This is a genomic window from Brevundimonas sp. NPDC055812 (assembly GCF_053616535.1).
In genome coordinates, this window is sequence record NZ_JBSHDX010000003.1 from 343,311 (window position 1) to 453,957 (window position 110,647).

General features: G+C 67.8%; 111 protein-coding genes, 2 tRNA genes and 1 riboswitch (2 of these 114 only partly in view). Of the genes, 50 read left to right on the plus strand and 63 right to left on the minus strand.

The window, feature by feature from the left end:
• The 10 genes from ACWGL1_RS06990 to ACWGL1_RS07035 all read left to right on the plus strand — a co-directional run.
• On the plus strand, positions 1-451 hold the 3' portion of the coding sequence (locus tag ACWGL1_RS06990; protein WP_338578182.1) for a Pr6Pr family membrane protein. 191 nt of this gene lie to the left of the window's left edge; the window shows 451 of its 642 coding nt (coding positions 192-642); its start codon lies off the left edge, out of view; the stop codon is at positions 449-451.
• Between the two features lie 10 nt (positions 452-461).
• Positions 462-1,994 carry a UbiD family decarboxylase gene (locus tag ACWGL1_RS06995; protein ID WP_452111584.1) on the plus strand — a complete coding sequence of 511 codons (1,533 nt, stop codon included), beginning with the start codon at positions 462-464 and terminating at the stop codon, positions 1,992-1,994.
• Between the two features lie 128 nt (positions 1,995-2,122).
• Positions 2,123-3,052: a DUF3829 domain-containing protein gene (locus tag ACWGL1_RS07000; protein WP_452111585.1), complete on the plus strand. Its 930-nt coding sequence runs from the start codon at positions 2,123-2,125 to the stop codon at positions 3,050-3,052.
• 157 nt (positions 3,053-3,209) lie between these two features.
• Positions 3,210-4,991, plus strand: a complete 1,782-nt coding sequence (locus ACWGL1_RS07005) for a M14 family metallopeptidase (RefSeq protein ID WP_452111586.1) — start codon at positions 3,210-3,212, stop codon at positions 4,989-4,991.
• Positions 4,988-5,389 (plus strand): MAPEG family protein, encoded by a 402-nt coding sequence (locus ACWGL1_RS07010; RefSeq protein WP_291776752.1) that lies wholly within the window; start codon positions 4,988-4,990, stop codon positions 5,387-5,389. Before ACWGL1_RS07005 ends, ACWGL1_RS07010 begins: the two co-directional genes overlap by 4 nt.
• 76 nt (positions 5,390-5,465) lie before the next feature.
• Positions 5,466-6,812, plus strand: a complete 1,347-nt coding sequence (locus ACWGL1_RS07015) for a TldD/PmbA family protein (protein ID WP_452111587.1) — start codon at positions 5,466-5,468, stop codon at positions 6,810-6,812.
• On the plus strand, positions 6,809-7,603 hold the full coding sequence (locus ACWGL1_RS07020; RefSeq protein WP_452111588.1) for a 3'(2'),5'-bisphosphate nucleotidase CysQ: 795 nt from the start codon (positions 6,809-6,811) through the stop codon (positions 7,601-7,603). The genes ACWGL1_RS07015 and ACWGL1_RS07020 overlap by 4 nt, the downstream gene beginning before the upstream one ends.
• 11 nt (positions 7,604-7,614) lie before the next feature.
• Complete coding sequence (locus tag ACWGL1_RS07025; protein WP_409450040.1) at positions 7,615-7,869, plus strand: DUF4170 domain-containing protein; 255 nt, start codon at positions 7,615-7,617, stop codon at positions 7,867-7,869.
• Between the two features lie 97 nt (positions 7,870-7,966).
• Entirely contained in the window at positions 7,967-8,128 is a 162-nt protein-coding gene (locus ACWGL1_RS07030; RefSeq protein ID WP_452111589.1) for a hypothetical protein, read from the plus strand.
• Positions 8,125-8,313, plus strand: a complete 189-nt coding sequence (locus ACWGL1_RS07035) for a hypothetical protein (RefSeq protein ID WP_452111590.1) — start codon at positions 8,125-8,127, stop codon at positions 8,311-8,313. The genes ACWGL1_RS07030 and ACWGL1_RS07035 overlap by 4 nt, the downstream gene beginning before the upstream one ends.
• A gap of 3 nt (positions 8,314-8,316) precedes the next feature.
• On the opposite strand, the gene ACWGL1_RS07040 is transcribed toward ACWGL1_RS07035, so the two are convergent.
• Positions 8,317-8,982, minus strand: coding sequence for a fused DSP-PTPase phosphatase/NAD kinase-like protein (locus tag ACWGL1_RS07040; RefSeq protein ID WP_452111591.1), 666 nt, complete (start codon positions 8,980-8,982; stop codon positions 8,317-8,319).
• A 103-nt stretch (positions 8,983-9,085) separates the two neighbouring features.
• Here ACWGL1_RS07040 and ACWGL1_RS07045 point away from each other — a divergent pair, with 103 nt between their 5' ends.
• The 4 genes from ACWGL1_RS07045 to lpxK are packed head-to-tail and all read left to right on the plus strand — an operon-like array spanning position 9,086 to position 13,963.
• Positions 9,086-10,975, plus strand: coding sequence for an ABC transporter ATP-binding protein (locus ACWGL1_RS07045; protein WP_452111592.1), 1,890 nt, complete (start codon positions 9,086-9,088; stop codon positions 10,973-10,975).
• Positions 10,972-11,658: a lysophospholipid acyltransferase family protein gene (locus tag ACWGL1_RS07050; RefSeq protein WP_452111593.1), complete on the plus strand. Its 687-nt coding sequence runs from the start codon at positions 10,972-10,974 to the stop codon at positions 11,656-11,658. Before ACWGL1_RS07045 ends, ACWGL1_RS07050 begins: the two co-directional genes overlap by 4 nt.
• Positions 11,659-11,660: 2 nt before the next feature.
• Positions 11,661-12,962, plus strand: coding sequence for a 3-deoxy-D-manno-octulosonic acid transferase (locus ACWGL1_RS07055; protein ID WP_452111594.1), 1,302 nt, complete (start codon positions 11,661-11,663; stop codon positions 12,960-12,962).
• A complete protein-coding gene (gene lpxK / locus ACWGL1_RS07060) occupies positions 12,959-13,963 on the plus strand; it encodes a tetraacyldisaccharide 4'-kinase (RefSeq protein WP_452111595.1) in 1,005 nt (334 codons plus the stop codon). The genes ACWGL1_RS07055 and lpxK overlap by 4 nt, the downstream gene beginning before the upstream one ends.
• A 21-nt stretch (positions 13,964-13,984) precedes the next feature.
• Here lpxK and ACWGL1_RS07065 read toward each other — a convergent pair whose 3' ends face one another.
• The gene (locus tag ACWGL1_RS07065; protein ID WP_291776775.1) at positions 13,985-14,182 is read right to left on the minus strand and encodes a helix-turn-helix transcriptional regulator; all 198 of its coding nucleotides are present in this window, start codon (positions 14,180-14,182) and stop codon (positions 13,985-13,987) included.
• Positions 14,182-14,589: a hypothetical protein gene (locus ACWGL1_RS07070; protein WP_338578171.1), complete on the minus strand. Its 408-nt coding sequence runs from the start codon at positions 14,587-14,589 to the stop codon at positions 14,182-14,184. The genes ACWGL1_RS07065 and ACWGL1_RS07070 overlap by 1 nt, the downstream gene beginning before the upstream one ends.
• A 124-nt stretch (positions 14,590-14,713) precedes the next feature.
• Between ACWGL1_RS07070 and ACWGL1_RS07075 the strand changes: the two genes are divergently transcribed.
• Together ACWGL1_RS07075 and ACWGL1_RS07080 are read left to right on the plus strand one after the other, a co-directional pair.
• A complete protein-coding gene (locus ACWGL1_RS07075; RefSeq protein ID WP_338578170.1) occupies positions 14,714-15,289 on the plus strand; it encodes a hypothetical protein in 576 nt (191 codons plus the stop codon).
• Positions 15,276-15,941 carry a class I SAM-dependent methyltransferase gene (locus ACWGL1_RS07080; RefSeq protein WP_338578169.1) on the plus strand — a complete coding sequence of 222 codons (666 nt, stop codon included), beginning with the start codon at positions 15,276-15,278 and terminating at the stop codon, positions 15,939-15,941. Before ACWGL1_RS07075 ends, ACWGL1_RS07080 begins: the two co-directional genes overlap by 14 nt.
• Positions 15,942-15,947: 6 nt before the next feature.
• Here ACWGL1_RS07080 and ACWGL1_RS07085 read toward each other — a convergent pair whose 3' ends face one another.
• From ACWGL1_RS07085 to ACWGL1_RS07095, 3 genes are all read right to left on the minus strand, one after another.
• On the minus strand, positions 15,948-16,520 hold the full coding sequence (locus ACWGL1_RS07085; protein ID WP_338578168.1) for an NADPH-dependent FMN reductase: 573 nt from the start codon (positions 16,518-16,520) through the stop codon (positions 15,948-15,950).
• A gap of 78 nt (positions 16,521-16,598) precedes the next feature.
• A complete protein-coding gene (locus tag ACWGL1_RS07090) occupies positions 16,599-17,909 on the minus strand; it encodes a nicotinate phosphoribosyltransferase (protein WP_338578167.1) in 1,311 nt (436 codons plus the stop codon).
• Positions 17,910-17,915: 6 nt separating this feature from the next.
• A complete protein-coding gene (locus ACWGL1_RS07095) occupies positions 17,916-19,781 on the minus strand; it encodes a monovalent cation:proton antiporter-2 (CPA2) family protein (protein ID WP_291776784.1) in 1,866 nt (621 codons plus the stop codon).
• Between the two features lie 161 nt (positions 19,782-19,942).
• Between ACWGL1_RS07095 and ACWGL1_RS07100 the strand changes: the two genes are divergently transcribed.
• From ACWGL1_RS07100 to ACWGL1_RS07110, 3 genes are all read left to right on the plus strand, one after another.
• Positions 19,943-20,359: a CBS domain-containing protein gene (locus ACWGL1_RS07100; RefSeq protein ID WP_087141056.1), complete on the plus strand. Its 417-nt coding sequence runs from the start codon at positions 19,943-19,945 to the stop codon at positions 20,357-20,359.
• Between the two features lie 81 nt (positions 20,360-20,440).
• A complete protein-coding gene (locus tag ACWGL1_RS07105; protein WP_452111596.1) occupies positions 20,441-21,013 on the plus strand; it encodes a hypothetical protein in 573 nt (190 codons plus the stop codon).
• A gap of 91 nt (positions 21,014-21,104) precedes the next feature.
• Entirely contained in the window at positions 21,105-23,489 is a 2,385-nt protein-coding gene (locus ACWGL1_RS07110) for an ATP-binding protein (RefSeq protein ID WP_452111597.1), read from the plus strand.
• Between the two features lie 7 nt (positions 23,490-23,496).
• Here ACWGL1_RS07110 and ACWGL1_RS07115 read toward each other — a convergent pair whose 3' ends face one another.
• The 14 genes from ACWGL1_RS07115 to ACWGL1_RS07180 all read right to left on the minus strand — a co-directional run bounded on the left by ACWGL1_RS07115 (position 23,497) and on the right by ACWGL1_RS07180 (position 38,309).
• The gene (locus ACWGL1_RS07115) at positions 23,497-24,012 is read right to left on the minus strand and encodes a periplasmic heavy metal sensor (RefSeq protein ID WP_452111598.1); all 516 of its coding nucleotides are present in this window, start codon (positions 24,010-24,012) and stop codon (positions 23,497-23,499) included.
• Positions 24,009-24,437: a hypothetical protein gene (locus ACWGL1_RS07120; protein WP_291776799.1), complete on the minus strand. Its 429-nt coding sequence runs from the start codon at positions 24,435-24,437 to the stop codon at positions 24,009-24,011. Before ACWGL1_RS07120 ends, ACWGL1_RS07115 begins: the two co-directional genes overlap by 4 nt.
• Positions 24,434-25,069, minus strand: a complete 636-nt coding sequence (locus tag ACWGL1_RS07125) for an RNA polymerase sigma factor (protein WP_452111599.1) — start codon at positions 25,067-25,069, stop codon at positions 24,434-24,436. Before ACWGL1_RS07125 ends, ACWGL1_RS07120 begins: the two co-directional genes overlap by 4 nt.
• Before the next feature lie 62 nt (positions 25,070-25,131).
• Positions 25,132-25,755 (minus strand): EF-hand domain-containing protein, encoded by a 624-nt coding sequence (locus ACWGL1_RS07130; protein ID WP_452111600.1) that lies wholly within the window; start codon positions 25,753-25,755, stop codon positions 25,132-25,134.
• Positions 25,756-25,822: 67 nt separating this feature from the next.
• Positions 25,823-28,708, minus strand: a complete 2,886-nt coding sequence (locus ACWGL1_RS07135) for a bifunctional [glutamine synthetase] adenylyltransferase/[glutamine synthetase]-adenylyl-L-tyrosine phosphorylase (RefSeq protein WP_452111601.1) — start codon at positions 28,706-28,708, stop codon at positions 25,823-25,825.
• Positions 28,705-30,135, minus strand: coding sequence for a sensor histidine kinase (locus ACWGL1_RS07140; protein WP_343828772.1), 1,431 nt, complete (start codon positions 30,133-30,135; stop codon positions 28,705-28,707). The genes ACWGL1_RS07135 and ACWGL1_RS07140 overlap by 4 nt, the downstream gene beginning before the upstream one ends.
• 1 nt (position 30,136) lies before the next feature.
• A complete protein-coding gene (locus ACWGL1_RS07145; RefSeq protein ID WP_452111602.1) occupies positions 30,137-30,529 on the minus strand; it encodes an endonuclease domain-containing protein in 393 nt (130 codons plus the stop codon).
• Positions 30,530-30,607: 78 nt separating this feature from the next.
• Positions 30,608-31,279 (minus strand): response regulator transcription factor, encoded by a 672-nt coding sequence (locus tag ACWGL1_RS07150; RefSeq protein WP_046651685.1) that lies wholly within the window; start codon positions 31,277-31,279, stop codon positions 30,608-30,610.
• A gap of 65 nt (positions 31,280-31,344) precedes the next feature.
• Positions 31,345-32,892: a Do family serine endopeptidase gene (locus ACWGL1_RS07155; RefSeq protein WP_452111603.1), complete on the minus strand. Its 1,548-nt coding sequence runs from the start codon at positions 32,890-32,892 to the stop codon at positions 31,345-31,347.
• 173 nt (positions 32,893-33,065) lie between these two features.
• Positions 33,066-33,545, minus strand: a complete 480-nt coding sequence (locus ACWGL1_RS07160) for a cytochrome c-type biogenesis protein (protein ID WP_452111604.1) — start codon at positions 33,543-33,545, stop codon at positions 33,066-33,068.
• Positions 33,542-35,551: a heme lyase CcmF/NrfE family subunit gene (locus ACWGL1_RS07165; protein WP_452111605.1), complete on the minus strand. Its 2,010-nt coding sequence runs from the start codon at positions 35,549-35,551 to the stop codon at positions 33,542-33,544. The genes ACWGL1_RS07160 and ACWGL1_RS07165 overlap by 4 nt, the downstream gene beginning before the upstream one ends.
• A gap of 3 nt (positions 35,552-35,554) precedes the next feature.
• Entirely contained in the window at positions 35,555-36,046 is a 492-nt protein-coding gene (gene ccmE, locus ACWGL1_RS07170; protein ID WP_452111606.1) for a cytochrome c maturation protein CcmE, read from the minus strand.
• Between the two features lie 67 nt (positions 36,047-36,113).
• A complete protein-coding gene (ccmI, locus tag ACWGL1_RS07175; RefSeq protein WP_452111607.1) occupies positions 36,114-36,932 on the minus strand; it encodes a c-type cytochrome biogenesis protein CcmI in 819 nt (272 codons plus the stop codon).
• 18 nt (positions 36,933-36,950) lie between these two features.
• Positions 36,951-38,309, minus strand: coding sequence for a hypothetical protein (locus tag ACWGL1_RS07180; RefSeq protein ID WP_452111608.1), 1,359 nt, complete (start codon positions 38,307-38,309; stop codon positions 36,951-36,953).
• Between the two features lie 342 nt (positions 38,310-38,651).
• Between ACWGL1_RS07180 and ACWGL1_RS07185 the strand changes: the two genes are divergently transcribed.
• Complete coding sequence (locus ACWGL1_RS07185) at positions 38,652-39,440, plus strand: phytanoyl-CoA dioxygenase family protein (protein ID WP_452111609.1); 789 nt, start codon at positions 38,652-38,654, stop codon at positions 39,438-39,440.
• A gap of 57 nt (positions 39,441-39,497) precedes the next feature.
• Here ACWGL1_RS07185 and ACWGL1_RS07190 read toward each other — a convergent pair whose 3' ends face one another.
• From ACWGL1_RS07190 to ACWGL1_RS07200, 3 genes are read right to left on the minus strand one after another with little or no spacing between them, the layout of a single operon-like run.
• On the minus strand, positions 39,498-40,952 hold the full coding sequence (locus ACWGL1_RS07190) for a sensor histidine kinase (RefSeq protein WP_291776827.1): 1,455 nt from the start codon (positions 40,950-40,952) through the stop codon (positions 39,498-39,500).
• 7 nt (positions 40,953-40,959) lie between these two features.
• Positions 40,960-41,640, minus strand: coding sequence for a response regulator transcription factor (locus tag ACWGL1_RS07195; protein ID WP_087141003.1), 681 nt, complete (start codon positions 41,638-41,640; stop codon positions 40,960-40,962).
• The gene (locus tag ACWGL1_RS07200; protein ID WP_291776833.1) at positions 41,641-41,985 is read right to left on the minus strand and encodes a hypothetical protein; all 345 of its coding nucleotides are present in this window, start codon (positions 41,983-41,985) and stop codon (positions 41,641-41,643) included. It abuts the gene before it with no gap.
• A 246-nt stretch (positions 41,986-42,231) separates the two neighbouring features.
• On the opposite strand from ACWGL1_RS07200, the gene ACWGL1_RS07205 reads away from it, so the two are divergent.
• The 7 genes from ACWGL1_RS07205 (at position 42,232) to ACWGL1_RS07235 (ending at position 47,093) form a co-directional block, all read left to right on the plus strand.
• The gene (locus ACWGL1_RS07205) at positions 42,232-42,612 is read left to right on the plus strand and encodes a hypothetical protein (protein ID WP_291776835.1); all 381 of its coding nucleotides are present in this window, start codon (positions 42,232-42,234) and stop codon (positions 42,610-42,612) included.
• Between the two features lie 119 nt (positions 42,613-42,731).
• The gene (ygfZ, locus tag ACWGL1_RS07210) at positions 42,732-43,526 is read left to right on the plus strand and encodes a CAF17-like 4Fe-4S cluster assembly/insertion protein YgfZ (protein WP_452111610.1); all 795 of its coding nucleotides are present in this window, start codon (positions 42,732-42,734) and stop codon (positions 43,524-43,526) included.
• Positions 43,527-43,630: 104 nt separating this feature from the next.
• Positions 43,631-44,095 (plus strand): hypothetical protein, encoded by a 465-nt coding sequence (locus ACWGL1_RS07215; RefSeq protein ID WP_291776839.1) that lies wholly within the window; start codon positions 43,631-43,633, stop codon positions 44,093-44,095.
• Complete coding sequence (locus ACWGL1_RS07220; RefSeq protein WP_291776841.1) at positions 44,092-44,292, plus strand: helix-turn-helix transcriptional regulator; 201 nt, start codon at positions 44,092-44,094, stop codon at positions 44,290-44,292. Before ACWGL1_RS07215 ends, ACWGL1_RS07220 begins: the two co-directional genes overlap by 4 nt.
• Before the next feature lie 46 nt (positions 44,293-44,338).
• On the plus strand, positions 44,339-45,310 hold the full coding sequence (locus tag ACWGL1_RS07225) for a TraB/GumN family protein (RefSeq protein ID WP_452111611.1): 972 nt from the start codon (positions 44,339-44,341) through the stop codon (positions 45,308-45,310).
• A gap of 86 nt (positions 45,311-45,396) precedes the next feature.
• On the plus strand, positions 45,397-46,002 hold the full coding sequence (locus ACWGL1_RS07230; protein ID WP_452111612.1) for a DNA-3-methyladenine glycosylase I: 606 nt from the start codon (positions 45,397-45,399) through the stop codon (positions 46,000-46,002).
• 440 nt (positions 46,003-46,442) lie between these two features.
• Positions 46,443-47,093: a ribonuclease HII gene (locus ACWGL1_RS07235; RefSeq protein WP_452111613.1), complete on the plus strand. Its 651-nt coding sequence runs from the start codon at positions 46,443-46,445 to the stop codon at positions 47,091-47,093.
• 9 nt (positions 47,094-47,102) lie between these two features.
• On the opposite strand, the gene ACWGL1_RS07240 is transcribed toward ACWGL1_RS07235, so the two are convergent.
• From ACWGL1_RS07240 to ACWGL1_RS07300, 13 genes are all read right to left on the minus strand, one after another.
• Positions 47,103-47,225 carry a hypothetical protein gene (locus ACWGL1_RS07240; RefSeq protein ID WP_312219813.1) on the minus strand — a complete coding sequence of 41 codons (123 nt, stop codon included), beginning with the start codon at positions 47,223-47,225 and terminating at the stop codon, positions 47,103-47,105.
• 111 nt (positions 47,226-47,336) lie between these two features.
• Positions 47,337-48,377 carry a DNA adenine methylase gene (locus ACWGL1_RS07245; RefSeq protein WP_343828754.1) on the minus strand — a complete coding sequence of 347 codons (1,041 nt, stop codon included), beginning with the start codon at positions 48,375-48,377 and terminating at the stop codon, positions 47,337-47,339.
• Between the two features lie 9 nt (positions 48,378-48,386).
• Positions 48,387-49,853, minus strand: a complete 1,467-nt coding sequence (gene pyk, locus ACWGL1_RS07250; RefSeq protein ID WP_291776852.1) for a pyruvate kinase — start codon at positions 49,851-49,853, stop codon at positions 48,387-48,389.
• A gap of 158 nt (positions 49,854-50,011) precedes the next feature.
• Positions 50,012-51,706, minus strand: coding sequence for an alkaline phosphatase family protein (locus ACWGL1_RS07255; protein WP_452111614.1), 1,695 nt, complete (start codon positions 51,704-51,706; stop codon positions 50,012-50,014).
• Positions 51,707-51,817: 111 nt separating this feature from the next.
• Entirely contained in the window at positions 51,818-51,949 is a 132-nt protein-coding gene (locus ACWGL1_RS07260; protein WP_291776856.1) for a putative transporter small subunit, read from the minus strand.
• A 12-nt stretch (positions 51,950-51,961) separates the two neighbouring features.
• Positions 51,962-53,665: a sodium:solute symporter family protein gene (locus ACWGL1_RS07265; RefSeq protein ID WP_291776858.1), complete on the minus strand. Its 1,704-nt coding sequence runs from the start codon at positions 53,663-53,665 to the stop codon at positions 51,962-51,964.
• Positions 53,666-54,250: 585 nt separating this feature from the next.
• Positions 54,251-54,335: transfer RNA gene (locus tag ACWGL1_RS07270), tRNA-Leu, on the minus strand.
• Between the two features lie 10 nt (positions 54,336-54,345).
• On the minus strand, positions 54,346-55,752 hold the full coding sequence (locus ACWGL1_RS07275) for a M28 family peptidase (RefSeq protein ID WP_452111615.1): 1,407 nt from the start codon (positions 55,750-55,752) through the stop codon (positions 54,346-54,348).
• Positions 55,753-55,861: 109 nt separating this feature from the next.
• Positions 55,862-56,101 (minus strand): DUF3297 family protein, encoded by a 240-nt coding sequence (locus tag ACWGL1_RS07280; RefSeq protein WP_024354808.1) that lies wholly within the window; start codon positions 56,099-56,101, stop codon positions 55,862-55,864.
• A 66-nt stretch (positions 56,102-56,167) separates the two neighbouring features.
• Positions 56,168-57,064 (minus strand): MotE family protein, encoded by an 897-nt coding sequence (locus ACWGL1_RS07285; protein WP_452111616.1) that lies wholly within the window; start codon positions 57,062-57,064, stop codon positions 56,168-56,170.
• A gap of 105 nt (positions 57,065-57,169) precedes the next feature.
• The gene (locus ACWGL1_RS07290) at positions 57,170-57,778 is read right to left on the minus strand and encodes a DUF6468 domain-containing protein (RefSeq protein ID WP_452111617.1); all 609 of its coding nucleotides are present in this window, start codon (positions 57,776-57,778) and stop codon (positions 57,170-57,172) included.
• A gap of 1 nt (position 57,779) precedes the next feature.
• The gene (fliM, locus tag ACWGL1_RS07295) at positions 57,780-58,850 is read right to left on the minus strand and encodes a flagellar motor switch protein FliM (protein WP_291776873.1); all 1,071 of its coding nucleotides are present in this window, start codon (positions 58,848-58,850) and stop codon (positions 57,780-57,782) included.
• A gap of 2 nt (positions 58,851-58,852) precedes the next feature.
• The gene (locus tag ACWGL1_RS07300; RefSeq protein ID WP_452111618.1) at positions 58,853-59,494 is read right to left on the minus strand and encodes a flagellar basal body-associated FliL family protein; all 642 of its coding nucleotides are present in this window, start codon (positions 59,492-59,494) and stop codon (positions 58,853-58,855) included.
• A 179-nt stretch (positions 59,495-59,673) separates the two neighbouring features.
• Between ACWGL1_RS07300 and flgF the strand changes: the two genes are divergently transcribed.
• From flgF to ACWGL1_RS07345, 9 genes are all read left to right on the plus strand, one after another.
• On the plus strand, positions 59,674-60,411 hold the full coding sequence (gene flgF, locus ACWGL1_RS07305) for a flagellar basal-body rod protein FlgF (protein WP_452111619.1): 738 nt from the start codon (positions 59,674-59,676) through the stop codon (positions 60,409-60,411).
• A gap of 14 nt (positions 60,412-60,425) precedes the next feature.
• Entirely contained in the window at positions 60,426-61,214 is a 789-nt protein-coding gene (gene flgG / locus ACWGL1_RS07310) for a flagellar basal-body rod protein FlgG (RefSeq protein ID WP_452111620.1), read from the plus strand.
• 16 nt (positions 61,215-61,230) lie between these two features.
• Positions 61,231-62,022: a flagellar basal body P-ring formation chaperone FlgA gene (flgA, locus tag ACWGL1_RS07315; protein WP_291776881.1), complete on the plus strand. Its 792-nt coding sequence runs from the start codon at positions 61,231-61,233 to the stop codon at positions 62,020-62,022.
• 11 nt (positions 62,023-62,033) lie between these two features.
• Entirely contained in the window at positions 62,034-62,759 is a 726-nt protein-coding gene (flgH, locus tag ACWGL1_RS07320) for a flagellar basal body L-ring protein FlgH (protein ID WP_256968228.1), read from the plus strand.
• A gap of 124 nt (positions 62,760-62,883) precedes the next feature.
• Positions 62,884-63,360 carry a hypothetical protein gene (locus tag ACWGL1_RS07325; protein ID WP_291776884.1) on the plus strand — a complete coding sequence of 159 codons (477 nt, stop codon included), beginning with the start codon at positions 62,884-62,886 and terminating at the stop codon, positions 63,358-63,360.
• A gap of 37 nt (positions 63,361-63,397) precedes the next feature.
• Positions 63,398-63,901, plus strand: a complete 504-nt coding sequence (locus tag ACWGL1_RS07330) for a hypothetical protein (RefSeq protein ID WP_291776885.1) — start codon at positions 63,398-63,400, stop codon at positions 63,899-63,901.
• 8 nt (positions 63,902-63,909) lie between these two features.
• The gene (locus ACWGL1_RS07335) at positions 63,910-64,422 is read left to right on the plus strand and encodes a hypothetical protein (RefSeq protein ID WP_291776887.1); all 513 of its coding nucleotides are present in this window, start codon (positions 63,910-63,912) and stop codon (positions 64,420-64,422) included.
• Positions 64,423-64,485: 63 nt separating this feature from the next.
• A complete protein-coding gene (locus tag ACWGL1_RS07340; protein WP_452111621.1) occupies positions 64,486-66,276 on the plus strand; it encodes a DUF885 domain-containing protein in 1,791 nt (596 codons plus the stop codon).
• Between the two features lie 17 nt (positions 66,277-66,293).
• Positions 66,294-66,659, plus strand: a complete 366-nt coding sequence (locus ACWGL1_RS07345; RefSeq protein WP_452111622.1) for a hypothetical protein — start codon at positions 66,294-66,296, stop codon at positions 66,657-66,659.
• On the opposite strand, the gene ACWGL1_RS07350 is transcribed toward ACWGL1_RS07345, so the two are convergent.
• Together ACWGL1_RS07350 and msrA are read right to left on the minus strand one after the other, a co-directional pair.
• Positions 66,656-66,997 (minus strand): MmcQ/YjbR family DNA-binding protein, encoded by a 342-nt coding sequence (locus ACWGL1_RS07350; RefSeq protein WP_452111623.1) that lies wholly within the window; start codon positions 66,995-66,997, stop codon positions 66,656-66,658. The two genes, ACWGL1_RS07345 and ACWGL1_RS07350, sit on opposite strands and share 4 nt — an antisense overlap.
• Before the next feature lies 1 nt (position 66,998).
• Positions 66,999-67,649, minus strand: a complete 651-nt coding sequence (gene msrA / locus ACWGL1_RS07355; protein WP_452111624.1) for a peptide-methionine (S)-S-oxide reductase MsrA — start codon at positions 67,647-67,649, stop codon at positions 66,999-67,001.
• A 145-nt stretch (positions 67,650-67,794) separates the two neighbouring features.
• On the opposite strand from msrA, the gene ACWGL1_RS07360 reads away from it, so the two are divergent.
• Positions 67,795-67,884 (plus strand) — tRNA-Ser (locus ACWGL1_RS07360).
• Positions 67,885-67,977: 93 nt separating this feature from the next.
• Here ACWGL1_RS07360 and ACWGL1_RS07365 read toward each other — a convergent pair.
• Positions 67,978-68,958 (minus strand): site-specific integrase, encoded by a 981-nt coding sequence (locus ACWGL1_RS07365; RefSeq protein WP_452111625.1) that lies wholly within the window; start codon positions 68,956-68,958, stop codon positions 67,978-67,980.
• Positions 68,959-69,982: 1,024 nt separating this feature from the next.
• Here ACWGL1_RS07365 and ACWGL1_RS07370 point away from each other — a divergent pair.
• Positions 69,983-70,294, plus strand: a complete 312-nt coding sequence (locus ACWGL1_RS07370; RefSeq protein ID WP_452111626.1) for a HigA family addiction module antitoxin — start codon at positions 69,983-69,985, stop codon at positions 70,292-70,294.
• A gap of 144 nt (positions 70,295-70,438) precedes the next feature.
• On the opposite strand, the gene ACWGL1_RS07375 is transcribed toward ACWGL1_RS07370, so the two are convergent.
• Entirely contained in the window at positions 70,439-71,632 is a 1,194-nt protein-coding gene (locus tag ACWGL1_RS07375) for a DUF6161 domain-containing protein (RefSeq protein WP_452111627.1), read from the minus strand.
• 629 nt (positions 71,633-72,261) lie between these two features.
• On the opposite strand from ACWGL1_RS07375, the gene ACWGL1_RS07380 reads away from it, so the two are divergent.
• From ACWGL1_RS07380 to ACWGL1_RS07390, 3 genes are read left to right on the plus strand one after another with little or no spacing between them, the layout of a single operon-like run.
• Positions 72,262-73,149: an SMODS domain-containing nucleotidyltransferase gene (locus ACWGL1_RS07380; RefSeq protein WP_452111628.1), complete on the plus strand. Its 888-nt coding sequence runs from the start codon at positions 72,262-72,264 to the stop codon at positions 73,147-73,149.
• A 50-nt stretch (positions 73,150-73,199) separates the two neighbouring features.
• A complete protein-coding gene (locus ACWGL1_RS07385) occupies positions 73,200-73,709 on the plus strand; it encodes a GrpB family protein (protein WP_452111629.1) in 510 nt (169 codons plus the stop codon).
• Entirely contained in the window at positions 73,706-74,560 is an 855-nt protein-coding gene (locus ACWGL1_RS07390; RefSeq protein ID WP_452111630.1) for a hypothetical protein, read from the plus strand. Before ACWGL1_RS07385 ends, ACWGL1_RS07390 begins: the two co-directional genes overlap by 4 nt.
• A 333-nt stretch (positions 74,561-74,893) precedes the next feature.
• Here the strand turns inward: ACWGL1_RS07390 and ACWGL1_RS07395 are convergent, their stop codons facing one another.
• The 14 genes from ACWGL1_RS07395 to ACWGL1_RS07460 form a co-directional block, all read right to left on the minus strand.
• Positions 74,894-76,210: a HipA domain-containing protein gene (locus tag ACWGL1_RS07395; protein ID WP_452111631.1), complete on the minus strand. Its 1,317-nt coding sequence runs from the start codon at positions 76,208-76,210 to the stop codon at positions 74,894-74,896.
• Complete coding sequence (locus ACWGL1_RS07400) at positions 76,207-76,488, minus strand: helix-turn-helix domain-containing protein (RefSeq protein ID WP_452111632.1); 282 nt, start codon at positions 76,486-76,488, stop codon at positions 76,207-76,209. Before ACWGL1_RS07400 ends, ACWGL1_RS07395 begins: the two co-directional genes overlap by 4 nt.
• Positions 76,489-76,689: 201 nt before the next feature.
• Entirely contained in the window at positions 76,690-77,430 is a 741-nt protein-coding gene (locus ACWGL1_RS07405) for a hypothetical protein (RefSeq protein WP_452111633.1), read from the minus strand.
• 260 nt (positions 77,431-77,690) lie between these two features.
• Positions 77,691-78,308, minus strand: coding sequence for a cob(I)yrinic acid a,c-diamide adenosyltransferase (cobO, locus tag ACWGL1_RS07410; protein WP_452111634.1), 618 nt, complete (start codon positions 78,306-78,308; stop codon positions 77,691-77,693).
• Positions 78,305-78,823 (minus strand): tyrosine phosphatase family protein, encoded by a 519-nt coding sequence (locus ACWGL1_RS07415; protein ID WP_452111635.1) that lies wholly within the window; start codon positions 78,821-78,823, stop codon positions 78,305-78,307. Before ACWGL1_RS07415 ends, cobO begins: the two co-directional genes overlap by 4 nt.
• Positions 78,820-79,587, minus strand: a complete 768-nt coding sequence (cobS, locus tag ACWGL1_RS07420) for an adenosylcobinamide-GDP ribazoletransferase (RefSeq protein WP_452111636.1) — start codon at positions 79,585-79,587, stop codon at positions 78,820-78,822. The genes ACWGL1_RS07415 and cobS overlap by 4 nt, the downstream gene beginning before the upstream one ends.
• Entirely contained in the window at positions 79,584-80,627 is a 1,044-nt protein-coding gene (cobT, locus tag ACWGL1_RS07425) for a nicotinate-nucleotide--dimethylbenzimidazole phosphoribosyltransferase (protein WP_452111637.1), read from the minus strand. Before cobT ends, cobS begins: the two co-directional genes overlap by 4 nt.
• Positions 80,624-82,096: a cobyric acid synthase gene (locus tag ACWGL1_RS07430; protein WP_452111638.1), complete on the minus strand. Its 1,473-nt coding sequence runs from the start codon at positions 82,094-82,096 to the stop codon at positions 80,624-80,626. Before ACWGL1_RS07430 ends, cobT begins: the two co-directional genes overlap by 4 nt.
• Positions 82,084-83,031 carry an adenosylcobinamide-phosphate synthase CbiB gene (gene cbiB / locus ACWGL1_RS07435; RefSeq protein ID WP_452111639.1) on the minus strand — a complete coding sequence of 316 codons (948 nt, stop codon included), beginning with the start codon at positions 83,029-83,031 and terminating at the stop codon, positions 82,084-82,086. Before cbiB ends, ACWGL1_RS07430 begins: the two co-directional genes overlap by 13 nt.
• Entirely contained in the window at positions 83,021-83,797 is a 777-nt protein-coding gene (locus ACWGL1_RS07440) for an ABC transporter ATP-binding protein (protein WP_452111640.1), read from the minus strand. The genes cbiB and ACWGL1_RS07440 overlap by 11 nt, the downstream gene beginning before the upstream one ends.
• The gene (locus tag ACWGL1_RS07445) at positions 83,794-84,777 is read right to left on the minus strand and encodes a FecCD family ABC transporter permease (protein ID WP_452111641.1); all 984 of its coding nucleotides are present in this window, start codon (positions 84,775-84,777) and stop codon (positions 83,794-83,796) included. Before ACWGL1_RS07445 ends, ACWGL1_RS07440 begins: the two co-directional genes overlap by 4 nt.
• Positions 84,774-85,628, minus strand: a complete 855-nt coding sequence (locus ACWGL1_RS07450; RefSeq protein WP_452111642.1) for an ABC transporter substrate-binding protein — start codon at positions 85,626-85,628, stop codon at positions 84,774-84,776. The genes ACWGL1_RS07445 and ACWGL1_RS07450 overlap by 4 nt, the downstream gene beginning before the upstream one ends.
• Complete coding sequence (cobD, locus tag ACWGL1_RS07455) at positions 85,625-86,635, minus strand: threonine-phosphate decarboxylase CobD (RefSeq protein WP_291776935.1); 1,011 nt, start codon at positions 86,633-86,635, stop codon at positions 85,625-85,627. The genes ACWGL1_RS07450 and cobD overlap by 4 nt, the downstream gene beginning before the upstream one ends.
• Positions 86,636-86,639: 4 nt before the next feature.
• Positions 86,640-88,598, minus strand: coding sequence for a TonB-dependent receptor plug domain-containing protein (locus ACWGL1_RS07460; RefSeq protein WP_452111643.1), 1,959 nt, complete (start codon positions 88,596-88,598; stop codon positions 86,640-86,642).
• A gap of 132 nt (positions 88,599-88,730) precedes the next feature.
• Positions 88,731-88,939: riboswitch (cobalamin riboswitch) on the minus strand.
• A gap of 39 nt (positions 88,940-88,978) precedes the next feature.
• Here ACWGL1_RS07460 and cobU point away from each other — a divergent pair.
• Positions 88,979-89,500, plus strand: a complete 522-nt coding sequence (gene cobU / locus ACWGL1_RS07465) for a bifunctional adenosylcobinamide kinase/adenosylcobinamide-phosphate guanylyltransferase (protein WP_452111644.1) — start codon at positions 88,979-88,981, stop codon at positions 89,498-89,500.
• A gap of 3 nt (positions 89,501-89,503) precedes the next feature.
• Here cobU and ACWGL1_RS07470 read toward each other — a convergent pair whose 3' ends face one another.
• The 3 genes from ACWGL1_RS07470 to ACWGL1_RS07480 form a co-directional block, all read right to left on the minus strand.
• Positions 89,504-90,487, minus strand: a complete 984-nt coding sequence (locus ACWGL1_RS07470) for an alpha/beta hydrolase (RefSeq protein WP_452111645.1) — start codon at positions 90,485-90,487, stop codon at positions 89,504-89,506.
• Positions 90,488-90,558: 71 nt separating this feature from the next.
• Positions 90,559-91,773 carry an MFS transporter gene (locus tag ACWGL1_RS07475; protein WP_291777102.1) on the minus strand — a complete coding sequence of 405 codons (1,215 nt, stop codon included), beginning with the start codon at positions 91,771-91,773 and terminating at the stop codon, positions 90,559-90,561.
• Between the two features lie 181 nt (positions 91,774-91,954).
• A complete protein-coding gene (locus ACWGL1_RS07480; protein WP_343828644.1) occupies positions 91,955-92,779 on the minus strand; it encodes a 2-keto-4-pentenoate hydratase in 825 nt (274 codons plus the stop codon).
• Positions 92,780-92,950: 171 nt separating this feature from the next.
• Between ACWGL1_RS07480 and ACWGL1_RS07485 the strand changes: the two genes are divergently transcribed.
• From ACWGL1_RS07485 to ACWGL1_RS07505, 5 genes are all read left to right on the plus strand, one after another.
• Positions 92,951-93,997, plus strand: coding sequence for a LacI family DNA-binding transcriptional regulator (locus ACWGL1_RS07485; protein WP_338578124.1), 1,047 nt, complete (start codon positions 92,951-92,953; stop codon positions 93,995-93,997).
• Between the two features lie 147 nt (positions 93,998-94,144).
• Positions 94,145-94,990 carry a 5-dehydro-4-deoxy-D-glucuronate isomerase gene (kduI, locus tag ACWGL1_RS07490; RefSeq protein WP_291776947.1) on the plus strand — a complete coding sequence of 282 codons (846 nt, stop codon included), beginning with the start codon at positions 94,145-94,147 and terminating at the stop codon, positions 94,988-94,990.
• Positions 94,991-95,003: 13 nt separating this feature from the next.
• Complete coding sequence (kduD, locus tag ACWGL1_RS07495) at positions 95,004-95,762, plus strand: 2-dehydro-3-deoxy-D-gluconate 5-dehydrogenase KduD (RefSeq protein WP_338578123.1); 759 nt, start codon at positions 95,004-95,006, stop codon at positions 95,760-95,762.
• A gap of 21 nt (positions 95,763-95,783) precedes the next feature.
• Positions 95,784-96,857, plus strand: coding sequence for a sugar kinase (locus ACWGL1_RS07500; protein WP_338578122.1), 1,074 nt, complete (start codon positions 95,784-95,786; stop codon positions 96,855-96,857).
• Between the two features lie 125 nt (positions 96,858-96,982).
• On the plus strand, positions 96,983-98,638 hold the full coding sequence (locus ACWGL1_RS07505) for a pectate lyase (protein ID WP_452111646.1): 1,656 nt from the start codon (positions 96,983-96,985) through the stop codon (positions 98,636-98,638).
• A gap of 21 nt (positions 98,639-98,659) precedes the next feature.
• Here the strand turns inward: ACWGL1_RS07505 and ACWGL1_RS07510 are convergent, their stop codons facing one another.
• The 3 genes from ACWGL1_RS07510 to uxaC are packed head-to-tail and all read right to left on the minus strand — an operon-like array spanning position 98,660 to position 103,044.
• Positions 98,660-100,159, minus strand: coding sequence for a UxaA family hydrolase (locus ACWGL1_RS07510; protein ID WP_452111647.1), 1,500 nt, complete (start codon positions 100,157-100,159; stop codon positions 98,660-98,662).
• Positions 100,160-100,162: 3 nt separating this feature from the next.
• The gene (locus ACWGL1_RS07515) at positions 100,163-101,632 is read right to left on the minus strand and encodes a mannitol dehydrogenase family protein (protein ID WP_338578119.1); all 1,470 of its coding nucleotides are present in this window, start codon (positions 101,630-101,632) and stop codon (positions 100,163-100,165) included.
• Positions 101,629-103,044, minus strand: a complete 1,416-nt coding sequence (uxaC, locus tag ACWGL1_RS07520) for a glucuronate isomerase (RefSeq protein WP_338578118.1) — start codon at positions 103,042-103,044, stop codon at positions 101,629-101,631. The genes ACWGL1_RS07515 and uxaC overlap by 4 nt, the downstream gene beginning before the upstream one ends.
• Before the next feature lie 336 nt (positions 103,045-103,380).
• Between uxaC and ACWGL1_RS07525 the strand changes: the two genes are divergently transcribed.
• Positions 103,381-106,227 carry a TonB-dependent receptor gene (locus tag ACWGL1_RS07525; protein WP_452111648.1) on the plus strand — a complete coding sequence of 949 codons (2,847 nt, stop codon included), beginning with the start codon at positions 103,381-103,383 and terminating at the stop codon, positions 106,225-106,227.
• 92 nt (positions 106,228-106,319) lie between these two features.
• Here the strand turns inward: ACWGL1_RS07525 and lldD are convergent, their stop codons facing one another.
• The 3 genes from lldD to ACWGL1_RS07540 are packed head-to-tail and all read right to left on the minus strand — an operon-like array spanning position 106,320 to position 109,053.
• Positions 106,320-107,459 carry an FMN-dependent L-lactate dehydrogenase LldD gene (gene lldD, locus ACWGL1_RS07530; protein WP_452111649.1) on the minus strand — a complete coding sequence of 380 codons (1,140 nt, stop codon included), beginning with the start codon at positions 107,457-107,459 and terminating at the stop codon, positions 106,320-106,322.
• A 10-nt stretch (positions 107,460-107,469) separates the two neighbouring features.
• Complete coding sequence (locus ACWGL1_RS07535; RefSeq protein WP_452111650.1) at positions 107,470-108,231, minus strand: SDR family NAD(P)-dependent oxidoreductase; 762 nt, start codon at positions 108,229-108,231, stop codon at positions 107,470-107,472.
• Between the two features lie 24 nt (positions 108,232-108,255).
• On the minus strand, positions 108,256-109,053 hold the full coding sequence (locus tag ACWGL1_RS07540; RefSeq protein WP_291776967.1) for an IclR family transcriptional regulator: 798 nt from the start codon (positions 109,051-109,053) through the stop codon (positions 108,256-108,258).
• Positions 109,054-109,203: 150 nt separating this feature from the next.
• On the opposite strand from ACWGL1_RS07540, the gene rhmD reads away from it, so the two are divergent.
• Both rhmD and ACWGL1_RS07550 read left to right on the plus strand, forming a co-directional pair.
• The gene (rhmD, locus tag ACWGL1_RS07545; protein WP_452111651.1) at positions 109,204-110,409 is read left to right on the plus strand and encodes an L-rhamnonate dehydratase; all 1,206 of its coding nucleotides are present in this window, start codon (positions 109,204-109,206) and stop codon (positions 110,407-110,409) included.
• Between the two features lie 12 nt (positions 110,410-110,421).
• A protein-coding gene (locus ACWGL1_RS07550) for a fumarylacetoacetate hydrolase family protein (RefSeq protein ID WP_452111652.1) crosses the window boundary here: on the plus strand, positions 110,422-110,647 show its start. The gene runs 638 nt beyond the window's last position; only the first 226 of its 864 coding nucleotides appear in the window; the start codon lies at positions 110,422-110,424; the stop codon falls past the right edge of the window.

Below are 110,647 nucleotides of genomic sequence, written 5' to 3' on the forward strand. Positions count from 1 at the left end.
CGACGGCGCCTTGGGCCGGTGGAGCCGAAGCGAGGGCGTCCGGGCCGCCGTCGCCATGTACATCGTCGTGGTCGGCGTCGTTTATCACCTGCTGCTGGCCCAGACTTGGAATCCGCAGGGCTGGCAGAAAGTCGCCGATACGCTGCTGCACACCGTCATGCCGCTGGCCTTCGTCGGCGACTGGCTGCTGTTCACAGCCAAGGGGCGGCTGCGCTGGATCGACGCGATCAAGTGGCTGACGTTTCCGCTGGTCTACGGCGGCTGGACCCTGGCGCACGGGGCGATGACGGGCTGGTGGCCCTACTGGTTCATCAATGTGGACGAGTTGGGGCTCGCTCGGGCCGCCGCGAGCTTCGCGGGCCTGTTGATCTTCTTCCTGCTGCTGGGCCTTGTCGTCGTGGCGATCGATCGCGCGTTCGGACGGCGTGACAGACGGCTCGCGTCCGCCTAAGCGTCAGCGCATGGCCTACAAGTCCCTGCGCGATTTTCTTGCGACCCTCGAAGCCGACGGCGAACTGGTCCGCGTGTCCGAGCCCGTCTCCACCCATCTGGAGATGACCGAGATCCAGACCCGCCTTCTTCGCAACGGCGGCCCGGCGGTCCTGTTCGAGAAGCCGGTCATGCCCGACGGCACGATCAGCCCCATCCCCTGCCTCGCCAATCTGTTCGGCACGGTGAAGCGCGTCGCCATGGGCGTGACGCTGGAGGGCAAGCAACGCACCACGGCGGGCGAACTGCGCGAGGTCGGCGAACTGCTGGCCTTCCTGCGCAACCCGACCCCGCCGCGCGGCCTCGGCGACGCCATGGAGATGCTGCCGCTGGCCCAGACCGTCATGTCCATGCGGCCCAAGACGGTGAAGAAGGCCCCCGTGCAAGAGGTAGTGCTGAAGGGCGATCAGATCGACCTGACCAGCCTGCCCATCCAGGGCTGCTGGCCCGGCGAGCCCGCGCCGCTGATCACCTGGGGTCTGGTCGTGACCAAGGGGCCGTCGGACGACCGCGAGGACGACTTCAACCTGGGCATCTATCGGATGCAGGTGCTGGGCAAGGACAAGGCCATCATGCGCTGGCTGGCCCATCGCGGCGGCGCCCAGCACTACGCCCGGCACAAGAAGGCGGGCAAGCGCGAGCCCCTGCCCTGCGCCGTCGTTCTGGGGGCCGATCCGGGGACCATCCTGGCCGCCGTGACCCCGGTGCCGGAAACCCTGTCGGAGTATCAGTTCGCCGGCCTGATGCGCGGGTCCAAGGCCGAACTGGTCCCCTGCAAGACCGTGCCGCTGATGGTCCCGGCCCAGGCCGAGATCGTGCTGGAAGGCCACGTCCTGCTGGACGAGTTCGAGGACGAAGGCCCCTACGGCGACCACACCGGCTACTACAACTCGGTCGAAAAATTCCCGGTCTTCCAGGTCAGCGCCATCACCATGCGCAAGGACCCCATCTATCTGACCACCTTCACCGGCCGTCCGCCGGATGAGCCGAGCGTGCTGGGCGAGGCGCTGAACGAGGTCTTCATCCCCCTGATCCGCCAGCAGTTTCCGGAGATCACCGACTTCTGGCTGCCGCCCGAAGGGTGCAGCTACCGCATCGCCGTGGTGTCGATGAAGAAGGCCTATCCGGGTCACGCCAAGCGCGTGATGATGGGCTGCTGGAGCTATCTGCGCCAGTTCATGTACACCAAGTGGATCATCGTCGTGGACGACGACATCAACGCCCGCGACTGGAAGGACGTCATGTGGGCCATCTCGACCAAGATGGACCCGGCGCGCGACATCACGGTGATTGAGAACACCCCCATCGACTATCTGGACTTCGCCAGCCCCGAGAGCGGTCTGGGCTCCAAGATCGGTCTGGACGCCACCGACAAGTGGGAGCCGGAGACCAAGCGCGAATGGGGCGAGGAAATCCGCATGGAGCAGGACGTGATCGACCGCGTCTCCGAAAAGTGGGCCTCGCTGGGCCTGCCGGGCGATGGGTCCCCGATCTGGAAGGCCTGACGCGGTTCCTGTGAGCCGTTTGCAAAAACTCGTCTCGCGAGAGAACCGTATAGGCTGATCGGCGTTCAGTTTCCCGGCCGAAGGAACGGCGACGCTTGGGGCGCGCTGATCGGCTTAGGGGAATCCATATGATTTCACGCACCAGCGCCGGCGTCGCCACGCTCGCACTCGCCGCCGCGCTCAGCCTTTCGGCGTGCGGCGATAGCAAGGGCAATGCCGAAAACCCGGCGCCCAAGTCGGTCGCCCAAGCGGCGGGCAACGAGGCCACCCAGGAGAAGATGAGCCTCTACATCGACGCCTTCAACGCGCTGATCGACGAACATTGGGGCGTGTCGAAATACTTCGGCGACTATCAGAAGCTAGACATCCCGAACGCCTCCGCGACGGCGACGCTGCACTTTCCGGAGAACATCTCGCATCTGGAGCGCGCGATCGCGAAGCTGAAGGAAGGCCGGGCGCTGAACGGCGGCAATCAGGGCAAGAAGGCCGATGAAGCGGCCGACAAGCTGATCCCGCAACTGGAGGTCCTGCTGACCCAGTGGCAGGCGCTCGACCCCTATTTCGAGTCCCGCGCCTATCGCGACGACGCCCTGGCCAAGGCCAAGGCGGCCCACGACGCCCAGACGCAGGCCTACCAGGGCAGCGTCGCCGGGATCGAGCTGTTGGACGTCGCCCTGAGCGAGTACCAGCGCGCCAGCAACGCGGCCAAGCTGGAAGTCATGCGCAAGGGCGGTCACGCCGCCGAAGCCAGCCTGCTGGACGCCATGCAGAAGGCCGACCTGTTCACCAATGCGGTGATGGAAGACAACAAGGCCGAGGCCGACGCCCAACTGCCCGCAATGGAAGCCGCCATCGCGGCGCTGCGTGAAGAACAGGCCAAGATGCCGGCGGACAACAGCAACAAGTCCTACCTGTCCAGCATCGCCGACAACCTCAGCGGCATGGTCGGCGCCTATCGCGACTTCAAGCAGTCCAACTCGGACGGCTACCGCGAGCAGGTCGTGGACCGCTACAACAGCGCCATCGGCAACATGAACCGCGTGGAACTGCCCGCCTGACGACCCTGTGTCCGGCCGTCACGAGCGGCCGGACGCGCTCCTCGCGAATTGCGCCGGGGTTGCCAGACGGCTTTGATCGGATCACGAAGGGCCTATGCGCCTTGACCGTTTCGTCACAGCGGCCGTCGCCGCCCTGGTTTGTTTCGCGAGCCCCGCCATGTCCCAGACCCCGTCCGCTTCCGTTCCCAACGAAGCCCCGTGGGATCAGGCTTTCCTGCCGCCCGCCCCGGCGTGGAACGGCGCCAGCCGCGCCCTGTTGCGCGACGCTTCCGATCCGTGGGTCACGGGGTTCGAGGCCGATGCGGCGCATGACTTCTCGCCGAACTACGCCGACACCCGCGCCTGGTTCGACCGGCTGGACGCCGCCAGCGACCTGATCCGCATCGAACAGTTCGGGACCTCGCCGGAAGGCCGCCCGATCTACGCCGTGATCGCGTCCAAGGACGGCGCGACGTTTGATCCTTCCACGCCCGTCCTGCTGGCCCAGGCCGGCATCCATCCGGGCGAGATCGACGGCAAGGACGCGGGCATGATGCTGCTGCGCGACATCGCCTTCTACGGAAAAGACGACCTGCTGGACCGCGCCAACCTGATCCTGATCCCGATCCTCAGCGTCGACGGGCATGAGCGCGCGGGCGCCTATTCGCGCCCCAACCAGCGCGGGCCGCGCATTCAGGGCTGGCGCCACACGGCGACGAACCAGAACCTGAACCGCGACTTCATGAAGCTGGATCAGGCCGAGATGCAGGCCGTCATGGGCCTGATCCACAAGTATCAGCCGGACCTCTACGTCGACATCCATGTCACCGACGGCATCGATTATCAGTACGACGTCACCTTCGGCTACAACGGCGAGGACGGGGTCTGGAGCCGCAGCCCGGCCATCGCCCAATGGCTGGACGCCGCCTTCAAGCCCGCCATCTATGAGGCGCTGGAGGCTCAAGGCCACATCCCCGGCGAACTGGTCTTCGCCATCGACGACCGCGACCCGAAGAAGGGTCTGAACGACGGCGGCCTGGGCGAGCGCTTCTCCAACGGCTGGGGCTCGGCGGCCCACATCCCGACCATCCTGATCGAGAACCACAGCCTGAAACCGCATGAGCAGCGGGTGCTGGGAACCTATGTCTTCCTCGAACAGGCGCTGACGCTGCTGGCCGAAAAGTCCGGCGACCTGCGCGCCGCCATCGCGGCCGACCGCGCCCTGCGCCCCGCCGAACTGCCCGCCAATTTCGACAGCGACGAGACGCCCTCGCGCACCCGCCCCTTCAAGGGCATCCGCTATGAGACCTTCGACAGCGTCGCCTCGGGCCGTCTCGAAATCCGCTGGCTGGGCCAGCCGGACGCCGAGCTGTGGCCCATGCCCTTCTACGGCTCGCACCCCACGCTGACGCTGAAGCGGCCGAGCGCCTATTGGGTGCCGTCCTATCGTCAGGACGTGATCGAGCGCCTGCGCGTTCACGGCGTGCAGATGGAGACGCTGGACGCCCCGCGCACCGTCGCCGTCGACATGCTGCGTCTGGTCGATCCCAAGGTGTCGAGCCGCACCAATGAAGGCCATGTGCCGATCTCGGTCGGCGAAGTCCGTCCCGAGGCCCACGACTGGACCTTCCCTGTCGGCTCCGTCCGCGTGCCGACCGATCAGCCGATGGGCGACGTCGCCATCCTGCTGCTGGAGCCGCAGTCGAACGAGAGTTTCTTCGCCTGGGGCCTGTTCCCCGAGGTGCTGAACCGCGTCGAATACATCGAGGCCTACGCCATCGCCCCCCTGGCGGAAAAGATGCTGGCCGCCGATCCGGCGCTGAAGGCCGAGTTCGAGGCGAAGCTGGCCGCCGATCCCGCCTTCACCGCCGACGGCGACGCGCGTCTGGCCTGGTTCTATGAGCGCACGCCCTTCTACGATCAGCGCTATCGCCTCTATCCGGTGGGGCGCGAAAATTGAGCCTGATCCCGACCATTCAGGCCGCCGCCCTGTGGGGCGGTCTGCTGATCCTGCTGCTGTTCGTCCTTTCGGGCGTGGTCGTGCGGCGCCGTCGTCAGCATCTGGTCGAGTTCGGCGACGGCGGCGTGCGCGAACTGGTCTGCGCCAGCCGCGCCTTCTCCAATGCGGCGGAATACATCCCCGCCGGGATGTGCGGCCTGATCCTGCTGGCCTTCCTCGGCGCCCCGGCCATGCTGATCCATGCGGTCGGGGGAATGCTGTTCGCCGGACGGGTGATCCACGCCCTGGGCCTGCTGTTCCAGGAAGGCCCGTCTCTGGGCCGTTCGGTCGGCATGATCCTGACCTGGCTGGCGCTTCTGGTGGCGGCGCTAAGCCTGATCGCCTGGTCGATCCTGTAGGCAAAAACCCACCCCTCTCCCGGCGGGAGAGGGTTAGAACGGTTGCAGCCCGACCTTCCCTCCGCCATATCGGGGCATGTCCGATAAGACGCCTCCCCCCGACATCCTGAACGATCTGATCTCCGCCGCGCTGAAGGCCGGCGCCGACGCGGCCGAGGCCGTGTCCGCCCATCGCGCCTCCCTGTCCGTCGGCGTGCGCAACGGCGCGCTGGAAGACGTCGAGCGTGAAGAGGCCCGCGATCTGGGCCTGCGCGTCTTCATCGGGCGGCGTCAGGCGACGGTATCCGCCTCCGACCTGTCCGACGCCACCCGCGCCCGTCTGGTCGAGCGCGCCGTGGCGATGGCGAAGCTGGCGCCGGAAGACCCCTATGCCGCCCTCGCCCCGCAGGACCGTCTGGCCGCCGCGCCGCACGCGGACCTTGACCTGTATGACCCCGCCGAACGCTCGGCCGAGGCGCTGGAAGCCGCCGCCGCCGAAGCCGAGGCCGCCGCCCTGGCCGTATCGGGCGTGTCCAAGTCCGAGGGCGGCCACGCCTCATGGTCGGCCAGCGAATGGCGCCTCGTCACCTCGCACGGGTTCGACGGCCGCCATCGCGGCAGCGCCTTTTCGCTGGGCGTCGGCGTCATCGCCGAGAAGGACGGCGCCATGGAGCGCGGCGGCGAAAGCCGCGCCGTCCGCCACCTGTCCGACCTGCCGGACGCCGCCTCCATCGGCCTGAAGGCGGGCGAACGCGCCGTCGCCCGCGTCGGCCCGCGCAAGATCGCCTCGACCACCGCCCCCGTCATCTTCGAAAACCGCGTCGCGACGCAGGTGCTGTCGCCGCTGCTGGGCGCCATCTCCGGCCCGTCGATCGCGCGCGGCAGCTCCTTCCTGAAGGACAAGCTGAACAAGGCGGTCCTGCCGACCGGCGTCGACCTGATCGACGACCCGTTCCGCCCGCGCGGCCTCGGCTCCACCCCCTTCGACGATGAGGGCGTGGCCGTTGAACGGCGCGAGATCGTCAGCAACGGCGTCCTGACCACCTGGCTGTTGAACACCGCCTCGGCGGCCCAGTTGGGCCTGCAGACCACCGGCCACGCCTCGCGCGGGCTGGCGGGGCCGTCGGGCGTCTCGACCCACAACCTGCATCTGGCGCCGGGCGAAGGCGATCTGGACGCCCTGATGGCGCAGGCCGGGACCGGCCTGCTGATCACTTCCATGTTCGGCCCCTCGCTGAACGGCAACACCGGCGACTGGTCGGCGGGCGTGTCCGGCTTCTGGTTCGAGAACGGCCAGCGCGCCTATCCGGTCAGCGAAGTCACCGTGGCGGGCAATCTGATCGACCTCTACGCCCGCCTGCAACGCGCGGGCGATCTGGAGTTCCGCGGCTCGTTCAACAGCCCCTCCTTGCTGTTCGACAAGGTGGCGATCGCGGGCAAATGAGCGACTACAGCGCCGACCTCGATCTGATCCGCGACGCGGCTCTGGCTGCGGGTCGGCTGGCGCTCGAACACCGCGAGGCCGGGCTGAAGGTCTGGTCCAAGGACGGCGGCTCGCCCGTCACCAGCGCCGATCTGGCGGTGGACCAGCTGCTGCGCGACACGCTTCTGAGCGCCCGGCCCGACTACGGCTGGCTGTCCGAGGAAACGGCCGACAGCACGGAACGCCTGTCGAAGAAGCGCATCTTCGTCGTCGATCCGATCGACGGCACCGTCGCCTTCATGAAGAACAAGCCGTGGTGGTGCGTGCCCATCGCCGTGGTCGAAGACGGCCGCCCCGTCGCCGCCGCCATCCACGCCCCGATGATGGACGAAATGTTCGAGGCGACCCTCGGCGGCGGCGCGCGCCTGCAGGGCCGCCCCATCAGCGCGTCCGACACCGACGATCTGGAAGACGCTGAGCTTCTGGCCGACGCCCGGCTGATGGAGGCCCGCGAATGGGACGAGCCCTGGCCGCCGATGCGCTTCTCCAAGCGCAACGCCCTGGCCTATCGCATGGCGCTTGTGGCGGCCGGGGCCTTCGATGCCGCCATCGCCATCAGCCCCAAATGGGACTGGGACGTCTGCGCCGGCTGCCTGATCGCCGAGGAAGCAGGGGCCAGGGTCAGCGACCATATGGGCCGTCAATGGCGATTTAATCGCCCCGATCCGCGTCAAACCAGCCTGATATGCGCCGCGCCGGCCCTTCACCCGTTGATCGTGAGGCGCACAGCGCCTATCCCGCTGGCCATCTGATCTCCCCTGCAATGGACCCCCTCTCCATGGCTGACGCCCCCCACGACCCCCAACTGCTTCACCTCGTCATCGGCGGCGAGATGCGCCACCCGGCCGAGCCCGTCTTCCGCGACCTGTCCCAGGTCGAGTTCGTCGGCGCCTTCGGCAACTATGAAGAAGCCAAGAAGGCCTGGAAGGCCCGCGCCCAGGCGACCGTCGACAACGCCCACATGCGCTACTTCATCCTGCACGCGCACAAGCTGATCGATCCGCGCACCGACGGCTGATCGGCGTTCACGGCCTGGTCAGGCCGCTGTTCAGGAACCGCAGGGGCGGCTGATGCGCTTTCCCATCAGCCGCCTTTGTTCATGAACAGGATTCGCCATGCTGCCGACCCTCATCGTTCTGCTTCTGGTGGTCCTCGCCGTGGCGGCGATCGTCTGGGTCGTGCGCAAGGGACCCAAACACATCCCCCGCCCCGGCGAGGACCAGGACACCGCCTGGAACGACCCCATCACCCCCGCTGACCGGGATCCGCGACCTTGACGCTGTTCGGCCAGACGCTGGACGGCCAGCAGGTTTTCGGCCTGATCTCGCTGATCGCCGTGCTGGCGTTGTGGCTGGTCGTTCTGGCGCGCCAGCGTGATCACGTCCGCCAGATCAAGCGGTGGAAGAAGGAGCAGACGCGCAAGACCCCGCCGCCCGCCGCCGGACGCGGCCCCTGGGGCTGAGCTCTATTCGCGCCTCAACAGGCGATCGACGACCAGCTTGCCCCACCAGCCGGCCTTGAACTCGGCGCGGATCGCCTTGGGGTCATAGGCGTCGCTCTCGACCCAATCCTCGAAGCTGACGCCCGTGGGTTCGACCTCGGCGACATATTTCTCGAGCGTATAATCCAGCACGCCGGTCAGCCCCTCGCGGCTGTGCAGGGTGCGCTTGCTCAATTCGAACATGGCCGCCGAGATCGGCTCGCCCAGGTGGAAGTGGCGATAGAAGACCGCCATCATCCCCGCCCGGTCCGCGCCCGACTTGCAGTGGATCAGCGCCGGATACTCCATCGTCTGAAACAGGGCCTTGGCCCGGCGCACCCGGTCCTTGCCCGGCGGGTCACGCGAATCCAGCGGCGCGTCGATCAGGGTCAGGCCCAGCCGTTCGCAGGCGTCCTTCTCCAGCCAGTAATAGGCTTCGTCCCTCTGGCCGCGCAGGTTGACGACCGTCTTGATCCCCTGCCGCTTCCACCAGGCCAGTTGGCGCGGCGAGGGCTGGTTGGTCCGCACCAGATCCGGCCCCAGCCAGTGGGCGTTGGTGAACGCCGTGCGCAGGAAGGCGTGATCCTTCCAGAAATAGGACCAGCGCGCCTTGAAACGGCCGAATGGCGTAGTCAGATCGTAGCGCCCCATGACGGCCAGATAGCGCCGTTTGCACCCGGCGTCACCCGTCCGGCGCCGCCTCTCCTGAGCGCGGCCGCTTGACTTGACGCCCCAGCCGTTCGACCGAAGGCCGATGACCGTTCCCGCTCCCCATGCCGACGCCCGCGAGCCTCTGCGGCCCCTGCTCGCCCGCATCTGGCGCGAGTATCTGTCGCGGCACAAGCCGGCCTTCTTCACCTCCATGCTGCTGGCGGGCGTGTCGGGCGGTCTGACGGCCCTGCTGCTCAAGTTTCTGGAGCCTGCGATCGACCTGCTGTTCGGCCAGCACGCCGGACCGGTGACGATCTGGAAGACCGTCACCATCCCGGCGGACAAGGTGCTGATCGCCATCCCCCTGTTCATCATCGTCGTGGCGGTGATCCGTTCGCTGAGCATGGCGGGCCAGGCGGCGCTGGTGAACCGGCTGGGCCACGGCATCGTCGGCGACATCCAGAAGCAACTGTTCTCGGGCATGATCCGGGCCGACCTGTCGCGCCTGCGCAGCCAGCATTCGGGGACCTTCGTCTCCTCCGTCCTGTTCGACGCCAACCTGGTGCGCGAGGCCTTCACCTCGGGCGTGGTCAACTACACCCAGAACGCCCTGATGCTGCTGGGCGTCATCGTCGCCATGGGCTTCATCGACCTGCCGCTGACGCTGATCGTCCTGCTGGGCGTGCCGGTCGTCAGCTGGATCATCCGCCGCTTCGGCAAGAAGTCGCGCAAGGCCGCGCGCGGCGCCATGGTCGAGACCGAGGCCCTGTCCAGCGCCCTGATGGAGAACCTGGACGGCGTCCGCGTCATCAAGATCGAGAACCGCGAGGCGGCCGAGGAAGCCCGCGTCTCCACCGTCATCGACCGCCGCCAGCGCCACGTCATCAAGGGCGCCGACAGCCGCGCCTTCTCCGGCCCGGCCAGCGACATCGTCGCCTACGGCGTCGTCGCCGCCGTCATGGCCTATGCCGGATGGAGCGCCAGCCAGGGCGAGATGACGGTCGGCGCCTTCGCCTCCTTCATCGGCATGCTGCTGCTGGCCGGCCAGGCCCTGCGGCAGGTGACCAACCTCACGACGGTGCTGAGCGAAGGCTTCACCGCCGCCCGCCGCCTGTTCGCCGCCCTGGACATCGAACCCGAGATTCGCGAGGCCAATGACGCGGCCGTGGTCGCGCCCGGCCCCGTCACCGTCGCCCTGGACCATGTCAGTTTCGCTTATCATGCAGACGAGGACGGGTCCGCCCCGACCCTGTCGGACGTCAGCCTGCACGTCGCACCGGGCGAGACCATCGCCCTGGTCGGCCCTTCGGGCGGGGGCAAGTCGACTATCCTCAGCCTGCTGCCGCGCTTCTATGACGTGACGGCGGGCCAGGTGACCCTGAACGGCCGCGACATCCGCGAGCTGAGCCTGCCTTCCTTACGCGACCACATCGCCCTGGTGACGCAGGAGCCTTTCCTGTTCGACGACACCATCGCCGCCAACATCGCCTATGGCCGCCCCGGCGCCACGGCCGAGGACATCGTGGCCGCCGCCCGCGCCGCCGCCGCCCACGACTTCATCGCCGCCCTGCCCGACGGCTACGCCACCCGCGTGGGCGAGGCCGGCGCCCGCCTGTCCGGCGGGCAGCGCCAGCGCATCGCCATCGCCCGCGCCTTCCTGAAGGACGCGCCCATCCTGCTGCTGGACGAGGCGACCAGCGCGCTCGACACCGAGAGCGAGGCCCTGGTTCAGGCTGCGCTGGAGCGGCTGATGAACGGCCGCGCCACCCTGATGATCGCCCACCGCCTGTCGACGGTGAAGAACGCCGACCGCATCTACGTCATCGACGGCGGCCGCGTGGTCGAGGAAGGAACCCACGACGCCCTGGTGGCGCGCGGCGGTCTCTACGCCCGTCTGGCCCGGCAGCAGTCGCTGGACAGCGACCCGGTCGCCCCCTCGCTTCTTTCGACTTTGCCGCCTCTGGTCGAGCTTCCCGACGAGACCGGCGCATGAGGCCCCTGCGCAACCCCGCCATCCAGAACGCCATGGCCTGGACCCTGGCCCAATGGATGCGGTTCTGCATCGCCACCATCCGCTGGACCCATGAGAACGAGGCCGCGGCCGAAGAGGTCTGGCGTGACGGCGGCGGGGTGCTGTGCGCCTTCTGGCACTCGCGCATCGCCCTGGCCCCGTCCTGCTGGCCCCAGGATCGGGCTCAGCCCGCCAAGGCCCTGATCTCCCTGTCCGCTGACGGCGAGTTCATCGCCAAGGCGATCGCACGCCAGGGCTTCCCCGCCGTGCGCGGCTCCTCGGCCAATAAGGACAAGGCCAAACAGGCCAAGGGCGGGACACAGGCTTTACGCGACGGTCTGAAGCAGTTGAAGCTCGGCGCCCTTGCGCTGACGCCTGACGGCCCGCGTGGCCCGGCGCGCCACATGGCCGAGGGCCTGCCGCTGATGGCGAAGATCTCCAAGGCGCCGGTGCTGTTCATCGGCATGTCGTGCAGTCCGGCGATCCGGCTGAACAGCTGGGACCGCGCCCTGCTGCCCCTGCCCTTCGGCAAGGGCGCCGTGGTCTGGGACAAGGCCTGGTATCCCGAAGGCGGCGACCTGGCCGAAGTCGCCGCCGAATGGGGCGAGCGCCTGACCGCCGTCGAGGCGCGCGCCGACGCCCTCACCGGGCTGGAGCGCGTCTGAACGTGCCCTTCAGCCCCGCCCTGATCGCCTATCAGCTGTTGACCCGCCTGCTGGAGCCGCTGGCCCCGCGCCTGCTGGACGCCCGCGTCAAGAAGGGCAAGGAAGACCCCGCCCGCGTCGATGAACGGCTGGGCCTGCCCGGCATGGCGCGGCCTGACGGGCCTCTGGTCTGGATCCACGGCGTCAGCGTCGGCGAGGCCCTGTCGATCCTTCCTCTGGCCGAACGCATCCGCAAGGACCGGCCCGACGTGACGGTGCTGGTCACCACCGGCACGCTTACGTCGGCGCAGGTGCTGGCGACACGCCTGCCGCGCGGCGTCATCCATCAGTTCGCCCCGGTGGACGCCCCCTCGGCCGTCGCCGCCTTCCTCGACCACTGGCGGCCCAATGTCGGCGTCTTCGTCGAGAGCGAGCTGTGGCCCAACCTTCTGACCACGGCCCAGAAACGCGGCGTGCCCCTGGCTCTGGTCAGCGCCCGCATCACCGGCAAGACGGCGCAGGGCTGGAAGAAAGCCCCCGGCATGGCCCGCGCCCTGATGAACGGCTTTTCGCACGTCTGGCCGCAGGATCAGGACAGCGCCGACCGGCTGGCGGCGCTGGGCGCCCGCGTCGACGGTCAGGTGAACCTGAAGCTGTCCGGCGAGCCCCTGCCCTATGACAAGGGCGAGTTCGCCCGCCTGTCGGCCCTGATCGACGACCGCCCCGTCGTCGTCGCCGCCAGCACTCATGAGCACGAGGAAATGGCCATCGTCGGCGCGCTGGATCATCTGGCCGACCGCCTGTTCCTGATCGTCGTGCCGCGCCACCCCGAACGCGCCGACGCCATCGCCGAGGCCCTGAGTCACGACGGATACGGCTTCGCGCGACGCAGTCAGGGCCAGCCGATCTGCGACCAGACCGACATCTATCTGGCCGATACGCTGGGCGAGCTGGGGCTGTTCCTGCGGCTGGCCGATGTGGTGGTCATGGGCGGCTCCTTCGCCCCGGCGCTGGGCGGTGGCTCGGTCGGCGGTCACAATCCGCTGGAGCCTGCGCGTCTCGCCAAACCCATCGTCACAGGCCCCGACGCCAGCAATTGGCAAGCCGTGACCCGGATGCTGAAACAGGCGGGCGGCCTCGTCTCCGTCCTGTCGCCCGCCGAACTGCCCTCGGTCGTCGGCCCCATGCTGGCCGACCCCGAGGCCGCCCGCGACATGGGTGAGCGCGCGCGGCGATCCGCAGAGGCCGCCGCCGCCGGGCTGGACCGCCTGTGGCTGGCGCTTCAGACCCACCTGCCCGCCGCCCCGTCACGGAGGCGCCCGTGAAACTGAACACCCCCCGCTGGTGGTACAGCCGCGACCGTCGCCACGCCCCGATGACGCGGATGATGCTGAAGCCCGCCTCATGGCTGTGGGCGGGCGTGACGGCGCGCAAGATCGCCCGCGCCACGCCGGTCGATCCGGGCGCAGCGGTCATCTCCATCGGCAATCTGACGGTCGGCGGATCGGGCAAGACGCCCGTCGCGCGCGAGACTCTGCGCCTGCTGCGCGCCCAGGGCGTCAACGCCGCCGCCCTGTCGCGCGGCTATGGCGGCGAACTGGAAGGCCCGGTCCGCGTCGACCTGAGCCATCACACCGCCGCCGATGTCGGGGACGAACCCCTGATGCTGGCTCAGGACGCGCCTGCATGGATCGCCCGCGACCGCGTGGCGGGCGCCCGCGCAGCCGCCGCTGACGGCGCCTCCGCCCTCGTACTGGACGACGGCCACCAGAACCCCGCGCTGAAGAAGACCCTCAGCCTGATCGTGGTCGACGGCGAGACGCGCGGCGACGAATGGCCGTTCGGCGACGGCTCGCTCTTCCCCTCCGGCCCGATGCGCGAGCCGCTGAAGGCCGGGCTGGCGCGCGCCGACGGCGTGGTCGTCATGCTGCCCACCGACATGGACGCCGCCGATCCCGAACTGCTGGAGGTCTTCGCCGACCTGCCCGTCTTCATCGCCCGGCTGGAAGCCGCCGCCCCGCCGCCGCCCGGTCCTCAGGTCGGCTTCGCCGGCATCGCCAAGCCGTGGAAGGTCGAGCGGTCGCTGATCGCCGCCGGCTGCGACCTGAAGGATTTCGTCCCCTTCCCCGACCACGCCGCCCTGTCCGACCGCGACTTCGCCTTCCTGAAAGACCGCGCCGCCGTCTACGACGCGGGCCTCGTCACCACCGAAAAGGACTGGGTGCGCCTGACGCCCGACCAGCGCGCCGCCGTCGCCGCCTGGCCCGTCGCCGCCCGGTTTGAGGATGAGGCGGGATTCGCAGCCTTTGTGATGGGCGCCCTCTGATCCGGCCGCCCGGTGTCGGAGTCAGACGTGCGGGTTGTCGAAGATGTCCTCGATCGGCCGCTCGAACAGGGCGGCGATGCGATAGGCCAGGTCCAGCGAGGGGTCGTGTTTCTCTGTCTCCAGGGCGTTGACCGCCTGGCGGGAAACCCCCAGCGCCTGTCCCAGTTGTTCCTGGGTCCAGTTGCGCTCGACGCGCAGCAGCTTCAGCCGGTTCCTCATCAGTTCGAGGTCCGAATGAAAGGCGCCGCCAGGCCGAACGCCGCCCAGAACAGCGGATAGATCAGCCAGGCCGGCAGGTGCGGCGCCCCGGCGAAACTCTCTCCGAAGCCCCAGAAGGTCGCGATCGCCATCGCCATGCCGGAGGCGATGATGAACTGCTTGGCCGTGACCATGCGCACGAACTCGTCGCTTTCACGCATCAGGGCCAGCGTGGCCCAGATCTGACCGATCACCGGCGCAGAGACGGCCGCCGCCAGGACCCAGCCCGCAGGCTTTCCCATGACCCCGTCAAAGGCGTCCGTGGTCATCATCGCCACGCAGATCGCCACATAGGGAGCCATGAAGGCGAACGTCCGCAGGACGTAGCGACGCCCTGACGGCGTCTGTTGTCTGGAAAGGGTCATCATGACAGTCGCTCCTGACTTTATGTAAGGAAAACCTTACAATGCCATCATGTCATGTCAACCTTACTTTTTATCAGCATGTCCTGACATTATTGCCAGCCGCTTCGACCGCCCCTAGCTTGAAGTCATGCGTAGTGTTCCCGCCCTTGTCGTCGCCTTCCTGACGGCCGCCGCCCCTCTTGCCGCGCTTGCTTCGCCGCCTCCGCCCTTCCTGGTCCAACAGGATGTTCGCGGCGCGCGCGACCATGACGACCTGCCCCGCATGGACGGCGCGCGCATCCGCGCCTGGCGCCAGTTGTCCGTCGCCGAAATCACCCTGCCGACCGGCGCGGTCGCCGAAGGCGACACGCCGCAGAGCGCTCTGCGGCTTCAGGGTCAGATCAGCCATCTGGATTATGTCATCCGCCCGGCCGTCGCGCCGATCGACATGGCGCGCCACTATGAAGAAGCGCTGCGCGAGGGGGGCTATGAGACCGTCTTCGCCTGCACCGGCATCGCCCGCTGCGGCTCGGGCATGGGAGCGCTGATCCTGCTGAGCGACACGGTGGCGCCTGCGGGCTTCGCCGACGGCGTCTTCAACGATCAGTTGCGGGTGGTCGTGGCGCGCAAGGGGGCGACCTGGGTGCTGCTGCACATGACGCGCGGACCGGATCGGTCGCTGGTCTATCAGGCCGTGATCGAGGGCGCCCGTGAGCTCGAGTAGACGGATCGCCGATCCAGTCCGTTTCATCCGCGACAACACCCGCCTTCAGCCCGTCTCGCACACGCCCGAGATTTCCCTGTGGCTGGCCGACGAAGTCACGCCCATCTGGCGGCTGACCGAAGAAGAGCTGGGCGAGATGGGCCTGCCGCCGCCCTTCTGGGCTTTCGCCTGGGCGGGCGGGCAGGCGCTGGCGCGCTGGCTGCTGGATCACCCCGACGAAGTCACGGGGCGTCGCGTGCTGGATCTCGCGACCGGCTCGGGACTGGTGGCGATCGCGGCGATGAAGGCGGGCGCCGCGTCGGTGCTGGCCGCCGACATCGACCCCTTCTGCGCCGCCGCCGTCGCCGCCAACGCCGAGGCCAACGGCGTCGAGATCGCTTTCACCGCAGACAATCTGCTTGAGGCCCCGCCCCCCGCATTCGACGTCATCTGCGCGGGGGACGTCTTCTACGAAGGGCCGATGGCCGAGGCGGTCCTGGCCTGGCTGAAGCAGGCGCGGGCGGCCGGGACGACCGTGCTGGTCGGCGATCCCGGCCGGACCTACTTCCCGAAGGAGGGGCTCAGCCTGCTGGCTGAATACCGCGTGCCGACCACGCGTGAACTGGAGGACCAGGAGGTCAAACGCACGCGGGTCTGGTCTCTGGATCTATAGCCGGCCTCAGGCGTCCCGGGGCAGAACGGTCAGCACCCGCGCCATATGCTGGTGGAAGGCCTCCATATAGTCGCGCAGGAACTGTTCCGTGGAGGCCACAGTGACGTTGCCGTCGTCGTCGATCAGGCCCGGCGTCAGCTGGATATAGCCTTCGGGCGCATTCATCTGCGGGGCCTGGAGGAAGCCCAACACCGGCCGCAGCGCCTGCTGGGCCAGGGCCGTGCCGATGGCCCCGATCGAGGCGCCGATCACCGCCGTCGGCTTGTTCTTGAAGGCGTTGCTTCCATAGGGGCGACTGGCCCAGTCGATGGCGTTCTTCAGCCCGCCGGGCATGGAGCGATTGTATTCCGGCGTGACGATCAGGATCGCATCGGAGCGCTTGATCGCCGCCTTGAAGTCGTTGGCGACGGCCGGATAGTCGGCGTCATAGTCATAGGAATAGAGCGGCAGCTCGCTGAAGCCGATCTCGTGGAACTGCAGCTTCTCGGGCGCGAGTTTGACCAGGGCCTTGGCCAGCTTGCGGTTGATCGAACCCTTGGCCAGGCTGCCGATGATGTAGCCGACGTTGTAGGTGGTCATGATAGGCGTCCCGCTGAATGAGGGCGGCGTGCGCCGCCGCCGGCGAGGAAATGCCCCAGCAACCTTGGCGGTTCCGTATCAGACGCGCACGGCCTGGCGACTTCGCCCCGCCTCGCCGAACACCCGCAGATAGCGCTCGATCTCTGCGCGATCGCCGGTGGCCTTTTCAACGTTGTCCGACAGCTTGACCGCCGGGCGGCCCGCCGCCTGCGTCACCTTGCAGACCAGCGACAAGGGAAGCAGCTCGGGCGCCTCTACGGGGGCGCAGTCGCGGAAGTCGTTGGTCAGGTTGGTGCCCCAGCCGAAGCTGGTCCGCACCCGCCCCTTGAAGTGGGCGTGGGCCGCCTCGATGCCGTCGACATCCAGCCCGTCGGCCAGAACCAGCAGGCGCTCACGCGGATCGCGCCCCTTGGACGCCCACCACTTCATGATGATCTCGCCGCCCTCGATCGGCGGAGCGGAATCGGGACGGAAGCCCTTCCAGTCGGCCAGCCAGTCAGGCGCGTCATTCAGGAAGGCTTCGGTGCCGAAGGCGTCCGGCAGGGCGATCAGCAGATTACCATCATAGGCCGCGCGCCATTCCTCCAGCACCCGATAGGGCGCCGCGCGCAAGGCCGCCTCGTCCTCGCCCGCCATCGCGGCCAGCACCATCGGCAGTTCGTGGCCGTTGGTGCCGATGGCCTCAAGGTCGTTGTTCATCGCCAGCAGCACGTTGGAGGTGCCGATGAAGGCGCTTCCTAGCCCCTCCTTCAGCGCCTCGACGCACCAGCCCTGCCACAGGAAGCCGTGGCGGCGACGCGTGCCGAAGTCGGACAGGGCCAGCGGCTCCAGCTTCCTCAGCCGCTCGATCTTGCTCCACAGCTTGGTCTTGGCGCGCGAATAGAGGATGTCCAGTTCGAACCGCCCCATGCGGCGCAGGGCGCGGCGGCTGCGCAGCTCGTTCAGGATCGACAGGGCGGAGATTTCCCACAAGGTGACGTCGGCCCAGCTTCCGGAAAACTCGAGCCGGTACTGTCCGTCGGCGCTGCGAGACAGGTCGTAGTCCGGCAGGCGATAGTCGGCCAGCCAGGCCAGAAAGTCCGGGCTGAAGATCGACTTCACCCCATAGAAGGTGTTGCCGCCCAGCCAGATCAGTTCGCGGTTGGTGAAACGCAGGGACCGGGCGTGGTCTAGTTGGGCGCGCAGTTCGGCCTCGTCCACTTCCTCGGCCAGGCGGACGGAGGTGGTGCGGTTGATGACAGAGAAGGTCACCGGCACATCGCGGAATCGGCGCCAGATCAGTTGGAGCATCAGCAGCTTGTAGAAGTCGGTGTCCAACAGGCTGCGGACGATGGGGTCCAGTCGCCAGCCGTGGTCATAGGCCCGCTTGGCCAGGTCGATGCTCGCCATGCCGGATCAGTCCGCCTTTCGTTCCGCCGGTTCGAGAACCGCTTCCACCGGGGCCTCGTCCTCGTTGACCAGGCGTCCCTCGCGGTGAGGCTTGATATAGGGAGTCGGCTTGGGCGTCGGCATATTGCCCCGCATCATGGCCCGCCCGGCCCCCAGGCCGCCGGTGACCTCCAGGTCCAGCCGCGCCTCGTCGCGGCGGCGCACGTCGGCGATGACCTCGGCGGCTTCGTCCTGCGGCAGGCCCAGTTCCTCCAGCACCGCCTGGCCGAACTTCAGGGCGGATTCGAAGGTCTCGCGCACCTGATAGTCCACGCCAGCCTGGATCAGGCGCAGAGAATGGCCCCGGTCGAAGGCGCGGACCAGCAGCTTCACTCCCGGAAACTCGGACTTGACCAGTTGGACGATGCGATCAGCCGTCTCGGGCTTGTCGACGCAGACCAGCACCGCCTCGGCCTTGCCCGCGCCCGAGGCCCGCAGCGTATCCAGGCGCGTGCCGTCGCCGTAATAGACCTTGAAGCCGAAGTTCCCGGCGGCCTGGATCATCTCCACGTCGTTCTCGATGATCGACACGTCCACGTCGCGCGCCAGCAGGGGCTGGGACACCACCTGGGCGAAGCGGCCGAAGCCGATGATCAACACCTGGCCGCCCAGACCCTCGGCGGCGTCGACGCCCTCGGCCTCTTCCGGCGACAGGCCCGCCTCCTTCGGCAGGAAGCGCTTCAACGCCAGCGTCGTCAGCGGCGTCAGCGCCATGGACAGGATGACGATGGCCGTCAGGGCCGCGCTGGCCTGGGCGTCGATCACCCCGGCGCCGGCCGCCGCGCCGTAGAGGACGAAGGCGAACTCGCCGCCCTGGGCGAACAGGGCCGCCCGCTCAAGCGCCTCATGATGACGCGCCCTGAACAGGCGGGCGACGACATAGATGACCAGGGCCTTCACCACCATGAAGGCCGCCAGCCCGGCGACGACGATGCGCCAGTCGCTGATGACCACGCCGATATCCAGCGCCATGCCGACCGACAGGAAGAACAGGCCCAGCAGGATGGCGCGGAAGGGCTCGACGTCGGCTTCCAACTGGTGCCGGAAGGTCGAGTCGGACAGCAGCACCCCGGCCAGGAAGGCGCCCATGGCCATCGACAGGCCGACCTCGTCCATGATCCAGGCCGTGCCCGCCACCACCAGCAGGGCGGCGGCCGTCATCACCTCGCGCCCGCCGTTGCGCGCCAGGAAGCGGAACACCGGATTGATGGCGTAGACGCCGACCGCCAGCACGCCCGCCAGAGCCGCCAGGGCCAGACCGATCGACCGCCACAACGGCGTCGTGCTCTCGGCCGCATGGCCGAGGGAGGCGCCCAGCAGGGCGACGATGGCCAGCAGGGGCACGATGGCCAGGTCCTCGAACAGCAGGATGCTGACCGCCCTCTGGCCGCTGGGGGTGGGCAGATCGCCGCGCTCCTCCAGCATCTGCACGATGACGGCCGTGGAGGACATGACGAAGCCCATGGCTCCGACGAAGGCCACCGGCGCCGAAACCCCCGCCGCCATGGCGACGCCGGTCAGGGCCAGCCCCGCCAGCCCGACCTGGGCCGAGCCCAGACCGAAAATCTCCTTGCGCATCCCCCACAGGCGCTTGGGCCGCATCTCCAGGCCGATGATGAACAGGAAGATGACCACGCCGAACTCGGCGACGTGCAGGATGACTTCAGGCTCGCGGAACAGGGCCAGGCCGAAGGGACCGATGGCGACGCCCGCCGCCAGATAGCCGAGCACCGAGCCCAACCCGATCTTGCGGAATACCGGCACGGCCACCACGCCCGCCGCCAAGAGGGCCGCTACATGGCCCAGTTCCAGTCCCGTCGCAGCCTCGGCCATCGCTCACCCTTGCGTTTGTCTTTTCATAGTGGGGGCGAACACGATCGATTGCGAGGGGGAAGGTTCGGCGGCGTCGCGTCCTTGCGGCGGCCGGAACCCCGGACGCCGTGCGCGGGTTTCTCAAGCTGGGCCGCCAGGCGCCCCCTACACGAGAGAAGGCCATGAAGATTCGCGACGTGATGAGCAAGGACGTGCAGGTCGCCCGTCCGGAAGACACCCTGCAGAACGTCGCCGGTCGAATGGCCGCGGGCGATTTCGGCTTCATCCCCGTGGCCGACGGCGACCGGCTGATCGGCGCCCTGACCGATCGCGACATCGTCGTGCGCGGCGTGGCCTCGGGCGCCGGGCCGGAAGCGCGGGTGCTGGACGTGCTGTCGCGCGACGCGTTGGTGGTGCGGGCCGACGACGACCTGAAGGTCGCGCTGGATCTGATGTCGTCGCGCCAGATCCGCCGCCTGCCCGTGGTGGACAAGGACGGCCGCCTGGTCGGCGTCGTCTCGCTGGGCGACCTGTCGACCCGGGTCAAGGAACGTTACGCCGGCGAGGCGCTGGAGGAGATTTCCCGCCCTCAGGGTTAATCCGCCGCTAACCACGTCACGGAACCCGACGATAACGGCCCGGGCCGCATCATTCCTCTCTTTGCAAGAGGGAATTCCGGAATGGCGCGCGCCCAGTTCCAGAAGGGCCAGAAGGTCTGGGTCGAGAGCGTCGGCGTCTGGGCCCAGGTCGAAAAGGTCATGCCCGTCTGGGCCAAGGGTTTCGACGAGCCGGTCCGGATCACCTACGACGTGGGCCTGGGCCGCGAGTTCGCCGCGGCGGAACTGCAGGTTCCCTCGGACAATCCCGCCGCCGGCGCCGTGGGCGACTGGCGCATCCTGCGCGCGCGCAACAAGTGGCAGGACCCCGCCGACTGCGTCCACCATCCCTACCCCGGCAGCTATCCGGTGGTGGTCACCGACAAGGCCGACTGGGGCGGCTGGCGCGTGCCCGGCGCCGAATACGACCGCGACCCGCAGCGCATCGAATTCCAGGCCCGCCTGATCGCGGCAGGGCCCGACCTGATGGACCTGGCGCGCGAACTGATGGCCTCGGTGGCCGAGGCTCCGGACGACGCCCCGCCCGAAACCCAGCGCCTGGCCCGCAAGGCCCAGTCCATCCTGCGTCGCATGACCGAGATCGCCGCACCGGCCCCTGCGCCCCGGCCGGATGAGGACGCGGAGACGGACGCCTAGACTCGCCGACGCTCCTCTTGGGCGCCCACCCCTCGACGGATTCCGCGACGCAGCCTAGATTCCCGAGTGAATCGGGACAGGAGGGTCGCCCTTGCGGGGCACCGAGCGCCGCAGTTACGGGCCCGGCCGTCGGGCCACGGATCATCAGGCCGCGCGCTCCGCGCCCTGGGTCCGTATCCTTGCGCTCGCCGTGGCGCTGGCCCTGGCGGCCTATGTCATGCTGTTCGCGCGCGAGAACAGCCGTCCCAGCCGCGAAGTCGAGGCCGCCCGACTGGAGACCCTGACGCTTGAGGCGAGGCTCGCCGCCGCCCAGGTCGAAGCCCGCGCCGCGCGGACGGATCGCGCCCTGGACGCCGCCGCCCGCGTTCTGGCTCAGACGCCGAACCAGCCGGTCCAGGCCCTGGACAGCGCCCGCCTGGAAGATCCCGAAGCCGCCTTGCTGATCGCCGATGCGAACGGCCGCGTCCTCGCGGCGCAAGGCGCCCGTCTGGGCTCAGACGCGGCGACCGGCCTGTCGGTCGGCGAGGACGGCCTGACCACGCGCCGGACGACGCCGGACGGCCATGTCCTGGTCGCACGGACGCCCCTGCCGACCCTGAAACCGACGCTCGCCCAGGCCAGCCTCAGCATCCTGCCGTCCGGTCAGGCCCCCGCCACGCCGGACCAGGCGGTCAAGCGGCCGGATGGACGCCCTCAGACCGCCGCCGTGGCCCCCATCGGCGACACCGGCCTGTCTGTCGTGGCGGCCCTGCCTCGCCCGGACGCCTTCGCCGCCTGGCTGGACGACGCCTGGATGCTGGCCGCGCCCCTGCTGATGGTGGTGCTGATGCTGGCGGTGATCGCCGTGCAGAACTGGCGCCAGATGCGGACGAGCCGACGATGGGCCGACACCGAGCGCCGTTTCCGCGTGGCCGTCGAGGCCGCCCGCTGCGGCGTATGGGAATGGGATCTGGCCAAGGGCGAGGCGACCCTGTCCGACTACATGGCCGCCCTGCTGGAGGTGGAGACGGGAACCGTCCTGACCACCCAGGCCATGGTCGAGCGGGTCCATCCCCGCTATCGCCAGTTGATGGTCCAGGCCCTGGACAAGGCCATGGCCGACGGCGTGTTCGAGGCGGCCTTTCCCGTGCCGTTGAGCAACGGCGGCGTCCGCTGGATAGACGCGCGCGGCCAGTCCCGCCAGCCGCGTCGCGACGGCGGCTATGACAGCCTGATGGGGGTGGCGCTGGACGTCACCGACGCCCGCCGCACCAAGGCCCAGGCCCAGGCCGCCGAAAGCCGCCTGCGCGACGCCATCGAAAGCGTGTCAGACGCCTTCGTCCTGTTCGACCGGCGCGGACGGCTGATCCTGTGGAACCAGGGATTCCAGGACGCCTTCGCCTTCCCGGAGGGCGTGGTCAGGCCCGGCGCCCAGAAGGACGAACTGAACCGCATCGCCGCCGAGGCGATCAAGGCCGAACATCCGTCGGCCGGGGGCCGCGCCGGGGTGCGCGAGGTCGAGCTGAAGGACGGCCGCTGGCTGCAGATGGCCGAACGCTTCACCGGCGACGGCGGCACGGTGGTGATCTGCGCCGACATCACCGTCATCCGCCGCCAGGAGGCCGAGCGTCGCCGCGCCGCCGACGAACTGCGCGCCATGGTGGCCGAACTGGAGGCCAGCCAGGCGGACCTGGCGCTTCTGGCGCGCAAATATGAGGTCGCGATGACCCGCGCCGAGGCCGCCAACCAGGCCAAGTCCGAGTTCCTGGCCAATATGAGCCATGAGCTGCGCACCCCGCTGAACGCCATCAACGGCTTCTCGGAGATCATGGCCGCCGAGATGTTCGGCCCCCTGGGCGACCGCCGCTACAAGGGCTACGCCGCCGACATCCACGGCTCGGGCCAGCATCTGCTCAGCCTGATCAACGACATCCTCGACATGGCCAAGATCGAGGCGGGCAAGCTGACGCTGCACTATGAGCCGATGGCGCTGGACGTGCTGTGCGCCGAGGCGGTGCGGCTGATGCGGGGCAAGGCTCAGGAGGCGCGGCTGGCCCTCACGCTGGACTGCCCCGAGGCCCTGCGCATAGAGGCGGACCAGCGTGGCCTGAAACAGGTGCTGCTGAATCTGATCTCCAATGCGGTGAAGTTCACGCCCGAAGGCGGCGCCGTGTCGGTGATCGTCGCTCCGCGCGGTGCGGACACGGTGCGCGTATCGGTCGCCGACACCGGCATCGGCATCTCCGCCAAGGATCTGGAGCGGCTGGCCCAGCCGTTCGAGCAGGTGGAGGGCCAGCACTCCAAGTCGACGCAAGGAACGGGTCTCGGCCTGGCCCTGACCAAGTCGCTGATCGAACTGCACGGCGGCGCCATGACCATCGACAGCGAACCGGGACGCGGCACCACCGTCTGGTTCGACCTGCCGCTTCACGCGCCCCAAGGGGCCGTGGCCCCCGTCGGCTCCCCCGTCCAACGGGTTCAGCCGCGCGCCGCTTAGCCCGACCTTAGGCCGCCGGCTTTTCGGCGCCTTCCGTCGGGGCCTTCTCTCCGCCCTGCCCGTCCTTCGACTTGGAACGGTGACGCGACAGGATCGGCGCAAGAGCCTCACGGTCTGCCGGGCCCAGACGGCTCAGCGTCTCGACCGCCCCCGCTTCCAGCCGCGCCCGCCCTCGCATTTCAGACGCGCGCGACCGTTCCAGCAAGGCGGCGACCGCCACCGCGTCGAACTGATCCGAACGGGTCAGGGCGATGGCCTCGCGACGGGCCGCCCGCGCCTCTTCGAAGTCCGGACGAGCCTCCAGGGCGGTGGCGCGCAGCTCACGCTTGACCTGATCGCGCACGGCGGGGGGACGCGCCTCGACCACCGACCAGACGGGCTCGCTGCGACCCGGTCGGCGCGCTTCGGTCGCCGCCTCCTGAACCTGCCTGGCCGCCATCCAGGCCGCGCCCGCTCCGGCGACGGCGAAGATGTTGAGAGCGACGGACGCCGCCAGGGCGATCCTCAAGCCTTTCGTGCTCATCCGCCCAGAACCTCCGTATCGTCAGCGCTGGTCAGGCTGGCCTGATACAACACCGCGTCGGCGCGAATATCGGCCGTCATCTGGCCGGTCAGAACCACGCCGAAAGCGGCCCCGGCGCAGGCCGCCGCCGCCCAGCCGGCGCCCGACAGCCAGGCCATGACGCCGATGCCGCCGCGCCGACGGCCCAGACCCGCGCCGGCCGCCGCAGCGATCACCTGTTCGCGCAAGGCGTGGGATGCGACCACGCGTGGCGCCGCGTCCAGCAGGGCGTCAAGCCCGTCCGCGTCCCGCAGCAAGGCCGCAGCCCGAAGATCCGTCGCGACCAAGGCGCGCGCCGCCTCGCGCTCGCTCTGCGGCCAGCGACGCAGGTCGCCGCCATAGGCGTCGGCCAAGTGTTCAAACCGTTCTCGGGTCATCGTCGTCATCTCGTCCCCCGCCATAGTGGTTCGGCGCGCGCTGCAGCGCCGCCGCCTCGCATGCCCTGTCGCCCATCACGCCCCGCGCCTGGATACGGCGCGATGTCCGCCAGGGCGGTCCGCAAGGCGCGACGGCCCCGCGACAACAGGCTTTCCAGCGCTTCCACGCTGATCTCCATCAGGGCGGCGGCTTCGATATTGCCCAGCTCCTGATAGTGGCAAAGGACGATGGCCTCGCGCTGCCGTTCGGGCAGGCGCGTCAGGGCCTGTTCGACCCGCGCGCCCGTCTCGGCGGCCAGCAGGCCCCGATCCGGCGCCGGGCCGTCGTCGATGCTGTCGGGGATGGCGTCCGTCGCGATCTCGCGCCGGCGCCGCATACGGTCGTAGCAGAGGTTGAGCCCCACCCGGTGCAGCCAGGTGTCGAAGCGCGCCTGGCCAGGGGTCCAGCGCGGCGCCTGCCTCCAGGCTCTGAGCATCGCTTCCTGGGCCACGTCCTCAGCCTCCGCCGCATCGCCCAGCATCCGCTGGGCGAGCGACAGCATGCGCGGCAGCTTGCGCGCGACCATGGCCTGAATGGCCGCGGGGTCGCCTTCGCCCACGCGGCGCACCAGATCCTCGTCGGGGTCGACGGTCGTCGCCAATCCAGCCTCTTTGGCTCCATCCAGAAAGGTCGGGCGGTCGGACCGCCTTCCCCGACATCACCCTACTCCGAAGCGGGCGCCGAAGGCGACGCCGAGTTCGAACGACGCTGCTCGCGCTTCTGACGCATCTCGGCGCGGCCGGTCTGCATGGCGGCGCGGCGCTCCTCAACCGTCAGCACGCCGTCGCGGTTCGCATCCATTCGCGCGAAGGCCTCGGTCGCCTTGCGCTCGGACTCGGCGATGACGATGGGGAAGCGGCTCTCGGCGCGCTGCGCTCCCATCCGGCCGCCCCGATCCCGAGCACCCTGGCCCCGATGTCCGCGCATCATCCGCGCGCCGTCGTGACGGCCCCCGCCCATACGGTCGCCGCGGGCTTGATGCGCCTCGAACTCGGCGCGGCTGAGGGCGCCGTCCTTGTTGGCGTCCAGCCGATCAAATCGGGCCGAAAGGCGTTCGGCGCGGCGCGCCTGGCCGTAGGCGCGCATCTCCTCGGCCGTCACCTGACCGTCGCCGTTCGCGTCCGCCGCGCGCAGGCGCTCGACCCGACGCTGCACGAAATCGGCCTGGCTGACCGGCTCGGCCGTCCGGGCGCGATGCGACGCGGCGGGGGAGTCCTGGGCGATCGCCGTCCCGCCGACCGCCAGCGTCAGTGCGAGAACGGCCACGCCGCCGAAAGTCATCTTCATCTCGATGTTCTCCATCTGGCCCGAAGGCCAAGAAGCAACCCTGTCGAGAAGTAGAACGGCGCCCGGATCAGATTCCGTCGCTCAATGGCGGCAGGGCGGCGTCGAACGCCCGCCTCGCCTGCAGCCGCAGGTCGATCAGGCGGGCCTTCAGGGTGTCGAAATCAGGCGCCCCGGCGGCGCGGGCCAGCCGCATCTGGAAACCCGACGGCTCCTGATCCGGATCGCCAGCCCCCTCAAAGGCGCAGGCCATCAGCTGCCCCAGTCGCTGATGAAGACGCCAGCTTTCGGCCAGCACCGGATCGGCGGCCAGCGCCTCGAGCGTCGAGACCGTCAGGGGCGCCCCGGCCTGGGCCGCCGTCAACTGACGATACTGGGCCGTGAACTCGGCGTCGACCTGACCGCCCGGCGACAGCTTCAGGTCCCAGAAGCCCTTGGGCCGCCGCTCGCGATCCATCAGATCGCGCATGGCCCGCACGTCCTCGGCGAGGTCGACGCCGGGGCGGGGCCGCCGCAACGCCGCCTCCAGCGCCGTCTCGACCCGCCCGCCGAACGCTTCGTCGCTGGTCCAGACCAGTCGCGCGCGCGTCAGGGCCATGAACTCCCAGGTGTCGGCCTCTTCGGCGTAGTAGGCCTCCATCGCCTCCAGCCGGACCGACACCGGCCCCTTGGAGCCCGTGGGCCGCAGCCGCATGTCCACCTCGTATAGCCCGCCTTCCGCCGTGTGAGCCGACAGGGCGGCGATGAACCGCTGGGTGAAACGGCCGTAAAAGGTCTCGGCGCTCCAGCCGCGCCCGGCCGAAACGGCGTCGGGAGCCGCCGCATAGACCGTCATCAGGTCCAGATCCGAACCCGCCGACATCTCTCGCGAGCCCGTCTTGCCCAGGGCGACGACGGCGACGGCCCCGTCGAAGGCGCCGCCCATGCGCTCGGCCTCCTTCAGCGCGGCGGGGGCCAGACCCTTCATGCAGGCGTCGGCCAGGGAGGTGTTGGTCAAACCGGCCTGCTCTGCCGTGGTCCGGCCGGTGATGACGTGCATGCCGATGCGAAAGGCCTGTTCGCGGTGCAGGCGCCGGACGGCGTTCATGGCCCCTTCGAAGTCGCCGGCCTCGCCCGCCTCGCGCACCACCTGCTCGGCCACGCCGGTGTCGGTGCCCAGCGTCGTCATGAAGCGCGCATCCAGCACCCCGTCCAGCGCCTGCGGCCGCCGCCCCAGCATCCGCGCCAGACGCGGCGCGAAGGCCATGACCTCGACCACCAGGTCGAACAGCTTCGGCTGATTCAGGAACAGGGCCTGCACCTGCACCCCGGCGCTGAGGCCCGAGAAGAAGACGGCGAAGCGGCGGAAGGCCGCATCCGGCGCCCCCGTCCTGGCCAGCGCCGTCAGCAGTTGCGGCGCCAGGCGGGTGAACAGTTCGCGTCCCCGCGCCGTGCGCGTCGCCTGAATGCGGCCGTGGTGCCAGCTGCGGATCGTGTCGGACACGCCGGCGGGCTCGGAAAAGCCCATGCGGGCCAGGGTCTCCAGTGTGCCGGGATCGTTCTCCACCCCCGTGAACACCAGACTGCCGTAGGGCGAGGACAAGTCTTCGCCGCCCTCGAACAGTTCGCCATAGCGGGCGTTGACCCGCACCAGCAGGCGCTCGATCCCGGCGTCGAAGGCGGCCAGATCGCCCTGCCCCGCCAGGGCCGCCACATCGGCGCGGCGCGCAGGATCGACAGGCAGGATATGGGTCTGCTCGTCCGCCAGCATCTGGGCTCGATGCTCCAGCGCACGCAGCTCGACATAGGCGGCGCGCAGTTCGTCCCGTGCGTCGGGCGCCACATGGCCCGCAACAGTCAGGGCGTCCAGCGCCTCCAGGGTACGCGGCGAGCGCAAAGACCGGTCGCGTCCGCCCAGGATCAGTTGCTGGGTCTGGACATAGAACTCGATCTCGCGGATGCCGCCCCGGCCCAGTTTCAGATTGGCGCCCGCCGCCTCCAGTCCCTCGCCGGTCTTGTGGACGTGGATCTGTTTCTTGATCGACTGGATGTCGAGCACGGCCTGATAGTCCAGACTGCGGCGCCAGACATAGGGGACCAGGGCCTTCAGGAAGGCCGCGCCCTCCGCTTCGTCGCCGGCGCAGACGCGAGCCTTGATGAAGGCCGCCCGTTCCCAGTTCTGGCCGACGGACTCGTAGTAGGCCAGGGCCATCGGCGCTGCGACGACCGGCGGGGTCGAGGACGGATCGGGCCGCAGCCGCAGATCGACGCGGAAGACGTAACCGTCGGCCGTCCGCTCGGCCAACAGGGTCGTCAGCCCCTGGGCCAGGCGGTTGACGAAACCCTGCGCCTCAACGCCTTCGGCCAGGGCGGTCTCCAGCACCTCCGGCTCATAGAAGAGCGACAGGTCGATGTCCGAGGAATAGTTCAGCTCGAACGCCCCGCCCTTGCCCATGGCCAGGACGAACAGGCCCGGAACCGGCCCGCGCGGATCATCGGCCGCCGAGGTCAGCCGACCGCGCCCGCGCCAGTCGTCGGCCAGAATTCTCAGCGCCGCCCGCGCCGCCGCATCGGCGAAGCGCGACAGGGCGCCCGTCACCTGATCCAGATCCCAGACCCCGCCCAGGTCGCACAGCGCCGTCAGCAGATGCAGTTCCGCCTTCAGGCGACGCAACGGCGCCTTGGCCTCGTCCGGCGCCCCGGCCAAGGCGTCGGTCGCCGTCAGAATCTCCGCCAGACGCGCCTCGGGGTCGCTGTCCAGCGTCCGGCGCAGCCGCTCAGGCCAGCGCCGCGCCAGCCCCGCCAGATAGGGCGAGGCGGCGAAGACCGGCGTCAACGCCGCCCACGCCGAATCCAGCGTCGCGCGCCAGCCGTCGGCGTCCGCCGCCTCGATCAGCCGTTCATGCAGACGCCCTGCCGCCTCCGCGTCGCGCACGGGGCCGCACGGCTGCAATCGCCTCGCCAGAGCGTCGCTCACGCCTCGGGCGTCCGGCTGGCGGCGGGCAGGATCAGAGCCACGCGCAGGCCCGGCCCGCGTCCGTCATAGACGCCCGGTCCCTCGTCCAGCTGAATGCGGCCGCCATGCGCCTCGGCCACCGCCGTGACCAGGGACAGGCCCAACCCCGAACCCGGCTCGGTGCGGCTGTTGTCCAGCCGCACGAAGCGTTGCAGCACGCGTTCGCGATCCTCGTCCGGCACGCCCGGCCCGTTGTCGGTGACGGAAAACTCCACATCGCCCGACGAGCGGCGCCGCGCGCGGAACATCACCGCCCCCCCTTCGGGCGTATATTTGATGGCGTTGTCGATCAGGTTGGCCAGGGCCTGGGCCAGGAAGGGCTGGTTGCCCTCGATCATCAGCCCCTTCTCGATCTCGGCGGCGAACTCCAGCCCCTTGTCCTCGCCGGCCGGTTCGTAGAGCTCAGCCATGTCGGCTGCCAGATCCGCCGCGTCGAACACCTTCGGATCGGGCGCCCCGCCCGCCTGCAACCGGGCGATGGCCAGGACGGTATTGAAGGTCTTGAGCAGGGCGTCCGCCTCGTCCAGCGCCACGCTGAGGGCGTCGACGCCCGACGTCCGTCCCGCTTCGGCGTCGATGAGCGCGACCTCCATCTTGGCCTTCATCCGGTTCAGCGGGGTGCGAAGGTCGTGGGCGATGGCGTCGCCGGCGTGGCGAATCGAGGCCATGGAGCCTTCCAACCGGTCCAGCATCCCGTTCAGCCCCTCGCCCAGTTCGTCCAGTTCGTCGCCGGAATGGCGGATCGGAACGCGCGCCTTCAGATCGCCCTCCTGCACCGCCGTCACCACGCGATTCAGCCCGCCCATGGCCCGCTCGACCCCCCGGCTGATCCACAGACCGCCGCCGACGCCCAGCAACAACACCATGATCATGGCGCCCCACAGGGCCTGGGTCAGGCGAGCCAGATAGGCCTCGATGTCGCCGATGTCCTCGCCGACGAACAGATGTTCGCCGCCCGACAGGGTCATCTCGACGCCGATGGCCCCTCGACGACGCACGCGTCCATCCTCGTCCGTGTCGGTCAGTCGGAAATCGTCCCAGCGCGCGGTGGACGGGGGCGCCCCCGCCTTGGGCGGGTCCAGCGGCGATTCCGAGACATTGCCGGTGATCACCGAACGATCCGGCGCCATCAGCAGATAGAGGTAGGGGCCGCCTTTCAGCGTGCGTTCGACCAGCACCTGGTTCAGGGCGTCGCGCCCGCGCGTGCGATAGACGGCGGTCAAGCCCTCGACCTCGGCCTTGACGCTGGCCTCGGCCCGCGCCCGCGCCTCGGACGCCGAAGCGACGTAGACATAGGCCAGCACCGCGCTGGCCGTCGCCGCGAACAGCGCCAGGAACAGCAGCGTCAGCCGAAAGGGCGTCCGCCGAAAGAGCGAGGGCAGTTTCACTTCAGCTTTCTCCCTCCCCTTTATGGGGAGGGTGGTCGCGCAGCGACCGGGTGGGGAGGGCTTCAAGTGCGCTCATTACCCCCGCCATCACGCCATCGAGATCATCGCGAACGGCGGCGTTGTCGAACCTCAGCGTCGTGAACCCTTCGCCAGCCAGCACGGCGTCCCTCACCCTGTCTCTGTTCGCCTGCGCCTCGATCGCATGGGTGACGCCGTCAATCTCTATGACCAACCGTCGATCGAAGCAGACGAAGTCGAGATAATAGCCTCTAAACGGCGCCTGCCGCCGAAAATGAAACCCTTGAGCGCGCAACAGCTTCAACTGAACCCACATACGCGCCTCTGGCAGCGTCAGCGCTTTTCGCATGGCGCGGGCTCGGGCGATGATCGCCATGGTCTGCAAGCCCCTCCCCACCCGACCGGCTGCGCCGGCCACCCTCCCCATGAAGGGGAGGGAGAACGATGGCGCGGTTTACGCCTCCAGCCGGTACCCCGCGCCGCGCACGGTCTGCAGCATGGCCTTGTCGAAGCCCTTGTCGATCTTGGAGCGCAGGCGGCTGATGTGGACGTCGATGACGTTGGTCTGAGGGTCGAAGTGGTATTCCCAGACCTTCTCCAGCAGCATGGTGCGCGTCACCGACTGGCCCGCGTGGCGCATCAGGAACTCCAGCAGCTGGAACTCGCGCGGCTGCAGGTCGATCTCCTGGCCGTCGCGATGAACCGTACGGGCGATCAGGTTCATCTCAAGGTCGCCGACCTTGAGCACGGTCTGCACCCCGCCCGTCTCGCGGCGACGCGACAGGGCCTCCACCCGCGCCACCAGTTCGGCCAGGGCGTAGGGCTTGACCAGATAGTCGTCGCCGCCGGCCTTCAGGCCCGTGACCCGGTCCTCGACCTCGCCCAGGGCGGACAGGAACAGCACCGGCGTCTGGTCGCCGCCCTTGCGGATGGTCTCGACCATGCCGACGCCGTCCAGGCGCGGCATCATCCGGTCCACGACATAGACGTCGTAGCCGCCCTTCTGCGACTCCAGCAGGCCGAAGGCGCCGTCCACGGCGTGGGTGACCTCGTGCCCGGCCTCGCTCAGGCCGCGCACCATGGCGGTCGCGGCCTCGGCGTCGTCCTCAACCACCAGAATACGCATGCAGCCTCCCAAAAAAGATTCGGCGGCGATGTTAGCGCATCGCCGCCGATCCTGTGAGTTACGCCTTATTCAGACTTGGCGAAGGGCAGAACCACCGAAGAGTTGGTTCCCTGCACCCGGATCAGCAGGAAGACCCCCGGCCGTCCCGCCGACCGCGCCTCGTCCACGGCCGCCTTCAGATCGGCCTCGGAGCGGACCACGCGATTGTTGGCGCGCTGGATCACCGTGCCGACCGGCATCCGCATCTTGCCCGCTTCCGAACGCGGAGCGACAGCGGTGACCACCACGCCCTGCATATCTTCAGGAATCGAGTAACGCTGACGCAGAGCCGAGGTGATCGGCGTCACCGTCATGCCCTCGATCGACTGGCCAACGGCCGCGCCGTCTTCGCCGGGCTGCTGAGCGCCCGAATCCTGATCGCCGTTCAGCTCGGCTTCCGACGGACGGGTGCCCGCGCGGATGTTCAGCGTCTGGCGCCTGCCGTCGCGCAGAACTTCAAGCCGCAGGGTATCGCCGGGCTTGGCTCGCGCCACGCGGCGGGTCAGTTCGGTCGAGCTATCGACCGCCTCGCCGTTCACGCTGACGACCACGTCGCCGATCTGCATCCCGCCGCGATCGCCGGGCGCGCCGGCCGTCACCTCGGCGACATAGGCGCCCTTGGTGTCTTCGCTCAGGCCCAGGGCGGCGGCCGCGTCCTTGGACAGGGTCTGGATCTGCACGCCCAGATAGCCGCGCTCCACCGTCTCGCCGCGCATCAGCTTGTCGGTGACGGCCTTGGCCGTGGTCGCCGGAATGGCGAAGCCGATGCCGACCGAACCGCCCGACGGCGAGAAGATCGCCGTGTTCACGCCGATCACGCGACCATAGATGTCGAACGTCGGACCGCCCGAGTTGCCTCGGTTGATGGCCGCGTCGATCTGCAGATACTCGTTGTAGCCGATCGGATCGATATCGCGCGACTTGGCCGAGACGATGCCCGCCGTCGCCGTGCCGCCCAGACCGAAGGGGTTGCCCACGGCGATGACCCAGTCGCCGACGCGCGGCTCGGCGGCTTCTTCAAAGCTGACGAAGGGGAAGGCCGAACCTTCGACCTTGATGACGGCCAGGTCCGTGCCTTCGTCGCGGCCGATCAGCTTGGCCTTGAGTTCGCGGCCGTCGCTGAGCTTGACCGAGATTTCCTCGGCGTTCTCGACCACGTGGTTGTTGGTGACGATGAAGCCGTCGCCCGAGATGAAGAAGCCCGAACCGGCGCCGGCGGCCAACTGGGTGTCCGCCTCCTCGCCCTCGCCCGAACCGCCCGGCGCGCCGGGAATCGGCACGGCGCCGAAGCCCGGAATCTGGAACACGCCGCGCGGACGCTGGACGCGGGTCTTCACGTCGATCTGCACCACGGCGGGCGCGACCTGCTGGAAGATGTCGGCGAAGCTGAGCGGCGCGCCCTGCGGAGGGGCGAAAGCCAACGCCCCGGCTCCGGCCGAAGGAACCAGCTGTCCGACCTTGGCGGCGGGCGCAGCCTCGGCGCCCGGCCAGGTGATGACCCCGCCCGCCGTCGCGGCGGCGGCGAAGGTCAGGCCGACAGCGGCCCCCAGAATGAACTCCTTGCGTTTCAGCATCGTCGTCCTTGCAGTCTTTTACTGGCGTTCACGGAAAGCTCCGTTCGCCCATGGATATAGGGCGTTACGGCTCAAGCCAATGCACGCCGTCGAGATGATTGTTCCTGATCATCGTTCGGCGTGTGGCGCGTCTGCGTCAGGAAGACGGCGAAAGGCTTTCCAGACGGAAAGCTTCAGGCCTGTTCGTCATCCGCTGTCAGGGCGGCCAGGGCGCGCTCTTCCTCGGGCGTCAGGGGAGCGGCCTCTGCTGCCACGCGACGACGCGCGCGCAGGACCAGCACCGCGCCTGCGCCCGCCGCCAAGGCGAACGGGCCGAACCACAACAGCCAGGTGCCGATCCGCACCGGCGGCCTGAACAGCACATAGTCGCCGTAGCGGCGGATCAGATCGTCCCTGATCTGGGCGTCCGTCTTCCCCTCGGCGATCTGTTCGCGCACCAGGCCGCGCAGGTCGGCGGCGATGCCGGCCGGACTGTCGGCGATCGACTCATGCTGGCAGACGACGCAGCGGATATCGCCGAACAGGGCGCGGGCGCGGGCCTCCTGGGCCGGGTCGGCCAGAGGCCGGTCGGGCGCGGGCGGCGGCTCGGCCAAGGCGGGCGCGGCGGCGCCGGCCAGCAGAGCGGCGGCGAACAGGGCAGCGACGCGCCTCATGCCTGCGCCTCCACGGGCTCGACCCGCTTGGCGGCCTTCTTCACGCGCGAGCCCGCCCCGACGCGCAGACGCCGGTCCAGCAGGGAGATCAACCCGCCCAGCGCCATCAGCGCCGGTCCCAGGAAGATCAACCGCGCCCAGGGATTATAATAGATGCGCACGATCCAGGCGCGCTCGCCCGTGTCCGTCGCCGCCCGATCGCCCATGACGGCGTAGACGTCGTCCAGCCCGCGGAAGTCGAGGCCGACCTCGGTCGTCGTCTGGCCGCCCGCCGGGAAGAAGCGGCGCTCGGCGGTGATGACGCGCTCGGGCGCGCGGCCGTCCGCCGACATGATGGTCAGACGGCCCTGCTCGGCCAGATAGTTCGGCCCCTCGATGACCTGCACCGCGTCCAGCCGCGCCTTCCACGGCCCGGCGGCGACTTCGCCGCCCAGCGGAAGGGCGGCGGCGGCCTCGGCCTTGAAGCTGGTCTCAACCACGGCCCCCAGGATGAAGACGCCCAGACCGGCGTGGGCGAGCGCCATGCCCCAGGCGCCCAGCGGCAATCCCTTGGCCCGGCGCAGGGTCTCAGGCAAAGGCGCGCGAAAGGCCTTGGTCCGCACGCCAAGCTCCGCCAGCGCGCCGCAGATCAGCCACGCCCCGACGCCCAGCCCTGCGGCGGCCAGCGCCTTCTGCGGCTCGAACAGGAAGAAGGCGGCGAAGGCGGCGGCGATCGCCAGCAAAGCCACCAGCCACAGACGCTGCAAGGCCCCCTTCAGATCGCCGCGCTTCCACGCCAGCAGCGGCCCGGCGGGCAGGATCAGACAGGCGACGATCATCAGCGGGTTGAAGACGGCGTTGAAATAGGGCGGGCCGACCGAGATGGTCGCCCCCGTCGCCGCCTCGAGGATCAGCGGATAGAGGGTGCCGAGCAGCACCGTCGCCGCCGCCGCCGTCAGGAACAGGTTGTTCAGCACCAGCGTCCCCTCCCGGCTGACCGGGGCGAAGGCCGCGCCGGAACGGATGGCGGGCGCGCGCAGGGCGAACAGGATGAAGGCCGCGCCCGCCGCCAGGCCCAGAATGGCCAGCAGCATCATCCCCCGCTGGGGATCGACGGCGAAGGCGTGGACTGAGGTCAGCACGCCCGAGCGCACCAGAAACGCGCCCAGCATGGAGAAGGTGAAGGCCAGAATGGCGAGGAAGACGGTCCAGCCCGCCAACGCCCCGCGCCGCTCAGTCACGATGGCCGAGTGCAGCAGGGCCGCGCCCGCCAGCCACGGCATGAAGCTGGCGTTCTCGACCGGGTCCCAGAACCACCAGCCGCCCCAGCCCAGTTCGTAATAGGCCCAGAAGGCGCCCAGCGTGATGCCGACGGTCAGCAGGGCCCAGGACGCGAGCGCCCACGGCCGCACCCAACGCCCCCAGGCCGGATCGACGCGCTTCTCGATCAGGGCGGCGACCGCCAGGGAGAAACAGACCGAAAACCCGACATAGCCGGCATAGAGAAGCGGCGGATGCACCGCCAGCGCCGGGTCCTGCAGCAGGGGGTTCAGCGATGCGCCCTGAACCGGCGCCGGGTCCAGACGGAAGAAGGGGTTGGAGGTGAAGGCGGCAAAGGCCAGGAACAGGCTCGACAGGGCCGCCTGCACGGCCACGGCCGAGGTCTTCAGCCCGAACGGCAGGCCGCGCGCCAGGGCCAGCGCCGCGCCGAAGACCGTCATCACCAGGCACCACAGCAGCAGCGAGCCTTCATGGCTGCCCCAGGCGCCGGCGACCTTATACAGCATCGGCTTGTCGGTGTGGCTGTTCAGGGCCACGTTGGAGACCGAGAAGTCGGAGACGACGAAGGCGTAGATCAGGGCGCCGAAGGCCAGGAGGATGGTCCCGGCCGAGGCCAGCATGGCGCCGCCCCCCGCCCCCGCCAGAACCGGGCTGAGCCGCAGCCGCCCCGCCGTGGTCAGCGCCGCGCTCAGCACCGACAGCGCCAGGGCCAGGATCAGGGCGAAGGCGCCCAGTTCAACGATCACGCCTCAGGCCCCTTGTGCGACGGCGGCGGCTTGCGGCGCCGCGTCTTCAGGCCGCCACTCGCCCTTTTCCTTCAGCCGGTCGGCGACTTCGCGCGGCATATAGGTCTCGTCGTGCTTGGCCAGCACCTGGCTGGCCTCGAACACGCGGTCGGGGCGGAAGGCGCCTTGCGCTACGATTCCCTGCCCCTCGCGGAACAGGTCCGGCAGGTCGCCGTGATAGATCACCCGCGCCGTCGCCCCGTTGTCGGTGACGACGAAGACGACCGAACCGTCAGCGGCCTTGGTCACGCTGCCCGCCTCGACCAGACCGCCCAGGCGGATCATCTGACCGGCAGGCACCTTCTGCGGCGTCACTTCCGACGGGGAGTAGAAGAAGGTCACATTGTCCTTCATCGCCCACAGCGACAGGCCGACGGCCAGCGCCAGCACGGGCGCCGCGGCGATCACGACCCACAGGCGACGGCGCGCCTTGGGCGATTTGGGCAACCAGCTCATGTCGACGATCCGGAAACGGCGGAATACATCGCCGCGTATAGGGCGGGAGCAAGGGTCGGCCAACGGCTCATCGCGCCGCCCCGGCCAGACGTTGCTGCAGGTCGGCGCGGCGCGGATCGGCCGCGTCCAGCATGGCGATCAGAGGCGTCCACATGGCCTCGGCCTCGGCCCGGTCGCCGCGCGCCAGGGCCGCCTCGCCCAGATAGAAGCGCGCGCCCAGCTGATCCGGGTCCAGCTTGATCGCCTGACGGAAGGCCGCCTCGGCGTCGCCGTCGACCGCGCCGCCGTTAGCCCGCACCAGGCTTTCGCCCAGCCGCGCCCAGCTGCGGGCGTCGTCCGGCTGGATCGCCAGAGCACGGCGGAAGGCCGAGGCCGCACCGATGGGGTCGCCCGCCTCGAACCGGGCGGCGCCCAGCATGGCCAAGGCCAGACGGTCGTCGGGCCGGTCCTTGACCACCTGTCCCAGCACGGCCGCGACCTGGGCCGGCTCCAGCGTCTCGGGCGCCGAGGCCCATTCGCGCACGCGCGTCTCATAGGCCTGATCCTTCATGCCCGGCGCGCCGAAGACGGCGTAGAGGCCCAGCGACACGGCGGCCGTCGCTCCGATCCCGCCCAGCACCCAATAGCGATCGGCCGAACCCGCGACCGGGCGGCGATCCGCACGACGGGCGGCCAGCAGGCGACGCCCCGCCTCGGCCCGGGCGGCAGTCCAGCCCGCCTCGTCCAGCAGGCCGCGCGCCTTCAGCCGGTCCAGTTCGGCCAGTTCGCGCGCGCCGGCGTCGCGATCCGCCACGCTCTCGGCGTCGGCTCCGCGTCGGGCGGCGGACAGCACCGCCAGCCCCGCCAGCGCCGTCGCCAAGGCCGTCATGATCCAGAAGATCGTCATGGTCGTCGCTGTAGCGGATCAGGCGGCCGGAGGCGAGGCGCGCGACGCCGCACCTGACGCCATCAACCGCCGCCGCACCGTGCGGGCGGCCTCGCGCGCGCCGATCAGGCCCAACAGTTCGGCGGTCAGGATGATGCGCTTGCGCGCCGCCGCCTCATCGGCGGCCAGGCCGTCGTTGAGCCGCTCCATCGCTTCATCGGCCCAGGCGGCGAGGCGGCCGGTCAGGGCCTCGGCCGTCTGGCGCCGCTCGGCCTCGCAGCCGAACACGGCCGCCGGACCGCGCACCAGCCCCACCAGCGCCGCCAGGGCGCGCGCCCGATCGGCGGCGGCCGACTCGACCGCTCCGTCCAGCCGAGGCGCCGGCCGCGTCATGCGCCCGACCAGGGCGGTCCGCTCGACCGGCAGGACGGCGTCCACCGCCCGCTCGGCGGCGCTGAAACGTTCGGACAGGCTGAGCGCCATCTTCAGCCGCGCCTGCCGCACCGCCTTGCCCCAAGCGCTGTCGGCCTTGAGCGGCAGGACGACGTCGATCTCGGCCAGCGTCTCGGCGCACCAGTCCAGATCGGCCTTGAAGGCGTCCAGATCGGCCCCGCTCCCGGTCGGGTCGAAGGCGGCGGCCTGGGCGGCTCGCCGCGCCAGCGCCAACAGGATGCGGTCGACGAACAGGCCCAGTTCGCTTTCGCCCAGAGCCGTCTCGACGCTCAGCTCCCGCCCGCCTGGCGCGGCCAGGGCGGCGATGCGCAGGATCAGCCGCGCATCCTCCAGATGGGCGAAGATGATCTCCAGCAGGCGGCTGGCGCCGTCGGGCGCGATCCCGGCGGCCTGACGCAGGGCCAGCTTCAACTCGGCCGCCGCCTCGGGGCCGGAGCGATTGATCCAGTCGGGCAGATGCGGCAAGGCCCGCCGCGCCGTCGCCGCCAGGTCGAGGCAGGCCGCCAGCTCCTGGGCCTGCGTCGTCGCCTGCTCCGACGCAGCCTCCGGCCAGACCTCGGCCGCCCGGTCGCGCAGGGCGAAGGCGGCGCTGAGGCACAGACGGTCCGCGATCATGCGCGACAGGTCATCGTCCCGGTCCAGTTGAGGCAGAAGCTCCGGCTCATTGCGGGTGGCGCTGCGCCACAACCGTCCCAGCACGACAGGCGGAAAGCCGACCCCCGGCAGACCGTCGGCGCGCGGCTGGAACATGGGCAGCAGGGGTCCGAAGGCGATGTTCCGGCGTCGCCGGTCCAGCGCCTCGACCTCGATCATGTCGCGCAAGGCCGCCGACCGGTCCCCCGCCATCGTCCCCGCCAGCCCCGAAAGCTGCGACAGGACCCGGTCCGGACACCGTTCGATCAGCTGGGCCAGGGCGGCCCTCTGGGCGACCGACAGGTCCGCCATCCCCACTCCTCCGACCGAACCTATTCCCGGCCAAGACGCCGAGGGTGCCCCGCTGCGGGTTAACAGGGGATTTTAGGACGCGCTGGATCTGCGGCCGAGCCCGATCGCCCTTCCAGCCGAATGAGGGTTCTCGTCCCTATAATAAACGTCTCGTCGCGACCGTTGCGGACGTTGCTCCGCGCCTTTGCCGGTTCTGGCCTTGCCGCTGTCCCCGCTGGATGCAAAATGGGAGCGATGATGATGAAGGCCAACCATTTCCCGCTGATCTGAGGCGACTCGCGCCGGCGCCCGTATGCGCCGCTCAGATCATTTTTCGGCCGGAAAGGGCCAGGGAGAACAACTGTGCCTCATCTTGAGCATGAGGGTCTGACCGACGGTCAGATCCAGGACTTCATCGGCGACGGCTTCGTCAGACTCGACAACGCGTTCAGCGCCGATCTCGCGGCCCGGTGCCGTGACGAGCTGTGGTCGGAAATCGGCCTGTCACCCCATGCCCCCAAAGGGTGGACACGGCCGGTGATCCGGGTCGCGTCAAAATCGTCCGAGCCCTTTGTCCAAGCGGCCAATACGCCACGGCTGCATCGGGCCTACGATCAGCTGGTTAGCGCCGGGCGCTGGCTTCCCCCACTAGGTCTCGGGACCTTTCCGATACGCTTTCCATCGCCGGAGTCGGCGGGAGACGACGGCTGGCACATCGACATGAGCTTCGGCGACTCACCGGACTTCATGGAATGGAGAGCCAATATCAAGAGCAGCGGACGGGCGCTTCTGATGCTCTTCCTGCTGTCGGACGTCGGTGAAGAAGACGCGCCGACCCGCATACGACGAGGATCACACACCGTAATCGCACGCGAGCTTCTGCCTTACGGTGAGCGGGGTGCATCCCTGCGGCAGCTGGCGGCAGACGACTTTGTCTCCACCAGCGGTTGCCCGGTCAGCCTGGCGACAGGTCCTGCAGGCACGGTGTTCCTGTGCCACCCCTTCCTCGTCCATGCGGCACAGAGGCACCTGGGAACTGAACCGCGCTTCATGGCCCAGCCACCCCTGCTTCCCCGAGGTGAGTTCGACCCGGCGTCGCCACCCTCACCCGTCCAAATCGCCATTCGCCGAGCCTGCGGATTGGCCACGTGACTGGCCGCTTCCCACCCTAGCAGCCCTCCGACTGTCCGCTTCCGTACCTCTGCGCCTTCACCCCTCCGCCGCCGGCAGCTCCAACACCACCTTCAGCCCGCCCATGGCGCTGTCGCCCAGGGTGACGCGGCCGCCGTAGGCGCGGGTCAGTTCGTCGACGATCGACAGCCCCAGACCCGTGCCGGGCGTGTCCTCGTCCATGCGCGTGCCGCGTTTCAGGGCCGTGTCGCGCTGGTCGGCGGGCAGGCCGGGGCCGTCGTCCTCGACCACGGCGATCATCTGGCCCGGCGTGGACGGCCCGGCCGAGATGCGGACGCGGCGCTTGCACCACTTGGCCGCGTTCTCGATCAGATTGCCGAAGATCTCCTGCAGGTCCTGGCGCTCGCCCAGGAAGGCCAGGCCGTCGGGAGCCCGCCAGTCGATCTCGACGCCCTTCTCCTCGAACACCCGCTCCAGCATGACCGCCAGTTCGTCCAGGACCTCGCCTATGTCCGTGCGCTCGCCCAGGCCGTGGGCGGCGCGGGCGGCGGCGCGGGCGCGGCGCAGGTGATGGTCGACCTGGTCCTGCATCACCTTGCTCTGGCGGCGGATCAGATCCGGCAGCGGTCCCTCCTTCGTCCCGGCCTCGGCCAGCATGACGGCCAGGGGCGTCTTTAGGGCGTGGGCCAGGTTGCCGACGTGGGTGCGCTGACGCTCCACCGTCTCCTGATTATGCGCCAGCAGGCGGTTGACCTGTTCGGCCAGGGGCTGGATCTCGACCGGATAGACGCCGCCGACCCGGTGCGAGCGGCCCTGGCGAACGTCGGCGATCTCGTCCCTCAGGTCGTAGAGCGGGCGCAGCCCCACCTGCACCTGGATGAAGACCGCCGTGACCAGCCCCGCCCCCAGCAACAGCATGGCGATCCAGGTGACGGTGGCGAACTGGCGCGTGTCGGCGTCGACGTCCGAGCGGTCGATACCGGCGAAGAAGACCACCGGCCGGTCGCGTCCGGGCAGTTGCTTCATGCTGGCGGCGATGCGCAAGGGCTCGCCCTTGGGGCCGTCGTCGGCGTTGTAGCTGATGGTCTGGCCGAAGGCGGCGCGCAGGCGGTTGAGCAGGTCCGCGCCATACTCCAGCTCAGCCGGCCCCAGGGAGGCCGAACGCGCCAGGACCTGCAGGTCGCCCTGCGGCGTAGGCTCGGCCACCATCCAGTATTTGCCGGACAGCAGGCGCTGGGTTCGGGCGTCCTGAATCTCGCCGACGAAAACCTCGCCCTCGGGCGTGATGGTCGCGGCGACCACGGCCTCGTCGATGGTGTCGCTCAGGATATTGCCCAGTCGGCGCAGGGCCGATTCCTGAAAGACGGCGGTCAGCACGAGGGCCGCCGCCGCCAGGGCGATCAGAATCCACGCCGCCGCCAGCCAGATCAGCCGCCGCGTCAGCGAGCGGCCCGGCCGGCCGAACCACCGGCCCCATTGGCGTCGATCAGGCTGGGACAGGCCTTCGGACTGACCTTCGGACGGGTCCGTCATGCGGCGCTCAGGCCGCGTCGCTCTCGCCGGCCAGCGGCGACAGGCGATAGCCCAGGCCGCGCACGGTCTCGATGCGGTCGGCGCCGATCTTCTTGCGCAGGCGGCCGACGAAGACCTCGATGGTGTTGGAGTCGCGATCGAAGTCCTGATCGTAGAGGTGTTCGACCAGTTCGGTGCGGCTGATGACCCGGCCCTGATGCATCATCAGATAGTGCAGCAGGCGGTATTCCAGACTGGTCAGGCGCAGCGGCTCGCCGTTGACCGTGGCCCGCGCCGCGCGCGGGTCTAGCCTCAGACCGCCGCAGCTCAACGTCGCCGCAGCATGGCCGGCCGAGCGGCGCAGCAGGGCGCGCAGGCGCGCCAGCAACTCCTCGGTGTGGAAGGGCTTGGTCAGATAGTCGTCGGCCCCGGCGTCAAAGCCCGCCACCTTGTCCGACCAGGCGCCGCGCGCCGTCAGGATCAGCACCGGCGTAGCCTTGCCTTCGCGGCGCCAGCGCTCCAGCACCGAGACGCCGTCGATCTTGGGCAGGCCCAGATCCAGCACCACCACGTCATAGGGTTCGGTGTCGCCCAGGAACCAGGCTTCCTCGCCGTCGGGCGCGTGATCCACGGCGTAGCCGGCGTCGGTCAGGGCGGTCTTCAACTGGCGCGACAGATCGACGTCGTCCTCGACAAGTAGAACCCGCATTCAGTCGTCCCCGCGAACCCGGCCCGAACGGCCGTCGACCTGGATATCCGAGACGCGGCCGCCGGGATATTCCCAGCGCACCACATAGTCGTCGCCACGCTCGCGCACGCCCAGCATCCGACCGGGACGGCCCGACTGGACTCGGCGCGCTACGTCGCCGGGGTTGGCGCGCGGGCCGCTGTCGCGACGCGGCGCGTCGCGCAGTCCCTGGCCCGGATAGCTGCGGGGTTGCTCCCGGCGATCCTGATCGCGATCCCGGTCGCGGCCGCGCGACTGAGCCGCCGCGTCCGTCAACGGGACGAGGGCGATCAGGCCAGCCAAAAGAAGGGCTCGAATACGCATCATGGATCGCGGTTTAAACCAGTGCCTCTGAACAGCGGCTGAACGCAGTCTATCGGCGTTCAGTCCAAAGAGGAACGTCGGGAGATGAAATCTCCGTCGCATGCCGGCGAGAGAAAAGGAGGCGCATGACGCCGATGTCATCCTGATGAACCCTATCTGAAACGCGTCGTTCAGACGCGGCTCAGGCGCAGGAGGGTCATCTGACGTCAACGCAGCCCGCCGGTTGCGTCCAGTCAAAGGAGCCCGACCATGGCCAAGTTCAAAACGCTGATGATCCCCGTCCTGGCCGCGACGACGGCCGCCGCCGCACTCGGCGCCGCCCTGCCGGCCGCCGCTCAAACCTATCGCCACGCCCCCGCCTATCAGCAGAACCATGGCGGCTGGCAGTCGATCAGCCAACGCAAATACAATCTGGACCGCCGCATCGACCAGGGCGTCCGCACCCGCCAGCTCAGCGTCCGCGAGGCCAGCCGCCTGAAGAACGAGCTGAACCAGCTGGTGCGGCTGGAGCGCGCCTATCAGCGCGACGGCCTGAACCGCCGGGAGCGCATGGAGCTGGATCGCCGCTACGACGCCCTGTCGGCCAAGGTCCGCTATGAGCGCCGGGACCACAACGGCCGCCGCTGGTAAGCTGGACAAGCGTTGATCGCGAAGGGCTGCGGAAGACTTCCGCAGCCCTTTTTCGCATTCGCCCGCCTTAGAGGCCTGCCGCACTGGAGGACGTCGCCTCGCCTGCCTATCTTGACCTCATGTCCATCGCTCGTCTCGACAGTCGCGCCCTGATCCGCGTCAGCGGCCCCGACGCCCGCCCCTTCCTGCACAATCTTCTGACCCAGGACGTGGAGACCCTGCAGCCGGGCGAGCTTCGCTTCGGCGCCCTGCTGTCGCCACCGGGGCGGCTGCTGTTCGATCTGTTCCTCTGGGGCGAGGAAGACGGCGTCATCCTGGATGTCGCGGCCGAGCGGCGCGACGCCCTGATGCAGCGACTGACGCTCTACAGGCTGCGCGCCCAGGTCGAGATCATGCCCATCCCCGACGCCGTCTTCGTCGCCTGGGGGACGGATGTCGCCGACGGCTTCGTCCCCGATCCCCGCCTGTCCGCGCTGGGCGGCCGACGCTGGGGCGATGAGAGCGAGATCGACGCCGCCGAGAGCGACTGGCAGGCCCGCCGCCTGGCCCTGGGCGTGCCCGATCCGACCCAGGACGCCCTGATGGACAAGACCTATCCGATCGAGGCGGACTTCGACCTGCTGAACGGCATCGACTTCCACAAGGGCTGCTTCATCGGCCAGGAGACGACCTCGCGCATGAAGCGGCGCGGAACGATCAAGAACCGCATGATGGCCATCGCCTTCGACGGCCCCGCCCCCGAGCGCGGCGCCGAGGTGCTGAAGGGAGACCTGCGGGCGGGCGAAGTCATGACCGGCGCCGAGGGACGCGCCATCGCCCTGATGCGGCTGGACCGCATGGACGGCGACCTGACCGTCGAGGGCCGCCCCGTGCGGGTCGAGAAGCCTGACTGGATCCCTGATTTGCAAGGCTAAATCCGGCAAAACGGAAAATCTGCTTGTCGTGATGTAAAAGTTGCTTGACGTAAACGCGACATCGTTGGTAAAGCTCACTTGTCAACACGACAGGGGAGCTTGTCATGAACACCGAGATCATCACCGTCGGCGCAGCCGCCGCCCGCAACAAGAAGACGATGGACGACCTGACCGTCGGCCTGTGCGCTCTGACCGTGGTCGGGGTCAGCGCTACCGCCGCCACGCCGTTCTGGCCCGAAGCCTGGGGCCGCGCGCCGTCGATCGGCGTCGTCGTCCTGGCCGCCGGACTGGCCGTCTTCCTGGCCCTGCACACCCTCTACTGGTGGCGCGCCCTGGATGAGGCCGCCAGGGAAGCCCACAAGTGGGCCTGGTGGTGGGGCGGCAACCTGGGCCTCGTCGCCGGCGGCGCGGCCGTTGTCATCGCCGCCCTGGCCGGCGTGAACCTGTTGCCCGCCGCCCTGCCCCACACGGATGCCGCCCTGATCGCCCTGGGCGTCGCCGCCGTCTTCGCCGCCCAGGCCGTCGGCTACGGGATCGCCTGGTGCGGCTGGTGGATCGCCCGCCGATGACCAGCGCCTTCATCAACCGCCTCAAGGTCTTCCGCGCCGAGCGCGACTGGACCCAGGCTGACCTGGCCGAACGCCTCGGCGTCTCGCGCCAGACCATCCAGGCGCTGGAGAAGGGTCGCTACGACCCGTCCCTGCCCCTCGCCTTCCGCATATCCCGCCTGTTCGGCCGGCCGATCGAAGCCATCTTCATCGCCTGATCGCCCCCTTCCTTCAGACAAGCCTCTCAAAACCAAGGACTTTGCAATGACCCTCGCTCACCGCATGGGCCAATCGGCCAACCATGTCTCGCGCTTCGCCGCCGGCCTTCTGGCGGCGCTGGCCGCCTCCGCCGCCTTGGCCGCCGCGCCCGGCGCCGCACACGCCGAACCGACGATCCCTGTCCCGGCCGTCGCCCCCATCCCCCGCGCCGAGGGCGCCGGCCCGCCGCTGTGGGTGGTCAAGGATGCGGACTCCACCGTCTATCTGTTCGGCACAGTGCATCTGTTGCGTCCCGGCACGGCCTGGGGCTCCGACAAGGTGGACGCCGCCTTCGCCAGCGCCTCGGACATCTGGGTCGAGATCGCCGATCAGGACGACCAGGCCGTCGTCATGCCGGTGATCCAGCAGTACGGCGTCGACCCGTCCCGCCCACTGTCGTCCGTCCTGTCGGCTGAGGACTTCGCCGCCTTCGACAAGATCGCCCAGGCCAACGGCGCGTCGGGCGCGGCCCTGGACGCCTATCGTCCCTGGCTGGCGGCCTTCATGATCTCCATGTCCGGCCCGACCGATGCGGGCTATCGGCCCGAGGCGGGCGTCGACAAGACGCTGATGGATCGCGCCAGAGCCCAGGGCAAGACGCTGCACGGCTTCGAGACCGCCGACATCCAGGTGCGTCTGATCGCGGGCATGAGCGAAGAAGCCCAGGTGGCCTATCTGAACCATTATGTCCGCAACACCGATCGCATCGTCGCCAACCTGGATGGAACCGTGACCGCCTGGTTGGAGGGCGACGCCGCCGAAACGGGCCGCCTCAACCGCGCCAACACCCGCAATGTGCATGAAGACATCCACCGCGCCGCCCTGATCGATCGCAACGCCGACTGGACCAACCAGATCGAGACGATGATGAAGGGCTCGGGCACGGCCTTCGTCGCCGTCGGCGCCGCCCATCTGATGGATCAGGACAGCGTGATCGACATGCTGACCGCGCGCGGGTTCACGGTCGAGCGGCTGTAGGACGCCCTGCAGCATCCCATGAAGGCCCGGCGGAAACGCCGGGCCTTTTCGCTTGCGCCTCCAGAACATTCCAGCAACATCGCGCCATGACCGAATCCGAAAAGGCTGAAGGGCGCTGTGGCTGGTGCGGGACGACGGACCCGCTCTACATCGCCTATCACGACACCGAATGGGGCGTGCCGGAATACGATCCCCGCGCCCTGTGGGAGAAGCTGGTGCTGGACGGGTTTCAGGCCGGACTGGCCTGGATCACCATCCTGCGAAAGCGCGAGGGGATGCGCGACGCCTTCGACGGCTTCGATCCCGAAATCGTCGCCCGCTACGGCGAGGCCGACCGCGCGCGCCTGCTGGCCGACCCGCGCATCATCCGCTCGGGCGCCAAGATCGACGCGGCCGTCAGCGGCGCCCGAATCTGGCTGGACATGCGCGACAAGGGCGAGGACTTCTCGGCCTGGCTATGGTCCTTCGTCGGCGACAAACCGCTGGTGAACCAGTGGGGCTATTTCCGCGAGGCCCCGACCCAGACCGCCGAAAGCCTCGCCATGGCCAAGGCCTTGAAGGCGCGCGGTTTCAAGTTCTGCGGGCCGGTCATCACCTACGCCTTCATGCAGGCGGTGGGCATGGTGAACGACCACCAGACGACGTGCTTCCGGCATGGAGAAGTTCAGCTTGGTGAATATCCCAACGTCTGATCTCCGCCACCTGCAGTTGGCGGCTTTCAACCCGTTGCGGACATCCATTCGGAAAAGCATTATCGGTGGATGCCAGCGCCAGATTACAACGACCCTAGGTCCAAGCTTAAGTTGCGCTTTCGGCCGCCGCGCGGCTCAAGCACGTTTGTCTTGCTGCCTGCCGGACTGTCCATGTTCGCCGCGATTGTCTGCTTAATCTCATTTCTGGCCAGCTTTCTTCCCGGTGCCGAAGGTAGCGGAAGTCCGTTCTGGTTCATCGCCGCAGCGGCAATCTTTGCCCTCGGTGCCGGATTCTTTTATGGGGCCCACAGGTTCTTTCGGCGCTTCCGCTGAACGGCAGCTCCCCACCCTTAGCCGACACTCGACACAGCCGCGTCTCGCAACACAACAGACGAGACGACCGCCTTCCCCCGTGCCCCGGTTCGTGGCACTGACGCCCTATGCTCGCGCGTACCGCTCCCGCCAAGACCGACCGCCCCTTGCCCACCCTGATGCTGGAGTTGGAGGCGCGTGCGACCTGGAACGGTCACGTCTGCGGGGTGGATGAGGCCGGGCGCGGGCCGTGGGCCGGGCCGGTGTCGGCGGCGGCGGTGATCCTGAACGCCGACGACCTGCCGTCGGGCATCGACGACTCCAAGGCCCTGACGGAAAAGCGCCGCACGGCGCTGGAGGTCGAGATCAAGAGCCGCGCCCTGGCCTGGGGCGTCGGCTTCGCCTCGGTCGAGGAGATCGATGAGCTGAACATCCTGCACGCCACCGGCCTGGCCATGCGGCGGGCGGTCGAGGCCCTGGCCCATCCGCCGGCGCACGCCCTGGTGGACGGCAACTATCGCTTCAAGCTGCCGTGCGCCGTGACCCCGGTGGTCAAGGGCGACAGCCTGTCCCTGTCCATCGCGGCGGCGTCGATCCTGGCCAAGACGGCGCGCGATCGGCTGATGATCGAGATGGATACGGTCTATCCCGGCTACGGCTTCGCCAGCCACAAGGGCTACAACGCGCCGATCCACCAGAAGGCCTTGCAGACGCTGGGTCCCTGCCCCGCACACCGGCGCAGCTGGGCGCCGATCAAGGCCCTGCTGGACGCGGCCTAGGCGGAAGACTCAGACCGACAGGGCGCCGCCCAGCAGCATCCCCATCAGGCCGGCCACGATCGCGCCGATCAGCAGGATGGTCCAATTGTCCAGCCCGCGGCCGCGCCGAAGCGACGGACGGGCCGGACGCAAGGTCTCGCCTCGGGCGTCGAAACCTCGGGAATCAAAGCGAGAAGCGGCGGGAGGAAGACCGGAAAGCGTACGCATACGGCCAAAACGGCGAGCGCCCGTCTTTCGTTCCCGTCACGCCGCGACCGGCAACTCCACGGGTTGCTGGGTGACCACGAAGAGATATTCCACATTTCTCAGCCGACCGACCGAACCCACCTTCTGGCCCTTCAGATTGTGGATGCCGATGCGGGCGCCGACGTAGCGGGGACGCGGAATCTCGACCACCTGCACATGGCCGCGCGCCGACAGCATGGCGGTCAGGTCGTCGCGGGTCAGATAGCCCTCGTCGTTGAAGCTGACGATCAGGTTCGGCGCCCTCAGCCGCTCGATGACGGTCTGCAGGGCCGGGCCGATGCCGGGCTTGGAATTGAAGGCGGACTTGCGCGTCTTCACATCGACCCGCTTGCGCGCCACGCCATAGGTTTCCGGCTTGTCCCACAGCACCAGGCTTTCCCAGCAGTGGTAGTTGCCGAGGTAGGAGTGCTGATTATAGGGCGGGTCCAGATAGACGAGGTCCGCCTCGACCTCGGCCGCCATCTCGACCGCGTCGCCTTGGGTGGCGAGGCAGGGCCCCGCCGCCACGCCCGGCAACAGGTCCGGCAGGCGCAGCTCCAGCGGCTTCAGCGCGCGCGGCGCCCACTGCTTCATAAAGGCCATCTGCAGGCCCGCCGTGGAATCCACCCGGTCGGCCGCCTCCATCAGGGCGACCAGAGCCACCGCCTTCAACTCGGGCTCCAGCCCCATGGCCTCGATCCGCTCGCGCATGGCGTCGATGCGGGCGCCGTTGTCGGGATGGAAGAAGCGGGCCTCCTCGCAATAGGTCCTGGTGAACCAGCCCGGCGCAGGCGCCACGGCGCGCAGTTCGGCCAGCACGGCCTCGGCTCGCTCGGCCCAGGTCTCGCGATCAGCCTGGACATAGGCTGTGGCGAGGGCGTGGGCATAGGCGTTGTGATCATTGGACCAGACGCGGAACCCCTCGCGCTTCAGCGCATGGCCCACGCGCGCGGTGCCGGAGAATAGGTCGCAGACCGTCCCGCCCTGCGGCTGAGCCGCTCGCACCGCGCCGATCACCTGGCCCAGAAGCGCGCGCTTTGAGCCGATGTATTTGATCATTCCGTCCCGTCAGGTCCTGCGGGCGCGCTTCGCCCCTTGTCCGCTGCGGGGCGCAGCATGGGCCGGAGCATGGGCCAGACGCAACAGATTCGCCGCGCCGGGCGCGCCGAAAGGCGTTCCCGCCAGGATCAGGATGCGCTGCCCCGGCTCGGCCAGGCCATAGAGCATGGCCGCCTCGACGGCGTCATCGGTCAGGCCTTCCAGCGAGGTCGGCTGGTCGCCCAGACGCGGCTCCAGGCCCCAGACCAAGGCCAGGCGGCGCGCCGTCTCCGGCTTGGGCGTCAGGGCCAGGACCGGTTGCAGGGGCCGCTCGCGCGACATCCGCCGCGCCGTGCCGCCCAGGGTGGTGAACACGACCATGCAGGCGGTCGAGGAGGCCTCGGCCGCCTTTCGCGCCGCCGCGACCAGGGCGTCGACGTCGTGAATGTCCATGCCCGCATGATCGGCATCCATCAGGCCCGGCCACAGGGGGTCGCGCTCCACCCGCTCCATGATTCGGTTCATGATGGTCACCGCTTCCAGCGGATAGTCGCCCGCCGCCGTCTCGGCCGACAGCATCAGGGCATCGGCGCCCTCATAGACGGCGTTGGCCACGTCCGAGGCCTCGGCGCGCGTCGGGGCCGGGGCGCTGGTCATCGACTCCAGCATCTGGGTCGCCACGATGGCGGGCACGCCGCGCTGGCGGGCGGCGCGCAGGATCTTCTTCTGGGCGACCGGCACTTCCTCGGGGTCCATCTCGACCCCCAGATCGCCGCGCGCGACCATGACGCCGTCGCAGTAGTCGAGGATGCTCTCCAGGTCGTTCAGCGCCTGGGGCTTCTCGATCTTGGCCAGGCAGGCGGCCTGGCCGTCGACGATCTGCTTCAGCTCGGCCATGTCCTCGGCCTTCTGCACGAAGCTGAGGGCCACCCAGTCGACGCCGAGACGAAGCGCGAAGGCCAGGTCCTCGCGATCCTTGGGCGTCAGGGCCGACACCGGAATGACCGCCTCGGGCACCGCCACCCCCTTGCGGTCCGACAGTTTCGAGCCGCTCTCGACCGTGACGTCGCACCATTCGTCGGTGCGCTCGCCCACGCGCAGCCGCACCCGGCCGTCGTCCAGCAGCAGCAGCATTCCGGGCCGCAACGCCTTGAAGATCTCCGGATGCGGCATCTGCACCCGCGTCTCGTCGCCGAGAGCCGGATTCAGGTCGAAACGCATCGTGTGGCCCGGCTTCACCTCGATCTCGACATCGGCGAAGCGGCCCAGGCGCAGCTTGGGCCCCTGCAGGTCGGCCAAGACGCCCAGCGGCCGCTTCAGGGCCATCTCGGCCCCGCGCACGGCCTTGAAGGCGGCGGCGTGGTCGTCGTGCGAGCCGTGGCTGAAGTTCAGGCGAAAGACATCCACCCCCGCCTGGGCCAGCGCCTTGACCGTTCCCGGCGCGCGGCTGGCGGGTCCAAGGGTCGCGACGATGCGCGCGCGGCGGGCTCTTTGCATGAACGGGTTTCCTCTTATGGCTCTGACGGCCGGCGCCTCCCCTCAGAAGCGCTTCTCAGCCCTTTGTGCCAATGAAACGCGGGAGGCGTAAGAGCGGCCCCCGGCGCGGAAACACGAGTTTATGACCGCGAAACACGAAGTTACGGCCGCGCTCCGGCCTACTTCGTCTCGCAGCGGCCCTTGGCGAACTGGGGCAGATCCATGCAGCGGCCGTCGATCGGGGCGTCCGGCTTGACTCCGATCAGATTGGCCAGGGTCGGGGCGATGTCGATGGTGCGCATTGGCAGGAAGCGCTCCTGCCCCTCGGCGCCCGGCCACCAGAAGACGATGGGCACGCGGCGGTCGTAATCCCAGGGCGAACCGTGGCTGGAGATGGCGCCGCCAACGCGGCCCTGGCCGGTCAGGCCCGACTGCCAGGCGCGCAGGATGTCGGGCGAACGGCCCGCCACGGCCGACAGGCGCAGGCGCTGGCGCAATGACAGCTCCTCTGGATTGTCGGAGGCCGGAACCGGCTCGGCCAGCAGTTCGTCGCGGGCGACGGCCAGGGCCACTTGCGGCTCGCCGTTCAGCAGCTCGATCGCCGCGGCCAGAACCTGCGAACGCAGCGGCTCGGCCAGCGACTTGCGGTCCTTGTCGACGATGACGAAGCCCCCCGCCGAGGACACCACCGGATCGGCGTCCAGACCGAAGCGGGCCTTCAGCGCCGCGTTGACGCGCGGTTGCAGGGCGCGGTCCACTCGGCCGGCGTCCGGATAGCCCTCGACCGCCGAACGCTCGGGAAAGTCCGAACCGCCGTGGTCGGCCGTCAGAACGACGATGGCGCCGCCCGGAATGGTCGACAGCCTGTCCAGGAAAACGCCCAGCGCCGCGTCCAGACGCAGCATCTGCTCGCACATCTCCGGCCCCTGGGTGCCGTAGCTGTGGCCGATCCGGTCCGTGGCCGACAGGCTGACGCCCAGCATGTCCGTGACGCCGCGACGGCCCAGTTGCTGGCTGTCCAGCAGTTCGATCGCGCCTTCGATCGTCAGCTCGTCCAGGATGGGCGAGTTGTCGAGGCGGAAGTCGGCCGGCGGCACCTTGGAATCGAAGGTCTGGCCCGCGATGGTCCACCGCCCTTCCAGACGACGGCAGGCGGCGTTGGAATAGGTCCAGCTGGGCGCCTCTCGCGTGAAGCGGTCGATCATGCGGGCGTTTAGGGCCGTCACCGGGGCCAGACGCGCCTCAGCCGACTGGCCCGGCTCGACATAGGTGGTGAAGCCGAAATTGTCCGTCAGCCAGAAGGCGCCGTCCGCCTTGTGCCCGGCCAGGTTGATGGCGCCGCGATCCTTGCCCGACACGCCGTAGACGCGGCTTTCCGGGCTGACGGCCTTCAGCCAGTCGCCCAGGGTCGAGGCGCTCAGCTGTTCGGGGCCGACCGGGCCGTTGTCGGTGTTCTTGCCGTGGGCCAGGGTGTTCTGCGGCGCGGCCAGGCAATAGGTTTCCTTGCCCGTCGTCGTGTCGATCCAGTCGTTGGCCGGAATGCCGCTGCGCGCCGGATGGGCGCCGGTCAGGACGGTCGAGTGCCCAGCGCAAGTCACCGTTACGCCGTGGGCCTGATAACCGTTGATCGAGACCATGCCCTGATCAGCCAGGGTCTTCAGCCCGCCGGTGAACTGGCTGCGGTACTGATTGAACAGATTGGCGCTCAACTGGTCGACCACCACGGTGACGATCAGCGAGGGCGAGGCCCGTTCGGCCGCCGGCGCCGTGATCGCGGGCTGGGCCGCCGTCTCCGTCGCCTGCGCGGCTGCGTTCACGGCGACGAGGCCCAAGGTCAGGCCCAGGGCGGAGGCGAGAAGGCGGCTGCGGATCATCGGAAACACCAAGCGAAGCATAAAGTCATCGAACCCCTACGCCGCCGCCATGACGGGGCCAAGACAGCGCGGCCATGAAAAAAGAGGGAGGCCGCAGCCTCCCTCGGGACTTCAAATCATCGGCTCGCCGCGCCGGCGGGCCTCCAGCCACTCCCGGAAGAAGGCGCGGGCGATGAAGGCGAGCACGCCCGCGACGATGACGGGCCACATCAGAACATAGGCGGTGAGCCAAAAGGCGCTCATGGCGATCTCCTGTTAGCGGGATTGAGGAAGCTGTTGTTCGGCGCCGATCGCTGCGCGCGCCGGCGCGGTCGCAAGGTCTTCGCCTTCCTCCACGTCGAAGTCCCCGGTCATGCGGGCGATGCGCGAGAAGTCGAAGCCCGTCCGGTTGGACAGGGACATGACGGTGCAGACCACGGTGCTGACGGCATAGGCGATCAGCGAGCCGCTCAGCACGGCGTAGTCATGCAGGAAGCCGATGGCGAAGGGCGCGACGACCAGGGCGGCGATCACCCCGACGATCCGCGCCGGGCGCGCGCCGAAGAAGCCGAAGGTCATCAGGCCCGCGACCACGCCGACGCCGACCACGGCGATCACATCGAAGACATAGCCGACCGCGCCGTCCATCGGGATCCAGCCGAACCGCACGGGGAAGAAGAGCGCCAGCGCCGCCAGCACCGAGACGGTGAAGGCCTTGTTGGTCACCTTCTCCCAATAGAAGCTGGCGATGACGGGGAAGACCAGCGCGCCCCAGATGGCGCCGACCAGGACCAGCAGGTCCAGGATGTTCATGCGGGCTCCGGCGAAATAGAGGGCCGCGCCGGTGGCGATGACCATGGTCGACCGCCCCACGGTCAGCATCAGGCGCGGATCGGCCTTGCGCTTGCCCGCCCGGCCATAGACGTCGGCCATCATGATCGACGAGAGGGCCGACAGATCGGAGTCCGCCGTCGAGGCCAGGGAGCCGATGATCATGATGAAGAAGATGCTCAGCAACACCGGCCCGAAATAGGTCCCGGCCAGTTGCGGGATCAGGTTGTTGAGGTCGCCCTCCATCGGATTGATCCCGGCATACAGGGCCACGACGCCCAGCATGCCGATGCCGATGATGGTCGCCCCATAGCCGATGGTGGCGGTGATGAAGGTCGGCTTGATCAGGTCCTCGCGCACGGCGAACAGGCGCTGGGCGATGGTCTGGTTGCCGATGGCGTAGGCCAGGACGGCGGCGATATAGGGCGCGCCCTGGTTCAGGAAGGCGTCGGACGAGAAGAAGCTGGTCTGCTGGGGCGTCAGGTTGGACGCGCCCTCAACAAAGACGGCCGGGCCGCCCATGGCGAAGAAGATGGCCGGGATGACCACCACCACGGCGCCCAGCATGGCGCACACCTGAATGAAGTCGGTCAGCACCGAGGCCCGGAACCCCGACCACAGGGTGTAAAGCAGCACCCCGCCCGCGATGACGACGATGCCCTGGCTGAAGCTGAACGGCGACAGCATGGCGATCAGGGCGCCGCCGGCGATGAAGTTGGACGTCAGGCTGATGACGCTGCCCAGGATATTGGACCCCGCCAGCATCAGTTGGCTGGAACGACCGTGCCGGGCGTACATGACCTCGGCCAGGGTGTGGGCGCGCGGCGCCACGGCGCGGATGCGGCGGCCATAGGGGTAGATGAACAGGATCATCAACGCCCCCCACAGCCCATAGTGGATCGGCCCCGATATGCCGTAGACGTAGCCGGAGGTGGCCGAAGCGTACATCGACGCCGCCCAGATCCAGGTCGCCGTCATCGAAGCGGCTGAGACGCCCAGACCGATGCCGTTGCCGGCCGTCATATAGGCGTCAGCGTTTTCCTTGCGTCGGCTGATCCTCAGAGAAATCAGCATGGTCAGGCCGAAAAACAGCACCAGCAGGCCGACCGTCAGCGGCCCGCCCAATTGTTGAAGTTGTACGTCGTCCACGCGCGCCTGCGCTCCTGTCTCTTCTACTTCCGGCGAGCCCCCGGCCCGCCATCCGCGCAGCCGCAAAGACGCCGCCGCGCCACAGGCGCAGGCAGACGGAATGTCACGGTTGCGTTCGCGCCCGACATGAATGCCCGGCGCAATGAAAGGCGCGTCGAGCGCGCCGGCGCGGCCAAACCCCTCAAGCCACGAGAAGAGACCTTAATACACCAACGGCAAAGCCGAGATAAAGTTTTTGTGCAATGCGATAGGCTTGACAGAAATTCGGCTCATTTCACTAAAATGAAAGGAGAAGAAACTCACGATCATTCATCACGATCTAAAAGGCATTGAATATCGATTCAAATCATATTCATGAGAATCTATACTTTTATCGCAATGAATACCAAATCAGCATGAAGAATTCGGCAAATGACGAAAGCTGTATTCATCCAGCGTCGGCAGAGCGACGCCCCCGCAGGCTTGCGGCGCCGCCCCAGGCCCGATCGAATACGCAAAACGCCTGCGTTCACGAACGCAGGCGCTGAAACGGCCTCATAGACGCAGTCGTCTTATGGGCAGAGCCGGATCACGTCCGGCCGATATTGGTGCGAGCGGCGGGAATCGAACCCGCACGACCGAAGTCGAGCGATTTTAAGTCGCTTGCGTCTACCAGTTCCGCCACGCTCGCGGCGTGCACCTCAGCGCTTCGCCTCCCGTGCCGCACGAGCGGCCCGGAAGTCCACATCTGAATCGGCGATCAGGCGCACCAGGGCCGCCCAAGCGGCGACGTTCTGGGTCATCTGGGCCGGATCGATCTTGTCCAGAGTGTCGTCGGCCGTGTGGTGCAGGTCGAAATAGCGCGTGCCGTCCTGGCGCAGGCCGAAGACCGGAACGCCCGCCTGGGCCAGCGGGCCGATGTCGACGCCGCCGAACAGCTCCGCCTCGCCCGGCAGCACGCCCAGCGGATGCAGGACCCGCAGGGCGATCTTGGCGAAGTCCGTGTTCTGCGAACCGGGCGGCAGGCCCAGGGCGTAGACGCGGTCGGCGCCGAAATCGCTCTCGCCGGCGACGACGTGCTTCTCGACACCCGCGCCGATGTTGCGGACATAGGCGCCGCCGCCGTTGCCGTGATCGGTCGGCTGGGCGACCTCTTCAGAGCCGTACAGGACCACACGGACCGTACGGGCCGGTCGGCCCTGCTCGGCGATCAGCTTGGCCGCCGCCAGGGTGATGGCGCCGCCCGCCGCATCGTCGATGGCCCCGGTGCCCAGGTCCCAGCTGTCCATGTGCGAGCCCAGCACGATGATCTCGTCCGGACGCGAGGCGCCGACGATGTCGCCGATCACATTCTGGCTGACCGTCTCATAGGTGTGGGCAGTGGATTTCAGGCGCAGGCGCACCGTCTCGCCCATGCCGACCAGACGCGCCACCTGATCGGCGTCCGGGGCGCTCAGGGCGAAGGACGGCAGCGGCACCTTGCCCTCGACATAGCGGGTGGTGCCGGTGTGCGGCATCCGGTGCTCATCCGACCCGGCCGAGCGCATGACGAAGGCGACCGCGCCGCGCCGGGCGGCCTCGGACGGCCCCTGGCTGCGCAGGCGCGACAGGGGGCCGTAGCCCGAGCCGTCCTGCATCCGCACCATCTGGCCGCCGTCGACCACGGCGATCTTGTCGGTCAGCGACCCGGCGGGCGCGGCCATCAGAGCGTCGAGGCCGTCGAAGAAGACGACGTCCGCCTCAATTCCCTCGGCGGGGGTGGCGATGGAGTGGCCCAGGGCGGCGGCGACCAGTTTCTGGGGACGGGCGCCCAGAATCTCGGCGCTTTCCTCGCCCCGCTCCCAGCCGATCAGGGGAAAGGTCTCGATGCGGACGTTCTGGAAGCCGTGGGCGCGCATGTAGTCGGCGGCCCAAGCGGAGGCGTCCTGCTCGGCGCGAGAGCCCGCCGGGCGCGGGCCGAAGCGGGTGGTGATCTGGGTGACGTAGTCGAGGGCGATATTGCCCTTCAGCGCCTGGTCGCGCACCTGTTCGGCGGCGCGGATGGTCCCGGCGTCCTGGGCCAGAACCGGCGTGGCGATCAGGCCGAGCGCCACAGCGCTGACGGCCATAAGACGAGCATTGAACGACAAGTGCGCCTCCCCAACTCAACAATGAGGCGCGGACCCTAGCGGGCGAAGCCTGCGACCGAAAGTCTCAGCTTCGCCGCCAGGACGGAAATCACTCGCCCTTGATGAAGGGCTCGACCGGGCCTTGCAGCTTGACGGTCAGGGCCTTGCCGCGACGGTCGACGCGATTGCCGACGGCCAGGCGCACCCAGCCTTCCGAGACGCAGTATTCCTCGACGTTGGTCTTTTCCTCGCCCTTGAAGCGGATGCCTACGCCGCGCGCCAGGAGTTCGGCGTCGTGGAAGGGGCTGTCGGGATCGACCGAAAGACGGTCAGGCAGGGCGTCGGACATGGAGAGGTCTCGCGAAAAATCGAAGCGGGCTGAATAGCCGCGCAAGGCCTGTGCGACAACCGTCGCCTATTGCACCGACTGGCGCGCGGCGGCCGGGGCGTCGGCGGCGACCGCCGCATAGGGGCGCGGACCGGTCTCGACGGGCGCCGGCGCCTTGGCCGCGGGTTGCGCCGCCGGGCGAGCGGCGGCGGGCGTCGGGGTGCGACGCGGCGCGGTCTGCTGCGCAGCGCGAGTCGGCGCGGGCGCAGGGGCGGCGGCGGGCTGAGAGGCAGGCTGGGCGGCAGGCGTCGGAGCGGGCGCAGCCTCGGTCGGCGCGGCCACGGCGGCGGCGCGGGCGGCGTACTGCTGGGCCTGGAAGCGTTTGGCCAGCTTCTCGGTCAGTTCGCGTGCGGCGGCGGGCTGCATCTGGGCCATGATGGCGGCCAGGGTGCGCGGGCGCATGGCCGAGGCGACAGGCAGGCGCACGCTGTCGTCCAGAGTGGCGAAGACGGCCGCCGCCTCCTTGGGCCGCATGGCGGAATAGACGGCGACCAGACGGTCGGCCTCGGCCTTTTCCTTCTCGTCAACCTGGCCGACCAGGGCGCCGATCTCGCCCTTGAGGGCCTCCAGCGCCTGCAGCTTGGCGTCCAGCTTCTGCTCCGCGGCCACCATCAGCGGCAGGGTGGTGGCGAAATCGGCGTCGCGCGCATCCAGCTGGTCGCGGCGCTTGGACAGGGACTGGATGATCCGCAGTTCAGCCGGAGAAATGCCCGCCTGCTGTGCCAGTTGTTCGGGCGTCAGAGCGCAGACGGCGGGGGCGGGCCTGGCCTCAGTCTTGGCCCCCTCGCCTTCCGCGGCGACCGCCTCCTGAGCCCAGGCGGTCGCCCCCTGGAACAGGTCCGGCGCCACGCCCGCGGCGCGCACGGCCACGACGCCGCCGATGGCGACGGCGATCAGGGGCAGAAGGCGAGGCAGCTTGCTCATCGATCAAACTCAGCGAACGGTTCGGCGCCAAACACGCCGGGTAGGAAAAACTTCGCCCCTCAAATCGTCCGACACCGCGTGTCGGACATAGGGCGCTTAAAGGCATCAAGCAGCGAACAGGTCGTCGTCCAGACTACGACGGGCGCGGTTTAGGCTCTGTTGCGCAGCATGGTTAGCGGCCAGGGCCTGCATCACCGGCGAGGCGCGCTCGGCGACAGGCGCGGGCTTCGGCGACGGCGCCTTCATGACCGCGCGCGCGCCTTCGATGCGCTCCATCAGCAAGGCCATGCGGCGCGCGCGGGCCTCGTCGTCCAGCAAGGGCGCGACCGAAGAGGTGCGGACGGGTTCAGCCTCGACAACCGACTCCATCTCGACCGGCGCGCGGGCGGCGGCGCGGCGTTCGTCCTCGCGTGTCTCGATGCGGCTGTCGGCCGGGCGGGCCGGGGCGCGGGCGATCAGCACCTCCAGCTCCTGCTTCACGGCGCGGGCCTTGATGATGCGGTCGTGCAGCAGGTCCGTCTCCTGACCCGAGGCGCGCAGGGTGGCCAAGGCCTGTTCGGCGCGGCCGGCGGCGCTGTTCAGCTCGGTCACGGCGGCGGCGAAGGCCAGCTGGCCCTCGCGCAAGGTCTTGAGCTTGCGCTCCAGCTTGATGCCGTAGCCGATGGCGGCGACCAGCAGCAGCATGAGGATGGAGTCGAGGATGATGCCGGTCATGTCAGCTGTTCCCTCTGGCGATGCGGGCGGCGGCGTCGGTGCTGATGGGGCCCTCGACGCGGACGGCGATGTGCTGGCCCTTGCGGCCCATGCGGCCGGTCGTCAGCGGGATGGAGCCCGCCCGCACCGACACCTCGGACTCAGGGCTCACGTTCAGCATCAGGGTGTCGCCGACCTTCAGGTCCAGCACCTTGGACAGGGGCATCTGCTGCTCGTCCAGCACGCAGCGCACCTCGGTCTCGGTGGTCCAGAGCTCGGTGGCCAGGTGGCCTTCCCAGATGTTGTCGCGGCCGAACTTCTCGCCCATGAACTGCTGCAGCAGCATCTTGCGGATGGGCTCCAGCGTCGAATAGGGCAGCAGCAGCTCGACCCGGCCGCCGCGATCTTCCATGTCGATGCGCAGCTTGACCAGGATGGCGGCGTTGGCCGGACGCGCGATGGCGGCGAAACGCGGATTGGTCTCCAGCCGGTCCAGGTTGAAATGGACGGGGGTCAGGGGTTCGAACGCCTGGCGCGCATCATTCAGGATGACCTCGACCATCCGCTGCACCAACGCCCGCTCGATGGTGGTGTAGGGCCGCCCTTCGATACGCAGGGCCGCCGTCCCGCGACGCCCGCCCAGCAGGACGTCGACAATCGAATAGATCAGGTTGGAATCGACCGTCAGCAGGCCGTAGTTGTCCAGCTCCTCGGCCCGGAACACCGCCAGGATGGCCGGAAGCGGAATGGAGTTCAGATAGTCGCCGAAGCGGATGGAGCTGATGGTGTCGAGGCTGACCTCGACGTTGTCGGAGGTGAAGTTGCGAAGGCTGGTCGTCATCAGCCGCACCAGGCGGTCGAAGACGATCTCGAGCATCGGCAGGCGCTCGTAGGAGACCAGGGCCGAGTTGATGATGGCGCGGATGCCGCTGCGCTCGGCGTCGTCGCCGCCCCCCATGTCGAAGCCCAGCAGGCTGTCGATCTCGTCCTGGTTCAGCACCCGTTCGGACAGGGTCGCGCCCGGATCGGCGCCCAGGTCCGCTTCGCCGCCGAAGGGGTCCAGTTCGTTGTCGGGAGCCAGGGTGTCCGTCATCCCTACTGCACCAGCATCTCTTCGATCAGCACGGCGTCGACCTTGCCCGGCGCGGCGATCAGGTTGACCCGACGCAGGATTTCGGCGCGCAGCTGATAAGACCCGGCCGAGCCGGCCAGATCCTCAGGTCGCAGCTCGCGCAGGAAGCCCTGGAACATGTCCTGCATCCGCGGTGCCTCAGCCTGCAGGTGCGAGGCGACGGCGGCGTCCTTCATCTCCAGCGTCAGGCGCAGCTTCAGATAGGTCGGGCGGCCGTCGACCGACTGAATGTTCACGATCATGTCGGGCAGGGTGTAGAAGGTCACGCCGTCGGGTCCGGCCGCCACCTTGCCCGCCCCGGGCGCCGCCTCGCCTTCCTTGCCGCCGTCCCCGTGCCCGCCCTTCTTCTCTTCCTTGGCGGGGGCCGCGTGGCCGCCGGCCGCCTCGGCGGGCTTGGGCTTCATCATCAGGAAGGCGGTCGCGCCGCCGCCGCCCAGCACCACCAGGGCCGCCGGGATGATGATGAACAGCAGCGGGATCTTCTTCCTGGCGGGCGCGCCGTCATCGCCGCCTGTGCCTTCGGCGCCGTCGCTCACGGCAGGCAGGTTCGCGTCGTCGCCGGCCGGCGCCTCGCTCTTCTTCTTGCCCAGCTTCAGTTTCAGCATGCGTAAGCCGCCCCGATCCTCACATGCCGGGTGTGGGCCGATTTTGGTTAACGAGGCGTTTACGATCGGCAAATCCTGCCGGGCGCCGAACCGTCGAAAACCGCTCAAAGCCCCATTCCACGGGCGTTAACCCTGTTGGCACGGTCGTTGCGACGCACAGCGGCGAAAGGAGCCGCCTCGTGGAAAACGCCGCCTATATCGGACTGTCGCGCCAGATGACGCTTCGCCGCGAACTGGACATCGTGGCCAACAACGTCGCCAACGCCGACACCACCGGCTTCAAGGTCGAGCAGCTGATGGTCGGGACCGAGATCGGCCAGCGCGCCCGCAACGACGCCATCCGCCCCTCGGCCAGCTTCGTACTGGACAAGGGGGTGGGCCGCGACTTCGGCCAGGGCTCGCTGAAGCAGACCGGCCGCGACCTGGACTTCGCCATCGAGGGCGAAGGCGCCTTCTTCACCGTGCAGACGGCGGGCGGCCTCGCCTATACCCGCGACGGCGGCTTCGTCACCGATCCCGAAGGACGGTTGACGACCAAGCAGGGCCTGCCGGTCCTGGCCGACGGCGCCGAGATCGTTCTGGACCCGCAGCGCGGCCCTGCAAGCGTCGCCCACGACGGCACGATCAGCCAGCAGGGCCAACCGGTCGGACGCCTGACCGTGGTGCGCTTCGACGCCCTGTCGGCGCTGCAGAAATCGGGCGACGGCCTGTACCGCAACGCCTCCAACGCCCAGCCGATGGACGCGACCGACGCCCAGGTCCGCCAGGGGATGCTGGAAGGCTCGAACGTCAACACCCTCGTGGAAATCACCAACCTCATCGAGATCAACCGCGCCTATGAGCGCGTGACCAAGATGATCGAGAACGCCAACGACCTGTCACGCCGCTCCGTCGAGCGGCTGGGCCGGGTTTCGTAAGGGAGAGCTGAGACATGCGCGCGCTTCGCACCGCCGCCACCGGCATGGCCGCCCAGCAGCTGAACGTGGAGGTCATCTCCAACAACATCGCCAACATGAACACGGTCGGCTTCAAGCGTCAGCGGGCCGAGTTCCAGGATCTGCTGTATCAGAACGTCGAGCGCATGGGGGCCCAGTCCTCGACGCAGGGCACCGTGGTGCCGACCGGCATCCAGATCGGCTCGGGCGTGAAGGCGGGCAGCGTCTATCGCATCACCGAACAGGGCAGCCCGAACCGCACCGGCAACACCTACGACATCGCCATCCAGGGCAAGGGCTATTTCCAGATCACCCTGCCCTCGGGCGAGCTGGCCTATACCCGCGCGGGCAACTTCACCGTCAACGGCGAAGGGCAGCTGGTGACCGACGACGGCTATGCGGTCGAGCCAGCCATCGCCATTCCCCAGGACGCCCTGGACATCTCCATCTCCAAGTCCGGCCAGGTTCAGGTGACCACCGAAGGCCAGCCCGAACCCCAGGTCGTAGGCCAGCTCGAACTGGCGACCTTCTTTAACGAGGCGGGTCTGGAAGCCATCGGCGACAATCTGCTGCTGGAGACGGCGGGCTCGGGCCCGGCCACGGTCGGAGCGCCGGGCGAGGTCGGCTACGGCACCCTGCTGCAACACTATACCGAAGCGTCGAACGTGGACGCGGTCAGCGAGATCACCGCCCTGATCGTGGCCCAGCGCGCCTATGAGATGAACTCCAAGGTCATCACCACCGCCGACGAAATGCTGTCCGTCTCGACCCAGTTGAAGAGCTAGGGAAAGGCCTTAAGCCATGAAGCGCGCCCTGATCCTCGCCGCCGCCGTCGCCGCACTGGCCGCCCCCGCATGGGCCGGGCCGGTCAATCTGCTGCCCGATCCGGTCGACGACGACGGCCGCATCACCCTGGGCGAGCTGTTCGACGAGGCCGGCGCCGCCTCAGGCGTGGTGGTCGGCCGCCGCGTCGGCGCCACGGCCGTTCTGGAGGCCTCGCAGGTGCAGATCGCCGCCCGCCGGGCCGGACTACAATGGAGCAACCCCAACGGTCTGCGCCGCATCGTGGTGCGCGAAGGCGGGGCGATCCCGGCGGAGGCCTCGGCCCGTCCCGCCGCCGCCAGCGTCGGCGCCCCAGCCCCTGTGTCGGCCCGCGCAGGCGTCAACGTCGAGGTTCTGACCTACGCCCGCAGTCTGGCGGCCGGGGACGTGATCCAGCCCGAGGACGTGATCTGGGCATCGGTCCAGTCGCACCTGGCCCCCGTCGGCGCGCCGCAGGATGCCGAGGCGGTGATTGGCCTCGAGGCCAAACGCGCCCTGCGCGCCGGAACGCCCGTCGGTCCGCGCGACCTGGCCTCGCCCCAGGTGATCGCCCGCAACGACATGGTCGAGGTCGCCTACATCAACGACGGCGTCGAGCTGACCGTCACCGGCAAGGCGACCCGCAACGCCTCGGCGGGCGAGGCCGTGCCGATCCTGAACGTCCAGTCCAACCGCACCATCGACGCCGTGGCGGTCGCCCCCGGCCGGGCCGTCGCCGGTCCCGCCGCCCAGATCGCCCGCCGCAACCCGCAACAGTTCGCCGCCCGTTGAGCGAGAGTTCCATCATGCGCCCCATCACCGTCGCCGCCCTGTCGTTGTCCGCCCTCAGCCTGGCCGCCTGCTCCACCGCCATCGAGGCGGTAAAGGGACCGGAGTTGGCGCCCATCGGCTATCCGGCCGCCCTGGTCCCGGTCGAGCAGGCCTATCTGCCCGAGCCGACCTCGGCCAGCGCCAACAGCCTGTGGCGCACCGGCGCGCGCAGCTTCTTCGGCGATCAGCGGGCGCGGCGCGTCGGCGACATCCTGACCGTCTCCATCGACATCAACGACCGCGCCCAGACCCAGAACACCACCCAGCGCAACCGCACCAACAGCGCCTCGGGCGGGGTGACCAACTTCTTCGGTCTGGAGAATAGCCTGGGCCGCGCCTTCCCCGGCGGCTTCGACGCCGCAAACATGATCGGCACGGAAGGGGCCGTGAACGCCAACGGTTCGGGCAGCGTCAACCGCTCCGAGCGGGTGAACCTGACGGTCGCCGCCGTCGTCACCGCCGTCATGCCCAACGGCAACCTGGTCATCCAGGGTCGGCAGGAAGTGCGCACCAACCGCGAGGTGCGCGAGCTGACCGTGGCCGGCATCGTCCGGCCCGAGGACATCTCCAGCGCCAACACCATTCGCCACAGCCAGATCGCCGAAGCGCGCATCAGCTACGGCGGGCGCGGCGACATCAGCCGGATGCAGGCGACGCCCGCCGCCCAGTCCCTGGTCGAGCGGTTCAGCCCGTTCTGACCTGCGTTCACCGAAACGTGTGATTCCGGCCGCACCGCATCACTGAATCGCGCGCGGCCCAGCGGAGCCGTGAACTCTTAACAAGCGACCCGCGTTTGTTCTGTCGAACGCGAGTGAGCTTGTCATGCGTAAAACCGTCTTTCCCATCCTGGCCGCCGTGGGCCTGGCCGCCGTTGCGGCCCACGCGGCGACCTATGTTCCGTCCTCGCCCCGCCACGGCGGCGAAGCCGCCGCCGGCTGGCACATGCTGCACGAGGGGCCGATGGCCAAACTGGCCTATGGCCTGCCGGATTCAGACCAGTTGGCCCTGATGCTGACCTGCGCGCCTGGCGACGGCGCCGCCGTGGTCTATGGCGACGTCCAGCCGCGCAGCGCGGGCCTGATTCTGGCTTCGCACGGGCCGCAGCTCATCGATCCGCTGTCGAACGGCGAGGCCTTCGAGGCGCGCCTGCCGATCGGCGACGCGGCCTTGACCGGCCTGGCGCGAGGCGGCCGAATGACCGTCCAGACCGAGGCCGGCGACCGCCAGTTGACCGCCACCCGCGCCGAGCGGCGCATGGTGCAGGGGTTTCTTAGCTATTGCGCTTCGGGACATGCCTGACCACAGTCCCCCCGTTTTCCTCAGCGGGGGCTGAAACATGACCTCACTGCTCGGCCTCGCCCAGGCCATGGCGCTCGCCCTGGCCGTCCAGGCGGCCCCTCAGAACGGCGCGCAACCGCCCGCCGAACGGCCTCAGGCGGCGACGCCCGCTCGATCGACGCGCGCGTCGGAAGGCTGGACCTGGACCCTCTACAGCGGCGACGGCCCTCTGGTCCTGGCCAATGAGATCCCGGATACGCCGCGCCTGCGCACCACGTTGGAATGCGCGCCGGGCTCCAGCGTCGTGCGACTGGCCTTCCATGACGCGCCGGGCGCCGACGGCTTCGCCGTCATCCGCTCCGGCGCAGCCTCGGCCGAGGTGGAGGCGCGCGCCCGACGCGGGCGGTTGGAGGCGACCCTGCGCGCCGACCATCCCGTTTTCGCCGCCTTCCTGGCCTCCGGACGGCTGACCCTGTCCCTCGGCGACCAGACCAAGGCCGTCGAGATCGATCGGGCGAATCTGTCCAAGCTGCGCCGCTTCGCCGAACTGTGCACCGGATAAGGACGAGGATGCGCCCTACCCGCTGGCCGACCGCCGCCGCCTTCACCCTCATGGCCGCCCTTTCCGCCGCCCTGAGCGCCTGCGCGCCCAGCGTCGCCTCGCTGAAGACGAACGGCGCGCCCGTGCCCGTCGCGGGCTACGACTGGTTCCTGAACGAAGATCCGGACGAGCCGCGCCTGTCCTATGGCCTGGCCCAGTCGGACGACGTGCCGCTCAGCCTCATGTGCGCGCCCGGTTCGGGCAAGATCGGCCTGTCTCTGGCTGCGGACCCGGCGCCCGCCCGCCGCTCCATCACCCTGGAATCGGGCGGCGACACAGAAACCTACGCCGCACGCGTCGAAGCGGCCGACGTGCACGACGGCGTCCACCTGATCGCCTCCGCTCCCGCCTCCGATCCTGTCTTCCAGCGGTTTCACCGCCTCGGCTGGCTGGCGGTGTGGGACGGCGACCAGCGCGCGATGATGGCCGCCCAGCCCGGTTCGGAAGGCCGTGCGGCGCGTTTCCTGGAGTTGTGTCGTTGAAGGCTTGACCGCAGCGGCGACGTCCGCTCCCCTCCCCGCCCGTTCTTGGGAGGGCTTTAGTTCATGCGTCATCTTCTTCTCGCCGCCGGGATCGGCCTGTCGAGCCTTGCAGGCGCCGCCGCCCTGCCGACCCAGGCCGCCGTCGTTCAAAGCCCTTCGCCCGCCGCCGCGCTGGACGCCCTGCTGGTCGATTATGAGGCGTATCTGCGCCAGAACGATCCCATCGGTTCGAGCATGGACGGCGACCGCGCCGCCCTGTCGCGTCTGCCCGACGCCAGCCGTGCGGGCGAACTGGCCCGCCGCGCCCCGCTGAACGCCCTGAAGGCGCGGCTGGAGGCCATCAACCCGGCCTCTCTGGACGAAGCCCACCGCCTGAATCACGCCTTCGTCGGCTATCTGATCGGCCGCGAGCTGGAGCGGATCGAACTGGACCCGTCGCGTCTGGCCTTCGACTCCGAAGGCGGCCCCGGCCAGCTTCTGGCCTATCTGGCCCCCGCCACGCGCATCGCCACGGCGGCCGACGCCGAGGCCTGGCTGGCCCGGCTGGAGGCGGCGCCCGCCTATTACGACGCCGGGATCGCCAACACCCGGCGCGGGCTGGAGACCGGCCTGATCCAGGCCCGTTCGGTCGTCGACAGCGCCCTGGCCCAGGCCGAGCGCGACCTGACGCCGGGCGAAGCGGGCGATGTCCTGCTGCGCCCGTTCAACGCCCTGCCCGCCACCATCCCCGCCGCCCAGCAGGAACAATTCCGCGACCGCGCCCGCGCCCTGGTCGAGGGGCCGATCACCGCCCGCCGCACCGCCTGGCGCGACTTGCTGCGCGACGAATACGCGCCCAAGGCCCCGCAGGAGCCGGGTCTGGTCCACCGCCCCGGCGGCCGCGACCTGTACGCCTTCCTCGTCCGCAGCAACACGACCACCGACCTGACGCCCGATCAGGTGCATCAGATCGGCGTTGAAGAAGTCGCCCGCATCCGCGCCCGCATGGAGACGGAAATGCGCGCCGCCGGCTGGACCGGCGACTTCGCCGGCTTCCTGACCTTCCTGCGCACCGACCCGCAATTCTACGCCCAGACGCGCGAAGAACTGCTGGAGAAGGCGTCGGAGATCGCCAAACGCTCGGATGACCGCCTGCCGTCCCTGTTCGCCACCCTGCCGCGCCTGCCCTACGGCGTGCGTCCGGTGCCGATCGAGATGGAGGAGACCTACACCACCGGCCGCTACAACTCAGGCTCGATGAAGACAGGCGTGGCCGGGGGCTACATCGTCAACACCGGCAAGCTGGACCAGCGACCCCTGTATGAACTGCCCGCCCTGACGGTGCACGAGGCCGTGCCGGGCCACCACCTCCAGATCGCCCTGCAGCAGGAAGCCGCCGACCAGCCCTATTACCGCCGCCGCGCCTCGGTGACAGCCTTCAGCGAAGGCTGGGGCCTGTATTCCGAGTTCCTGGGCGAGGAGATGGGCATCTATCGCACGCCCTATGAGCGGTTCGGCCGCCTCAGCTATGAGATGTGGCGCGCCTGTCGTCTGGTGGCCGACACCGGCCTGCACTGGCTGGGTTGGAGCGAGGAACAGGCCCGCGCCTGCTTCCGCGACAACTCGGCCCTGTCGGCGCACAACATCGAGACCGAGCTGCAGCGCTACATCGGCGATCCCGGCCAGGCCACGGCCTACAAGATCGGCGAAATCCGCCTACGCGAGATCCGCCAGAAGGCCGAGCGCGAACTGGGCGACCGCTTCGACGTGCGGACCTTCCACGACGCCCTGCTAGTCGACGGCGCCCTGCCGCTGGCCCTGCTGGACGCGCGCATGGACCGCTGGATCGCCGAACAGAAGACCGCCTCCCAGTAAGAAAGCGTCCCTCCGACATGAATTTCATCAAGCGCATCTTCGGCTCTGTGCAGCCGCGCTATCTGATCCGCGCCTATGTGCTCAGCGCCGCCTTCATGGGGCTGATGGTCTGGATGATGCTGTCGGCGGGCGGCGCCCAGCCCCTGCATGACCGCGCCGCCACCCTGGCCGTCTTCGGCGTCGGCGCCCTGCTGTTTCCCTTCTCCAAACTGGTCTGGGACGAGATCAAGCGGGTGATGATGGGCGAGACCGTCTTCTTCATGAACGCCTTCATCCTGATGTTCCTGAAGCTGATCGTGAACTTCCTGCTGTGGGGCTTCTCGATCTTCATCGCGCCCCTGGGGATTCTCTACCTGTGGTTCCGGTCGCGGAACGCCGCCTAAAGCCCCAGTTCGATCCGCGCCTTCCTCGTCAGCTTGGCGGCGATCAGGGCGTGGGCCGATTTCAGATGATCGGCCAGCTCGTCGTCCGGCCAGTCGCCCGGATCGGCCAGATGCACCCATTTCGCCCGCGCCAGATAGGGGGCCGGGGCCGCCCGCCCCTCCTCGGTCAGCACTTCATAGGCGATATCGGAGACCTTGAACGACAGCCCGCCTTCGGCCCCGATCAGGGCGAACATCTTGCCCCCCACCTTATAGGCGTCATGGCCCGGTCCGAACGGGTGATCCATCGTCGCCGCGGGCAAGGCCAGGCAGACCTCTCCCACCCCCGCGCGATCCATCCTAGGCCCCGACGCCCAGGCCGATCGGGCAGACCACGCCCGTCCCGCCGATGCCGCAATAGCCCGCCGGGTTCTTGGCCAGATAGCCCTGATGATAGTCTTCGGCGAAGTAGTAGGGCCCGGCCGGTTCGATCTCGGTCGTGATCACGCCTCGCCCCGCCGCGCTCAGCGCCGCCTGATAGGCGTCGCGCGAAGCCTCGGCTTCCGCCTGCTGCGCCTCGTTCAGCGTATAGATCGCCGAGCGGTACTGGGTGCCCAGATCATTGCCCTGGCGCATCCCCTGCGTCGGATCATGGTTCTCCCAGAAGGCCTTCAGCAGGTCGCCGTAGGTGATCCTGGTCGGATCGAACACCACCTGCACCACCTCCGCATGGCCGGTGCGGCCCGAACAGACCTCCTCATAGGTCGGATTGGGCGTGATCCCGCCCGCATAGCCGGCCGACGTCGTCCACACGCCCGGCAACTGCCAGAACACCCGCTCCACGCCCCAGAAACAGCCCATGCCGAACACGGCCGTCTCCATCCCCGCCGGATGCGGCCCCTTCAGCGCATGACCCATGACGAAGTGGGTCTCATCGGTCGGCAACGCCTCGGCCCGACCCGGCAGGGCCGTCTCAGGCGTGGGCAGTTCATCGGTCTTCTTCAACAACATGGCGCGAACTCCGCGAAAACAGCGTCTTCGCCTATATGGAGGCTTCAAGGGCGCTTGCCCATGGGGACGTCATGCTCTAATCAGCCCCTCCCGTCGGTCCGCTCCCGACGGTTCCGCCCCGGATGCATCCGGGCCCAGGTGGAATGGACAGGTGGCCGAGTGGTTGAAGGCGCACGCCTGGAACGCGTGTATAGGGGCAACTCTATCGAGGGTTCGAATCCCTCTCTGTCCGCCACCACCATATTAAAACTCTTACAAATCAGTCGTTTCGAGATACTATTGTCTAACAAGGCTATGTCGTTAGACAATAGCGCATCGATATTTCGTCTTAGATTTTAGCCATTGCCGCTTCAGCCAGTACCCGCTGGTCACGCGCCTTGGTATAGCGCTCGACCTCTTTCGCAGTGACATGGCCAGTGATCGCCTTGATCTGAGCCTCACTACAACCCGCATCTGCCAACCGCGTCGCCGCTGATTTGCGCAGACCGTGCGCCGATCGATCCTTGATACCGGCTTCCTGCACAGCCCCACGGAACCAGTTGCCAAATCCTGCTGCCGTATACGCCTGACCATGCTGGGTAGCGATGAAGGTCGGATAGTCGATCTGCGCCAAGTCGAGAGACGGCTTCAGTCGCGGATGGATTGGCAAAGCCAGCTTGGCGCTAGTCTTCTCCTGACAAACCAAGATCTTGCCGTCCTTAACGTCCATCCAGCCCATGTTCCGCACATCGCCCGAGCGTTGAGCCGTATAGAGCAGCAGATCGAACGCTAGGCGTTCTTTAGTCCCTACCGGCCAAGAAGCCTCAAAAGCCGCAATCTCAGCCTCTGTCCATGCGGGAAAGCCATCAGAGTCAGTATTCAGCGCCCGGATCCCCTTGGCAGGATTATCCGTGCGCCAACCACGCGACACAGCAAAATCCATCAGCTTGGACAGCACCTTCACCATATTATCGGCTGCCGCAGGCGTATCCGCCCGCTTGTCACGCATTATCAGCACGTGACGCTTACACAGCCCCTTCACCGGCCGCTCACCGTATTGCTCACGTAGTCGCTCGATGATCCGGCGATAGGTATCCTTCGTGGTGGGCTTGAGAGTCTTCCACTCAGCAGAGCTATAAAAGGCGATTACAAGCGCCGCCATAGAGCCCTCTACAGTGCGGAACTCTCCTGCCACAACTTCACCTTCCATGGCCCGCCGATAGGCTTCCTCAAACTCCGGGGAATAGGGCTCCCCAGGCAAGGATACTTCTGGCTTACCCTTCAAACGGAAGCGGTAATACATCTTCCCCTTGCTGATATAGCGGCTCACGCCACGCCGCTTGGTCACCCCTAGTCCGCGTCCCATACGCGTTCCTCCGCGCTAACCTTGGCTTCGCTATCTAGCGCCTCACCGGTCACCCAGATGCTGATCTCGCCATTAGGCCGGCAATCTACACGTCCAATATCGATGCCTTGATCTTTGAGGCTCCGTACAAACCTCCCCAGCTTGGCCGAACTGACACCCGTCTGCTTCCGCACCGCGCAATCCTTTTCAAAAACAGTGACTAACTGCCCAAAGGATTGCGAACCGAACGCCACCAATCAAGCCAAAATAAGTAGTTAGACAATAGCCTCCCTGACGGTAGTCAGTTCTCATCGAGCGCAAAGCGCAAGTAAGCTAGTAAACCGCTAGCGGTTTACACATCCTGCCTCGGAACGGCATGCGTAACTATGCGCAAGAGTGCGCCAAATCGCGTGCCGCCGCGCCCACCAACGGAAAGCCACCCCAAACCGCAACATTTCAATCTAAGGTTATAGAAATGGGGTCAAAACGGCGGAAATAAATGCACAAGTCTGCACAACTCTGCACAACTCTGCACAAAGTGCCGCCTCAGAAGTTATCCCCACGACTTTAAGTTTAGTGCAGAACTGAAAGGCCAGTTAGGTCCACATTGGCCCGAAGTTTTCCGTCCCAATTAACCGTTAGGTCCACATACACCCGAAGTTTGGGGAGAATCGTGACCGTGAATGATCGTTTTCTCCAGCCCGCAGGTCAAAACTGCCAGCAGGGCGTCCAAACAGGCCTGTGAACGCTAAAATAGAGCCCAGCCGACAGATCCAACGATCGGACCTCTTAAAAACATGAATCCTATAAAATCAGTGATTTATGCTCATTTAGGTCCACATTCGCCCGAAGATAGAAAGAAACAAGCCTAACAAAACTCAGCAATTGTATACATGTATACGTGTATACACATTGAATACTTTCCAAGTTTTAGACTGACCCACCGTAATCCTGTCTCTTTTGACCCAATGCAGCTAACATAACGGCTCACCCACGAGCCCTTAAGCGCATGCCCGATCACGACTTCAGCACCTTCGCCGCCCCTCTCGCCCACCCCGGCGAACACCTACGCGAAGACTACCTCCCAGAGGGCGGCCTATCCCCCACCAACCTAGCCAACGCCCTCGATATCGACGAGCACACCGCCGACCAAATCCTAGCCTGCAAACACCCCATCACGCCCGCCCTCGCCACCGGCCTAACCGAACTCTTCGACACGTCCCCCGAGTTCTGGCTCAACCTCCAAGCCGCCCACGACGCTTCAAGCCAAGCACTCGAAGATAACTCAGCAGTGTCATTGTCACAGGCTAACGACCAATGACGGCTTCGCGCCAGGAGCAGTCAGTGCCACCCATCCAGAAAGGCGACATTCAGTGATCGCGATGGGTGCCTGCTTCTAGGCTAGCGATAAGTTCGTGGATCGAACCTTGGGTACGTTCAGGGGGGGGGCTTCGACGACCGCCGCTTAACGTGCCAAGAAACGACCAAGGGCCGAGGCAAGGTTGGGGTCCAAGCCCCCCTCTTCCTTCACAATGCCGTCCGGAGTGCTCCTAAACAACGCGTTCAAAACGATTTGCCGGTCAGAATCGCCAGGTGCTGAAACCTCGGTCAGGGCTAAGTACGTCGTCGTCATCGTAGCGCGTTCTTCGGCATCTTGTCTCAGGTGAAGCTGGCTCAGGTACAGCTTGGTCAGGAGCCTACCAATCCAGAAGAGCATCCCTGAGGACGTGGCTAGGCCCGCTGAGGCGACAATCGTTAGACCCGGCGGAAGTGAAGTAGTCGGTGTGGTCAGGATGTAATAGCCGACGCCACCAAACATCCCCACTAGACACATGAACGCCAGTGGGAAGTATAACAAAAGCCACCCCTGCATGGTGCCTTCCGAGTCCTTATGCTTTGCGGCTTTCTTTTCCCAGTATTCCACTGGAGCTTTGAGCGCCATTTTCTCCGTGAACGTCACGTCAGTCGCGTGGAGTTTGGCTATCGCCGACCGTTCTCGCGCGCGAGCTTTCATAGAAGTGCGGAGCCACCGTCGGGTCAATGTTTTCGACCAAGTCGCTGCGGCGCTGGCAGCTTTCTCAAAGGCTTCCTGCCATTCTTCTGATCGAAGGCTCTCCCGTGCTCTGACGTCGTCGAATAGTTTGGCGGCGGCATCTCGGTAATTGGTACGCTCCCTCCTAAATCTATCTGCCTCGCCTGCAGCGAAGAGGACTTCGGGGTTCAGGACCAGAGAGGCACCTCGCCATTGCTGGTTGGTGCCTATATTCGCATATGTCACCAGCTCTTGTTTCATGGCGAATGCAAACTTGGCAGCCTCTTCGCCAGCCAAATCTCTGATCTCAAAAATTTGCCTTGCGGTATCCGTGCTGGGGTGCGGCGGCGCGTAGTTGTCGTTCAGGTGACGGGCGAAGATTGAGGCGGCCTCATGAAGGGGGGCCTTGCTCTCCATCGCGTTTGTGACCTCTTGCTTGGCGGAGGCTAGTCGTGCGGGAATATAATGCGCCAAGTTAGCCGGATCTGGCCCATGAGCCCCAGAGAGCCATTGCCAGGCGGCTTCACTTTCCTCCAGCCACTTCGCCACTTGTCGCCACGATCGAAATGACACTTCTGCATGCCGCCCTAAGGGCACCCGCACTTCTTCAGTATGAATATTTGACATCGGTATCTCCCCCGCTCGAGATTGTGCACGCCGTACAGGTTGGCGTCACTAGGGTTTTCCCACCGAACGATTGTCCCGTTTAGGGTGAACTCGGAGGTTCAGAAAACGCTTCGATACGAGCCCCTTCTAGTTCGCCTACGCGCCAGCAGCGGACATTCGTCGGTTGTCAGAAAGCAGACCCTCAGTGCCACGGTGGCGCTCAATGCGAATGCAGCGTGCGCCGCTTCAGAAAACAGGGTAATCATAACTCTAACAGTAGAGCCGGAGGGGGCGGGCGATGGTGAAAAAAGTTGAGAATGTCGTGCTGCAAATATCCCCGATAAACGGGACTATTTGGTGCCTCATAACCTGGCGCGAACTTTCAAACTGGTCGAGTGATTTTAGATCAACTTGAGGTTGGGTCTCAGACGATGTCGGACTAGATTACAGCAATGCGTTCGGCAGCGTCAGATGCCGAACGTAAGATTATTCTCACAGCGCTATTCCGCGGAACGTCCGACGGCATTTTCAAGGACGACGCAAACTTCGATCTCAGCATGGCCGCGCTGGTAGCCAAGGCGATGAGCCATTGATTATTCAGGCTGGGCTGCACGCAAGTACATGCGCAATTTTAGCGAGGACTTTTGGACGTGGCCACGACTGTTAAGTCTGCCTTTCGCGACTATGCGACCAACTTAAACATCACGGATCGCCAAGCCTCTATTGTCGCGAATTGCAAAAACAATATGGTTAATGTGCTCGGGGGAGAACTAAAGCTCCATCCTGAGAAAGCGCGTGTCATCGGATCCTGGGATCGGGATACGCTAACGCGCTACCTGTTAGAAGGTGACGTCGACGTGATGATCATCTTGCATTACGGGGAGCACAAAGACTGGAATAGTGACGATGGTGCCTCCAAGGCGCTCGCTCGGTTCAAGCGAATTCTGGATAACGCTTATCCCAAGACGCCCTGCAGGGTAGACCAGCACTGCGTGACAATGAAGCTGTCGCGGTTCCGTCTGGATGTCATCCCCGCCTTTAAATTCAACGACGGGTCTTATCGGATACCTGATACTCACAGAGATCAGTGGATCAAGACAAACCCCATCGCCTTTTCTCACGCGATAACTACCGTGAACAAGCAAATGGATGGAACTTTTGTTCCCCTTATAAAAATGGTGAAAGGTTGGAATCGCGAGGCTGGATGGCCTATCAAGAGCTTTCATTTAGAATGCATACTGTACAACCACTATCGCCTTTACACCAAAAACTACACCTACAGTTCAATGCTTAAGGTCTTTTTTGGATCGTTACCGAAATATATTAGCTCGGCATGTTACGATCCAATTACGGGAGAGCGGGTAGACTGCTACTTGGATGGCGGCGGTGTAACAACGTTGCGTACGCGAGCTATCGCCAAGGCTCAAGCAGCTGCTGCGGCGGCTGCCGAGGCCCATGGAGATGAGGAACTGTATCCAAGCGTGGCCATAGGAGAGTGGAAGGCCCTCTTGGGAGAGTTTTTTCCCTCGTATGGGTGAGTAATTGGTGCTGATTTTCCTGCCCAACAATGGCCGCTACGGTCGAAGCGATGAGCATCGTGGTTCGTATGATTACAATTCTGCCGCACGAGACATCTTGGGCGATGCGCCGAGCTGACGAGGTCGCGCGCCTGAAAAGCCGATTGGGCGATCTGTTGATCGAGCACGTGGGGAGCACTGCAGTGCCGGGGCTGGCTGCGAAGCCAGTTATCGATCTTCTCGTGGGGCTAGACGACTCGAGCGATGAAGAACGTGTATCTCGTTGCCTTAAAGCTCTCGGCTATCAAAAGGGCCAGTCCCAGTCGAATGAGCCAAGAACCTTTTTTTTTGAACGAACGGACGACTCTGCAGGGACATTCCACTTACACGTCGCGCCGCGCGATAGCGTCTATTGGCGAGACATGATCAACTTTCGAGACGCGCTTCGAACTGATGAAGATCTTGCCTACGAGTACGTGGCTCTGAAGCAACGCCTCGCGGCGACCTTTGCCTACGACATCGACGCATACTCTGCCGGCAAAAGCGACTTCGTTGCCCGCGCTTTGCGAGGAAAAAAATGACCCAGTTCAGCGCCTCCCAGTTCATCGGATATCAACGCGCCTCTTTCGATAGGGCACAGCGCTTTCGGGTTGCTGTGCTAGTATCGCAGTTCTTGATCGCTGGGACCGCAGCCGCCTCAGTGTTCTCTAACGACGGAACATTGCAACTGAACCTTGCTCTAGCTGGGGCCATACTATTGGTCTTCTGGCTCTATGTCGCCAGACGGCATCGACGACTCAAAGAGGACGGGGATCAAGCTCGCAGGGTCAGCTTGATCCTTGAGGCTTTCCCCGATCGCCCTTCTCCAACGCAACTATTCCAGATTTTCCAATCGTTCAGCGTGGATGCGGCGGTTGCTGCGAAGCAGGCCGACGATAGCTACTTTGCAACAGCCGCTCCACCAGGTAACGGCCGTTTGGCGGAAATGCTTGAAGAGTCGTCGTACTGGACGGAGAAACTCCAAGAGGACAGCGCAGGCATCATGGCTTGGTTCCTTGGCGGAGTCGCGGCTGTTGCCATGGTGGGGTGGTTCCTGTTGACACCCAGCGAAAACACCGAGATGCGGGTATCTCTGGCCCGCGTGTTCCTCGCGCTTCTCGCTTTTTTCCTCTCGTCAGATGTCTTCGGTGCCCTAGCCGGGCACAGAGCCGCCGCGAAGTCGATCTGCAATATTAGGCTGCGATTGAACACGGCTCAAGCTCAGCAGGCACCTATGGGCGATATGCTCATTTTGATGCTCGACTACAACGCTGCCGTGGAGGCCGCCCCGATGGTTCTTCCGTTCCTCTACAAAGTGCGACGGAAGCAGCTGAAGGCCCAATGGGACACCTACAGGATCAATCGTCCGGATCCCACAACGCCGCACTGCTGAGATCACGTATCCGGGAGGCAAATTTTCCTAGGGAGGCCGTGCTGGTCACCCTGCCGCAGCTCCGGGAAGCAGACCTTTCAAAGCTCCGAGAGGAGTCACTAATGGTCATTCTCGAAGACTTAGGCTCGGTACTTCAGATGCAGAAGGGTCAGCCTTGCCGCTCTAGATATAGCGGCGACCGAGGACATAATCGATCCGGTAGTGTGGCGACCCGCCAGCCGACACATGGTCAGACCGAAGGCCCGCATGAGGCCGAGACAGTAGTGCTCGTTGTCAATGCTGTAACTGCGATCCTCCTCGCCCGACGCGGTAGGAATGCGGCCCAGTCGGGGTTTAGACGTTATCGCCCCGCAGCCGCCCGCCAATGCGCAGAGCATTGGCTTCGACGAGCGCCGCTGCTTGTTCAACATAGCCGGGTGCAGCCCCCTCAAGCCCACAGATGGCATGCGTGGCTTCAACTCGCTTAGCGACAAAGGCGTCGACCAGTTCCTGCACACGCTTGCGCAGGTCTGCCGGGCGATAGTTGGCGTCGGCCGCGATAGTATCCCAGTGACGAGCCGCGACATCGGCGGGCCTACGCCTTTTGCCGGCAATCTTTTGAGCCAGGGTTTGAACGACATGGTCCCAAGCCAGAACGGTTGAAACATCATAGAGGGGGGCCAGATGGAGGCCTCCACCGACCGGCCGCAGGATGGAATAGTTCTTGGCGTGGGCATCGGTATTGGCCACCAAGATGTTGAACAGCACCTGATCCAAGAGGGCCAAGGCATCCTTGGGTGGCAGGCGATGTCCGGTGGCAAGAAGCTGAGCCAAGCTCGGCCCTGCCAGTGTGCCATGTTCGTATTTTCGGCCCGGCGGCACACCATTGGCTTGAGCAAAGTCCTCTTGATGGAGCCGCAGCACCCTGCCGTGCTCGCTTAGGCGTCGATCATAGCGAAGGACGCACAGCGCCTTACGGTTACCGGCCGGTGCAATCGACGCCTGCGCGGCCTCAATGCCCACGGCACGGGCCAAGGCCAGACAATAGGCCTCGTTCTCCACTATCCCCGGAAGGGTCTCATTGTCCGGCTTGAGGATCAAACTAGAGGGAGCGCCGTTGCGCGGAATAGCCAGCACATCTCCCGCCTGCGGCAGGCGCAAGACCGGATGGCCATCCGCATCGAGCAGGGCAAGCGCCGTCTTTTTCTGCCCGCCCGCCAAGGAGAGGCGCACCCCCTCCTCTCCCGCAAGGAAGGGCCGGTTCTCAAGATCCTGGAAATGACGCTCTAAAGCGGCCTCGGGATCATCAAGGCCATAAAACTCGGTCAAGGGCACATAATCCCAATCCGCCTGAGACGTAGGCAGATCAAAGGACAAAGCGCCTGCTGTGTCGCCCCCAATGGCTTCCAACAGAGCAAGAGTGTCGGCCCGGTCCAGACCAAGGCTTTTGGTCAGAATGGCCAACTGGCGCTCTTCAGGTAGGAGGTTGGCTAGCCAGGGCGAGATGATGTCCGACCCAAAGGGCTCTGAGCGAAGCGGCAGGGTTTCTGATAGGGCAAAGGCTCCCTTCGTCGCCAACCACTTGGGCTCATAGGCAAAACTGAGCGCCCCATCTGGTGCCACAGTGATCAGACCAAGGCGCAGGTCGCCAAACCAGACAGGGACACTCATGCATAGTCCCCAAGGTCATAGCCAGCCTCACTGGCACTGACTTCATCCCCAGAACCGGCATCTTGGATAAGGTCCGCTGGATTCAGCCGTAAGGCTGCTGCTAGCCGGAAAAGGCTAGACAGCCTCAGGTCACGTTTACCGGTTTCGATCAGGGATAGGGCCGGGGCGCTAAATCCGCTGAGCAGGGCCAGCTCATGCAGCCTCAAGCCTGCCGCCTCTCGCGCCTGACGGATACGGGCACCGACGTCTTTTAGAGTCTGTGTGGCTTCATCCGTCATGGCGTTACCTCTTTTATCTTATTCGGTAAAATAGGCTCATATGGGCGCGGAGACAAGGCATTTTACCTCAAACGATAAAATCCAGCAGAAAGAGCCGTCCAGAGGCCAACAATTACCGTAAACGATAAATTGCATACCCCCTAGGTTCACAATCCCTCGCGCCTCGCCGAGACCGCACTCGTCTGACCATGCGTCCTCAGACTAGGCGACCCGTCGAGATTGATCGCTGACGCCAACCGAAACGCAGATCTTTTCCCTCGCAAGGTATCGACCCGCAAACTCACGCAAACGGTCAGCACCGTAGGCGTGCGGCGTTAAGATCATCCGTGAAGCGGCATCCCAGATGGCACTGTCCAAATAGCTTGCCGTCTTTTCTGGACCGATCAGGGCGAGCACCTCTCGTCGGATATCCGGATTGGGGAAACGCGCGATGACAGGCGTCGGCTTTGGCGACGGCCTGAGCGGCGTTCGGGAGTCTTTATTGGGTTTATAAAGGTATTGTCGGACATCCATGTCCGGTTTTTTGGTCATGGGTGTCCGGTTTTTAGCGGGATAAGAGGACACTGGTGTCCGCTTTTCGGGCATGCGTTCGGAAGCCTTTTCGGCGGCTTCTGCGGCTTTTGGACGGAAGAGTTCGATGCCTGTCGGGACAGTCGCAAAGTAGCGGTTGGTCCGGCCCCTGCCCTTTTGGATTTCGATATCCAGGAAGCCCGCTTTCTCAAGCTCTGACAGCAGGCGGCGCAGTTGGCGCTCACTGACACCCAAAAGCTCACTCATGCTGTCCTGACCGCGCCAAGCGCCGCCTTGGAGTGGGTTGAGGTCATGCAGGAGCAGACCCGCCACGGCTTTGGCAGGTAGGGACAGACCCGGCGTCGCGCTGACCAGTTGATGCCAAGCCAGCTTCTCGGCGGTGAAGTTTTCTAAATCGAGGCGGCGGCTCATTGGGTGGCCTCCGCGGTTGCAGCGTGCGGCAGAAGGCCGTAGAAAGGCACCTTGCTTGTGCCTTGTCGCAAGTTGTTATGGACCCCGTCTAGCGCTGCAACGCTGGCGGGGTTTTTCATGGCTGAAACGCCCCCGCGCTGGTTAGACAATTGGGTAAAAAGCCTTTTGAAATCAAAGGCCCCTATTGGGGTCGTTAGACAAGCTAACTGATTGATTTCCTTAAACGAGAGGACTTCCTCTCTGTCCGCCATCCTTCTTGATCAGAACTCCACCCCGGCTTGCGCCTTCACCCCGCTGCGGAAGGGGTGCTTGACCATCTGCATGTCGGTGACGAGGTCCGCCGCCTCGATCAGGACGTCCGGGGCGTTGCGGCCGGTGATGACGACGTGGGTGTCGGCCGGACGCGCGGCCAGAACCTCCAGCACCTCCTCGACCGGCAGGTAGTCGTAGCGCAGGGCGATGTTCAGCTCGTCGCAGACGACCATCTTCCATTCCGGGTCCATGATGCGGGCCTTGGCGGCCTCCCAGGCGCGGCGGACGTTGGCGATGTCGGCGGCGCGGTCCTGGGTGTCCCAGGTGAAGCCCTCGCCCATCGGCCGCATCTCGACCAGATCGGGGAAGCTGTCGAACAGGGTCTGCTCGCCCGTCTCCATCGCCCCCTTGATGAACTGGATGATGGAGGTCTTCATTCCGTGGCCGATCATGCGGCAGACCATGCCCATGGCCGCCGTCGACTTGCCCTTGCCCGTGCCGGTGTGGACGATGACCAGGCCGCGCTCGACCGTCTTGGACTGCATCATCCGGGCGCGGGCGGCCTGGATGCGCTTCATCTTCTCGGCGTGGCGGGCGTTCAGTTCGGCGTCGTGCGGATCGTTCATCGGCGTCGGGCTCCTTCAGAGGTCAGGTTCAGTTCAAAAGGGTCGCCCCAGTCGGTCTCGGCGCCCCGGCCGATGGCCTCGACGGCGCGAACCATGGCGTCGCCGCGATCCAGCAGGCGGTCGGCCAGCGCGATGATCAGGGGGTTGGGCGTGGCCGTCGGCGCGGCGCCTCGCAGACGCGCGGCCCACGCGACCTCGCACCCCGGCGCGGTGCGGGCGCAGGCGACGACATAGGCCGCCGCCGTCGAGCGGCTGACCCCCGCCCAGCAATGGATCAGCAGGGGCCGCGCGCCGGTCCAGCCTTCCGCAAAGGCCAGCAGGACCTCGACGTGTTCCATCGAAGGCGCGACCAGCCTCTCGCGCGGGGCGGCGATGTCGTTGAAGCGCAGGTCCAGCCGATGCTCGGCGTCAAAAGCCGCTTCAGCCCCCGGAGAGGCCAGCGTCACCAGATGCGACGGCTGATGCTCGACCAGCAGTTGCTCGACCTGCGGCAGGGGCGAGACGATCAGCCTCATGCCGCCAGAACGCCGGCGACGGCCAGCAGGAAGCCGACTTCGAACGCCTGTTCGACCGCGCCCAGCACATCGCCGGTGCGCCCGCCGATCAGCCGCTGCGCCTGCCACGCCGGAACCGCGCCGACGACCAGCCCCGCCGCCACGCCGACCACGCCCGCCATGACCGGCAGCAGGGCCAGCGGCCACAGGGCGACCACAACAGCGACTGCCAGCCCTATCATCGAGGCCCGGTCCGGCCTGCCCTCCTTGGCCATGCCGGGGTCGCCGCCATAGGTCATCAGCGCCATCGCCCCGACCGCCGCCGCCCGGCCCAGGCCATGCGAGGCGACCAGCGCCACAGCCGCCATCCACGGCGACAGGCCGACCAGCATCGCCAGCGCCGCGACCCGCAGGGCCAGCGTCAGCCCCAGCGTCAGCGCGCCGTAGGAGCCTAGGCGGCTGTCCTTCATAATCTCCAGCCGCCGCGCCCGCGTCTGGCCGCCGCCCAGACCGTCGGCCGTGTCGGCCAGACCGTCCTCATGGAAGCCGCCGGTCATCGCCACGCCCGCCGCCACGGCCAGAAGGGCCGCGATCCACGGGCTCCACACCTGGGCCGCGCCATACAGGATGGCCGCCGCGATCAGGCCCACCACCTGCCCGACCAGCGGGAACCAACGTGCGCTCTGCTGGATCCATTCCGGCTGGAAATCGCGCAGCGGCGGCGTCGGCAGGCGCGTCAGGAATTGCAGGGCGCAGATGAACAGCCGCGCCTCGCGCCGGATCATCGCGCGGCCTCCAGTATGTCCTTCAGCTCGGCCACGTCGGACAGCAGGGCGCAGGCCGCCTTCAGCAGAGGCACGGCCAGCAGCGCGCCCGTCCCCTCGCCCAGCCGCATGTCGAGACCCAGCAGGGATTGCGCCTCGACGGCCTCCAGCATCCGACGATGCCCCGCCTCGGCCGAGGCGTGGGCGAAGATGCAGTAGTCGCGCGCATTCGGCGCCAGCCGGATCGCCAGCAGGGCCGCCGCCGAGCCGATGAAGCCGTCGACGATGACCGGAACGCCCGCCCTGGCCGCGCCCAGCAGCGCCCCGACCATCATCGCGATTTCGAATCCGCCGAACTGGGTCAGCACCTCCAGCGGCGCCGTCGCGTCCGAGCGGGCGGCGGCCTGGGCCAGCACGGCCTGTTTGCGCGCCATGCCCTCGGGCGAATGCCCCGCGCCCTGCCCCACGCAGTCGGCCAGAGGCGCGGGCGCCAGCCGGTGCATCAGCAGGGCGGCCGAGGCGCTGTTGCCGATGCCCATTTCGCCCAGCGCGATCACGTCGGCGCCGTCTTCGATGGCGGCCCGCGCCGTGGCGGCGCCGGCCAGCAGGGCGGCATCGGCCTGACCGCGCGTCATGGCCGGCTCGGTCGAGGCGTCCTTCGTGCCCGGCGCGACCTTGGCGTGGATCAGGCCCGCGCGATCCGACAGGTCGGCGGCGACGCCCGCGTCGATCACCCGCACCTGCGCGCCGACGACCCCGGCGAAGGCGTTGGCGCTGGCCCGGCCCGTCAGGAGGGTGTCGACCATGGCCACCGTCACGCCCGCCGGATAGGCCGCCACGCCCGAGCGCGTCAGCCCGTGATCCCCGGCGAAGACCAGTAGCACGGGCCGCACCACAGCCGGACGCAGAGTCTGCTGGATCAGCCCGAGCGTCAGGGCCAGATCCTCGATCCGCCCCAGGGCGCCGACCGGTTTGGCCTTGCCGTCCAGCGCCTGCCGCAGCGGCGCGCGCAGCCCCTGATCCAGCGCCGGAACGGTGAAAAGGTCGGTCAGCTCAGTCATATCAGTCCTGCGATCCGGGCCAGCGCCGGAATGTCGAAATGGGTTTCCAGAACAGCGGCGATGCGGTCCAGCGCCTGATCCACCCGCGCGCCCTGATCCACGCCGTCGGACACGGCGCCGATTTCCATCAGCAAGGCCGCCCGCGCCTCGGCCCGGTCGAACAGGCCGTGGACATAGAGGCCCGCGACCCGTCCATCGCCCGAGCGCGCGCCATGCGCCCCCCCGTCGATCATGGCGACCGGACGCGCCGTATCCGGGCCGTCGGTGCGGCCGATGTGAATCTCATAGCCCTCGACCGCCGCGCCCGACGGCGTCAGCCTTCCAGCGACCCGGCGCAAGGTCTTGGTCCCCGCCAGCACCGTCTCGACGTCCAACAGGCCCAGCCCCGGCGCCGAACCCGCCACGCCCTCGACGCCGTCAGGGTCGCTGATCGTGCGGCCCAGCATCTGATAGCCGCCACACACCCCCAGCACCCGCCCGCCCCGCCGCACATGAGCGGCGATATCCACGTCCCAGCCCTGCGCGCGCAAAAACGCCAGATCGGCCAGCGTCGCCTTGGTCCCCGGCAGGATGATCAGGTCCGCATCCCCCGGCAGGGCCTGCCCCGGCGGCACGAAGCCGAAGTCCACGCCCGGCTCATGCCTCAGCGGATCGAAGTCGTCGAAATTGGCGATGCGCGACAGCATGGGCACGGCGATCCGCACCTTTCCGCCGCGCCCGCCGCCCGACCGCTCCAGCACCACGGCGTCCTCGGCCGGAAGCGCTCGTGCGTCCGCCAGCCACGGAGCCATGCCCAGATCCGCCCAGCCCGTGCGCCGCGTGATCTCGATCCGGCCTTGGTCGAACAGGGCCGGATCGCCGCGGAACTTGTTGATGATGAAGCCCCGGATCATTGCCCGGTCCTCGCCGTCCAGCACAGCATGGGCGCCGACCAGAGAGGCGATCACATGACCCCGGTCGATATCGCCGACCAGCACCACCGGCACGTCCGCCGCGCGGGCGAAGCCCATGTTGGCGATGTCCCCGACGCGCAGGTTGGTCTCGGCCGGACTGCCCGCGCCCTCGACGATCACCAGATCGGCTTCGGCCTGAAGACTGCGGAAGCTGTCCAGCACCACGTCCAGCAGGGCGGCCTTGCGGTCCTGATAGCCCGCCGCCTGCCACACGCCCTCGACCTGACCGCGCACGACCAGCTGAGCGCCGGTGTCGCTCTGCGGCTTCAGCAGGACGGGGTTCATATCGACGCTGGCGGGCGTGCGGCAGGCCAGCGCCTGAAGCGCCTGGGCGCGGCCGATCTCGCCGGTGCGGCCAGCTTGATCAGGCGCGGTGACGGCGGCGTTGTTGGACATGTTCTGCGGCTTGAACGGCCGCACCGTGAGGCCGCGATTGGCGAAAACGCGGCAGAGGCCCGCGACCAGCACCGACTTGCCCACATCCGAGCCGCAGCCCTGGATCATCAGCGCGGCCATGCCAAGCCCCCCACGATCAGCAGCACCAGCAACAGGGTGCAGGCGACGCCATAGACCTTCAGCCCTCGCTTCAGGTCGTGGGCGGACGGCGGCGCCCAGTCGCCGAAGAAAGGTCGGTCGGTCATAACGCCGTCATAGCGGACCGGTCCGCCCAGTCGAACCCGCAGGGCGCCCGCCATCGCCGCCTCGGTCCATCCGGCGTTGGGCGAGGCGTGCTTGCCCGCATCGCGCCACATGATGCGCCAGCCCTGCCCGCCGCCCAGGGCGATCAAGGCGCCCGCGATCCGCGCCGGTATCCAGTTCATCACATCGTCGGTGCGCGCCGCCGCCCAGCCGAAGGCTCGCCAGCGCGGCTCCCGGTGGCCGATCATGCTGTCCGCGGTGTTGATCGCCTTATAGACGAACAGCCCCGGCAGGCCGCCGGTCACGAACCAGAAGACCGGCGCGACCACGCCGTCGCAGAAGCTCTCGGCCAGACTTTCCAAAGCGGCCGTCGCGACCTCGCCCTCGTCCATCGCCTCGACGTCGCGGCCGACGATCATGCCGACCGCCAGACGCGCGGCGGGCAGATCGCCCGCCTTCAGCGGCCGAGCCACGGCGCGGACGTGATCGAACAGGCTGCGCGCCGCCAGTCCCGTCGCGCCGCAGACCAGCAGCAGCGCCCCCCCCGGCCACAACGGCGAGACGGCGGCCAGCGCCTGCACGCCCCAGCCCGCGCCGCCCGCAACGGCGATCAGGATCAGCACCGTGACGACGCCAAGGATGCGGCGCGCCCGTTCCGGCCCCTCCGCCCCGTTCCAGCGCCGTTCCAGCACCGCGATCAGGGCGCCGATCCACGCCACCGGATGCGACAGGCGCCGGGGCCAGCCGACGACGCCTTCGACCAGCAAAGCGCCGGCGACGATCCAGGGCGTGGGCAGGCTGCTAACGGGCACGGCCGACCATCTCCAGCACGGGGCCGCGCGCGCCGTCCAGGGTGCGCGCCTCGACGCCGTACGCCGTCTTCAGCACCTCGGGCGACAGGGCCTCAGCCGGGGCGGCGTCGGCGATCGCCCGCCCCTCAGCCAGGACGATCACCCGATCCGCCACGCGCAGGGCGGCGTCGAGGTCATGCAGGGTCAGGACGACGCCCCGCCCCTCTTCATTCGCCAGGCGCCGGAACAGATCGCAGGCGTCCAGCACATGGCCCGGATCGAGGCCCGCCAGCGGCTCGTCCGCCAGCAGCCATTGCGGTTCTCCGGCCAGGGCGCGGGCGATCAGGACGCGCGCCCGCTCGCCGCCCGACAGGGTCGAGACGACACGGTCGGCGAACGCCTCCACCCCCGCCACAGCCATGGCGCGGGCCACGGCGGCGCGGTCGTCCGCCCTCAGGCCCCAGGCGCCGACGTAGGGCGTGCGGCCCAGGCCGACGAAGGTGCGCCCCTCGACCGCCCAGGCGATCTCGGCGTTCTGGGGCAGATAGGCGATGCGGCGTGATCGCTCACGCGCGGGCAGGTCGCGCAATGCTCGGCCGTCCAGCGTCACCCGGCCCGCGTCGGGCGTCCGCAACGCCGCCAGACAGTCCAGCAGGGTCGACTTGCCCGCCCCGTTCGGTCCGACGATCGCCGTCACCAGCCCGGGCGCGAAGGCCGCGTCGACGCCGTTCAGCACCGCCTTGTCGCCCAGGCGAACAGACAGGTTCTCCGCGCTCAGGATGCTCATGCCAGCTTCCTCCTCATGCTGATCAGCAGGGCCAGGAAGAAGGGGCCGCCCAGGGCCGCCATGGCCACGCCCAGCTTGATCTCGGTCGAGGCGGGCGTCAGCCGCACCAGGATGTCCGCCGCCAGCGTCAACGCCGCGCCGCCCAGGGCCGAGGGCAGCAGCAGGCCGCTGGGCCGTGCGCCGATCAGCGGCCGCAACAGATGCGGCACGATCAGGCCGACGAAGCCGATCGACCCCGTCACCGCCACCGCCGAACCGACCGCCAGGGCCGCCCCCAGCGCCAGCAACATCCGCCCGACGTCCAGCTGCACCCCCAGCGACCGCGCCCCCGCCTCGCCCAGGGTCAGGGCGTCCAGCGTCCTTCCTTGCGTCAACAGCAGCAGGCAGCCCAGGATCATGCCCGGCGCCGCCAGCCTCAGTTCGACCACGCTGCGGTCGGCCAGCGACCCCATCAGCCAGTTGACGATCTCGTTCACCGCCCAGGGGTTGGGCGCCAGGTTCAGCGCCAGGGCCACGCCCGCCCCGGCCATGGTCTGGATCACCACCCCGGCCAGGATGAAGGTGACGACGCTGCTGGTCGCCCCCGCCAGGGCCAGCAACAGCAACACGCCGATCCCCGCCCCGATCATGGCCGCGACCGGCAGCACCCACGGCGCGCTGGCCGCCGCGCCCAGATAGAAGGTCAGCACCGCCCCCAACGCCGCCATGGTCGACACGCCCAGGATCGTCGGATCGGCCAGCGGGTTGCGGGTGTAGCCCTGCAACGCCGCCCCGGTCAGGCCCAGCACCGCCCCGACCATCAAGGCCAGCACCGTGCGCGGCAGGCGCAGTTCGAACAGAATGGCCCAGGCGGGATCGCCGCGCTGGCTGGCCCAGTCGCTCCACGGAATCCAGACGCGGCCCGCGCTCATGCTGGCGACGGACAGGGCGACGATCAGGAGCAGAAGCCCGATCATCACCAGGGGACGCGGCAGGGTCATGTCAGGGCCTCCAGCGCCGTGCGGCGCGCACGGGCCAGGGCGGCAGCGGTCTGGATCAGCACCGGGCCGCCGCAATAGAGCAGCTTCTCTTCCAGTTGCGCCTGCACCATCCGGCCGGACAGGGACTTCAGCGCCGGATGGCGCATGACCCGGTCGGCCCAGGTGCGCGAGCCGCGCACCGGCACGCCGCTGAGCAGCACCTGCGGCGGGTCGGCCAGCAGGCGCTCGACCGGCACATTGCCCCATTTGCCCAGGCCATATCGCCCGGCGACGTTCTCGAACCCGGCGCGGGTCATCATCTCGTCCATCAGGGTGCCGCGCCCGGCGGCGAAACCGTTGGGTTGATAGATCAGGGCCGTCAGCCGCGCCGATCCCGGCGGCGGGGCGGCGGCGGCGATGGCCGCCTCAATGCGCGCGATCAGGGCCTGGCCCCGCGCCGGACGGCCGACCAGGCGGGCGACCTCGCGCACCTGGTCCAGGCTGGCTGCCACGCTGTCGGGCACCGAGAACAGCTCGGTCTGAATATTCATGCGGCCCAGCGCATTGCGCGTCGCCAGGGCGCTGTGGCGGCTGGTCAGCACCAGGTCGGGGCGCAGGGCTATGACCTCCTCCGCTGTCTCCCAGGTGAAGGGCAGGGTCTTGGCTACCTCGGAAATGGTCGAGCCGACCGGCTCGCGCGCATAGTGGCTGAGGGCGACGATCTGCCTCCGGTCGGCGACGTGGACCAGAATGGCGTCGAGGCAGGCGTTCAGCGACACCACGCGACGCGGGGCGGCGTCGGCCGCAGCCGGTCCGGCGACCAGCATGGCCCCCGCACCCGCCACCAGCGCCTGTCGCCGTGTCGCCCTCATCCGAAGGTCTCCAGCGCGCGTTGCAGTCGGGGGAAGTCGCGATCGGCCGGGACGCCGAAGCGCAGGGCGTCGGGCGTGTGGTCGAACGGCCGGGTCAGGATGCCCGCCCGGCACAGGTGCTGGAACCAGCGCGCGGCGTGGGGCGTGCGCGCCATGCGGAATAGGCTGGTCCCGCCGATGATCTGGAACCCCGCACGCGCCAGCAGGTCGTCCAGCCGATCGGCCCGCTCGGCCAGGGCCGCCTCGGTCCGGCGCCGCCAGGCCTCGTCGGCGTAGGCGCCGCACCCCAGCGTCAGGGCGTCGGCGCCGACCGGCCAATCGCCCTGAAACGCGCGCAGACGCCGGATCAGTTCGGGCGCGGCCAGCATGAAGCCCAGCCTCACCCCGGCCAGACCGTAGAATTTGCCGAAGGAGCGCAGGACGATCAGCCCCGGCTCGGCCAAGTCCGACACGCTGTCGCCGGGCGCGCACTCGATGAAGGACTCATCCGCCACCAGCCAACGACCCGCCTTGGAGCGCGCCCGCGCCATGGCGATCAGATCGGCCCGCCGGATCAGGCGGCCGTCGGGATTGTTCGGATTGACGACGACCAGCACGCCCGCCTGCGAGGCCGCCGCCTGATCGGGCGCGATCAGGCGCGTCGCCACGCCCGCCGCCCGCCAGGCCTCGGCGTGGGCGCCGTAGGTCGGGCCGACGACCTCGACCGCCCGCACGCCCAGCAGCAGGGGCAGCAGACGGATCGCGGCCTCGGCCCCCGCGACCGCCGCTGTCCGCTCAGGCGACGCGCCGAACGCGGCTGCGGCGACGGCCTCCAGCGCCGCCAGGGCGGCGGGATCGGGCAGACGGTTCAGCGCCTCCTCCGACGCGCGCGGTCCCCGCCACGGCTCGGGATTGATCCCCGTGGACAGGTCCAGCCAGGGCTGCGGCGCGTCGGGATAGGCGGCGGCGGCCGTCATCAGGCCGCCGCCGTGCCGGGTCGCCGTCGTCAGGAACGCGGCGTCCTTCATCACATCAGAACCGGACGCGAACGCCGCCGAACACGCCCTGGCCCGGCGCGCCGTAGTTCAGGACCGTCTGATAGTCCTCGTCGAAGGCGTTCTCGATCCTACCGTAGACTTCGAGGGTGTCGTTGATCGGGTAGGAGGCGCGCAGATCGACCAGGGTGTAGGCGCCGACCTTCACCGTGTTCGTGTCGTTGTTGAACGTCTCGCCGACGTAACGCACCGCCACGCCCGTCTTCAGGCCGAAGGCGAAGGCGTAATCGGCGGCGAAGTTCGCCATATGCTGGGGACGGCGCGTCAGACGCTTGCCGTCCGTGGCGCCCGAGGCGCTCTTGGCGTCGGTCCAGGTATAGTTGGCGCTGACGCTCAGGCGCTCCGTCACATCCACGCGGCCGACCAGTTCGACGCCTTGCGCCTCGGTCTTCTGGACGTTGCGGTAATAGCCCCAGCGGCCCGCGCCGTTGACGGTGCACAGCGGATCCGTCGAGGGCGTCGAGCAGCCGTTGTAGCGGATCTCATTGTCCGCCTGGCGATTGAAGTAGGTCGCCGAGACGACAGCACGGTCGAACAGGCGCTGCTCGACGCCGATCTCCCAGCTGTCGAACTCTTCGGGCTGAAGCGTCAGGTTGCCGTACTCGCTGTACAGCTCATACAGGCCCGGCGCGCGGAAGCCCTGGCCCCAGCTGGCGCGCACCACCGTATCGCCCTCATTCAGGGCCCAGGCCGCCGCGACCTGGCCCAGCAGGTTGTCGCCATACTGGGCGTGATCGTCATAACGCAGGCCGCCGGTCAGGGTCAGACCGTCCAGCACCGTCCACTGCAACTGGCCATAAGCGCTGTTCAGCTCGGCCTCGCCACGACCGAAGGCCGGGTTCGGATCCCAATCGCCGGGCGAGCGGGTCTTCATCTCCGACTTTTCATGCTCCAGGCCGAAGGTCGCGTTCAGCGCCTCGGTGAAGGCGAAGGCGCCCTGATATTCCCAGCGGCGGTTCTGGCCCTCGGCGTCGAAGGTCAGGGTCTGGACCTTGTTGTCCGGGTTGAAGTTGCGACGGTCCGTGTCGGTGTGGGCGTAGCCGATGCGGTTGCGGAACCGGCCGTCCAGCAGGTCGAAATTCAAACCGGCATAGGCGACCAGCTCCTGGGTCTTGCCGTATTCGCGGCTGTCGCCGTTGAAGGCGTCGAAGTCGTTGCGGCCGCTGGACCAGACCGAGCGCAGGTCCAGGGAGACGGCGTCCGTCACCTTGACGTTCAGGCGGCCCGACAGGCCGGTGTTGGTGTAGCCGTCATCCTCGGTCCCCTTGGCGAAGGCCGAAAAGCCGTCGGTGTCATAACGGCTGGCCGCCAGACGCCAGCTCAGGCGCTCGTTGGCCCCGCCGACGCCGCCGCGGAAATAGGTCGTGCCGCGCGCGCCGGCCTCGGCGTCGAGGCTGCCTTGCAGGGCTTCGGTCGGCTCGGCCGTGACGATGTTGACCACGCCGCCGATGGCCTGGCTGCCCCACAGGGTCGACTGGGCGCCGCGCAGCACCTCGATGCGCGCCGTGTCGCCGATCAGCAGGTTGCCGAAGTTGAAACCGCCCTGGGTCGAGGACGGATCGTTCAGCTTGACCCCGTCGATCAGGACGACGGTGTGCTGGCTCTCGGCGCCGCGGATGTTGACGCCCGTCGAGGCGCCGACGCCGCCGTTGCGAGTGAAGCTGACGCCGGGCGTCTGGGCCAGAAGCTCGACCACGGCCGGGGTCTGGCGCGCCTCGATGGCGGCCTGGGTCAGGACAGTGACCGAGGCGCCGACGCGCTCGATCGGCTGGGCCGAGCGGTTGGCGGTGACGACCACGTCCTCGACGGCGGTGGCGCCGGCGCGACCCGCCACGTCGGGGGCGGCGGCTTGCTGGTCGAGGACTTCAGCGGCGAAGGCGGGCACGGCGGCCAGAAGGCTGGCGGCGGCCAGGGTAGCGAATGCGGTCCGGTTCATTCCGGGTCTCCATATGACGACGCCGCACCGGACCGCCCGTCGCCCGGATGAGCGAAAGCGGCCGCTGACGCGGCTGGTTTACGACTGTCGTCACACGAGTTGCCTCGACCGCCCGGCACATCCCGACCGCACGGAGAACGACGGCGACAGGCAGGTCTCCTGGCTCGCGGATCAAGGCCGGTGCGCGTCGCCTTCCCAGCAGTCGTTCAGGCCATGGCCTTCCGGACCGCCAGTGGCGTATGACGCGCGGGCTAGCCGCTTACAGTTGCGGGAACAGCCGGAGTTTCACACTCCGTTCCCTTTCAATCCCCTTTCGGGGAACCTGACGCGACCGTGGCAGTAGGACCGCGCGCGGTTCAGGTCAACCGGAGAGACGACGCATGACCCTGACGCTGGTTCTCGGCGGCGCCCGTTCCGGCAAGAGCGGCTACGCCCAACGACAGGCCGAGAGGGCCGCCGAGGCGGCGGGCCGCACGCCCGTCTTCATCGCCACCGCCGAGGCCTTCGATGACGAGATGCGCGACCGCATCGCCCGCCATCAGGCCGAACGCGGCGACGCCTGGCGCCGGGTCGAGGCGCCGCTGGATCTGGCCGGGGCCGTGCGCGCCCTGTCGGCCGAGGACGTCGCCGTCGTCGACTGCCTTACCCTGTGGCTCAGCAATCAGATGCTGGGCGAGCGCGACCTGGCCGCCGCCTTCGACGACCTGGCCCAGGCTCTGGCCGCCTGCCCCGCCACGCTGTGGGTGGTCAGCAATGAGGTCGGCTGGTCCCTGGTCCCCGACAACGCGCTGGGTCGACGCTTTCGCGACGAGGCCGGCCGCCTGAACCAGCGCATCGCCGCCGTCGCCGACGCGGCCTGTCTGATCGTGGCCGGGATGCGTCTGCCGCTGGAGCGGATCTAGCCTCTAAAGAGCGAAGTCCAGCCGGGCGGCCCAGCGCCGCGTCAGCTCGGGCCAGGCGTCCGCCGGTCGGCCGGCGATCAGGCGCGTTCCGAAACCATGACCGCCTTCCTGGAACAGGTGGGCTTCGGTCCTGACGTCGGCCGCCTTCAGGCTTGAAAGAAGCATGAGGCTGTTCTCGACCGGCACCGAGGCGTCGTCCATCGCATGGATCAGGAAGACCGGCGCGGCGCCCGACCAGTCCATCTGCTCGAGCGAATAGGCCGCGATCGCCTCGGCGCGAGGCGCGGCGCCGAGTAGGTGGGCGCGGGACCCCGCGTGGACGTAGGGGTCCGTCATGGTCGCGACGGGATAAAGCAACACCGTCAGATCCGGCCGCAGGGACGCCATATCGGCGCCGTCGATCGAGGCGTAGGCGGCGTCCGTCTGGGCGCTGGCCAGACCCGCCAGATGGCCGCCGGCTGAGGCGCCCAGCACCGCCACGCGATCCGGCCGCACCTCGAACTCCGCCGCGCGGCTGCGGATCAGCCGGATCGCCCGTTGCACGTCCTGCAGGGGGGCGTCCGGTCCCGCCGCCCAACCGTCAGCCGGCAGCCGATAGCGCAGCACGAAACAGGTCGTCCCGCTGGCGGCGAAGACGCGGGCCACGTCGAAGCCCTCCTTGTCCAACACCGACCAGCGATAGCCGCCGCCCGGAATCAGGAGCATGGCCGAACCGTTCGGGCGGGCGGGCCGCACCACCGTCATCAGGGGATCGGTCGTGTACTGGGCGTAGCGGTCGCGATAGCTCGGATCCGTTGACCGCTCCGGCACGATGGGAACCACGCTCACGCCTTCGCCGCCCGGCGCGCCGGCGGGCCACAGGCGGACCGTCTCGGTCGGGTCGGGCGGCGCAACAGCCTGATTGCGCGCCAGAACGACGCCCGGCGCGGCGAACGCGCCGCCGGCGGCGGCTCCAACCCTCAACAGGGCGCGGCGATGGATGTTCATGAAACCCTCCCGGTGGAATTGAAGAGGGGCGCCCGCCCCCTCAGACGAGCGCCCCTCTCGGCGTCGGGTCCTTAGACCTTGGCCGGTTCGTATCTGGGCGAGATGATGTGGACCACCAGCAATGCCACCAGATAGGCCGAGGCCGCCACCACGAAGATCGGGGTGTAGGTGCCCAGCTTGTCCAGCACGAAGCCGGCGTACTTGGCCATGATCATGCCGCCGATACCGCCCAGCATCCCGCCGATTCCGACGACCGAGCCCACCGCTCCACGCGGGAAGACGTCGCCGGGGAAGGCGTAGAGGTTGGCCGAGAAGCCCTGGTGAGCCGCCGTGGCCAGACCGATGATCAGCACCGCGATCCACAGGTTGGAGGCGAACGCCGCAAAGGCGACCGGGACGGCGCACAGGGCGCAGATCAGCATGGTCAGCTTGCGGGCCTTGTTCAGGTTCATGCCGCGGTTCATGAAGCGTCCCGACAGCCAGCCGCCGCCGACCGAGCCGACGTCGGACAGCAGGTAGATGGCGACGATCGGCGGGCCGAAGGTCTTCAGATCCAGCCCGTAGGTCTTGCCCAGGAAGTCGGGCAGCCAGAACAGGAACATCCACCAGATGGGATCGATCAGGAACTTGCCCGCGGCGTAGGCCCAGGTTTCCTTGACCGTCAGCAGCTTCTTCCAGCCGATCTTCTCGACGGGGTCCGCCGGGTCCTGCTCGATCCACTCCAGTTCGGCCGTCGACAGCTTCTTCACTTCACGCGGACGGCGATAGACGATCAGCCAGATCGGCAGCCAGATCAGGCCCAGCAGGCCGGTGATGACGAAGGCCATCTGCCAGCCGAAGCTGAGCACCAGAACCGGGACGAGCAACGGCGTGACGATGGCGCCGATATTGGTGCCGGCGTTGAACAGGCCGGTGGCGAAGGCGCGTTCCTTCTTGGGGAACCACTCGGCCACGGCCTTGATGCCGCCGGGAAAGCCGCCGGCCTCGCCGACGCCCAGGATCATTCGGGCCATGATGAAGTGCGAGAGGTCGCGGGCCGCGCCGTGCATCATGTGGCCGATCTGCCAGATGAAGAAGGCGACCCCCAGGCCCCAGCGCGCGCCGATCTTGTCCATGACCCGACCGAAGATCAGGTAGAAGACGGCGTAGGACGCCTGGAACCAGAAAACGATGTCGGCGTAATCTGTTTCGGACCAGCCCAACTCGGTCGACAGGGTCGGCTTCAGGAAGCCGATCATCTGACGGTCGACGTAGTTGATCACCATGGCGGCGAACAACAGCCACATGACGATCCAGCGGTATTTGCCGGCCGGAGGGGCCGTCACGCGGATCGGCCCTCCCTTTTCGGCGGTCTGCGAAGCCTCGGTCATCGAAGGCGTCCTTTTCCGTTTGTTTCCTCAGCGCGTCCCGTCTTCTGCATCCCTCTGCGGACGGGTGGGCGCCTGATTTCCTGTGTCAGCCGATCGGTCAGCCTCTCGGATCGTGTTGCGGGCGGGCCTTCACCATGCGGCAGCGAACCTCGCCGGCGCCGGCGAAACGGCAGACCGATTCATCGCCGATGTCCACGCGGTGGACGCCCGTGACCGCGCCTGTCGAGATCAGAGTCCCCGCCGTCAACGGCCGTCCGCGGCGCGCGCCGTGCTCCAGCAGGAAGCGGACCGATTCCAGCGCGCCCCCGGCCAGCGAAGCCGAGCCGCCCCGGCCCACGCTCTGGCCGTTGATCAGGGTCTCGACCTCAATGGTCTCCATCCGCGCGCGCCAGTCGGTCAGTTCGGGACCGATCACCAGTCCGCCGTTGTTGCCGAAGTCCGACGCCACCACGGCCGAGCCCAGGTCGTTGATGCTGGACAGCGGGCTGCCGGCCAGCTCCACCCCGATGAAGACGGCGTCGATCTGATCGGCCGCGTCCGCCAGCGTCCAGTCCGTGCGGTTCGGATCGACGTCGGCGCCGATGCGGGCGATGAACTCAGCCTCTACGGCGGCGAAACCGCCTTCGATGGCCGGCAGGTCCGTCGGCTGCCCGCCTGCGGTCCAGACGTTGGCCGCAAAGATGGCGCCCGCCACCCGGTGCGCGCCCAGCACGGCCTGTTGCGCCGGCGGGACGCCGCCGACCTTCCAGCCGACGACCTGGTCCGGGAACAGGGCGATCGCCTGATCCTGAATGGCGTAGGACCGGCTCAGGGCGTCAGGCGTCGCCCCCGGATAATCCGGCAGGGCTCGCGCCGCCAGCCGATGGTCCACGAAAGCCTGCGCTACGGCCAGGTCGGCGGCCGGGTCCGTCGCCGCCGTCACAGGCCGCGCTCCGAAGATAGAATCTGATGGATCAATGTGACGCCCCGATTGAAAGCTCCGGATAATGACGGCTCATGGAAACCGGTGTCAATCATTCATCGCCAATGAACCGTGGCGTCTGACGCCCGGCGCGGCTATGGCTGGTCCAGGAACCAGGAAAGGGGGACGCCTTTGTCAGAACGGGATTCGCAACCGGCGAAATCCGGCAAGCGCGCCACCATCAATGACGTCGCCCGCGTGGCGCAGGTCTCCAAGAAGACCGTGTCGCGCGTCATCAACCAGTCTCCGTTCGTGCGCGAGGAAACCCGCGCCCGCGTTCAGGAGGCGATCGACGAACTGGGCTTCGTGCCCGATCCGCAGGCGCGCGGCCTGGCCTTCCGCCGGTCCTTCCTGGTCGGGATGATCTATGATCAGCCCAGCCCTACCTATGTGGTCAACATGCAGCAGGGCATCCTGGACGCCCTGAAGGGATCGGGCCTGGAACTGGTGGTGCATCCGTGCAGCCGCACCTCCCCCACCCTGCTGAAGGACATTCGCGGCTTCGTCGAACGCCAGCGGCTGTTCGGCGTCATCATGCCGCCCTCGGTGTCCGAGGACGAGACGGTGATCGAACTGCTGCGCGAGCTGGACACCCCCTATGTCCGCATCGCCTCGATCGCCCTGGACCAGCCCCAGAACATGGTGGTGACCAACGACTGGATCGGCGCCGCCGAGGCCGCCCGGCACCTGGTGGATCTGGGCCATCGGCGCATCGCCCTGGTGCGCGGTCTGGCCTCCTTCCGCTCATCGGTCGTGCGCGGCCAGGGCTTCATCGACGCCTTGAAGGAACGCGGCGTGAACTTGCCGCCCGCCTATGACATCCAGGGCGCCTACACCTTCGATTCGGGACGCGAGGCCGCCCACGCCCTGCTGTCCCTGCCCGAACCGCCCACCGCCATCTTCACCCTGAACGACGACATGGCCCTGGGCGTCATGCAGGCCGCGCGCGAACGGGGGCTGGAACTGCCGCGCGACCTGTCGGTGGTGGGGTATGACGACCTGCCGATGGCGGCGCATATCTGGCCCAATCTGACCTCGGTGCGCCTGCCGATCCGCGACATGGGTCGGATGGCGGCGGAAAAACTACTGGCGCCCATGCGCGGCGTCGATCCCGCCAGGCTGCAGCAACCCGAAATCCGCCCTTCCCTCGTGGTGCGTCGCTCCGCCATCCAGGTCTAGGCCGTCCGCCTGCGCGCAGCCGACGCGCCCGCGACAAAAGGCCTCCTCTTGCCCAAAGCACTGACACCGGTTACCAAACTGGACACGACATAGGCGGATCATCCCGCCGATGAATGATTCCGGCCTGCGGAATCCTGGAGGAACAAGGTGTACGACAAGGTTTATCACGCGACCCATCCGGACATGATGGAGGGCGCCTCCAACGAACAGCTGCGCGACCGCTATCTGGTCGGCGGCCTGTTCCAGGCGGGCCGGATCAGCCTGAACTATTCGCACAACGAGCGCATGATCATCGGCGGCGCCATGCCGACCGACGCGGCGCTGAGCCTGCCGACCCATTCCGAGCCGCCGTCGCTGGCCGGCCAGCCCTTCCTGGTCGCGCGCGAACTGGGTGTGGTCAACATCGGCGGCGCCGGCGCGGTGACCGTCGACGGCGAGACCCTGGACCTGGATTTCCGTGACGGCCTCTACATCCCGATGGGCGCCGCCGACGTCTCCTTCACCTCGAAGGACGCCGCCAATCCGGCCAAATACTACCTGATCTCGACCCCGGCCCACACGCGCTACGACCTGGCTAAGATCTCGATCGCCGAGGCTGTGCCGCTGGAGATGGGTTCGCTCGAGACCTCGAACGAACGCACCATCTATCAGTACATCGTCCCCGCCAAGGTGAAGTCCTGCCAGCTGCTGCTGGGCGTGACCGTGCTGAAGCCCGGCTCGGTGTGGAACACCATGCCGCCGCACCTGCACGACCGTCGTTCGGAGGCCTATCTCTACTTCGGCCTGGGCGAAGACGACCGCGTCTTCCACTTCATGGGCGAGCCGGACAAGGCGCGTCACATCATCATGGCCGACGGCGAGGCCGTCATCAGCCCGCCGTGGTCGATCCACATGGGCGCCGGCACGTCGAACTACACCTTCATCTGGGGCATGGGCGGTGAGAACCTCGACTACACCGACATGAACAAGCTCGACATCTGTCAGCTGAAGTAAGGGAAACCAGGGCATGGCTGATCCTTTCGATCTGACGGGCAAGGTCGCCCTGGTGACCGGCGGCAACACCGGCCTGGGTCAGGGCATCGCCCTGGCCCTGGCTGCGGCCGGGGCGGACGTCGCCTCGGTCGCCCGCCGGGCGTCAGACGACACCGTGGGCAAGGTCCTGGCCAAGGGCCGCAAGGCCGTCTCCATCCAGGCCGATCTGACCTCCATGGAGCCGATCGAGCGGATTCTGGACGAGACCGAGGCCGCGCTCGGCCCGGTGGACATCCTGGTGAACAACGCCGGCATCATCCGCCGCGCCGACGCCGTGGATTTCACCGAGCAGGACTGGGACGACGTGATGAACGTCAACCTCAAGGTCCTCTTCTTCCTCAGCCAGGCGGCGGTGAAGCGGATGATCGCGGGCGGCCGTCCGGGCAAGATCATCAACACCGCCTCCATGCTGTCCTATCAGGGCGGCATCCGGGTCCCGTCCTACACCGCGTCGAAATCCGGCGTGGCGGGGCTGACCAAGCTGATGGCCAATGAGTGGGCCAAGCACGGGATCAACGCCAACGCCATCGCACCGGGCTATTTCGCCACGGACAACACCCAGGCGCTGCAGGACGACCCGGTGCGCTCCAAGGAGATCCTCGGGCGCATTCCGGCCGGCCGCTGGGGCGATCCGGCCGACCTGGGCGGCGCCGCCGTCTTCCTGGCCAGCCGCGCCAGCGACTATGTGCAGGGGATCACCCTGCCGGTCGACGGCGGCTGGCTGGCGCGCTGATCCCGCGCTAGCGTCCAGACCATGAGCGACGACCACCCAGCAGCCCCCGGGCCTCAAACCGCGAACGGCGGCAAGCTTCTCTGCTTCGGCGAGATGTTGCTGCGGTTCAGCCCGAACCAGAACGAGCTGCTGCTTCAATCCCCCGCCCTGACCGTGCGTCCGGGCGGGGCCGAGGCCAATGTCGCCGTCGCCCTGGCTCGCTTCGGCGCGCCGGCGGCGATGGCGACCGTCCTGCCCGACAACGCCTTGGGACAGGCGACGCGCGACGAAGTGCGTCGCTATGGCGTGGACGCCTCCCCCATCGTTTTCTCGCCCGGCCGCATGGGGCTTTACTTCCTGACGCCCGGCGCCGTGCGGCGACCGTCGGAAGTCCTCTATGACCGCGCCGGCTCCGCCTTCGTCGAACGCGTCGCCGACGCCTTCGACTGGGACGCCCTGCTGGACGGCTATGAATGGCTGCACGTCTCGGGCGTGACGCCCGCCACCGGCCCCAACGGCTCGCGCGCGGCTGTCGAACTGGTCGAAGCCGCCGTCCGCAAGGGCGTCCGCATCAGCTACGACGGCAATTTCCGCGGCAAGCTGTGGGAACAGTGGAACGGCGATCCCCCCGGAACCCTGGGCCGGATGCTGGCGGGGGCCGAGGTCGCCTTCGCCGATGATCGCGACTTCGCCCTGGTGCTCGGCCGCCGCTTCGATCACGCCGACCCCGGCGCGCGCCGCCGCCTGGCCGCCGCCGCCGCATTTGAGGCCTTTCCGCGCCTGCAGCGAATCTCCTGCACCCTGCGCGTTCAGGAGAGCGTCGCGGATCAGGCCCTGTCCGCCGTCATGCTGACGCGCGGCGCGAACGGCGAGGTGATCGAAACCGCCGCCGAGGCCATCCACATGACCGGCGTGGTCGACCGGGTGGGCGGCGGCGACGCCTTCGCCTCCGGCGTGCTGTTCGGCCTGTGGAGCGGCTGGTCGGACCAGGAGGCGCTCGACTTCGGTCTGGCCGCCGCCGGTCTGAAACACTCGGTGCCCGGCGACTTCAACCTGTTCACCGCCGCCGAGGTTCGCGCGGCGATGGGCGACGGGGGCTTCGACATCCGCCGCTGACGGTTTCGTGAAACCGCGCGCCGTCACAGTCGCGCTCAAACACTAGGAAACCGGTGTCATTCATGTTTAGCTTCGCCTGCAAGCAGCCGTCAGAGCTGCGAGGCGACGCATCCGAGGGAGACACCATGTCCGCAACATCCATGAATCGCCGCGCCCTGCTGGCCGCCGGCGCCGCCGCGACCTTCACGGCCGCCTCCGCCCCTGCCCTGGCCCGGGGCGTGATCCAGACCGCGCCCGATCGCGCCGCCATCGTGGCGACGATGAAGCGGGCGACCCGGTTCATGACCGATGAGGCCGCCGTCGGAGGCGGCTATGTGTGGAATGTCCTGCCGGACTTCTCGCGCCGCTGGGGCGAACTGGAAGCCTCGCCGACGATGATCTGGGTCCAGCCGCCCGGCACCGCCACGGTCGGCCACGTCTTCCTGGACGCCTATCACGCCACCGGCGACGAACAGTTCTATGAAGCCGCCAAGTCCGCCGCCGACGCCCTGATCCGCGGCCAGCATCCCGCCGGCGGCTGGAACTACGTCATCGACATGGCGGGTGAGGAGTCGCTCAAGCGCTGGTACGCCACCTACGGCAAGAACGCCTGGCGGATGGAGGAATTCCACCGCTACTACGGCAACGCCACCTTCGACGACGCGGGAACGGCCGAGGCTTCGCAACTGCTGTTGCGGATCTATCTGGAGAAGCGCGAGCGCAAGTACCGCGCGCCCCTGGACAAGGCGATCCAGTTCGTCCTCGACGCCCAGTATCCGAACGGCGGCTGGCCCCAGCGCTATCCCTTCGTCGAAAACGGCGGCCTGCACGGCCATGAGGACTACACCCCCTACATCACCTTCAACGACGATGTGGCGGGCGAGAACCTGGAGTTCCTGCTCTACGCCTATCACGGGCTGGCGACGAACGGCCGTGGCGACCCGCGGGTGCTGGACGCCATCCATCGCGGCATGGACATCTTCGTGAAGACCCAGCAGCCCCTGCCCCAGCCCGCATGGGGCCTGCAGCACTTCCCCGACACGCTGAAGCCCGCCGGGGCCCGAACCATCGAGCCTCAGGCCTTCGCCACCCACGCCACGGGAACCAACATCAAGTCGATGATGGGCTTCTATCGTCTGACCGGCGAGCGCAAATACATCGCCCGCCTGCCCGAGGCCCTGGACTGGCTGGATCAGGTGAAGACGCCCCAGAACCTGGTCGCTCCGGGCCGCACCCACCCGACCTTCATCCTCGAGGGATCGAACACGCCCGTCTACATCCACCGGCGCGGGTCGAACATCACCAACGGTCAGTATTACTACGACGACAACCCCAGCAACCTGATCGTCCACTACGGCTCGTTCCGCAACGTCGACACCGCCGCCCTGCGCCGCGAGTACGAGACGCTGGCGTCGCAGACCCCGGACGAGGTCAGCCGCAACTCCCCGCTCAAGGCCCGTCCGGGCGCGCTGCAACTGCCGAAATACTTCACGCTTCAGGACGTGGACGTCTGGGACATGTCCACCGACGCCCGACGCCTGACCCGGCCTGCCGCGGACCGGGCGGGTCAGTTGGTGACGACGCTGAACGCGCGCGGCTACTGGCCCTCGCTCATGACCACGACGTCCAACCCCTACATCGGGGAGGCGCCGGCGGCGGTGACGGGCGGAGAGTATCAGACCACCCGCGTCGGCGACCTGTGGGACACCTCGCCCTACACCACCGACTACCCGGTCGAGTGCGTCTCGACCCAGGTCTTCATCCGCAACATGGGCGAACTGATCGAGGCGCTGGAAGGCTGAACTCAGCCTTGAGGCGGGCGCCTAGAGATAGGCGCCCACCTGCCAGGGCACGAACTCATTATCGCCGATGCCCAGGGCCTCGGACTTCGACGGCTCGCCCGAGGCCACGGCCAGCATCCGCTCGAAGATGGCCTGCCCGACCGCCTCCATCGACGCGCCCGTCAGCACCGGCGAGGCGTCGATGTCCATGTCCTCGTCCATCCAGCTGGCCAGCCTGGCGTTGGAGGCGACCTTGATCGACGGCGCGGGCTTGGCCCCGAACACCGAGCCCCGTCCGGTCGTGAACACAATCAGATTGGCGCCCGAGGCGATCTGGCCCGTCGCCGAGCAAGGGTCGTAACCGGGGCTGTCCATGAAGCTCAGCCCCTTGGCGGCCAGCGGTTCGGCATAGCCGATCACGTCGTTCAGTGGTGTTGAGCCCGACTTGGCCACCGCCCCCAGAGACTTCTCCAGAATGGTGGTCAGGCCGCCCTTCAGATTGCCGGGCGACGGATTGTTGTTCAGCTCCATCCCGTGCCTGTCGGCATAGGCGCGCCACCAGGCCAGGCGAGCGTTCAGCTTGTCCGCCACCCCTTGCGACGCCGCACGCCGCAGAAGCAGGTGTTCGGCGCCCCAGATCTCGGGCGTCTCCGACAGCATGGCCGAACCGCCGTGGGCGACGAGCAGATCCACCGCTGCGCCCAGCGCCGGATTGGCGGTCACGCCGGACCAGCCGTCCGAGCCTCCGCATTGCAGACCGACCGTCAGGTGCGAGGCCGACACCGGCTGACGCTCGACCTTGGCGGCCTCGGCCGCCAGTTCGCGAACGATCTCGATCCCCGCCTCGATGGCGCGGGCCGTGCCGCCGGCCTCCTGAATGGTCAGGGCGCGCAAGGTCGGCCCCGCCTCCAGCCCCTCATTGGCCAGCCAGGCCGGAATCTGGTTCGCCTCGCAGCCCAGGCCGACGATGAGGATCGAATGGAAGTTCGGATGCCGGGCGTAACCCGCCAGCGTCCGCTGGAGCAGGGTCACGTCGCTCGACAGCGACGAGCCTCCGCAACCGCCCTGATGGGTGAAGGCGACGACGCCGTCCACGCCGTCGGGCAGGCTGGCGTCAGGGAAGGCGTCGGCGATGCGGCGCGCCACCGTGGCCGAGCAGTTCACGCTGGTCAGGACGCCGATGTAGTTGCGCGTGCCGACCCTGCCGTTCGGCCGCACGATGCCGTTGAAGGTCGCGCCGGACAGCGGCGCCGGGCGGCGGACGTCGGCGCCCACCTCGGCCTCGCGTCCGTCCTCAGCCATGGCGAGATTGTGGACGTGGACATGGTCCCCGGCGGCGATGGCTTCACGCGCCCGGCCGATGACCTGGCCATAACGGCGGACCAGGCCGCCCTTCTCCACCGCCCGCCGGGCGATCTTGTGGCCGGTGGCGACGGCGGCGCGCGCCGGCGTCTCCAAGCCCTCTGGCGTCTCGCCCGCAGCAATGTCGTCCAGGGCGATGGCGACGTCATCGGCGGGGTTCAGGATCAGGACCCGGCTCATCTTCTACTCCGTCACGCGGCGGGCGGCCTCGACCGCACCATGCTCTCTCAACGCCAGGAAGGCGGCCGTCACCGCCTCGACGAAGCGCGGCTCCTCGGCCAGCGACGCCGGGAAGACCGCCGACAGGCCCAACAGGGCGCGGACCTGGGCTTCGTCGGTCTCGGACGCCTCGATCAGTTCGGCGGTTCGGGACGCCAGCGGGTCATCGACCACGACGGTCTCTCCCTGCTCCGTCACGCCTTCCTGCCAGCGCATCCAGGCGGCGACGCCCAGGGCCATGGCTTCGATCCCCTGATCCGCCGCCAGGCGCTCGGCGGCGCCGGCCAGCAGGCGCTGCGGCAGCTTCTGCGAACCGTCCATGGCGATCTGACGCGTGCGATGCATCAGGGCGGAGTTGGAGAACCGCGCCATCAGTTCGGCGCGATAGGCGGCCACGTCCAGGCCCGGCGGCGGGTTCAGCGTCGTCTGCGCCTCGTCCCACAGAGCTTCGACATAGGCGCGAAACGCCGGAACGGCCACCGCCTCGTGAACGTGCTCATGACCCGACAGCGCGCCCAGATAGGCGACCGCCGAGTGGGCGCCGTTCAGCAGCCTTAGCTTGGCGTCCTCCCAGGGTTCGACCGCATCGGTCAACTGCACGCCCAGGGCGGCGAAATCAGGCCGTTCGCCAGCGAAGCGGTCCTCGATCACCCATTGGGTGAAGGGCTCGGCCTTGACCATCCCCTGGTCCTCGACGCCGAGGCGGGCCGTCAGGCGAACCACGTCCTCAGCCGTCGTCGCCGGCACGATCCGGTCGATCATGGTCTGGGGGAAGGCGCCCTCGGCCGCGATCCACTCGGCGAGCGACGAATCCACCGCCCTGGCCATGGCCAGCACCCCGGCGCGGATCCGCCGTCCATTGTGCGGAAGGTTATCGCAGGAAATCACCGTAAAGGGCCCCAATCCCGCAGTGCGCCGGGCGCGCAGGGCGGCGACGATGAAACCGGGGGCCGTGCGAGGACGCTCGATGTCCGCGATGTCGGCCGCGACGTCCGGATCCTCGACCAGCAGTTCGCCGCTGGCCGGGTCCAGGCGATAGCCCTTCTCGGTCACCGTCAGGGTGACGATGTGGACATCGGCGTCGGCCATGGCCGCGACGAGCGCCGCAGGGTCTTCGGGCCCCACCATCACGCTGCGACAGGCGCCGATGACCCGCAGGTCCTCGCGTTCGCCGTCGCGCACGACCAGGGTGTAGAGGCCGTCCTGCGGGTTCAGTTGATCGCGCACGCCGGGCGACCGCAGCGACGCGCCCAGCACGCCCCAGCGCAGGTCGCCGCTCTTGAGCGCATCGTCGAACACCACCGCCTGGTGCGCCCGGTGGAAGGCGCCGATGCCCAGGTGCACGACGCCCGTCCTGGCCGCCGTACGATCATAGCCGGGCCGCACGACGTCGTCCGGCAAGCCCGTCAGGGCCGCTTCATCGAGGCGGGTCACAGCTTGTAGGCCGCCTTGACCAGATCATAGGTCAGGGCGCGCGCCACCTCATGGGCCTCGTCCTCCTCCATCCGATGCTCGACCACCAGGCGGGCCAGGAAGCCGCAGTCCATGCGACGGGCCACATCGTGCCGCGCCGGAATGGACAGGAAGGCGCGGGTGTCGTCGTTGAAGCCGACCGTGTTGTAGAAACCCGCCGTCTCGGTGACGTTCTCGCGGAAGCGGCGCATCCCCTCCGGGCTGTCGTGGAACCACCAGCTGGGGCCCAGCTTCAGCGCCGGATAATGGCCCGCCAGCGGCGCCAGTTCGCGCGCATAGACGCTCTCGTCCAGGGTGAACAGGATCAGGGTCAACCGGTTGTCCGAGCCGAACCGGTCCAGCAGGGGCTTCAGCGCGCGCACATAGTCGGTGCGCGTGGGAATGTCCGCGCCCTTGTCGCGGCCGAAGCGCTCGAAGACGAAGCCGTTGTGATTGCGGAAGGAGCCGGGGTGCAGCTGCATCACCAGACCATCCTCGACCGACATGGCCGCCATCTCCGTCAGCATCTGGCCGCGAAACAGTTCAGCGTCCTCGGCGCTGGCCGGCGCGGTCGAAACACGCTGGAACAGGGCCTCGGCCTCGGCGCGAGACAGGTCGGCGGTGAAGGCGGTCGGGTGGCCGTGATCCGTCGAGGTGGCGCCCATCTCGATGAAGAAGGCACGCCGATCGCGCAGCGCCTGCAGGTAGCCGTCCCACGACAGGGTGTCCCGGCCGGTCTGTTCGGCCAGGACCTTCAGATTGTCGCGGAACCCTTCATAGTCCGGGTCCAGCACGGGGTCGGGACGATAGGCGGTCAGCACCCGCCCCTTCCAGCCCGAAGCATTGATCGCCTTGTGATGCTCGAGGGTGTCGAGGGGCGACTCAGTCGTGGTCAGCACCTCGATATTGTAGCGGTCGAACAGGGCGCGCGGCCGGAAGGCTTCGGTCTGCAGGGCCGCGTCGATGACGTCGTAATAGTGGTCCGCCGTCTCAGCCGACAGGCGCACGTCCAGGCCGAAGACTTCGGCATAGACCCAGTCGTGCCACATCCGCGAAGGCGTGCCGCGGAACAGGTGATAGTTCTCGGCGAACCGTCGCCAGATCTTGCGCGGGTCCGTCTCGACCGCCCCGCCGTCGGCGCGGGGAACGCCCAGATCCTCCATCGCCATGCCCTGGCTGTAGAGCATGCGGAAGACATAGTGATCCGGCGTGATCAGCAGTTCGGCCGGATTGGCGAAGGTGGCGTTCCCCGCGAACCAGGACGGGTCGGTGTGGCCGTGCGGGCTGATGATCGGCAGAGCCTTGATCTCGGCGTACAGCCGCCTCGCGACAGCGCGGGTGTCGGGATCGGCCGGCAGAAGACGATCAGGATTCAAGCGAAGCGGTTGGGTCATCTGAAACTCGAAATCGGAACGGAAGCGAAGCGAATCGGGCGGAGAAGAAGGGAGACGGCGACAGGCATGAAAACGCCCGCCTGGGCGGCGCTGACGATGTCTCCCTCAAGGGCCGGGGGACGTCAGGCGCCGGCTCCGGTTGTTGTTTCGCAGGGTTCAAACCTTAGCCGGAGGAGCGTTTCGCCATCATCTTGCCACAGGATAAAAAACGTGCGTAGCTCTGTATGACACCGGTGGAACTCGCTGACAAACAGCAATTGACACCGGTTCCCGCGAAAGCGGCGACCTGAACTGGGACGGGCGTTCCCTGGCGGGTCCAACTGGGAGGAGAACCATATGCCCTATCACGCCGCCCCTGCGCGCGCCTCGCTGCTGCTCGGCGCCTCGCTCGCCGTCTTGACCTTCGCCGGCGCGGCGCAGGCTCAGTCGACGCCAGCCGACGACCAGCCGACCGCCGTCGACGAAATCGTCGTCACCGGCTTCCGCGCCAGCCTGCAGAACGCGCTCAACATCAAGCGCAAGGAAGCCGGGGTGGTGGACGCCATCTCGGCCGAAGACATCGCCGATTTCCCCGACACCAACCTGGCGGAATCGATCCAGCGCATCCCCGGCGTCTCCATCGACCGCGACGCGGGCGAAGGCCGCTCCATCACGGTGCGCGGCCTCAGCTCGGAGTTCACCCGCACCCGCATCAACGGCATCGAAGCTCAGGCGACCACCGGCGCCACGGACTCCTCGGGCGGCGTGAACCGCGGCCGCGGGTTCGACTTCAACGTCTTCGCCTCCGAACTTTTCAACAACATCACCGTGCGCAAGACCGCCTCGGCCGAGGTTGAGGAAGGCTCCCTGGGCGCCACCGTCGATCTGCGCACGGCCCGGCCGTTCGACTATTCAGGCTTCAACGCCGTGGCCTCGGTCCAGGGCGGCTACAACGACCTGTCGGAGAACTGGAGCCCGCGCTTCGCCGGCCTGATCTCCAATACCTGGATGGACGGCAAGTTCGGCGCCCTGCTGTCGCTGGCCTACAGCGACAAGAGCTCCATCGAGGAAGGCTTCAGCTCGGTGCGCTGGGGTCCGGCCAATGGAGACAACGGCTTCCTGAACCCCGAGGCCCTGCCCGGCGGCAAGGATGCGGCCGGCGGCCTGTTCCACCCGCGCATTCCGCGCTACGGCCGTCTGAGCCACGAGCAGGAGCGTCTGGGCGCGACCCTGTCTCTGCAATGGCGCCCCTCGGACGCCACGACGATCAGCTTGGACGGCCTCTATTCCAAGCTGGACTCGACCCGTCAGGAGAACTTCCTCGAGGCCTGGTCGTTGAGCCGCAACGCCAGCCAGGGCGGCAAGTCTGGGGTTACGATCGTCGACGCCGTCGCCGACGCCGAAACGGGCGAACTGGTCTACCTGCTCCTCGACGGCATGGACATGCGCACGGAAGAGCGCTTCGACGAGCTGAAGAGCGAATTCTCGCAGTATACGCTGGAGATCGAACACGACTTCTCGGACAGCGTGCGCTTCAGGGGCGTGGCGGGTCGTTCCGAGTCGACGTTCGACAACCCCCTCCAGGTCAACGCCATCATCGACCATCAGGACGGCGCCGGCTGGTCGATCGATTTCCGCGACAATCGCGACCTGCCCAAGATCGACTACGGCTTCGACGTCACGGATCCCAACCAATGGACCATCACCGGTCCGGCCGGCGTCCAGCCCCTCTCAGAACTGCGTATGTCATCCAGTTCGCAGAGCAACACCTATACGACCTTCGAAGGCGCCTTCGAGTTCGACATCGACGACCGCATGACGTTCAAGGTCGGCGCCAGCTACAAAGAGTATCAGTCTGAAGGCTCAGGCTATGCTCGCAAGACCAACACCGCGCCCGCCATACCGGGGGGAGCCTCGATCGGCGGCCTGACCTATCTGCTCGACGGCTTCGGCAGGAATCTGGATCTGCCCGCAGGCTCAGCCACCGCCTGGATTTCGCCGAACCTCGACGCGATCGTGAAAGCCTATGGGGCCGATTGCCTGTGCGACACCGGCGTGGCTGGCGGCGACTTCCGTCTGCTGGGCCTTGAAAACGGGTCCACGGCTCTGGGCAGCTGGCGCGACGTGACGGAAAAGGACACCGGCCTATGGGCTCAGCTGGACTGGAACACCGAATGGGTCGGCATGCCGGTCCGCGGCAACTTCGGCGCGCGCTGGGTGAACACCGAGATCGAGGCCGCCGGCTACTCCTCTCTCAGCGGAGTGACGACGCGCATCACCGGCGCCAACAACTATGACGACATCCTGCCGTCGCTGAACCTGTCGATCGAGCCGGTCGAAAATGTCATGGTCCGCTTCGGCGCCGCCCGCGTCATGGCGCGCCCGCCCGTGACCAGCCTGGTGCCGGTCTTCTCGCTCAGCGCGCCGAACGCCGCCAACCGCACGGCGTCGCTGGGCAATGTGAACCTGGACCCTTACCGCGCCGACACCTTCGACCTGTCGCTGGAATGGTATTTCGCGCCGGAGTCCCTGCTGTCGCTGGCGTTCTTCTACAAGGACATCTCGACCTACGTTCAGACGACCCAGCAACGGCTGACTTATGCTCAACTGACGGCGATGAACCCGGAAGCCTTCCCCGCCGCCGCAGACCGTCCCCCGGCGGAAGATTACGTCTTCAGCCGTCCGACCAACACGCCGGGCGGCCCGCTGAAGGGCTTCGAGATCAGCTATCAGCAGCCCTTCACCTTCCTGCCGGGCGCCTTCTCGAACCTGGGCGTCCAGGCCAACTTCACCCATGTGGAGTCGGAGATCGACTACTGCACCACCGCCGCCTGCACCGCCTATGTGACGGCCAATCTGGTGAACCTGTCGCCCGACGCCTGGAACGCCACGCTCTACTATGACGACGGTCGGTTCAACGCCCGGGTGTCGGCGGCCTATCGCGACACCTACTACCAGCAGGTGCCGGCCTCCAACGGCGGCTCGCGCGGCATCGTCGCCACCGGCAAGACCGAGACGCTCAGCATCGACGCCTCGGCTTCGTTCGACGTCACCGACCACCTGACGCTGACCCTCGAGGGCATCAACCTCACGGACGAGGCCAACCGCCAGAACCACGGCGAGCTCGATGGGGTGCGGGACAGCACCTACGTCTACCACCACACCGGCCGTCAGGTGTTCGTGGGCGCCCGCTACAAGTTCTGACGCTTTCCACCGCCCTCCTGAGCGGTGAAACCTGGGCGCCGGCGATCCATTCGCCGGCGCCTTTTTCTTGAAGAAGCCGCGACCCGCCCGGATCAGGCCAGCGCGTTGCGGTCCAGTTGATCCACGCGCGTGACGCCGGTCAGCGCCATGGCCACCTTCATCTCGGCCGCCATCAGATTCAGGACGTGGCTGACCCCCGCCTCTCCCCGCGCCGCCAGGGCATAGGCCCAGGCCCGTCCGATCAGCACGCCGTCGGCGCCCAGAGCCAGCATTCGCGCGACGTCCAGGCCACTGCGGATTCCGCCGTCGGCCAGGACCGTCAGCCGCCCCCCGACCGCCTCGGCGATCGGCGGCAGGGCGCGGGTCGAGGACAGGACGCCGTCCAGCTGACGCCCGCCGTGGTTCGACACCACCAGGCCGTCAGCCCCGAGATCGGCCACGCGCCGAGCGTCGTCGGCGTCCAGCACGCCCTTGATGATCAGCGGCCCCTTCCAGCGCTCGCGCACCCTGGCCAGATCGTCCCAGGTCACGGTGGGATCGAAGTTGTCGCGCATCCAGGCGAAGAAGTCGTCGATGCCCGTCTTGCCCTTCAGCACCGGCGCGACATTGCCCAGCGAGTGGGGCCCGCCGTTGACGCCCACATCCCAGGCCCAGGCGGGTCGGCCGACCGCCTGCAGCGCGCGCCGCATGTCGCCGAAGAAGCCCGACGCCCCCGCCAGCCCTGAGTGGTAGTCGCGATAGCGCGAACCCGGCACCGGCATGTCGACCGTGAAGACCAGAGCGGGACATTTCGCCTGTTCGGCCAGATCCAGCAGGTCGGCCATGAAGGCGCGATCGCGGATCATGTAGAGCTGGAACCAGAAGGGCGTCGGACTGCCCGCCGCCACCTCTCCGATCGAACAGGCGCCGACCGTGGACAGGGTGAAGGGCACGCCGAAGGCGGCGGCGGCGCGGGCGGCCTGAACTTCGCCGCGCCTCGCATTCATTCCCGCCAGACCGACCGGCGCGAGCGCGACCGGCAAACTGACCTCTTGTCCGAAAAGGGTCGTGGACAGATCGATGTCCGATACGTCGCGCAGCACCCGCTGACGCAGGGCCACGTCGCGCAGGTCGCTGACGTTCCGCCCCAGCGTGGTCTCGGCATAGGAGCCGCCGTCGATGTATTCGAACAGGAATCGCGGCAGGCGCCGACGCGCCAGCTCGCGATAGTCGGAGATGGAGGCCGCCTTCACGCTGGACGGCCTATTGCAGGTTCACGAAGGCGCCGCCGTCGACCAGCAGGGCCGCGCCGGTGACATAGGCCGCCATGTCCGAGGCCAGGAAGGCCACGGCGCCGCCGATGTCCTCGGGCTGGCCCAGACGGCCCAGCGGGATGCGGCCTTCCATGTATTCCCGCTTCTTCGGGTCGGCCAGGTCGTCCTTGTTGATGTCGGTCAGAATGGTGCCGGGCAGGACCGAATTGCAGCGGATGCCGTGGTTGCCCAGGGCGATGGCGCAGGACTGCATCAGACTGTGCACGCCCGCCTTGGTCGGAGTGTAGTGGGTCTGGAACTCGCCGCCGACCAGGGCCGAGATCGAGCTGATGGCGACAATGGCGCCGCCGTTTCCCTGCTTGACCATCTGGTTCGCGGCGGCCTGGGTCATGAAATAGGCGCCGTGGAGGTTGACCTCCATGGTGCGCTTCAGCGTCTCCGCCGGCATGTCGAGGAAGGCGTGGAACGGGCAGATGCCGGCGTTGGAGACGAAAACGTCCACCTTGCCGAAGGCCTCGACGGCGGCCTCGACGAAGGCGGCCGCCGTTTCCGGCAGGGCCACGTCGCCCTCGACCGAGATGCAACGGCGCCCCTGCGCCTCGACCGCGGCGATCACCTCGGCCGCAGCAGAGCCGCCCGAGTGGCTGTTGATGGCGACGTCCGCGCCCTGCCTGGCCATTTCCACGGCCACGGCGGCCCCGATGCCTCGCGATCCCCCGGTGATGAGGACGACCTTGTCTTTAAGCAGCATGGAGGCTCCGTACAGTAAGCGTGTTCAGGTTTTAGGGGTCCAGCCCAGGTCGCCGCTGATGGCGTTGGCGGCGTCGGTGACCGTCTTGGTCAGTTCGGCCATTCGGGCGTCGGACATGTATTGAGCGGCGGACGAGACGCTGATCGCGGCCACGATATGCCCGTCGACGGACCGAATAGGCGCGGCGACGCAGCGGACCTGATCCTCGTTCTCCTCAAGGTCGAAGGCGTGGCCCTTCTCGGCGTAGCTGCGCATCCGCTCCAGCCAGACCGCGCGCGAGGCGGCGTCGAATTCGGCCCCTTCGGGCGCGTAGAAGTCGCACCATTCCGGCTCGCTCTTGTCCAGAATCAGCGCCTTGCCCAGTCCGGTGGAGGCGATGGGGTGACGCTCGCCGAGGCGCGAACCGATATTCACGCGGCGACGACCGGGGACCTTGTCCAGGTAAAGCGCATGACGACCGTCCAGCACGCCCAGGTGCACCGTGTCGTCGGTCACCGTGGACAGATGCTCCAGATAGGGCCGGGCGACGCGCGGCAGATGCATCTGCTGGCTGGCGGCGTGGCCCAGCTCTAGCAGCTTGGGTCCCAGGGAATAGCCCTCGCGCGGGCGGAACGACAGGATTCGCCGGTCGACCAGGGCCGAGGCCAGGCGATGGGTGGTGCTGCGCGTCAGTTCGAGCTTTTCCGACAGCTCCGCCAACGGAAGGGAGCCGTCGATCAGGGCGTCGATCACGTCCAGGCCGCGCAGAAGGGTCTGGCTGCCGGAGGCCTTCGCCCCGACCTCCGCTTCGCCGTCCGCCTGTTCGCTCTTGATTGACGCCATTCGTCCCATCTCGTAATCCTCATTCCCAGAATGTAGCAAAAGACGCAAGCTGATCCCCGCAACAGGGATCGAGTTTGACGCCACGCTCGGAGGAATGCCAGTGAAATCCCGCATTATGGGAGTTATGTGCCGAAATATGGTGCATGCCCGATGAGCCGCCTGCCCAAGATCAAGCACGTCCGCGCCTTCGTCGTGAAAAACGACGGCACGGGCGCCAATCAGGGGGGAGGCGCCGACTATCACGACCAGGGCGACGGCCACTGGATTGACGACCACATCGCCACCCCCATGGCGAAGTATCCGGAATACCGTCAGAGCCGCCGCAGCTTCGGCATCAACGTGCTCGGCACCCTGGTGGTGGAGATCGAGGCCGACAACGGCGTCGTCGGCTTTGCGGTGACGACCGGCGGCGAACCCGCCGCCTATATCGTCGAGAAGCACCTGGCCCGCTTCCTGGAGGGTCGCGATCCGTCCGAGGTCGAGAAGATCTGGGACCAGATGTATTTCTCGACCCAGTATTACGGCCGCAAGGGGCTGGTCGTGAACGCCATCTCCGGCGTGGACCTGGCGCTGTGGGATCTGCTTGGCCGCCTGCGTCAGGAGCCGGTCTTCGCCATGCTGGGCGGGGCCGTGCGCGACGAACTGACCTTCTACGCCACCGGCGCGCGCCCGGATAAGGCCAAGGAACTGGGCTTCATCGGCGGCAAGATGCCCCTCCACCACGGCCCGGCCGAAGGGGAAGAGGGCCTGCGCAAGAACCTGGCCGAGCTTGAGGCCATGCGGAACGCCTGCGGCGACGACTTCTGGCTGATGTTCGACTGCTGGATGGCGCTCGACCTCAACTACGCCACCCGCCTGGCCCATGAAGCCCACAAGCTGGGCCTGAAGTGGATCGAGGAGGCCCTCAGCCCCGACGACTACTGGGGCTATCAGGCGCTGAAGAAGAACGCGCCCAAGGGCATGCTGGTCACTACCGGCGAGCATGAAGCCACCCGCTGGGGCTTCCGCATGCTGCTGGAGATGGAATGCTGCGACATCATCCAGCCCGACGTGGGTTGGTGCGGCGGCGTGACCGAACTGCAGAAAATTTCCGCCCTGGCCGACTCCAAGGGCGTGCTGATGATCCCGCACGGATCGTCCGTCTATTCCTACCACTTCGTCGTGACGCGCCATAACAGCCCGTTCGCGGAGTTCCTGATGATGGCTCCGGGCGCCGACGAAGTCGTGCCCATGTTCCATCCGCAGTTGATCGGCGAGCCCGTTCCGGTGAACGGCAAGCTGAAAGTTCCCGACACCCCCGGTTTCGGCGTCGAGCTGAACCGCGACATCGCCCTGCACCGCCCCTACGCCCGATAAGAAGGCCTCCCCATGAAACTCCTGCGTTACGGCCCTGTGGGCCAGGAAAAGCCCGGCACTCTCGATTCAGAGGGCCGCATCCGCGATCTGTCCGGCATTGTCGCCGACATCACGCCCGACCAGCTGTGGGGCGAAGGCCTCGCCGCGCTGAAGGCCGTCGATCCCGAGAGCCTGCCTCTGGTCGAGGGCTCGCCCCGCTATGGCGTGCCGGTGAACGGCGTGCGCAAATTCATCGCCA

Excerpts from the sequence above, each read along its gene's own strand:
- ACWGL1_RS06995 (WP_452111584.1), top strand. The coding sequence starts at position 462 with ATGGCCTACAAGTCCCTGCGCGATTTTCTTGCGACCCTCGAAGCCGAC.
- ACWGL1_RS07000 (WP_452111585.1), top strand. The coding sequence starts at position 2,123 with ATGATTTCACGCACCAGCGCCGGCGTCGCCACGCTCGCACTCGCCGCC.
- ACWGL1_RS07005 (WP_452111586.1), top strand. The coding sequence starts at position 3,210 with ATGTCCCAGACCCCGTCCGCTTCCGTTCCCAACGAAGCCCCGTGGGAT.
- ACWGL1_RS07015 (WP_452111587.1), top strand. The coding sequence starts at position 5,466 with ATGTCCGATAAGACGCCTCCCCCCGACATCCTGAACGATCTGATCTCC.
- ACWGL1_RS07020 (WP_452111588.1), top strand. The coding sequence starts at position 6,809 with ATGAGCGACTACAGCGCCGACCTCGATCTGATCCGCGACGCGGCTCTG.
- ACWGL1_RS07025 (WP_409450040.1), top strand. The coding sequence starts at position 7,615 with ATGGACCCCCTCTCCATGGCTGACGCCCCCCACGACCCCCAACTGCTT.
- ACWGL1_RS07030 (WP_452111589.1), top strand. The coding sequence starts at position 7,967 with ATGCTGCCGACCCTCATCGTTCTGCTTCTGGTGGTCCTCGCCGTGGCG.
- ACWGL1_RS07040 (WP_452111591.1), bottom strand. The coding sequence starts at position 8,982 with ATGGGGCGCTACGATCTGACTACGCCATTCGGCCGTTTCAAGGCGCGC.
- ACWGL1_RS07045 (WP_452111592.1), top strand. The coding sequence starts at position 9,086 with ATGACCGTTCCCGCTCCCCATGCCGACGCCCGCGAGCCTCTGCGGCCC.
- ACWGL1_RS07050 (WP_452111593.1), top strand. The coding sequence starts at position 10,972 with ATGAGGCCCCTGCGCAACCCCGCCATCCAGAACGCCATGGCCTGGACC.
- ACWGL1_RS07065 (WP_291776775.1), bottom strand. The coding sequence starts at position 14,182 with ATGAGGAACCGGCTGAAGCTGCTGCGCGTCGAGCGCAACTGGACCCAG.
- ACWGL1_RS07070 (WP_338578171.1), bottom strand. The coding sequence starts at position 14,589 with ATGATGACCCTTTCCAGACAACAGACGCCGTCAGGGCGTCGCTACGTC.
- ACWGL1_RS07075 (WP_338578170.1), top strand. The coding sequence starts at position 14,714 with ATGCGTAGTGTTCCCGCCCTTGTCGTCGCCTTCCTGACGGCCGCCGCC.
- ACWGL1_RS07085 (WP_338578168.1), bottom strand. The coding sequence starts at position 16,520 with ATGACCACCTACAACGTCGGCTACATCATCGGCAGCCTGGCCAAGGGT.
- ACWGL1_RS07090 (WP_338578167.1), bottom strand. The coding sequence starts at position 17,909 with ATGGCGAGCATCGACCTGGCCAAGCGGGCCTATGACCACGGCTGGCGA.
- ACWGL1_RS07095 (WP_291776784.1), bottom strand. The coding sequence starts at position 19,781 with ATGGCCGAGGCTGCGACGGGACTGGAACTGGGCCATGTAGCGGCCCTC.
- ACWGL1_RS07100 (WP_087141056.1), top strand. The coding sequence starts at position 19,943 with ATGAAGATTCGCGACGTGATGAGCAAGGACGTGCAGGTCGCCCGTCCG.
- ACWGL1_RS07105 (WP_452111596.1), top strand. The coding sequence starts at position 20,441 with ATGGCGCGCGCCCAGTTCCAGAAGGGCCAGAAGGTCTGGGTCGAGAGC.
- ACWGL1_RS07115 (WP_452111598.1), bottom strand. The coding sequence starts at position 24,012 with ATGAGCACGAAAGGCTTGAGGATCGCCCTGGCGGCGTCCGTCGCTCTC.
- ACWGL1_RS07120 (WP_291776799.1), bottom strand. The coding sequence starts at position 24,437 with ATGACGACGATGACCCGAGAACGGTTTGAACACTTGGCCGACGCCTAT.
- ACWGL1_RS07130 (WP_452111600.1), bottom strand. The coding sequence starts at position 25,755 with ATGAAGATGACTTTCGGCGGCGTGGCCGTTCTCGCACTGACGCTGGCG.
- ACWGL1_RS07145 (WP_452111602.1), bottom strand. The coding sequence starts at position 30,529 with ATGGCGATCATCGCCCGAGCCCGCGCCATGCGAAAAGCGCTGACGCTG.
- ACWGL1_RS07150 (WP_046651685.1), bottom strand. The coding sequence starts at position 31,279 with ATGCGTATTCTGGTGGTTGAGGACGACGCCGAGGCCGCGACCGCCATG.
- ACWGL1_RS07155 (WP_452111603.1), bottom strand. The coding sequence starts at position 32,892 with ATGCTGAAACGCAAGGAGTTCATTCTGGGGGCCGCTGTCGGCCTGACC.
- ACWGL1_RS07160 (WP_452111604.1), bottom strand. The coding sequence starts at position 33,545 with ATGAGGCGCGTCGCTGCCCTGTTCGCCGCCGCTCTGCTGGCCGGCGCC.
- ccmE (WP_452111606.1), bottom strand. The coding sequence starts at position 36,046 with ATGAGCTGGTTGCCCAAATCGCCCAAGGCGCGCCGTCGCCTGTGGGTC.
- ccmI (WP_452111607.1), bottom strand. The coding sequence starts at position 36,932 with ATGACGATCTTCTGGATCATGACGGCCTTGGCGACGGCGCTGGCGGGG.
- ACWGL1_RS07180 (WP_452111608.1), bottom strand. The coding sequence starts at position 38,309 with ATGGCGGACCTGTCGGTCGCCCAGAGGGCCGCCCTGGCCCAGCTGATC.
- ACWGL1_RS07190 (WP_291776827.1), bottom strand. The coding sequence starts at position 40,952 with ATGACGGACCCGTCCGAAGGTCAGTCCGAAGGCCTGTCCCAGCCTGAT.
- ACWGL1_RS07195 (WP_087141003.1), bottom strand. The coding sequence starts at position 41,640 with ATGCGGGTTCTACTTGTCGAGGACGACGTCGATCTGTCGCGCCAGTTG.
- ACWGL1_RS07200 (WP_291776833.1), bottom strand. The coding sequence starts at position 41,985 with ATGATGCGTATTCGAGCCCTTCTTTTGGCTGGCCTGATCGCCCTCGTC.
- ACWGL1_RS07205 (WP_291776835.1), top strand. The coding sequence starts at position 42,232 with ATGGCCAAGTTCAAAACGCTGATGATCCCCGTCCTGGCCGCGACGACG.
- ygfZ (WP_452111610.1), top strand. The coding sequence starts at position 42,732 with ATGTCCATCGCTCGTCTCGACAGTCGCGCCCTGATCCGCGTCAGCGGC.
- ACWGL1_RS07215 (WP_291776839.1), top strand. The coding sequence starts at position 43,631 with ATGAACACCGAGATCATCACCGTCGGCGCAGCCGCCGCCCGCAACAAG.
- ACWGL1_RS07220 (WP_291776841.1), top strand. The coding sequence starts at position 44,092 with ATGACCAGCGCCTTCATCAACCGCCTCAAGGTCTTCCGCGCCGAGCGC.
- ACWGL1_RS07225 (WP_452111611.1), top strand. The coding sequence starts at position 44,339 with ATGACCCTCGCTCACCGCATGGGCCAATCGGCCAACCATGTCTCGCGC.
- ACWGL1_RS07230 (WP_452111612.1), top strand. The coding sequence starts at position 45,397 with ATGACCGAATCCGAAAAGGCTGAAGGGCGCTGTGGCTGGTGCGGGACG.
- ACWGL1_RS07235 (WP_452111613.1), top strand. The coding sequence starts at position 46,443 with ATGCTCGCGCGTACCGCTCCCGCCAAGACCGACCGCCCCTTGCCCACC.
- ACWGL1_RS07245 (WP_343828754.1), bottom strand. The coding sequence starts at position 48,377 with ATGATCAAATACATCGGCTCAAAGCGCGCGCTTCTGGGCCAGGTGATC.
- pyk (WP_291776852.1), bottom strand. The coding sequence starts at position 49,853 with ATGCAAAGAGCCCGCCGCGCGCGCATCGTCGCGACCCTTGGACCCGCC.
- ACWGL1_RS07255 (WP_452111614.1), bottom strand. The coding sequence starts at position 51,706 with ATGATCCGCAGCCGCCTTCTCGCCTCCGCCCTGGGCCTGACCTTGGGC.
- ACWGL1_RS07260 (WP_291776856.1), bottom strand. The coding sequence starts at position 51,949 with ATGAGCGCCTTTTGGCTCACCGCCTATGTTCTGATGTGGCCCGTCATC.
- ACWGL1_RS07275 (WP_452111615.1), bottom strand. The coding sequence starts at position 55,752 with ATGGCCGTCAGCGCTGTGGCGCTCGGCCTGATCGCCACGCCGGTTCTG.
- ACWGL1_RS07280 (WP_024354808.1), bottom strand. The coding sequence starts at position 56,101 with ATGTCCGACGCCCTGCCTGACCGTCTTTCGGTCGATCCCGACAGCCCC.
- ACWGL1_RS07285 (WP_452111616.1), bottom strand. The coding sequence starts at position 57,064 with ATGAGCAAGCTGCCTCGCCTTCTGCCCCTGATCGCCGTCGCCATCGGC.
- ACWGL1_RS07290 (WP_452111617.1), bottom strand. The coding sequence starts at position 57,778 with ATGACCGGCATCATCCTCGACTCCATCCTCATGCTGCTGCTGGTCGCC.
- fliM (WP_291776873.1), bottom strand. The coding sequence starts at position 58,850 with ATGACGGACACCCTGGCTCCCGACAACGAACTGGACCCCTTCGGCGGC.
- ACWGL1_RS07300 (WP_452111618.1), bottom strand. The coding sequence starts at position 59,494 with ATGCTGAAACTGAAGCTGGGCAAGAAGAAGAGCGAGGCGCCGGCCGGC.
- flgG (WP_452111620.1), top strand. The coding sequence starts at position 60,426 with ATGCGCGCGCTTCGCACCGCCGCCACCGGCATGGCCGCCCAGCAGCTG.
- flgA (WP_291776881.1), top strand. The coding sequence starts at position 61,231 with ATGAAGCGCGCCCTGATCCTCGCCGCCGCCGTCGCCGCACTGGCCGCC.
- ACWGL1_RS07325 (WP_291776884.1), top strand. The coding sequence starts at position 62,884 with ATGCGTAAAACCGTCTTTCCCATCCTGGCCGCCGTGGGCCTGGCCGCC.
- ACWGL1_RS07330 (WP_291776885.1), top strand. The coding sequence starts at position 63,398 with ATGACCTCACTGCTCGGCCTCGCCCAGGCCATGGCGCTCGCCCTGGCC.
- ACWGL1_RS07335 (WP_291776887.1), top strand. The coding sequence starts at position 63,910 with ATGCGCCCTACCCGCTGGCCGACCGCCGCCGCCTTCACCCTCATGGCC.
- ACWGL1_RS07340 (WP_452111621.1), top strand. The coding sequence starts at position 64,486 with ATGCGTCATCTTCTTCTCGCCGCCGGGATCGGCCTGTCGAGCCTTGCA.
- ACWGL1_RS07345 (WP_452111622.1), top strand. The coding sequence starts at position 66,294 with ATGAATTTCATCAAGCGCATCTTCGGCTCTGTGCAGCCGCGCTATCTG.
- ACWGL1_RS07350 (WP_452111623.1), bottom strand. The coding sequence starts at position 66,997 with ATGGATCGCGCGGGGGTGGGAGAGGTCTGCCTGGCCTTGCCCGCGGCG.
- msrA (WP_452111624.1), bottom strand. The coding sequence starts at position 67,649 with ATGTTGTTGAAGAAGACCGATGAACTGCCCACGCCTGAGACGGCCCTG.
- ACWGL1_RS07370 (WP_452111626.1), top strand. The coding sequence starts at position 69,983 with ATGCCCGATCACGACTTCAGCACCTTCGCCGCCCCTCTCGCCCACCCC.
- ACWGL1_RS07375 (WP_452111627.1), bottom strand. The coding sequence starts at position 71,632 with ATGTCAAATATTCATACTGAAGAAGTGCGGGTGCCCTTAGGGCGGCAT.
- ACWGL1_RS07385 (WP_452111629.1), top strand. The coding sequence starts at position 73,200 with ATGAGCATCGTGGTTCGTATGATTACAATTCTGCCGCACGAGACATCT.
- ACWGL1_RS07390 (WP_452111630.1), top strand. The coding sequence starts at position 73,706 with ATGACCCAGTTCAGCGCCTCCCAGTTCATCGGATATCAACGCGCCTCT.
- ACWGL1_RS07395 (WP_452111631.1), bottom strand. The coding sequence starts at position 76,210 with ATGAGTGTCCCTGTCTGGTTTGGCGACCTGCGCCTTGGTCTGATCACT.
- ACWGL1_RS07400 (WP_452111632.1), bottom strand. The coding sequence starts at position 76,488 with ATGACGGATGAAGCCACACAGACTCTAAAAGACGTCGGTGCCCGTATC.
- ACWGL1_RS07405 (WP_452111633.1), bottom strand. The coding sequence starts at position 77,430 with ATGAGCCGCCGCCTCGATTTAGAAAACTTCACCGCCGAGAAGCTGGCT.
- cobO (WP_452111634.1), bottom strand. The coding sequence starts at position 78,308 with ATGAACGATCCGCACGACGCCGAACTGAACGCCCGCCACGCCGAGAAG.
- ACWGL1_RS07415 (WP_452111635.1), bottom strand. The coding sequence starts at position 78,823 with ATGAGGCTGATCGTCTCGCCCCTGCCGCAGGTCGAGCAACTGCTGGTC.
- cobS (WP_452111636.1), bottom strand. The coding sequence starts at position 79,587 with ATGATCCGGCGCGAGGCGCGGCTGTTCATCTGCGCCCTGCAATTCCTG.
- cobT (WP_452111637.1), bottom strand. The coding sequence starts at position 80,627 with ATGACTGAGCTGACCGACCTTTTCACCGTTCCGGCGCTGGATCAGGGG.
- ACWGL1_RS07430 (WP_452111638.1), bottom strand. The coding sequence starts at position 82,096 with ATGGCCGCGCTGATGATCCAGGGCTGCGGCTCGGATGTGGGCAAGTCG.
- ACWGL1_RS07440 (WP_452111640.1), bottom strand. The coding sequence starts at position 83,797 with ATGAGCATCCTGAGCGCGGAGAACCTGTCTGTTCGCCTGGGCGACAAG.
- ACWGL1_RS07445 (WP_452111641.1), bottom strand. The coding sequence starts at position 84,777 with ATGACCCTGCCGCGTCCCCTGGTGATGATCGGGCTTCTGCTCCTGATC.
- ACWGL1_RS07450 (WP_452111642.1), bottom strand. The coding sequence starts at position 85,628 with ATGAGGGCGACACGGCGACAGGCGCTGGTGGCGGGTGCGGGGGCCATG.
- cobD (WP_291776935.1), bottom strand. The coding sequence starts at position 86,635 with ATGAAGGACGCCGCGTTCCTGACGACGGCGACCCGGCACGGCGGCGGC.
- ACWGL1_RS07460 (WP_452111643.1), bottom strand. The coding sequence starts at position 88,598 with ATGAACCGGACCGCATTCGCTACCCTGGCCGCCGCCAGCCTTCTGGCC.
- cobU (WP_452111644.1), top strand. The coding sequence starts at position 88,979 with ATGACCCTGACGCTGGTTCTCGGCGGCGCCCGTTCCGGCAAGAGCGGC.
- ACWGL1_RS07470 (WP_452111645.1), bottom strand. The coding sequence starts at position 90,487 with ATGAACATCCATCGCCGCGCCCTGTTGAGGGTTGGAGCCGCCGCCGGC.
- ACWGL1_RS07475 (WP_291777102.1), bottom strand. The coding sequence starts at position 91,773 with ATGTGGCTGTTGTTCGCCGCCATGGTGATCAACTACGTCGACCGTCAG.
- kduD (WP_338578123.1), top strand. The coding sequence starts at position 95,004 with ATGGCTGATCCTTTCGATCTGACGGGCAAGGTCGCCCTGGTGACCGGC.
- ACWGL1_RS07500 (WP_338578122.1), top strand. The coding sequence starts at position 95,784 with ATGAGCGACGACCACCCAGCAGCCCCCGGGCCTCAAACCGCGAACGGC.
- ACWGL1_RS07505 (WP_452111646.1), top strand. The coding sequence starts at position 96,983 with ATGTCCGCAACATCCATGAATCGCCGCGCCCTGCTGGCCGCCGGCGCC.
- ACWGL1_RS07510 (WP_452111647.1), bottom strand. The coding sequence starts at position 100,159 with ATGAGCCGGGTCCTGATCCTGAACCCCGCCGATGACGTCGCCATCGCC.
- uxaC (WP_338578118.1), bottom strand. The coding sequence starts at position 103,044 with ATGACCCAACCGCTTCGCTTGAATCCTGATCGTCTTCTGCCGGCCGAT.
- ACWGL1_RS07525 (WP_452111648.1), top strand. The coding sequence starts at position 103,381 with ATGCCCTATCACGCCGCCCCTGCGCGCGCCTCGCTGCTGCTCGGCGCC.
- ACWGL1_RS07535 (WP_452111650.1), bottom strand. The coding sequence starts at position 108,231 with ATGCTGCTTAAAGACAAGGTCGTCCTCATCACCGGGGGATCGCGAGGC.
- ACWGL1_RS07540 (WP_291776967.1), bottom strand. The coding sequence starts at position 109,053 with ATGGCGTCAATCAAGAGCGAACAGGCGGACGGCGAAGCGGAGGTCGGG.
- rhmD (WP_452111651.1), top strand. The coding sequence starts at position 109,204 with ATGAGCCGCCTGCCCAAGATCAAGCACGTCCGCGCCTTCGTCGTGAAA.